This is a genomic window from Cytobacillus sp. Hm23 (assembly GCF_051842895.1).
Taxonomy (GTDB): domain Bacteria; phylum Bacillota; class Bacilli; order Bacillales; family SM2101; genus Nanhaiella.
This window is the reverse complement of the sequence record NZ_JBPXRQ010000010.1, coordinates 1-115343: the sequence shown is the minus strand read 5'-3', so window position 1 is coordinate 115343 and position 115343 is coordinate 1. Positions and strand designations below refer to the sequence as shown.

The following is a 115343-nucleotide window of genomic DNA, read 5'->3' as shown; positions in this document are numbered from 1 at the left end:
ATCATGCATTTTATTTTTTATTGAGTGAAATTGCGTAATAAGATCATCAACACGATTTCCTGCAAAATCTCCTGAGCCTGCTGCACTACAAAATGTGCATCCTCCATGAGCAACAGTGCCGTCTCGATTGGGGCAGTCAAATCCTCCATCTAAGGCAACCTTAAAAACTTTATGGCCAAATGTTTGTCGTAAATGGTAATTCCAAGTATGGTATCGTTTATCATCAGTAGCATATTGAAATAGGTTATTCTGAGTCAAGTCAGTAACCTCCTTATAAAAATTTCCAAAGAATAGCACAAATCGGCTGTAACTTAGCCAACATCCATATCTTAAGCATTTTATCACGATTAATAAAATTTATACAAATGTAATTATTGTGTTGGAAATGATTAGATGGAGTCATAAATGATAGAAAAGAACGAATAGGTAAAACTAATTATTGAATTAAAATCGAAATAAAGGAGGCAAGTAGGTAGATGGCTACACGTCAGTCAGTACAAGAATTTATTCACAGGTGTGAAGAAACATTAAACTTTGCGGAAGAGCAATTAACTGAGGCGAGAAGACAAGAACATTACAATGATTATGAATTTTCCCAAGCACAGCAGCAGCTAGAGAATGCAAATAATGATTTAGCTCATCTTGCTCTTAGCTGTAATGCCCAACAAAAAGAACAATTGCACAGAATGCGGCTACAAATTCAGGAACTACAGAACGAGATGATCTTACAAGATCATTAGGAATTTTCAATATAGCTGGAGGTATTATGAAAAAAAGATCTAAACAAAACAATCCTGAACAGAAAACGAAAAATGGAATAAATAATAATGATATTGAATTAGGTCGTGAGTTTGATCCTAAAAAAATTGCTAAGCAAAATTACGCCGAAAAGGGGCAACCAGTAAAATCAAAACAACACAAAAATAAATAAAGTAATAATAATTAGAAAGCAGTGTTAGCAATTATGGGCACTGCTTTTGTTAGGCTTTTTTCGCAAACTCTGTAGCTATGTTTACTAAAGGCTTTTTTGTAAATACTGCTTTTTACCAATTTAATACTATTAAAAGTTGCTTTATATGTTAGTCATCGATGTACAGAAGAATAGATACCAAGAACGCTTGAGTTTATATCTTAATATGAAAAACAATAATCAATGCAAAAGACAGTAATACTTAAACTTGGACAGTATGATGAGTTTTATGAGAGCTCAATAACTGTATAAGTAGAAAAGATAATATGTAATCATACGAAAGCAGCCTTCGTTAATTAAGAAATATTGTAAACAGTTAGGAATTTTCACATGGATATATTCAGTTTGTTCTGGGGGACTTTAAGGTGTTTTGTTGGGACTACCCGTAGAGCCTGCTAAATAACTTGCGGTTAAGCTAGTGTTCGCAGGAATCTCCCACTTCAAGCGAAGCTAAGTGGTGAGTAGTTCAACAAGGTATTGTAAATAGCACAGCTACAGGGGGAAGAATGGTTGGGCCACTCCTTGGTGGATTGCTGGCTGATATTTATGGAATGAATATATTATTCATCGTTTTAATTATCTTCTTGGTGATATCAATTATAACGACTACCTCATATGATTACAGGTTAAACCGACAAAATCAACAAGAGGATATCAAGATGATGTGATAGGTAATTTGTTAGTTTTGAAAAAATTTCTATATACAACTTGCAGTTTTATTTTAAATTCTATACAATACATAATAATGATGAAAGATAATGATATAACAACAGTGATAAGGAATAGTAATGAATGTTACACGTAATAGAGAGCTGGCGGGTGGTGCAAGCCAGACGTTGTATATTCATGAACTCACCTTTAAGTTGCAAGTGTGAAAATTCGGAGGTATTCTCAAATCCTCTTAAGTAATGCTTGCCGTTGTCCGCGTTATGGAATGAAAAGCGAGTGTCATATTATGACACTAATGTGGGTGGTACCGCGGGAAGAATTAATTCTAATCCTCTCGTCCCTTTTTAGGGATGGGAGGTTTTTTAATTTATTTAAATGGTTAAATTTGTAATTAAGATGTTTGTAAGGAGGAAATACAATGGGCTTTAATCATGAACAAATTGAACAGAAGTGGCAATCATATTGGGAAGGGAACAAAACATTCAAAACATCTGAAGATAAAGGAAAAGAAAACTTTTATGCTTTAGATATGTTTCCGTTCCCTTCTGGAGCAGGTCTTCATGTAGGTCACCCAGAGGGGTATACCGCAACTGATATTATATCTAGAATGAAACGCATGCAAGGTTTTAACGTTTTACACCCTATCGGCTGGGATGCATTTGGCTTACCTGCGGAGCAATATGCATTAGATACAGGGAATGATCCAGCTGAATTTACCGAACATAATATTAAAACTTTTCGTCGACAAATTAAATCTTTAGGTTTTTCGTATGATTGGGAACGTGAAGTGAATACGACTGATCCAAACTATTATAAGTGGACACAATGGATTTTCTTAAAGCTTTATGAAAAAGGGTTAGCTTATATTGATGAAGTTGCAGTGAACTGGTGTCCAGCTCTCGGTACAGTACTTTCTAATGAAGAAGTGATCGATGGTAAAAGTGAAAGAGGAGGTCACCCTGTTGAACGGCGTCCAATGAAGCAATGGATGTTAAAAATTACTGCTTATGCTGATCGTTTATTAGAAGATTTAGATGATCTAGACTGGCCAGAAAGCGTAAAGGATATGCAACGCAATTGGATCGGACGTTCAGAAGGTGCTGAGGTTACTTTTAATATTGCAAATTCAGAGGAAACATTCACAGTGTTTACTACTCGTCCGGACACTTTATTCGGTGCTACTTATGCTGTACTTTCACCAGAGCATCCTTTAGTAGACATTATTACAACTAATGAGCAAAAGGAAGCAGTGAATGTATATGTAGACAAAGTAAAAAGCAAAAGTGATTTAGAACGTACAGATTTGGCTAAAGATAAAACAGGTGTGTTTACTGGTGCATATGCAATAAATCCAGTAAATAATGAAAAAATGCCGATTTGGATTGCAGATTATGTGTTGATGAGCTATGGTACTGGTTCAATAATGGCTGTTCCAGGACATGACGAGCGTGACTGGGAGTTTGCCACAAAATTCGGACTGGAGATTACAGAAGTTGTAGCAGGTGGCAACGTTTCTGAAGAAGCATATACTGGAGACGGTGAACATGTGAATTCAGACTTCCTTAACGGGTTAAATAAAGAAGAGGCCATTTCTAAAATGATTGAATGGTTAGTAACAAATGATCGAGGAGAAAAGAAGATTACTTATCGCCTTCGTGATTGGTTGTTTAGTCGTCAAAGATACTGGGGAGAGCCAATACCGGTCATCCATTGGGAAGACGGCTCGATTGAAGCGATCCCGGAAGAGGAATTACCGTTAACACTACCAAAAGTTGATGACATTAAACCTTCGGGTACTGGGGAATCACCTCTAGCAAAAATTACTGACTGGGTAAATGTGGTTGATGAAAAGACTGGAAGAAAAGGTCGTCGTGAAACAAATACGATGCCTAACTGGGCAGGAAGTTGCTGGTATTATTTACGCTATATTGACCCAGTAAACGAAGAAAAACTAGCTGATCCTAAAAAATTAGAAGATTGGCTGCCGGTCGATATATATATTGGTGGGCAAGAGCATGCTGTATTACATTTGCTTTATGCTCGATTCTGGCATAAGTTCTTATACGATATCGGTGTTGTACCAACGAAAGAACCTTTCCAAAAATTATTTAACCAAGGTATGGTTCTTGGAGAAAACAATGAAAAAATGAGTAAATCAAAAGGGAATGTTGTTAATCCAGATGACATAGTCGCTAGTCACGGGGCTGACACACTGAGGTTATATGAAATGTTCATGGGCCCACTTGATGCATCAATTGCATGGTCAACAACTGGCTTAGATGGAGCTCGTCGTTTTATAGACCGCGTGTGGAGATTAATTATGGATGATAACGGCAACTTAAGCTCGAAAATCGTTGCTAATGACAATACTGGTGCATTAGAGAAAACGTATCATCAAACTGTAAAAAAGGTAACGGAAGACTATGAGGGGTTAAGGTTTAATACAGCTGTTTCACAGTTGATGGTATTTATCAATGAAGCATACAAAGCTGATGATTTACCAATACGTTATATCGAAGGCTTTGTAAAGTTGTTTGCACCTATATGCCCACATGTAGCTGAAGAACTGTGGGAAAAGCTAGGACATTCCGAAACGATTGCATATAGTGCATGGCCTGCATACGATGAAGCTAAGCTAGTTGATAATGAAGTTGAGATTGTTGTACAAATTAACGGAAAAGTTCGTGCCAAGTTGAATGTCCCTACTGAGATTTCAAAAGAACAACTTGAACAAATCGCTATGGATGACATGAAGGTTAAAGAACAAATTGAAGGGAAAACAGTACGTAAAGTCATTGCTGTTCCTGGAAAATTGGTTAACATTGTTGCAAATTAATATTTAATGGCTCTTTTCGTAAACTTTGTAGCTATCTTTAACATATTTAGTACCATGAAAAGTGGTTTTATATGTTAGTTATCGTTGTACAGAAGAAAAGATGCGACGAACGCTAGTTGTATAAGTGTCTATGTCTAAGGACGAAAAGCAAAAATAAATGCGAAAACAGTCTATTTAAAAGACGAGCGCCTCAAATTCCTTTTAAAAATAGCCCACACTTTGTGGGCTATAGCGAATTGTTGTCATTTCGATTTAAGGTGCTTGTTGCTTTATTTTACAAAGAGATATTCTTTTGATCCTTTGTGCATACTTAAAACTATAATAAATGTGGAAATGTTTTTATAAAGGGAGGTATTTTTCTATATGATGAATTCGGTAAAAGAGATTTCAACAACTGAGTTAGAAAAGAAGTTGAATAGAGAAGAAAAGCTAAACTTAGTAGATGTGAGAGAAGATGATGAAGTAGCTACAGGTATTATTCCTAGTGCAAAGCATATAAAAATGGGGGATATCCCTAATCATCTCGATCACTTTTTAAAAGATGAAGAATATATATTCATATGTCGTTCTGGTGCGCGAAGTGAGCGTGTATGTCAATACATGCAGCAGCAAGGTTATAATGTGAAAAATATGGTTGGTGGTATGTTAGAATGGTCCGGGGATAAAGCATAAGTGATCTATTCTGAGTAGAGAAAGAGGTGTTTTTCTCTACTCTGTTTTTTTGTCCAGTACGATTAAAGTAGGGCATTGACCCCTAAAAGAATGAAATTGACCGATAAACAATGTAAATCGGTCAATAATTACTTTGCCCCTAACAACTAGTTAGCATTTTCACCTGCATTCATTCCAGCTAGTCTTCCTGTGACTAATGCGGCTGTAATATTATAGCCACCTGTGTATCCATGGATATCAAGAATTTCCCCACAGAAATATAGCCCTCTCGTTAGCTTCGAAGACATTTGTTTCGGATTAATTTCTTTTACAGAAACGCCGCCACCCGTAACGAAGGCTTTTTCAATTGATAAAGTCCCATTTACTTTAAAAGAAAATTGTTTGCAGTCGACAACAAGAGACCGAAGCTTGTCTTTGGCTATATGTGACATTGTGGATTGTGGATCAATGTCATTCTTATCAAATAAAAATAGTAAATATCTTTCTGGCACGATACCTTTCAAAACATTCCTAATTGCTTTTTTCGGTTCATTCTCCATTTTCCTTAATATCATTTGGAAGAGTTGCTCAGTATTTTTGCCTGGTAGTGCATCAAGTTGCATCTCTACTTCTTTTAGATTAAATTTCTTCATTGTTTTTAATACAAATTGACTACAGCGCAGTGCAGCTGGACCCGATATGCCGAAATGTGTAAAAATCATATCCATTTGATGTGCAATGACATTTTTCCCTTTTGGGTTTACCACTTTTAATTCAACATTTCGTAAGGAAAGACCTTGCAATGTTTTTTCTTTAATAAACTGTTCATTAGATGTAATTGGCACTTCTGTTGGATAAAGTTCGGTAATCGTATGTCCTGCTTTTTTAGCCCATTCATAGCCATCCCCAGTTGATCCTGTATGCGGAACTGATTTACCACCAACTGCGATTACTACACTTTTAGCACGGATAAGTTCATCATTTTTTAATTCCACACCTATTACTTTTCCATCGTCATATATTACTTTTTTTACAGGTGTATTTGTTCTTATATGGACTTTTAAACGCCTAAGCTCATCAAGAAGAGCATTAACAACAGATTGGGCATTATCTGTTATCGGGAACATTCTTCCGTGGTCTTCTTCCTTTAGTTGTATTTTTAGCCGTTCAAAAAAAGAGATGATATCTTCATTGTTATAAATCGAGAAAGCACTATGGAGAAAACGGCCATTACCTGGGATATGTTTAATTATTTCATCCACTGGTAGACGGTTAGTTACATTACAGCGTCCACCACCTGAAATTGCTAGCTTTCTGCCAAGCTTTTCTCCTTTATCAAGTAATAAAACGTGTTTTTTTTGTTCTGCTGCTGCAATGGCTGCCATTAGGCCTGATGGACCTCCACCGATTACAACTACATCATATTTCATAGCATTACACCAACCTTATGTTTAAATACGAAATGTGTTATTTGTTCAAAACTGCTTTAACCATGCTATTGATATTGGCTAGTTATATTACTTAGTCTAATTTATTGTAGTCAATGACTATCGAGGCGAAAGGCGCTCTCTTAGTCAATGACTACAAAGGTTACCGATTAAGCTGTTTATACACTACTTACTGAACTATCCACTATGCCCTACCGATCACTACACATTACATCCGAAAGCCTAATCTACCTTCTAGTGATGTTACTCGAGCTATTTCCTCTTTGTCCACAGCATCCACTGTTCCCTTAAGGTCAAAAGCTATCTAAAAAGAAGGTTCAAAAAACACCTCAGACGTGTCAAAAAAGGATGGTGACGACATCCACTGTGACTCACTGGAAAGTGGAGCGATTTTAAGTCGATTATAGGAACAAGCTTTTCTAAACTACCAACCATTATAACTGTAACAAATGCAACATGAAAGTGATCATTATGATACAATACATAAGTATTTATACTAATTTTACTTTTTGAAGTTAAATGATAGGGTAGTGATCATATGAGTTCGAAGCTTTTAAGAGGTACTTTTATTTTAACGTTAGGTACAATGCTATCCAAGGTGTTGGGTATATTATACGTCATTCCTTTTACTGCAATTGTTGGGTCTGAAGGGACAACATTGTTTTCATATGCTTATGTCCCATATACAATCTTTTTAAGCATAGCTACAGCTGGTGTCCCATTAGCAGTCTCAAAATATGTAGCCAAGTATAATGCTATGGGAGAATACGGAGTAAGTAGAAGACTGTTCGAATCAGGAAAGATCGTTATGCTTATTACTGGTATCCTATCATTTTTGTTATTATATAGTATTACTCCTCTGATTACTCCTTTTGTCATCTCAGAGGGTGAGAATACATTTTCAGAAGAAGACGTAGCTCTCGTTATTAGATCTGTAAGTTTTGCACTATTAATCGTTCCTGTAATGAGTTTAATTCGTGGTTTTTTCCAAGGTCATGAATCGATGGGTCCAACGTCTGTTTCCCAAGTCATTGAGCAAATAGCTAGAATACTATTTATCCTAATGAGTACATTTATCGTGGTTGTTATATTAGATAAGAGTGTGACAGTAGCAATAAGTTTTGCGACGTTTGGAGCTTTTATTGGTGCACTAGGTGGTTTGGGGGCATTAATTTGGTATTGGTATAAACGAAGAGATCATCTTAATCAAACTTTAACGCATGCAAAAGGGCAAGTACAAGTGTCTTTAACAGATATGTATAAAGAGCTCCTTTTATATGCAGCGCCATTTGTTTTTGTTGGAATTGCAAACCCGCTATTTCAAGCTATAGATATGTTTACTTTTAATCGGGCGATGGGGGCAATTGGCAAAGCTGATGTTGCTGAAAGTGCCTTTGGTATTTTAACGTTTCAAACCCATAAACTTGTATTGATTCCTGTATCTTTAGCTGTATCCTTTGGGCTAGCTTTAATTCCGACAATTACAAAAGCATTTGTTGAGCAGAAGGGACAGTTGTTAACAAGACATTTAAATCAAACTTTTCAAATTGTGTTTTTTGTAACTTTCCCAGCTGTAATTGGGTTATCTCTATTAGCTGATCCAGCATATATCATGTTTTTCGGACTTGAAGATGTAGAAATTGGTGGGAAGATATTACGCTGGTATGCACCTGTTGCCATTTTATTTGCTCTATTTTCTGTGACAGCGGCTATTTTGCAAGGAATCAATCAACAGAAATTTACGGTGATTAGTTTAGGAATCGGACTTTTTGTTAAACTATGCTTAAACTATATTCTTATTATCCAGCTTGGAGAAATCGGAGCTGTTATTGGTACAGGGCTAGGCTATGCAGTTAGTGTGCTATTTAACTTTTGGGTTATTCGCAAATATGCTAATTATAGTTATCATTTAGTAATTCGTAGAACTATGTTAATGACTGTTTTTACGGTTATCATGGTCATTGTAGTTGCCACTACACTATTCATCATGTCCAGCTTAGGAATATCGTCTGAAAGTAGCAGAGTTTTATCGATTGGTATTGTAATCATATGTGCTATAACCGGCGGAGCGAGTTATTTTTATTTAAGTTATCGTACAAAATTATTATATCTTTTACTTGGAAATAGACTACCATTTTCACGAAAAAGGCAGGCTGTTGGTAAAGAATAAAATGATGAAAAAATTAGCGAGCAGAAAAACAATCTCAGGAGGGAGTTTGTCAAAATGAGAATTGATAAATTGTTGGCAAACGTTGGTTATGGTAGTAGAAAAGAAGTAAAGAAACTATTAAAGTCAGGAGCTGTCAAAGTAGACGGTGTGATTATAAAAGATGCAAAAACTCATATTAATCCAAATGAACAACAAGTTTCTTTACTTGGTGAAATAGTTGAATATAAAGAGTTCATTTATTTAATGATGAATAAACCTCAAGGGATTATATCTGCAACTGAGGATGAAAGACATGAAACGGTGATTGATTTACTTGAATTTGAGGATGTAATCTACGAACCATTTCCAGTTGGGAGACTTGATAAAGATACGGAGGGACTTTTACTTATTACAAATGATGGTAAGCTGGCTCATCAGCTCTTATCTCCTAAAAAACATATACCGAAGACGTATTATGCAATTATTAATATGGAAGTAACAGAAGAAGATATTACTGCATTTAAAAACGGTGTTCAATTGGATGATGGGTATATAACAAAACCAGGTCACTTAACGATTATAAGATCTGGTATTCGTTCTGAAATAGAATTAACGATAACAGAAGGAAAGTTTCATCAAGTGAAACGAATGTTTGAAGCTGTTGGAAAAAAAGTAACATATTTAAAACGTCTTAAGATGGGAAGTCTTAAATTAGATGAATCACTTGAGCTTGGAGAATATCGAGAGTTGACAGATGAAGAAATAGATTTGTTAAAAACGGGAAACACTTCAATATCGGATTAGCTATAAGTTCGTCATGTTTGTTAAGGATAATGTTAAGTGCCATTAATAATGGCACTTTTTATTGTGCTAATGATAGGAATTACTAGGTGATAGTTCATTGTGTGGGTACACATCTGCCATTGTAATATAAAACTGAAACGACGTATAGGAGATCGATATGAACGGTGTTGTGAGTCGGGTGAAAATAAATCCTTATGTTCTTTTCTCAATTTTATAGTTGAATTGCAAAGAAAAAGACCTGTTTTAGGTCCGTATGTAATAGCTTTTATAATTAATATTAGTTGTTTATGATTGATTGTTATTTATTTGTACAAAGTAATAAACACGTAGACGATTAGAGTTCATGTACCTTCTACTGATAAAATCTCATTTGGTTAGTTTTTAGAAAAAAACTATTTGTATTTGAGATTAAAAGTATTTGATTTAACTGGAACTGGAACTTCATTACATTGCACGTTTATATCATTTCCTATATTTTAAATTAGTTGGCTACGAAATTTTAACTCTCTTTTTTGTTGTTGTCCATTTACCTCGACTAGGACTGCGTACTAAATTGTTGAATGCTAGTACGTGAAGGTCTCGTTGAATTGTTCTTTGAGTTGTTCCGAATTCTTCTACTAGCTCCTTTGTTGTGACAGTTCCTTTTTCATTAATAAACATGTAAACTGATTTAATACGAGTTAGCATACGATCTGTTGTAGGTTTCAAAAAACCACTCCTTATAGTATGGTTTCGCATAGTACAACGTACTCATCTAGCTGTATTCATGTTTTACTGTCATACGTATATATTTATTTTACACAAAAAAAAGAGAAAAAAACCATAAAAATTTATAATTTACAAAATAATTATACATTTTTGTGGTTTTTAATAAGACGTATACACTACTTCACACCAAAATAAATGAGTTGATACGTTAAGTACGAAAAGTAACAATCATTGCGAAAACGGCCTTTACAAATGAATCATAATATATTACTAGGTTTGCTGTTCTAAATTAATCTCAAAATCAATCCAAAATCAACAAAGTTCACGAAAAGAGCCTCTGTAATAACTTAGCCCTCTAATTGAGGAAACCTTTTTTATGTTTAACCGTATAAGAATTAGGGGGAGATATACATGCAATTACTCGATGTGAATATTAATAAAGCAGGCTACGATGCACAAGACCTAATCATTTCAGACATCCGTTTTAGTTTGAAAAAAGGTGAATTAGTTGGATTAATTGGCCCAAACGGTGCCGGTAAAAGTACGACGATTAAAGCGATATTAGGAGTACTTAATTATTTAGAGGGGGATATTAATTTTAGCAATGAAACGACTTACGCATACATACCTGAACAGCCAATTTTTTACGATGAACTTACTTTATGGGAGCATTTAGACTTAGCTGCCTCGACTATGAATATTGATGATCAAACATTTAAGAATCGAGCAGAACATCTTTTAGAAGTGTTTAAGCTTAATCATGTCATTCATCAATTGCCTAGCACCTTTTCTAAAGGTATGCAGCAAAAAGTAATGATTATTATAGCGTTTTTAATTAAGCCATCCATTTTCATTATAGATGAACCTTTTATAGGTTTGGATCCACGCGCCGTAAAAGACTTGTTATTTCTGCTTGATAAAGAGAGAGAGCAAGGAGCTAGTATTCTTATGTCAACACATGTGTTAGATACAGCTGAAAAAATTTGTGAACGATTTTTACTTGTTTCTAATGGAGAGTTGCTTGCAAATGGAACGATGCAAGACATTAGGAATAAAAGTGGATTAATAGATGGTTCTTTATTTGATTGCTTTTATCATCTAACAGAGGTGGATGATAATGATAGGAAGTAGTTTGTTTTTTGAAAGGTTGAAACGGGAATGGAAGTTTCAATGGGGGGTTTTTCGTTCGATTGCGGATTGGACGATTATTGTTTATATAATTATACCTACATTATTAGCATGTAGTTACATATATGGTTTATGGTGGATTAAAATTCCAAGTTGGATCGTTCCTGTACCAGAGTTATATTTATTTTTAGTAATATATCTATATTGTTGGCTAGGTGCATGTAGATTTTTTATTGAGGAAGCTGATCAGCTTTATTTAATTCAAAAGAAGCAAATGGTTAGGAATTTGAAAAAGTTAGCCGTCGGTTATAATGTCATAAGTAATAGTATTAAAATGAGTATCATAATGATAATATTTGCACCCTTTTTGTTTAATCATTACAATTTGAACGTGCAAACAGTAATGATTACATATATATTCTTTTTAAGTCTGAAACTTTTAATCTTAATGCTAAAAAAATGGCTATCTTATTTTAAACGTAGCTGGCTTAAAAAGGGTATTTTATTAATATTGTTCTTAATATTAGGTAGTATCATAAGTTTTACAAATATGTTATACAATCCTCAGTTCATCATTACGATGACGTTTGTATTTTTGCTAACATATTTATTTATAGTAAGACGAATGATTAGTCAAACTGGTACTTTTTTTGACGACGTTATTACAGAAAAAGAGGAAAAGTTAAAATTTGCAAGTACTATATTACAAATATCAAAAATTGACCAGCCTTCGAGAATCAAAAGAAAGCGACCATTGTTGTTTAGCAAGTCACAGCGAATTTTTTCATATTGGACTAAACAGAATACGCTCGTTGAAGTTTTTATAAAAATTCTATTGAGAAATAAGCAGTACATATTTTCGCTTTTAAGACTAATTGGTATTTCAGTACCTACGGTAATCATCGTTCCTGCTATTTGGTTGAAATGGTTATTATGTATTGGAATCATTATTGTCATAAAAATTTGGCTATCATCGATGTGGGATCACATCCAAAAAAAGCACTTTATTATGCATGTTAATCAAGATCAGAAAGAGCTTGCTCAAGCAAGAACAAAGGCAGTTAATATATTTTGGGTGCCGTCTATGCTGTTTATTATCACACTATTATTAGGGGCCACAATGATTAGTCTTTAAACATTGCTTTAATAAATCAATCTTTAATCCACAATTATAGTTTGATAAGCTAAAAGAAGATGATCAAAAAGTGAAAACTATTAAATCATTATCCTATGAGTATGGGAGAGGGGGGGAATTGTGATTATCATTAAAAAGATTATTGTCAAATTAGTAAGGTTTAATAATTGGATTTTATTTACTTCGACAATTGCACTAATAGCATGTAGTTCACTTATTATGATGTATTTAGAGCCAGAAACATTTACTACACCTTTTGAAGGTGTATGGTGGGTGATGACAACTGTCACAACTGTAGGATACGGTGATCTCTATCCTGTCACTACGCTAGGAAGATTATATGCTATATTTCTCTATTTAGTTGGAATTGGTTTAATTGGTGTCATTATTGGTAAGATTGTTGACTTCTTTGCTACATTCAGAAAGAAGAGGGAGGAAGGAAGAGTGCATTATAAAGGCGAAAATCATCTAGTTATTATTGGGTGGTCAAGAAAAGCAAATTTTGCCATCGAAGAAATACTACAATCAGAAAGTAAAATTGAGTTAGTCATCATTGATACACTGGAAAAGTCACCGATCATAAATGATAGGGTTCACTATGTGCAAGGTTATGCTGCTGATAATGAAACGCTGTCGAAAGCAAATATTTCGAAGTGTAAAGCAGCTATCATCTTTGCTGATGACTCCATTCAAGATGTTCAATTAATTGATGGAAAAACATTGCTTATTGCTACTGCAATTGAACGTCTTGTTCCTAATATACATACTACTGTGGAAATACTATCGGAGGAACATATACAAAATTTTGTCCATGTAAAGGTAGATGAATTTGTCTTAACCCATGAAACTGTCTCCCGTATGGCAGTCCGTTCTGCATTTACAAAAGGTATATCTGCTGTTTATACTCAATTAATAAGCAGAAATGTTGGTGACGATCTATATCAAATTAAGGCGAAGTCTGAGTGGAAAACGTATCGTGATGCTTTCGAACAGTTGTTAGAAGCAGGTGCGACTTTAATCGCAGATAAGGATAAACTAAATATAAATCGCATGTTAGATAAACCTATTCCTAAGAATACATACTTATATGTCATTTGTGATAAAAATACATACCAAAAGATAAGTTAGCAGGAGCAAAAATTATAGAAGAGGTGAAGATGATGGTTGAGCAAATAAATTGGTTAGCTGAGGTTAACAAGCAAAAAGATAGCATCATTCAGACTACACAGGAGTTACTAAAAATTAAAAGTATTTTAGACGAAGAAAATACATCAAAGGAATTCCCTTTCGGGGAAGGCGTTGCTCAAGCTTTGCATTATTTACTTAACAAAGGTAGTGAAGATGGGTTTCAATCAAAGAATGTTGACAACTATGCTGGTCATATAGAATTTGGAGAGGGAGAAGAAAGCGTTGGAGTTCTATGTCATGTCGATGTTGTGCCTGAAGGTAGCGGCTGGTCAAGTGACCCTTTTGGTGCTGAAATTAGAGACGGGAAAATCTATGCACGTGGTGCGATAGATGACAAAGGCCCAACGATTGCAGCATATTATGCTATGAAAATAGTTAAAGAACTTAGCTTACCATTATCACGTCGTGTCCGTATGATTATTGGTACAGATGAAGAAAGTAACTGGCGCTGTGTAGAGCACTACTTTAAGCATGAAGAAATGCCGACAATGGGATTTGCTCCAGATGCTGACTTTCCAATTATATATGCTGAAAAAGGAATAGCTGATATTCATATCATCAAGAAAAAAAATCAAAATCAAATATCATCACAAAACGATATCGTATTAGACAGCTTCCAATCAGGTAGCCGCTTTAATATGGTTCCAGAGTCCGCTGAAGCAAAGCTAACAATTAAAGGAGATGCTGAGCAAATACTGCACCATTTTGATTCCTTTAAATCTGAGCATAAGCTTCAAGGGAAGGGCTATGTTGAAAACACCGATATTATATTACAGCTTGAAGGAAAATCTGCACATGGATCACTACCTCATCTTGGTATTAATGCTGGTATACATTTATTAAGCTTTTTGAAAAGTATACAGCTAGATGAGCAAGCTCAAACGTTTGTTACATTTGTTACTGATTATTTTGAAGAAGATACTAAAGGAAAAGCGCTTAACGTACAATTTGAAGATTATATAACCGGAGAACTGACAATCAATGCTGGGATATTATCTTATCATCGTAACGGTGAAAGCAAAATTGGGATAAATGTCCGTTACCCAGTAACAAACGATTTCGAAAAAACAAAATCATTAATAGAGGCAGCATGTGAAAAGTATGGTATGACAGTACAAATTGTCTCACATATGGAGCCAAACCATGTGGATAAAGACCATGAATTAATAAAGACATTACAAAGAGTTTACCAAGAACAAACAGGTGAAGATGCTACTTTATTATCAATTGGTGGAGGGACGTATGCTCGTTCATTAGAAGCAGGAGTAGCTTTCGGACCATTATTTCCAGGGCGAGAAGAAACAGCACATCAAAAGGACGAGTATATCATTATTGATGATCTATTAAAAGCAACAGCAATTTATGCACAAGCTATTTACGAATTAGCTCAATAATTTAAAATTGTCCGCAAGACATTAATTTGAAGATGTCTTGCGGATTAATACTGTTTATAGACATAATAATAAGATTAGTGAAATTGCACACTAATTGATTTGTCGTTATTTATAAGAAAAAATGAATAATCTAATTGGATGGTGCTTTTTATGGAACTACTTATGAAACGAAACATCAACGTTCAATGGTACTTCGTCTTATTTTACTTTTTCGTTTTCTTTGGAATAGGATCTTTATATCCACTTTTAGGTGTTTATTTAAAAGATGATATAGGATTAACTGGTACACAAATTGGTGTCATTATGTCAATTAGTCCTGTCGTAATGATTGTCATTCAACCTATGTGGGGAATGTTAAGTGATTATACACAAAAACCTAGACAATTGTTAACGTTAGCAATTGTATTGACAGGCGTAGTTGGTATTGTATATTCATATGCTTCATCATATATTATGTTTATTATAATTGCTGCATTATTAGCGGTCATGCAAAGTGCTATCGTTCCAATTTCAGATAGCATGACGCTGACATATACTGAAAGATATCGTAAAAATTATGGGTCTATTCGTTTATGGGGAGCGATTGGTTTTGCTTTCTCTGTATTTATCGTTGGTAAATTAGCTGATATCTATGGTTTAGGTGTTATTTTTTTTGCTTTTGCAATTATATTATTTATTTCAGCCCTTTTTGCAATAAAATTACCAAATGAAAGCCAATCTATGAAAGTAAATCTTAGAGCAGGTCTCTCTCAACTCATTCGATTGCGAAGATTTGTTTTGTTTTTATTAACCACTTTCCTTATTTTTGGTCCTATTCACGCAAATAACACTTACTTCGGTATTTTAATTACTGAAATGGGTGGTTCAACTGGACAGGTGGGGATGGCCTTTCTTTTAGCTGCTGGTAGTGAAGCTCCATTTATGCTATTTGCAGGTCGTTGGATTAAGCGTATTGGAATATTACAAGTACTTTTATTCGCTTCTTTTGTTTCTGGTGCAAGGTGGTTATTTTATTTTTTCGAACCGTCTCTAGCCGTTATCTATGCTACAACAATTGCACAAGGAATTTCTGTAGGCTTTTTTATTCCAGCTGCCCTGCAGTATGTTAGAGATATTGCCCCTAGTAAAGTTCGTGTAACAGCTATTTCTCTTTATTCAGCTGCGGGGATTGGCTTAGGATCATGGTTTTGTAATTTTTTTGGAGGTATCATTTTAGAGCGTTTGTCAATAAATAATGTCTATTTATTTTTTAGTCTTCTGACTCTTGTAGGATTAATTACATTACTTTTTGTTATAATTATTGATAATAAAAGACGAACAGTAAGCTAATGATTTTAGTACGAAAAACCACTTTTTATAGTACTAATTAGATAACAATAGCAGTATGTTTACGAAAAGAGTCTTTTATAATTACTAAGAACAGCTTGAAGAAGATTTGTTAGTTTGTCATTTTTATTTAAACAAAGAAGACGTTTTCATATTTAGTTATAAGTGTTTTTAGTCTTTTACGGTACAATATTTGTGCTAATTATATTCTAAAAAGCTAAGACAAAAATTAAATTAGATAGGTGAGAATAATGGGTAGAAAACCACATTATTTTTTAGCAATTGGCTTACCAGATGAAACGAAAAGAGAATTATATTTAAATAAAGAAAAAATTAAATCTCATTTTCCTTTTAAGTCGTGGGTTCATGAACAGGATTATCATATTACATTAGCATTTTTAGGGAGTATAGAAGATCCTCAACAATTATTAGCATTGATAGAGAAAGTTTCAACAATCGCTGAACAATACAATCACTTCCGGCTTGAGCTTACGTCTTTCGGTACATATGGGCAAGATGAACATCCACGCATTTTATGGTATGGAATACATAACAATGAAACTCTTTTTTTGTTGCAGAAGGATATTTACAACGCATGTATTGAACTAGGTTTCTTACTAGATACACGCCCGTATTCCCCTCATATTACTGTAGGGAGGAAATGGAGGGGTGAACAAATATTTAATATAAAAGCGCTAAACAACGCGTCATGGCTTTTAACTAATCATAAGGTATTTAAAGTCAATCAACTTTCACTCTATCAGACCGATATAGAAAGCATACCAAAATATAAGCCGATCAAGTTTTTTTCGCTAAAAAATAATACTAAATAAATATTAATGAAAATAGCAACAACGTTAACGAAAAGTTCTTGGGAAATGATATAAGGCTGTATTTGCATTAATTCTTTTCGTAATTAAGCTAAACAAAATTTGGGGTATCTTTTCTTCTCTAATGACTATAAAAATCTTATAATAAAACAGTGACTCAAATGTAAGTGTAAGAAGGAACAAAGCTTACGAAAAGAACCTTGGAAAATGATTAGTTAAGGATGTATTCACATTAATTATTGCTGCTCGTAATAAACCTAAACAAGTAGCAACTAAAGTTTGTGGCATCTTTTCTAATCTTGTGACTATAAAAACTCTATTATCACATTAGTGACTCAAACATATGTGTGAAATGCAACAAAGTTAACGAAAAGAGCCTAAGTTAAAAATATGAGTAATGATACTCACAACAAGTTTCCAGCAATATAATAGTTAATACGGTTGTTGAACTTCGCATAAACTTGTGTGAGAGATATAAAATGATGGAAACTTCAAGTTGAAAGTTGGTGAAAGTGATGGGACAACTTATAAAACTTCAAGATTATGTTTCACGATACGAAATTGATACTTATCGTTATCCAAGTCAATATATTAGAATGAAAAAGCAGCAATGGAATGGAATTCGGGTAGCTTGGGAAAACGGAGATTTAGCTGCAAAGGAAGATTTTGATCATGAAAATGATACTGGCTGGGATTCTTTACTAGATAATAAAGATGACAATATTCTATTGAAGTTAAAATCTATGTTCCAACGTAAGCAAAGGGATTCTCAAATAAATAATAACATAGTTAATCATGAGGAGAATAATGACAATAAGGTTGAATGGCGGCTGTTTCATAAAGACAATAGTCCTGAAACATTAGAAGAGTTAATGCAACTATTTCTAGACCGTTTGTTCCAGATTCAACTAAAGTGGGCTAGTTCAACGATTAGAGAAAAGTCGTTAATTGATCGAGATTTTTTTCAAAATCAAGAAATTAAATTTTTCCTTCAAAGATTTCCTGATACGTTCTTAGTATTATATAAGCCTATTTTTTTAGCAAAGCATGCACCTGTTGAATTTGATATTGTCGTTATTACGCCTATTCAAACGTATTGTATTGCATTATTAGAAGATGAAAAAGACAGTGTATTTATTGGTTCCCACAAACGGTTTTGGCTAAAAAAACATGAGGGAAAAGAAAATAAAGTGTTATCACCTACAATATCTTTAAATCGAATGGAAAAAATTATACGAAACATATATGATATTCATGAAATTGAGATGCCGGTTAAAAAAATAATATTGAATCGTTCTGGATATGTCGATTATCTTGATAAGCCAATCGATCTTGAAATCATTGAAAAAAGAAATTATAACGATTGGTTTAATCAGCAAAGAAAGATGGTTTCACCGTTAAAACATATCCAATTGAAGGCGGCTCAGTCATTATTGTCCTATTGTCAAACGTCATCTATCAAACGCTATGAATGGGAAGAGGATCATACAGATCTAATGAAATTAACATAGAAGGTAAATACTATGAAAATTCTTTTTTTTATTGTAAATATTGCAGCCGGAAACGGCAAAGCAAAAACAATCTGGAACGAGGTCAAACAGGAGCTCGGAAAACAAAATATCGAATATCGGTCTTTTTTGACGAACTCACCTGGACATGCAGAGCAGTTGGCGAAAGGAATTGTTAAGAGACATCCGTGGAAGGTTGCTGGCATTGTTGTAGTTGGTGGTGATGGAACAATGCATGAAGTAATTAACGGTTTAGCAGGCTTTTCTAAGATAAATGTAGGCTTTATTTCAGCAGGATCAGGAAATGATTTTGCGAGGGGCTTTTCAGTTCCTCAAGCACCATTAGAGGCTCTAAAACATATAATAGATGATAAAGAATCAAGTTATTCTTTATTTGATTTAGGGCAATATACCATAAGTAACCCTCTAAAGAAATTACGATACTTTGTTAATAATTTGGGAGTTGGCTTTGATGCTGAAGTTGCTAGCAAAGCTAATAAATCCCACTTAAAAAAACGCTTAAATAAAATTGGCTTCGGATCACTTATATACGTCATAATTCTAATACAAACTTTATTTACTTATAAAAGATCAGATGTAACTATTACGATAGATGGAAATATTCATCGTTTTCAAAATGTGTGGTTTATTACTGTTTCCAATCAAGCATATTATGGTGGAGGGATGAAAATAGCTCCACTTGCACAACCAGATGATGGAATATTAGATGTAACAATTGTTCATAATGTATCACGTATAAAATTATTAGCAGTATTTATGAGTGTGTTTTTTGGTCTGCACACAAAGTTTAAAGGTGTAAATATGAAATCAGGTGAGTGTATTGATATTTCAAGTAGAGACTCACTTTTAGTACATGCTGACGGCGAGATAGTAGGCATGTCACCAGTAAATGTAAAAATACAGAACAAGGCAGTCTCCTTTTTTACGACTCACTCTGTAGGAAAATCACATGGAGAAATAATTAGGAGTGAATGAATTTGTTACAGATTAGACGTACCTATGAGGCATTTTTAGATGAAATGAATTTGATCACGATTATTATGCCAAAAATATATAGACAAGGGTTGTCTAACTCTTTTACACTCCAAGGTGACGAGGATGTTAACGAACAATTACAAATTTGTTCTACATTTGATGATCGTTTGTATATAAAGTATGAATGTAAAGCCGCTTGTCCAATAGAAGTTGGTAAAGCATATGCTGTTTATGATGATGAAGGCTGTAGTACTGATTTACAGGTTGGGGCTGTTATTAGAACAGCTAAATTTGATGAGCTATATGCTTATGATGGGAATGATTTAGGAGTTACCTTTTCTAAAGAATACTCACTATTTAAATTATGGGCTCCAAGTGCAACGAAGGTGAAATTAAAAATAACGAATCCCATCGATCACGAGAAGAAATATTACGAGATGAATCGTGGAAATCATGGAGTATGGGATTTACTAGTACATGATGACCTAGAAGGTGTATATTACTCATACCTTGTTTGTGTAAACCTTATTTGGAAGGAAGCCATCGATCCGTATGCTGTAGCTTTATCCGTAAATAGTGAGTATGGTGTCATTGTCGATTTAAATAAAACAGCTATGCAAGATTATAAATTGCCACCTTTAGAGCATGCAACAGATGCGGTTATTTACGAAGTCCATACACGGGATTTTTCTAAACATCCTAATAGCGGTATTAACGGGAAAGGTAAGTATAAGGGACTAATTGAATCACAAACTTCTGAAAGTAGTGGTTCAAATACAGGACTTTCTTACTTGGTAGATTTAGGTGTTACACACGTAGAACTTATGCCTTGTAATGATTTTGCTGGTGTGGATGATCTTACTCCAGAAAAAACATATAATTGGGGATACAATCCACTGCACTATAATGCTCCAGAGGGTAGTTATTCTAGTAATCCTCAAAACCCTTATAATCGTATTAATGAGTTAAAAAAAGTTATTACTACTTTTCATAAAAATGGCTTAAAAGTCGTGTTGGATGTCGTATATAACCACGTATATATTCGAGAACAATCATCGTTCGAAAAAATTGTGCCAGGGTATTTTTTTCGACACGATGAGAATGGGCTTCCATCAGATGGAACAGGTGTTGGCAATGATATTGCTTCAGAACGACGAATGGTGAGAAAGTTCATTATTGACTCTGTTCTCTTTTGGCTTAATGAGTACCATGTTGATGGCTTTCGTTTTGATTTAATGGGTATTTTAGATGTTGATACGATGAATAAAATTAGAACAGCTGTAGATGAGATTGATTCAAGTATCATTTTATTCGGAGAAGGGTGGGATTTACCAACATCCTTGCCAACTGAAATGAAAGCTACAATACAAAATGCAAAAAAACTCCCTAGAATTGGACATTTCAATGACCAATTTAGAGACCGTATAAAAGGTAGTACTTTTAAACTTGAAGATAAAGGGTTTTCTTTAGGTAATAGCTTTCAACTTGATAAGGTTAAGGAAGTTATTACGGGAAGTATAAGCTATAATCAAGCTAAGATAGGTATGTTTGATGAACCTGTACAATCAATTAATTATGTAGAATCACACGATAATCATACGATGTGGGATAAAATGCTTAAAAGCAACGCAGATGAAAATGAAGAAACTCGAATGAAAAGACAGCGTTTAGCTACAGCAATCGTCCTTTTATCGCAAGGTATTCCATTTGTCCATAGTGGACAGGAATTTTTTCGTACTAAATTGGGTGTTGAAAATAGTTATAAATCACCTGATGAAATTAATTGGCTGGACTGGGATAGAAAAGTCAAATATGAACCTAGTGTGCGTTATACGATAGGTTTGCTGTTACTCCGAAAAAAGCATCGCGCCTTTCGGTTTCCTGAATCCAGTCTCATTAGAAAACATATGAAATTTATTACAGATAATGATCAAGTAATTGCTTACCAATTACTTGATGTTGCTAAATATGGTCAGTGGGCATATATTACTGTTATACACAATAGTAGTAAAGATGAACAATTGGTTAAAATAGATAGTGGAGAGGTTTGGGAAGCTGTTTGTCATGGGGATAAAACAGGTATTACACCGCTTATAAAAATGACAGGAAATCATATAATCGTCCCATCAATTAGTACATTGGTATTAATTCGTAATTAGAACTTGTTATTTTTACTTGACTAAAAAAGTAAAAGAGATATAAAATTTAAAGGATGGCTATTATTAAATATTCATATAGCCGTCTTTTTTATTCTAATGAAAAATAAGTATAACTTTTTCTGAGCTATTTTTCGTAGTTCATCTAAGAATAGATATAGCGCCTATCCCCAAGAGGTGACTTTTCTTATACAAGACGACATGTGTGTTGACATTGAGGGTGAAATAGTTGGAGCATATATTAGGTAATGAGTGGGAGATATATCCTGCTGGTGGAGCAACTGGAGAAGCATACTTTGCTCGATTCAATGAACGAAAATTATTTTTAAAACGTAATTCTTCACCATTTCTAGCTGTGTTATCAGCTGAAGGAATCGTACCTAAGTTGGTATGGACAAAACGTATGGCAAATGGTGATGTAATTACAGCTCAACAATGGTTGAACGGTCGCGAGTTAAAGCATGCGGATATGATTGATATTAGAGTTGTGGATTTATTAAAGAAAATTCATAACTCGACAGAATTATTACGGATGCTTACACGGTTAGAGAAAAAACCACTGTTACCAGAGATGATTATAAATGAACTGTTAATTTATTTTCCTATTGAAAAAACAGAAATTCCGGACATCAAGTTTGCATTAACATTTTTACAGGAAGAGCTTCCAGCTATAGAATACAATAATAAAGTTGTTTGTCATTGTGATATTAATCATAATAATTGGTTATTATCTGAAACAAATGAGCTTTATTTAATTGATTGGGATGGAGCGATGATAGCTGATCCTGCTATTGATATTGGCATGTTATTGTATCGTTATATTCCAAAGCATGAATGGAGCTCATGGCTTGAGCGTTATGGAATAGAACTGACTTCAAATTTACATGCACGAATGAAGTGGTACGTTATCGCTCAAACATTAATGTCTATACATTGGTATAAAACGAAGAATAAAGAAAAAGAATGTCAAAACTGGTTAAGCTATTTAAATGAACTTTTATATATAGATAAATAAGGCAATCGGATTAATTTCCGATTGCCTCATATTATGTGATATAACAAAGGTTTTTTCATAAACTTTGTTGCTGCTGTTATTAAAATAGACAGTATAATGAGTTTGATAAAAATGCCCCGAACGCTAGATGTTACTTGCTTAAATCTAAGAGCAAAAAGCAACAAAAATATACGAAAAACAGCCAAATTAAATTAGAATAGTAATAAATGATTTTAATCAGTTCTCATCTTTTTTAACAAGATAAGATGTAATGAACACTTGGTTATACGTATCTATTCATTTGTCGAAAAGGCACAATTAATGCTAAAAAGAGCAGTGGTTTATGTTAATTGTGTAATGTCATCAACCCATTGAGACAACTCTTCTCGATGTGTAGAAATATGATTTTCTAAATTCTGGCTGTTCTTTCCGCTTTGACTGTAATTATATATGTTCTCGAATGTATTATTCAATTCTAATTGACTGTTTGAGTTATTCATTAATGACTTAACAAGACGTTCTACTTGTTCACATTCTGAAACAGTCCCACAGCAATCGGATAGATGGTTTTCTAAAATATCTTTTAATAAATTTATTTGATGATTTTGGTCAAGAGGCATTATGACACTTCCTTTATGTGATTTTGAAAATGATTTATTATTAGTGTTAATTATAGCTGCAAGATCTTCATTAACTGAGAGGAATATAAACCTTCAATAGCAGGGTGAAGCTATTGACAATGAATGATTAAAATCGCGCTTTTCTTAAAGTATGTAATAAGACAGTTTTTATTCAATATGGAGGGAATTATCATGCGTTTACGTAATAAACCTTGGGCAAAAGACCACCTACTTCAATATCCTCAATTTGCAATACAAAATCCTGAGAATAATCAGGGGAAATGGCATGAGATTTTTGGAAATAAGAATCCAATTCATATTGAAGTAGGAACAGGAAAAGGGAATTTTATTACAGAAATGGCGAAAGAACATCCACATATAAATTATATTGGGATCGAGGTCTATGAAAGTGTAATCGTATCGGCACTTGATAAGCTAATTGAGGCTGATCTTCCAAATGTTAAAATAATTAATGCAAATGCAGTTGATTTAGCAGAGTTTTTTGCTAGAGGTGATATTGAAAGGGTTTATTTGAATTTCTCTGATCCATGGCCAAAAAATCGACATGAGAAACGTAGGTTAACGTACCAGTCATTTCTACAATTATATGAAAATTTATTAGTTGACGGTGGAGAAATTCATTTTAAAACAGATAATCAGTCATTATTCGAGTACTCATTAATGAGCTTTTCAAAATATGGCCTGCAGCTAACTTATGTTAGTTTGGACCTTCATAAAAGTGATTTTAAAGGCAATATTATGACTGAATATGAACAAAAGTTTTCATCTAAAGGACAAAGAATTTACCGGTGTGAAGTGAAATATTCGTGAAATAAGAGAGATAGACACATATGAGAACTCATATGTGTCTATTTTTGCTCTAAGTGTTAAAATGAATTAAATAGGAGAGGTGGGATAATATGGAGCAATTACGTCTTGGGAATTTTACATTAACATGGTTAAATGGTGGGGTAACTCATTTGGATGGTGGAGCTATGTTTGGCGTAGTACCAAGGCCTCTTTGGTCAAAGAAATACGCCGTAAATGACTTAAATCAAATTGAACTAAGGACTGATCCGATTTTAATACAATATGAACAAAAAAACTACTTAATAGAGTCTGGGATCGGGAATAATAAATTAACAAGTAAACAATTACGTAATTTTGGAGTAATTGAAGAGTCGTCAATAGATCAATCCTTAGCAAAGCTAAATTTATCAACAGCCGATATTGATTTTGTATTAATGACGCATATGCATTTTGATCATGCTTGTGGTTTAACAAAATGGGAAGACGATAAGCTTATGCCAACATTCCCAAATGCACAAATTATTACATCTGAGGTTGAATGGCATGAAATGAAGCATCCTAATATACGTTCAAAAAACACATATTGGGAAAACAATTGGGTACCCATTGAAACAAAGATTAGAGCATTTACTGATGAAATTGAACTCGTCAAAGGCTTGAAGATGATTCATACTGGTGGTCATAGTGATGGCCATTCAATTATTGTCATTGAAGAGGGAGATGAAATGTTAATACATATGGCAGACTTAATGCCAACACATGCACATCAAAACCCATTATGGGTAATGGCATACGATGACTATCCAATGAATTCTATTGAACAAAAGCAGGAATGGATGCAGTTTGGAATGAAAAAGGGAGCATGGTATAGCTTTTACCATGATGCATTATATCGAGCGATAAAATGGGACGAAGTGGGAGAAGTTATTTCTACAATTAAAAGAGAGAAATGAGTAAGGTCACATATACCCCATCACCTTTGAGTTAATTGAGCTTTTTAATCGGAACTAAACGTAAACTATATTGCCTTATTTACAAAATTACAACAGCAAAATGAGGCTTTACGTGCTAGCCATCTTTTTATAAAAGTAAAGATCCGACAAAACTCAGGCTATGTACGTCGTAACAGTTCTTTCTTTATTTGATAAAAACCAACTTATGCGAGCACTGCTTTCTAAAATAGCGAGTTTCACCATTTCTATTCACTATAGAAAATGGTGAAACTGATCTATGCTATATACGTAAATTAAACTACTTCTAATATAGTACCTGTTTGTGCATCTACAATAAATGCATATTGTGTGCTTTGTCCATCCTCATTTCTACTAATACCGCCCTCGTATACTCTGTAATTAATATGATCCTTTTTTATACTCTTTGGCGACATATTGATCCAAGACCCATTAATACTACCATTCTCCTTAAAGGCATCTTTCGCTATCTTTAGTGCTTTTTCAGGTGATATTAACGTGTTGGAAATTGAATTTTGAACAACATATGCTCCTGCTAGTCCAACACCAATACCAAGAATAAACTTTTTCCAACCCATCTAAAATCTCTCCTTTGCAAATAAAAGTAGTGTTAAATCTTTTTAAGAAATATTTAGAAGATTACGCTATTTTTTAAAATCAATATTTTTCTCTTTTAGATAATTTTACTAATATGTGTAATTTTAATCAAACGAATTTGAAGTGAAAAAGGTTGAAGTGGAAACAATATAAAAAATTCGCTACAATGAACGATGTACAAACTAAATATATACTTGCAATGTTTTCATCTGATTTATTCAAAGAGAGTATATTTGGTGTATGCTTGACAAGAAATCTATTAATGATTTAGTAAACCTTGAATTTTGTCGAATTGAAGAGTGGAAATTATGCATTAGTACACGATAAACCCTTTAAAACTATTTAAGAGCTACGACGAAATAGCACTAAAGAGAGGAAAATGACAATGAATAAAGACACACTAGATTTGTTTAAAACTTTAACGGAATTGCCAGGAGCTCCTGGGAATGAGCATGCAGTTCGTAATTTTATGCGACAAGAAATTGAAAAATATTCAGATGAGATTGTACAAGATGGACTCGGTAGTATTTTTGGTGTTAGGAGAGGGGATAACAATGGTCCAACTATAATGGTAGCGGGCCATATGGACGAAGTAGGCTTTATGGTAACCCAAATTACTTCTAGTGGACTTATTCGGTTTCAAACACTAGGTGGTTGGTGGAGTCAAGTGTTACTTGCACAACGTGTACAGGTAATCACTGACAATGGTCCAGTCATTGGTGTAATTAGCTCAATTTCACCACATTTGTTGGAAGAAGAACAAAGAAACAAGCCAATGAAAATTAAGGATATGCTAATCGATATTGGTGCAGACAACAGAGAAGATGCTTTGGAAATTGGAATTAGACCAGGTCAACAGATTGTGCCTTTCTCTCAATTCACACCTATGGCAAATAATAAGAAGATACTGGCTAAGGCATGGGATAATCGGTATGGATGTGGACTTTCTATTGAATTATTAAAGGAGTTAAAAGATGAGCAATTACCTAATGTCCTTTATTCAGGAGCAACCGTTCAAGAAGAGGTAGGATTAAGAGGTGCACAAACAGCCGCAAATATGATACAACCGGATCTCTTTTTTGCTTTAGATGCCAGTGCTGCCAATGATACTACAGGGGATAAAAATGCATTTGGGCATCTTGGGCAGGGAGCACTTCTCAGAATATTTGATCGCTCTATGATCACACATCGTGGTATGCGAGAATTTGTTTTAGATACAGCCGAATCAAATAACATCCCTTACCAATTTTTTGTTATGCCGACAGGTGGTACAGATGCTGGGAGAGTCCACATGTCTAATAATGGTGTACCTTCAGCTGTCATTGGAATATGTTCTCGTTATATTCATACTCACGGTTCGATTATTCATGTCGATGATTATGCTGCAGCCAAAGAGCTAATAGTAACTTTAGTAAAAGCGTGTGATCAAACAACGGTTGACACAATACGTAATAATAGCTAGGAAAGATATTTTCTCCAATAGGACTTTTCTATGATTATTACAAAATTAGTAAAGCTTTTGTCATACTCAACAATAGAAAGTTATGATAGTATATAGGGTATGGTATAGGTATTTTGTCCGATAGAGAATGACCTATGTAGAAGAACAATAGAATTCATTTTTAACCAATCATCTTGTTTTTCAAAGGAGGAGAAAATAATCATATGAAAAAAATATTTAGCGTACTTTTCATAAGTATCCTTTCTCTTGTGCTATTTGGATGCAATGCTTCAATAGAAGAAGAAATTACACAAACAAAAGATCAAATGAAAACATTGTCTCAAAGCGAACCTTCTGAACCAAATAAAAGTAATGAACAATTTTCTTATTTTTTGCCGGATAACATGAGGATAGAAGATGATGAATCGTTAAATAATATTGTATTTATAGAAGGTAAACAGCATTATATCTTATTTGTTAATCCTCAAGAGGACGTTAACAGTAAAGTATTGTATGAAGACATTAAGAAATCTGATGGTGACAACATAATTGATGAGACAATAGAAAGTGATAAGGATTTTACCTATACTGTAGTGAATGAAATAGAAGATAAATCGTATGAAGTAACTGTTGGAATTGGAGGAGTTAAAATGACGACTGTTACTAAAGCGAAAGCTATCTCTGAGAGCGCTGAAAAAATGTTGAATATTGTTAAATCAGTTTCTGTTAAATAGTTTTTTTCTGAAATGTGAGGAATTCGCAAAATGGCAACTGTCATTAGAATTCCTTTTTTTGTTAGGCTCTGTTGTTACTATTTTTATTAAAAAAAACGATATGATGAGTTTTATGAGAGCTCATAATTGTAAAAGTAGAAAAGATACCATGTTAAATCAAGGTAATAACAAAAGGCTGTTCGTATTAATTGTTGCTTTTGTTTCTAAGATATAAGCACATATTCAACTTTTTATTATACCTCATTTGATCACAATGTAAGAAGAGCTTTACTGCTCTGAAACTACGGTGCTTTTTTAGGCTAAGGAAGTTTGTTTTGTTTTTCTTAAGTACTGTTTACTTGTATGAGATTAATTAGTTTGGTATGATCCGAATTAAGAAAATGAAATGATGAAACATAGGGGGCATGTATTTTTTATGCAAAAGTTAGAAAGTGTACAGCAGTATAATGAGGTTATTCAAAATGATAAAGTGATTCTCATGTTTTCCGCAGACTGGTGTCCTGATTGTCGAGTAATCGAACCTGTTCTTCCAGAAATTATGGAGAAATATAATACTTACTCATTTTATTATGTAGATCGGGACAAGTTTGTAGATTTATGTGTAGAACTAAATATATTTGGTATTCCTAGCTTTCTTGCTTTTCACAATGGTGAAGAAGTTGGTCGGTTTGTAAGTAAAGATAGAAAAACAAAAGAAGAGATTGAGCAGTTTATTAATGAATTGTAATTAAATCTTTTAAACCTGAACAAATAAGATTATAAGAGAGAAGGGCGAGGTGGGATAAAGTTGAAGATGGACAGTAACAAAATGAGAAATAAGCTTACTGAAAGATTATCCCGTCCCAATTGGAACATAGTTTACGATCGTGAAAAGGATAATCTACGTATAGAAGATGTAAAAACAAAAAAAGGGCTGACTGTTTCATTACCTGGAATTATATCAAAATGGGAAAATGAGAAAGAAAAGGCGATCGATGAGGTTGTTTATTATATCGAGGAATCGTTAACAGTTATGAATGAGCAGCTGCATCTGGAAGGGAAAGAAAAGAATATTTTCCCGGTCATTCGCTCAACATCTTTTCCAACGAAATCAAATGAAGATTCTAAGTTAGTATTTGATGACCATACAGCGGAAACACGAATCTTCTATGCACTCGATTTAGGAAAGACATATCGGTTAATAGATGAAAAAATGTTAGATCAAGAAAACTGGAATATTGATCAAATAAGAGAAATTGCAAAATTTAATGTGAGATCTTTAGACGTCCCAGTTAAAGAAGATCAAGTTGCTAATAATATTTACTATTTTGTTAATTCTAATGATGGCTATGATGCTAGCAGGATATTAAACGAGCGACTTTTACAAACATTTGATGATAAAATAGAAGGCACGATGGTCGTTGCAGTACCACACCAAGACGTATTAATAATAGCAGATGTTAGAAATGAAACTGGATATGATGTTCTAGCTCAAATGACAATGAGCTTCTTCTCTAACGGGAGAGTCCCTATAACTGCACTTTCTTTTTTATATGAACAAGGAGATTTAGAACCGATATTTATTTTAGGGAAAAATAAGCGACAACATTAAAATTATCAAAGATAGATTTGATTTTTAGTCACTAGTCCAACTAGTGGCTTTTCTTATTTACTCCTTCGTTGTACACTTATAATAAGTGAGAGTAGAAAGTTAGTAATGAAAGAGTGATTTATGATGAATTGGATAAAAAAATTTTTCCAGCCTGATGAAGAGGAAATTGCTAACGAACATAATAGTAATGAAGAACTGACAAATGTCCGATACAATAACAAAATCGAAGCTAAAATGACATATAAGTATCCAAAAGGAAAATTTCGTTTTCCAGTCATCCCTGATGAGGAAGTTAGGTCATCTACAAAAACTGCATCACCAACTCCTGTACAAGAGGAAACAAATATAAAACAACAAACTAGCAAAATGTCTCGTAAAGTTACGATCCAAAAAGAAATTAAAAAAACGCCCTTTCGTCCAACAGAAGTGGCTTCACCAATTTACGGTTATGCTCCACGGGAGGACCAAGAAGTTGTAGAGATTGAAATACCAGCCACTAAAGCTGAAGAAGTGCAATCTTCTGAGGGTTTGATTACAAGTAATCTTGAAATAAAACCTGAACCGATTAATATGCTCTCAGATGCACCCATTGCAAGTAATGAAAAAGATGTGCAGGTAAATCAAGATTCCGAGTCTAGTATTACTGATATGAGCTCGAGCGATAACAATAATGTACAAGAAGAACAAGTGGATAATGAAGTTCAAGATATTGAAACGACTAATCATCATTCAAATGATGAGACAAGCAATCGTTTTCAGCCTAAGAAAAGAAGTCGAATTCCATTTAATGTTATCATGCTCAAACAGGATAAGAAGAAGCTTAAAAGCGAAAACAATAAAACAGAAAACAATAAAACAGATAACAATAAAACAGATAACAATAAATCAGGTAACAATAAAACAGATAACAATAAATCAGGTAACAATAAAACAGCTAAAAAAAATGGGTCATACCTTTTTCCACAGATCGCTTTATTACATAATCCACCTGAACAACAAGCGGAAAATGGCGAGTGGCTCAGCCAACAGCGAGAGCTATTAGATCATACGCTAGCTAATTTTAAAGTAGGAGCTAGCGTTGTAAATGTGACACAAGGTCCATCGGTTACTAGGTTTGAAGTTCACCCGCAGCCGGGTGTTAAAGTAAATAAAATAACGAATTTAGCAGATGATATTAAATTAAGTTTGTCTGCGAAGGATATTCGTATCGAAGCACCGATACCAGGGAAAAATACTATTGGTATAGAAGTGCCCAACATAAAAAGTAAACCTGTGTATCTACGCCAAATAATAAAAAGCAAGCAGTTTACAGAGCAATCTTCAGCATTAACAGTCGCACTTGGGTTGGATATTTCTGGAACTCCAATTGTTACTGATTTAAATAAAATGCCTCATGGTCTTATTGCTGGAGCAACTGGCTCAGGGAAAAGTGTTTGCATTAATGCGATGATAATTAGTTTACTTTATAATGCAGCACCACATGAAGTAAAATTATTATTAATTGATCCAAAGATGGTTGAATTAGCGCCGTATAATCATATCCCTCATTTAGTTAGTCCTGTAATAACCGATGTAAAGGCAGCGACAGCAGCATTAAAGTGGGCGGTAGAGGAAATGGAACGTCGCTATGAATTATTTGCTCATAGCGGTGTAAGAGACATTAATAGATACAACGAATTGGTTAAAAGTAAACGAGAAGCAAGTGGAGAATTACCTTATCTAGTTATTATCATCGATGAATTAGCTGATTTAATGATGGTATCACCAGGTGATGTTGAAGAAGCGATTTGTCGTATCGCTCAAAAAGCAAGAGCATGTGGCATTCATTTAATAGTCGCAACACAGCGCCCTTCAGTTGATGTAATTACTGGCTTAATTAAAGCAAACATACCTACTAGAATCGCGTTTTCTGTATCGTCTCAAGTTGATTCTCGCACAATTATTGACACGAATGGAGCGGAAAAGCTATTAGGTAAAGGTGATATGTTATTTTTAGAAAATGGTTCATCGAAGACATTACGTGTTCAAGGGAATTTTGTATCTGATGATGAAATTGAGCAAATAGTTGGCCATGTAAAAAATCAAATGAAACCTTCTTACATTTTTCAAGAAGAAGAGCTGTTAAAAACAAGTGTTGTTAACGACAACAGTGATGATTTATTTTTACCAGCTTGTGAGTATGTAGTTGAACATGGCGGTGCTTCTACTTCAGCATTACAACGGAGCTTTCGAATTGGTTATAATCGTGCTGCCCGTTTAATCGATATGATGGAGGAACAAGGAATAATTTCAGAGGCAAAAGGAACAAAGCCGCGTGATGTTCTAATCACAAGAGAAGAGCTTAGCTTGTTACAAGAAACTAGTACATCATAAAAAGAAATGGTATTCTGAATAATATAAACTAGTAGCATCAATAGCTTATGTTTGCGTATGTTGGTACATATTAGAATGATATAAGGAGTTCCTTAGGTATGAAAGAAATAGAATTAAAGTTACAAGGGAAAATTAGCAGACTTACTAATCAGACATTTAAGTTTGACGAACGTGTAAAAGACGGATGGTTTTCGGCTGTTTATTTTTTGAAAACAAAAGAAATCATTGAAAAGTTTAAGCCCGATAATATTGTTACGATGCAGTTCTTTCAGAAAAATCATGCAGTTTTATGTGGTACGGATGAAGTGATTGCACTATTAAATACATTTGTTGATAACCCACAAGAACTAGAAGTTTATTCTTTGAAGGACGGCGACAAAATTAGTCCTTTTGAAACTGTATTAACTATAACTGGTCCGTATCAAAGTTTTGGTTATTTAGAGGGAATTATTGATGGCATATTAGCACGAAGAACATCTGTTGCTACTAATGTATATAACGTTGTAAAAGCAGCAGGGTTATCTGGTATTCAAAAGCCAATTATATTTATGGGTGATCGTGATGATCATTTTACACAGCAAGCGGGGGATGGATACGCAGCTTATATAGGTGGTTCCACTGCACAAGCTACTCATGCGATGAATGAGTGGTGGGGTAAAAAAGGTATGGGGACGATGCCACATGCTCTTATCCAGTTATTTGATGGTGACATTGTTGCAGCGACGAAGGCATATCATGATGTTTTTCAAGAAGAAGAGCTTATAGTATTGGTCGATTATAATAATGACAGTATAGTTGATGCTTTAAAAGTTGCTAGAGAGTTCGGAGAGAAACTGAAGGCTGTTAGAGTTGATACATCAAGAACGATGATTGACCAATATTTTGTTAGACATCCTGAAGTCCTTGGTACGTTTGATCCAAGGGGAGTGAACCCTCCACTTATATTTGCCTTAAGGGAAGCACTTGATCGAGAAGGATTTGAACATGTTAAAATAGTTGTAAGTGGCGGATTTAATGAAAAGAGAATTACTGAATTTGAAAAACAAAATGTACCAGTGGATATATATGGTGTAGGGAGCAGTTTATTAAAAATCCATATTGGTTTTACAGGAGACAATGTTTTATTGGATGGTGTTCCACAAGCAAAAGTGGGACGACGTTTTCGACCGAATGAAAGACTTGAAAAGGTTGAACTATAATAACAAAGGTAGTTTTCAAGTAGATGTTGATACTTTCGTTTAAAAAAAGAAAGTATCAACCACATTTCGTGGTATCTTTTTTTTAAAAACGACTTTAGCTATTTTAAACAGTTATAGAATAATCTTACTTTAACTGTAGATGGTTTTATAACTGTAAGTATCTGTATTACAAATTACATGGTTTTCATCTACAATCAATGGTATAATGTTCAAATATGAAATCATTGAGGTTTAATGTTTTCAAAGGTTAGCAAATCTAGATAAGTGTCATATACTGTCTTACAGATATACGAAAAGTTGGAGGTTCTTCATATGACAGTTTACCATTTTGTCGGTATTAAAGGTACTGGAATGAGTCCGCTAGCTCAAATACTTCATGATATGAATTACGAGGTTCAAGGCTCTGATATTGACAAGCGTTTATTTACACAACAAGGACTTGAAGAAAGAAGAATACCATTTTTTTCTTTTAATAAGGAAAATATTAAGCCAGACCATACTGTAATTGCTGGTAATGCTTTTCCTGATACACATGAAGAATTAGATGCAGCGAATAGATTAGGTGTACCAGTCATAAGATATCACCGTTTTTTAGGTGATTTTATGCAGAAATTTACTAGTGTTGCAATTACAGGATCTCACGGGAAAACATCTACAACTGGACTTTTATCTCATGTGATGAGAGGTGCACATCCTACTTCATTTTTAATTGGAGATGGTACTGGAAAGGGAGTAGAAAACAGTAGATATTTTATTGTGGAAGCGTGTGAATATCGACGTCATTTCCTTTCTTATTATCCCGATTACGCAATTATGACAAATGTTGATTTTGATCATCCTGATTATTTCTCAAATGTGGATGATGTATTTGATGCATTTCAAGAATTAGCATTACAAGTTCAAAAAGGAATCATTGCTTGTGGTGATGATGAACATTTACAAAAAATTCAAGCTAAAGTGCCAGTATTGTACTATGGCTTGAATGATGATAATGATTTTCAAGCTAGAAATGTAGAAAAAAGTTCTGATGGAACCACGTTTGATGTATTTGTTAGAAATACTTTTTTCTCATCTTTTAAGATACCTACTTTCGGTAACCATAATGTATTAAATGCCCTCTCAGTCATTGCTTTGTGCCATTATGAAAATATTGATTTATCTGTTATTAAAGAGCAACTCCAAACATTTGAGGGTGTGAAAAGAAGGTTTAGTGAAAAGAGAATAGGTACTCAGGTATTGATCGATGATTATGCACATCACCCGACAGAAGTAAAAGCAACGGTGGAGTCAGCAAGGCAAAAATATCCTGATAGAGAAATTGTCGCTGTGTTTCAACCACATACGTATACTAGAACCCAAACTTTCTTAGATGAATTTGCTACTAGCTTACAACTTGCTGATCAAGTATATTTGTGCGATATTTTTGGATCAGCCCGTGAAAATCAAGGTAAGCTTTCTATCTTTGATTTACAAGCAAAGGTAGATGGGAGCATGTTAATAAATGAGAAAGAAATTGAACGATTGAAGCGTCATGAAAATAGTGTGCTGTTATTTATGGGAGCTGGTGATATTCAAAAGTTTGAAGAAGCATATGAAAAGACAATTAAATAAACATGCATACAAATTAGAATTTGTGGCATAGCTGTATGTAAAACCACATCGTTCTCTTCAAGAAAGATTAAATTTTACAATAGCAGCCTAAAGAAATAACCAAGCCATTTTCATAACGAAATATATAACTAATTTATACACATACACTAAACGCTCAGAGCTTATGCTCTGAGCGTTTTTTAACGGTTAGTGTAGTACATTTTTTCTCTTAAAATAATGGTAAAGCTTGCAGGAGTATCCAAGGTGAATCTCCTTTGTTATTGCTTATTTTAGATTTTCTGGATTTAATGCTTCAAGTTCTGGGATGACGAAACGGCCGTCCTTTCGAATGAGGACATCATCAAAGTAAATTTCTCCACCTCCATATTCAGGGCGTTGGATCATGACCATATCCCAGTGAATATTAGAGCTGTTCCCATTATATGCTTCATCATAACATTGCCCAGGAGTAAAATGGAAACTACCATCTATCTTTTCATCAAATAAGATATCTTGCATTGGATGTTGGATGTATGGATTTACACCTATTGCAAATTCACCTACATATCGAGCACCTTCATCAGTATCAAAAATTTTATTAATACGTTCATTATCATTTGAGGTAGCCTCGATTATTTTGCCGTCTTTAAATGTAAGTTTTACATTTTCGTATGTAAAACCTTGGTATGGAGATGGGGTATTATAAGTAATTGTTCCGTTTACCGATTCCCGTACTGGGGCAGTATAAACTTCACCATCAGGAATATTTCTGAGACCAGCACATTTAACTGCTGGGATATTGTTAATAGAGAAAGTTAAATCAGTTTCTACACCCGTTATTCGAACCTTGTCTGTTTTATTCATTAAATCAACTAAGCTATTCATCGCAGTGGCCATTTTACCATAATCTAAATTACAAACATTAAAATAGAAGTCCTCAAACGATTCAGTACTCATTTTCGCTAGTTGAGCCATTGAAGATGTTGGATATCGCAATACAACCCACTTTGTTTTTGGTACACGTATTTCTCGATGTACTTTATTTAGAATTGTATTTCCATATACTTTCATATTTTCATCAGGGACGTCCGATAATTCATTAATGTTATTACCTGAGCGAAGGCCAATATATGCATCCATATCTTTCATCACATTTGCTTCATAGTCAGCTATCAAGTTATAGTGGTCATCTGCTGCTCCCATTAATAATGCACGGTCAACTTGTTGATCCTTTAATGAAACAAATGGTTGACCGCCTGCAGCATATGCTTCTTTAACTAATGCTACAACAAGCTCTTTTTCCAGTCCAAAATTCTCTATTAGAACCTTTTCACCTTTTTGTAAACTAACGGAATAGTTTATTAAATTCTTAGCCAATGTGTTAATTCTTGGATCTTTCATCATAAATTCCTCCAAATTGTTTTAAAAATTGTGAAGCTACATCGTTTAACTCAAAACCTCATTTAAAGTATATACATAATGTTACTAACAGATTAATACAATTAATTGATCTTGAGCTATCCTATATTATTGTAACCGAAAATATTTGTTTTGTATTACTGAAATACTATGAGTATCCATTTAAAAAATGCAAAAATTTAACTTTATATATTTTTAGAGAGGAACATACTAGATGTACGTCGAATTTAAAAGATAATTAGGTTATTATGGCTGAAAAGGAGGTAACGTTAGGTTGATGTGGATTGTTTATATTAGTGTAGCTATTGTAGCAGTTGCTTTCGTTGTACTAGTAATTTTTTTAGCAAAGACATTAGTTTCATTACAACTTACGTTAAAAAGTGTCGCACATACTCTGTCTTCACTAGAAAAACAAGTGGAGGGAGTTACATCAGAAACAACTGATTTATTAAAGAAAACAAACATTCTCGCTGAAGATATTCAAAAAAAATCCGAAAAGTTAAATTCAGTTGTAGATGCCGTTAATGATGTGGGTACGTCTGTTCATCGATTTAATAAATCAGTACAAGAGGTTTCTACATCTGTTGTGAATCAATTAGAAGATAATCAAGAGAAAGTGACTCAAGTAGTTCAATGGGGAAGTGCAGCAATTGATTTATGGAATAAGTGGAAAAGTAAATCTAAATGAGTCATTAATCCCAATTAATTTCAGTGGTTTGTATAAGTCTACTCCACTTGAAGAAGCATGATACTTTGTGGGGGAGCTTGAATATACATTTTGAATACATTAATGAAGGAGGAGATAATACGATGAGCAAAGATGGGATCAATACAAAAGATTTTCTGATTGGTGCTTTAGTCGGTGGTATTGTAGGAGCTTGTACTACTCTATTCTTGACTCCTAAATCGGGAAAAGAGTTAAGAAGTGATATTAATGAACATGCGGTAATTGTTAAAGATAAAACTGGTCAAATCAAAAATACAGTCATGGAAAAAGGTTCATCTATTGCAGGTACAGCGAAGGATAAAACAGCAGGGTTCAGAAAAACAGTTGCTCAGCAATCTTCTAACATCGTAACTAAAATGAAAGAAATGAAAAGAAATGGCGATTCTGACATACCAACTGCTATAACAAATGAGAAAGAGGAACCAACATTAACTAAACAAAAAAATGAATATATTACCATTGGACAAAATGATGTTGATATTCAAAAAAAGCTTGAAGAAACTGAAAAAGCTATTGAGGATATGGAAAGTTCAATTCAATTGAGTAATAAGTAGTGGAGTGTTATGATTACTTCACTACCTATTTTTTTTTGGAAGAATTTCAGAGATAACTAAGCAAAAGGTAAAAAGCACCTTCTAATGAAAGGCTTCCAGTACTTGTCTGAGATAATTAAGGAGCTTGCGCATTTCTTGTTATCTAGCTTCAGCACTTATTTCTTTGAGTCGCAATAGATCTGGATGAATATTGCATGTTCAAGAGAAAGAATGTCAGGGCCTGCTGGGGGTTAGAAAGAAGAACATTTACGCTTTTTTAAGGTTAGGAGGATTTATATTGGCAAAAGTAAAAATATCATCTAAGGAACAATTTGAAAAGCTTATTAATGAACATTCAAAGTTTTTAGTAATGAAACATAGCTTAACATGTCCGATTAGCAGTTCAGCATTTAAGGAATTTGAAAAATATAATAATGAAAATGAAGAGCTTCAAATATTTTATTTATATGTACAGGAATCAAGAGCTCTTTCGAATTTTATAGCTGAAAAATATAGTACTAAACATGAATCTCCACAAGTTTTACTAGTGCAGGATGACAAGGTCATTTGGCATGCATCTCATTGGAACATCACTTACGATACATTAAAAAAGCACGTAGGATAAAGGAGTGGGAGGATCAACCTCCCACTCCTTAACGTTTGACTGATTTTGCATAAATTGTTGTTTTTCGTACTAATTCTAATTAGTAAAAATAGCAATATAGCTTACGAAAAGTGCCTTATGATTACACATATGAGTTTTTATCCTGAAAGACGATACGTAGCTCATCTCCTGGTTCAATAATATCTTTAAACGATACTTCTTCATTGTTTCTAAGTAATGCGTAACCGCCATGAGCATTGTCAGGTAAATTAAATTCTATATGTGTAAATATGTCTTGGAAGATAAATGGTTCAACAGTTTTACTTACTACTTCAATGTGATCTCCGCTATATAAGATATCGGCTTCATTTAGTTTAGTTCCATTTTTATAAATTTCATTTATACTTTTTGTTAATAATATTTGCTTATGATTAAACTGAATTGGAATTGTTTGAGTTAACATAATCCCCTTCAATTCAGCTAAGTCTTTAACAGTTAATGTAGATTTAGAGAAATTAATGACAATATTATCATTATTTGCAAAGCTAGATGTTGGAGGCACTTTCACACCATTACGAGTTATGTATCCAGACATAGAGGGAATTTTCATCTCTTGTTTATTGATCACTAAAGAATATGTAAGCGACTCAGAGTGTATATTTTCATTTTGTATGAAATTTAGTAACCCCTTAATAGTAGAAGGAAATTTACAATGAATGTTATCATGATCAATAACAAAACTATCTGCGGTCACCTCTTGCTTGTTTTTAAAAAATTTTGCAACTATTTTATGTTTTTGTCCATTAATCGTGATGTGTGCTGAAGGTATTTGATCAATAACATCTTTGATTTGTACTCGAGCTGGACTTCCATCACGGCCTTTTTCTATAGCAATATGGTCACCTTGTTGAATTAAATCATCAAGTGAGCACGGTTCATTGTTTTTTAATAACTTAGGTGGAAGACCGTAATTTCCTGGCAAAGTAACTTTTTGTCCATTTAATGTAATTATGATTGCCATACCAGGTTTGCCGTACAGTTTATTCATTTCTATGCCCGCTGATAGTAAACAATCACCAACAGTTAGTTTTTTTATATCAAATAGTCTAATAGATTTGTCATTTACTTTCACGCTCAAATACTGAACAGGTGTTTGTTTAGCTGCAATACCTATTCCAATAGGAGTGACTAGTTCAGGCCCTTTTTGAATGTTTTCAGATAAAATTAGTCTTTGAATTGCATCAATGCCACGAATGGCGACTCGATTTTCCGGTAGCTCTAGGTATGAAGCAATTCGTTTTGGCAATTCAGGTGTTAAACTACCGCCCCCTACTAGCATCACTGCCTTTGGAGGTTTATGCTGATTTAATGTTAGTATTTCACTTACTATGGAGGATGCCAGTTTGTCTATGGAGGAAGAAATTTGTTTAATAACCTCATGTTTAGGAACCTCTGTCTCAAATCCTAAAATATCTGTAATCGTAATGGTCCCTTGCTTATATAGCTCTCGCTTCGCTTTTTCAGCGAGTGGAAAATCAAGTAAGTAGCCATCGCTTATAGCTTCTGTAATTTCATCACCTGCAATTGGTACCATCCCGTAAGAAACAACTGTTCCAGCATCTGTAATCGCAATATCAGAAGTACCTGCACCTATATCAACTAATGCTACATTTAATCGACGCATTGTTTGGGGTATCAGTACATTAATGGCTGCGATCGGTTCCAGCGTGAGAGCTTCCATTTCTAAATTAGAGCGCTGTAGTGCCGATATAAGAGATTCGACAACGACTCTAGGCAAAAATGTGGCAATTATTTCAACAGAAGCAGTTTCACCTTGTTGGTCTATTAAATTGCCAATTTCTTCATCATCTAGCTTATAGCATATGACAGAGTACCCTACACAATAATAATGATAGCTTTTATCTTCCTTATTATTTGACGCTAAGTTTTTTTGGGCCTGCTGAACAGCGCTTAATTCAAAATGCAGTACGTCTTGCTTTGTCATGATCGGCTTTCCTGAAATAGGCATAGTAACTATACCACGTTCAGTTTTTAATGCTCTCCCTGCTGCAGCTACACATACTTTATCTAATTTCCCATGTCTACTTTCTAGTTCTGTTTTTATTTCTGTTATTACTTTTGAGACAGCCAATACATCATGAATCTGCCCATCAAGCATTGCTCTTTCAGAATGCTCTTTTGTTACAATATCAACAATTTCAAAATTGTTATCTTTTTCCTTAACTATTATGCCGTTAACAGATCTTGTTCCTATATCTAATGCAAAAATCGTAGGTAGTAAGGTCAAAGCTTCTCACCTTCTTCACAATTAATCAAAATACTTTAACACTTAAAAGCGTTTAAATATTAAAGTTTTTTAGTGACAACACAATTGAATTCGTATATAATAAACTCTAATTACATGAAATGTACCACACTTTCCACATCTAATAAAGTAATCTGAGCATAATATATTTGCTATATCATTATTAGATGAGGAATCAAACTTATAATTTGTCATTCAAAAAGCGGAACCAAAGTTCCTGATTTGAATACACTTTATCATAGTCGAAAGGATGAAAGAGATGAGTAATAAACAATTAGACGAGCTAAGGTTAAAAGTAGAAGAGATTAACATGCAATTATTGAAGTTAATAAATGAACGTGCAACTCTTGTACAAGAAATAGGAAAAGTGAAAGAAGCACAAGGTGTTAATCGTTTTGATCCTGTTAGAGAACGAAAAATGTTGGATTTAATTAATGAACAAAATGATGGACCTTTTGAGACTTCAACATTGCAACATATTTTTAAAGAAATATTTAAGGCAGGGCTGGAACTACAAAAAGATGATCACCGTAAAGCATTATTAGTTTCTAGAAAGAAAAAACCAGAAGACACAATTATTGATATAAAAGGTGAAAAAATTGGTGATGGAAATCATCACTTTGTTATGGGGCCGTGTGCAGTTGAAAGCTATGAACAAGTTGCATCAGTAGCAAACGAAATTAAGAAGCATGGATTAAAGCTTCTCCGTGGAGGAGCGTTTAAGCCACGAACATCTCCATATGACTTCCAAGGTTTAGGTGTAGAAGGATTGAAAATACTTAAACAAGTTGCAGATGAATATGATTTAGCAGTTATTAGTGAAATTGTTAATCCAGCTGATGTTGAGAAAGCAGTAGATTACATTGATGTGATACAAATTGGTGCAAGAAATATGCAGAACTTTGAATTACTCAAAGCTGCTGGGGCAGTGAATAAACCAGTATTACTGAAGCGTGGTTTAGCAGCTACTATAGATGAGTTTATCAACGCAGCAGAATATATTATTTCTCAAGGAAATGGACAAATTATTCTTTGTGAACGTGGTATCCGTACTTATGAAAGAGCTACAAGAAACACATTAGATATATCAGCAGTACCAATCTTAAAGAAAGAGACTCATCTTCCTGTGTTTGTTGATGTTACACACTCTACTGGTCGTAGAGACTTGTTATTACCTGCTGCTAAAGCAGCGTTAGCAATTGGGGCAGATGGTGTAATGGCAGAGGTTCATCCAGATCCAGCTGTAGCACTTTCTGATTCAGCACAACAAATGGATTTCAATCAATTTAACGATTTCATCAATGAAATTAAATCAGCTAGCACTGTTAAAGCATAATTAATAGCTCTTTTGGCACAATTCATTGTTGCTGTTTTAATAAAGATTTATAAAAGCGTGATGTTATACCATTTACTACGTTTTTTAGTGAACTGATGTTTCGAAATATAGCTATATTCATGTAGAATATGTATTCCTCCTGCTACGGCAGGAGTTTTTTTTGTGAAAATAATTTGTATATTGATTGCGGTCTATTTCATAGTATCGTATGATATGTTACATATAACTTAAGAATGTCACCTACATAATATTTATAATTAAGTTTCTGTTCAAAAACTTTGCAGCTATATTTATATATTCACAATGAACAGTAAGATGGGATTTTGTCTGAAACGATTAATGTTATATATGCACGAATGTTAGGTTTTTACTGCTTAGTATGAATAGCAAGGATTGTTGTGAAAATAACCCTTATTAAGGCCAATTGTGAAACTCTATACAATAAGAAAACAATTCTTGTTTATTAATATAGGTAGTGGTTCTGTTAAATATAAAATTTAAGCAAATAATAGCATAAAGAAAAACTAATTAGGAGCTGATAATGATGAATGTTACTATATATGACGTTGCACGTGAGGCTAATGTATCAATGGCAACTGTTTCAAGGGTTGTAAATGGGAACCCGAATGTAAAACCAGCGACGAGAAAGAAAGTATTAGAGACAATTGAACAACTTGGATATCGACCAAATGCAGTGGCACGTGGTTTAGCGAGTAAAAAAACTACAACTGTCGGTGTGATCATTCCTGATATATCAAGTATCTTCTACGCTGAGCTAGCGAGAGGAATAGAAGATATTGCAACTATGTATAAATATAACATTATTTTAAGCAACTCAGATCAAAATAAAGAAAAAGAGCTTCATTTAATTAATACAATGCTCGGAAAACAAGTCGATGGAATCGTTTATATGAGTGGAAATATTACAAAAGATCATGTTGAACAATTTAAAAAATCACAAGTACCAGTAGTTTTAGCAGCATCTATTGAAGAAGAAAATATTATTCCATCTGTCAACATTGATTATGAACAAGCTGCATTTGATGCGACTACTAGCTTTATTAATAATGGGCATAAAAAAATTGCATACGTCAGTGGCCCACTTGATGATCAAATTAGTAGTAAAAAGAAGCTAGAAGGATATAAAAAAGCACTTTCAGAAGGTGGGCTACAATATGTAGATGAATATATTCTTGAAGGTGATTATACTTATGATTCAGGGATTGACGCTTACAAAAAAATAGAAGAGATGCCAAATAAACCAACGGCTGTTTTTGTTGGGAATGATGAAATGGCTTTAGGTGTCATTCATGGAGCCCAAGATCACGGCACAGTGATTCCTAAAGATATGGAAGTGATTGGTTTTGATAATACAAGGCTATCTTTTATGGTAAGACCACAATTAACGACAGTTGTTCAACCGATGTATGATATCGGTGCAGTAGCAATGCGGTTGTTAACAAAATATATGAATAAAGAGAAGGTAGAGGATAGCGTCGTAGTACTTCCTCATAGAATTGAGTTTCGTCATTCAACAAATTAAAAATCCTGTCGATATATAGAATAGAGAGGTTGGATTCTATATATGCACAGGGAGAGAAATTATGAAAAAAAAATTCGATTTACTAACACCTAGTGGATTAGTTCTTGCAGTAGCTATGTTTTTATTCGGTATAATATCAAATAGTGGATCGACAGGATTATCCTCATTTATCCATTTCCCATCAATGTATATTGTTTTGGGTGGTTTAACAGCTGGGTTGTTAACAAGTTTTCCCTTAAAAGACATTAAACTTTTATTTAAGGTGTTAAAAGAAGCATTTAGTCAAAATGAACAGGAGCTACATGGATTAATTAATACATTTGTCAATTTATCTGATAGGGCGAGAAGGGAAGGTTTACTTGCATTAGAGGCTGAAATTGAAAATGTTAACGATCCATTTATTAAAAAAGGTATCCTATTAGCTGTAGATGGTATTGAACCTGATGTCATTAATGATATTATGGATGCTGAAATTTCTGCAATGGAGGAAAGACATCGGAAGGGAAGAAGTATTCTTGAAAGGGCTGGAGAACTAGCCCCTGCCTGGGGAATGATTGGTACTTTAACAGGGTTAGTATTAATGCTCAAAAATTTGAATGATCCAACGACTTTAGGTCCCAATATGGCAATTGCTTTAATAACTACATTGTATGGATCATTACTCGCTAATATAGTTTTCATTCCATTAGCATCAAAACTTGCTTTGAAAACGGAAAAGGAAGTATTTTTGAAGCAAATTATCATTGAAGGGGTGATTGGTGTTCAATCTGGTCAAAACCCCAAAATTTTGGAAGAAAAGCTCAGTGCCTTTTTATCTTATAAAGAGCGAGTGGGCATCGAAGATGAGGAGGTAGAGGAGGCAGCTCAAAATGAGAGATAGGAAAAGAGTGCATACCGAAAGAAAAAAAGGTGCACCTGCTTGGATGGTTACTTTTTCTGACCTTATAACTTTAATCCTTGTTTTCTTCATATTAATGTTTTCAATGTCGCAAATTGATATTGTAAAGTTTAAAGCTGTTGCTAATTCATTTAAAACGAACCATATTTTAGACTTTGACCCATCTCCAATTCCCTTCGATCCATTATCAACTGAAGATGTACATTTGAATGAGGATAGTGGGGAAGTCAATAATATAGATCCATTAAATGAACTAGTTATAGAAATACAACTATTTCTCGAAGAGAATGGTCTTGAAGATGTCATTGTAGCTAATCGTTATGAGCGTGGTGTTGTATTAGTTTTACAAGAACAGGTTTTATTTAACACTGCGGAAGCAATTATACAACCATCCGCTTATCCATTTTTAGATAAGGTAGGAAATTTATTAGATGATATGTCAAATCTGGTTAAAGTGGAAGGGCATACAGATAATCGTCCAATCGAAACTTATAGATACCCATCAAACTGGGAATTATCTACAGCTCGGGCTAGCAGTGTTATTCGTTATTTAATAGAAGAGCATCAGCTAGATGATATTCGCTTTGAAGCTGTCGGATTTAGTGATACTAGACCTGTTGCTCCTAACTCTAATCCGGAAAATTGGAAGAAAAATCGTAGAGTTGAAATAGTTATTTCTGATCCAGAATACATTGAACAAACTAATTAAATTTAACTTTCGATCATGCCTTGACGGAATTTTACTTGTAATAGAAAAAGCGTCTTATAAGCATATCAAACGAAATGTTATTAGGACATAAAATTGTAAGATGGCTTATAAATCAATTTGATTTATAAGCCATTTTTTATATAGAGTTCCGTTGTTGTTTATTTTCTCTAATGATTTGAAGCGCTTTCATGACTGTGTGCATGTTTTTCTCAGAAATTTCATTTCTACGGGGTATTGGAGAGTAAAGGTCTGTAGGATCATCCCATTTTAACGGTAGTTGTACTGGAGAAGCGTCTTGCCATGCTTTGATCCATTCCTCAGGTATATCAGAAATATTATGTGATTTTTCAATCATCTCAATCCAAATTAAAGACCATGCCCTAGGAACAACACGCCATATATCATAACCCCCTCCACCTACTGCAATCCATCTACCACTACAATATTTATGAGCAATTTCATGAGCTAGCTTTGGAATTTCTCGATATATTTTCATCGTTGAAGAAAGATGTGTAAGTGGGTCATAATAATGAGAGTCTGCACCATTTTGAGTTATAATGACGTCTGGTTTAAAATAGTCTGCAATTTCTAAAAAAGATTGTTTATAAGCATCCAACCAAGAGTCATCTTCTGTGAAAGCATCAACTGGGATATTAAATGAATATCCATAACCTTTCCCATGTCCCCTTTCATTAACATGTCCTGTACCGGGGAATAAATATCGTCCTGTTTCATGTATCGATAATGTACATACTTCAGGGTCATCATAAAATGTCCATTGTACTCCATCTCCATGATGTGCATCTGTGTCGACATACATTACTCGTACACCATATTTTTCTTGCATATATTTAATGGCTACAGAACTATCATTATAAATGCAAAAGCCAGATGCTTTTCCTCTAAATCCATGATGTAATCCTCCTCCAAGACTTAGTGCATGCGTAGCCTTTCCTGTTAACACATGGTCTACAGCCGTTAACGTACCGCCTACTAACAGAGCACTTGCTGTATGCATATCTTTAAAAATAGGGGTATCTTCGGTGCCAATTCCATATGCTTGAGCTTTTTCCGCTGAAAGTTGGCCATTGCCAGCTAATTTAACTGCTTGTATATAGTTTGGATCATGAATAAGCGTCAGTTCCTCATCTGTTGCAATTCTAGGAGGGATAATTTGATTATCATCGAGTACATGAAGCTTTCTAAGGAGATCATAAGTTAATTTCACCCTCAATTGATTAAAAGGGTGGTCATCACTAAATTTGTATAATTGAAATTGCTCCGAATAAATAAAGACTGAGTTTCCGCTCATAAAGAAACACCTGGTTCAGTTGGCCATAAGACTGTATAACCTTCATTTTTTAATTCATTTACGATTTTCAGTGGGTTCATCGTTTGGACACGAAAAACGAGTATTTTATAGCTCTCATCTACATCTGGATATACTAGGACACTATTGATGTTGATATTTCGGTCCTTAAAAATTGAAGCAATATCGCTTAGCATGCCGGTTTTGTTACTAGCTTTAATTTCAATGTGTGAACTAGGTTGATGTGCACCAGTAAGTTGTACAAGGGTATGAAGGACGTCTGTTTCTGTCACTATACCTACCAATTTATTATTATTTGTTAACGGCATACAACCGATCCGATGCTCATAAAATACAGCAGCCACTTCCTCAACAAAATCTAACGGGTGACCAGTAATAACGTCAGTTTTCATAATGTTCTTTATTGGCTGTTTAAGGATGTGCTTATTATCATTGTTAAGTTCCAAAATAGAAGGGCTTGCATCACGTAAGTCACGATCTGAGATGACGCCAATTATGTGATGGTTTTTATCTACAATAGGAATATGTCTAATATCTTTTTTGTGCAACGTGATGATAGCAGTTTCAATCGTATCATTGGGAAAGAGTGTTGTTACATCTGTTTTCATTATTTGCTCAACTATCATTGTATTTCCCCCTTCAAGCTGTATTTCATTTAAAAGGTTATTTAATACATAAATCTATTCATAAATCTCAATCGATCGAATTGTTGTATGGATTCATTATCAACTCTTGTTCCTATTCTAGCCATTAAACAGTTTGCTGGATGAGAACTAATTTCTGGATCATCGGTGGCGTACCATACTAGACCGCCAGCATTCATCATTTTCTCCATTACCTTCCTATACTCCCAAACATTAAGTCCTGTACCTTTTAAATCCCAGTGCCAGTAGTATTCGGTCGTAATAATAATGTAGTCATTCATTACATCATCCATCATTGATACGTTAATAAGGTTTTTGCCGACTGAGGAACCTCGGAATTTAGGAATTACTTCTATTGCCCCGAGTTCAATTAAATTTTCCATGTTGCCTTCAGACCAACGTTCAAGAGGGTCAGGGTATAAGAAAGTAACATATCCAACAATGGTATGCTCGTGTCTTGCTATAATAATTCTACCTTCAGGCAAATCTGCTATCCCTATTAATGCCTTATGTTGTTGGTCTGGTTGGCGAAATGCTATAAGATCGTGATGAAAATCGTAGCTTGATAGTTTAGCAGATGAAATGGGTCCTTCTAAAATTAAGTTTCCCTGTGGTGTTTTTAATTCTTTTGCATTATAAGTTTTTTTATGTTCCATTAGGTCACCACCTTATTACATGTTTTATTCTATTATACATAATATTAGTAATATATAATTACTCTCATTGCATTTTTTCACATTCTATTTGTGGATATTCGTTAACAATATAAGCTGGACAACAATTGTTATTTTAATATTTTTAAAATTGAGAACACTATGTATTTATAATATAATATTCTTTGAAGAGATTTACAAAGGGGGAATTGTAAATGAAGGTGGAATCGTTAGCTGTTACGAAAGGGGATTACAATTTAACAGACTACGAAGAAATTTATAGTCAGTTTAATTGGTCCGATGTAGAAAATAACTTTTCTTGGTCAAAAACAGGTAGAGTGAATATGGCCTATGAGGCGATTGATCGTCATGCATATACCTTTAGGAAAAATAAAATAGCATTATATTACCAAGATTCTGTTCGAAAAGAGAAATATACATTTAAGGAAATGAGTGAATTCTCTAACCGAGCAGGGAATGTACTTAAGCAAGCAGCTGATGTTGAAAAAGGTGATCGTGTTTTTGTGTTTATGCCTCGTTCTCCCGAATTATATTTTATTATTCTAGGGGTAATAAAACTAGGGGCTATTGTTGGTCCGTTATTTGAAGCTTTTATGGAAGGGGCAGTTCGTGATAGGTTAGAAGATAGTGAAGCAAAAGTGTTAGTAACAACACCTGAGTTATTAGATAGAGTTCCAGTTAATGAGCTTCCGGCACTAAAGCATATCATTTTAGTTGGTGATGACTTAGATGATGATGAAAAGTTTATTAATTATTATAAAGAAATGGAAAGTGCTAGTGACCGTTTAAGTATTGAATGGGTAGATAGATCAGATGGACTTATTATTCATTATACTTCGGGCTCAACAGGCAAACCAAAAGGCGTATTGCACGTCCATAATGCTATGATTCAGCACTATCAAACAGCAAAGTGGGTATTGGACTTAAAAGAGGATGATGTTTATTGGTGTACTGCTGACCCTGGATGGGTTACAGGGACTGCTTATGGTATTTTTGCTCCATGGCTTGTAGGTGCTGCAAATGTAGTTATTGGAGGAAGATTTAGTCCAGCTGCATGGTATGAAGCGATTGAACAGTTCGGTGTTACTATTTGGTATAGTGCTCCAACTGCATTTAGAATGTTAATGGGTGCTGGTGATGATTTAGTAAAGCAACACGATTTAAGCACCCTTAGACATATTTTAAGTGTAGGAGAACCATTAAATCCTGAGGTCATACGTTGGGGTGTTAAAGTATTCAATAATCGTATTCATGATACATGGTGGATGACTGAAACAGGTGCTCAATTAATATGTAATTATCCATGTATGGAAATAAGGCCTGGTTCAATGGGAAAACCTATTCCAGGAGTTAAGGCTGCGATTGTGGATGATCAAGGAAATGAATTACCACCAAATCGGATGGGGAATTTGGCCATACAAAAAGGGTGGCCATCGATGATGTATACGATTTGGAACAATCAACAAAAATATGAATCATACTTTATGCCTGGTGATTGGTATGTATCAGGAGACTCAGCTTATATGGATGAAGAAGGGTATTTTTGGTTTCAAGGTAGGATAGATGATGTAATTATGACTTCTGGTGAAAGAGTTGGACCTTTTGAGGTTGAAAGTAAGCTTGTTGAACATCCTGCAATAGCAGAAGCTGGGGTGATAGGAAAACCTGACCCAGTACGTGGAGAAATTATTAAAGCATTCGTTGCACTAAGATATGGCTACGATGTTACTGATGAATTAAAAGAAGAAATCAGGCTTTTCGTGAAAAAAGGTCTCTCAGCTCATGCAGCTCCACGTGAAATAGAGTTTTGTGAAAAGTTGCCTAAAACAAGGAGTGGGAAAATTATGCGTAGAGTGTTAAAGGCGTGGGAATTAGATCTACCTACGGGTGATTTATCAACTATGGAAGATTAGTTACAGGAATAAACGATGTTTTTCGTATTAAAAACGAAACAAACATTTAATAGGTAGCCATCTATACGTCTAACTTTATTTAGTTCTTATATACGAGAAAAAAAGAAGGTCGCTCAGTATTAACTTTTGAGCAACCTTCTTTTTTATTATTGTCTGAACCTTATTATTAAGGATTTGAAGGGTCCGCAGGTGTACTTGGATCTTCTGGTTCAGTTATATCACCAGGTTGATCACTTTCATCGTTTTCTGGATCATTCTCACCGTCACCAGGGTCCTCACCGTCACCAGGGTCCTCACCATCACCAGGTTGATCGTTTTCCTCATCACCAGGGTTCTCCCCGTCACCAGGTTGATCGTTATCTTCGCTGCCAGGATCTTCGCCTTCGCCCTCGCCAGGTTGATCATTATCATCGTTTCCTGGATCATTCTCACCGTCACCAGGGTCCTCACCGTCACCAGGTTGGTCATTGTCCCCGTTGTTAGGGTCTTCATTATCATCAGGTTCTTCTTGCCAATCACCATTAATGACTTTATTAGACTCAGCAGATTCTCTTCCAAATATATCGACCGCAGTCACGTAATAAGCACTATCTGTATTACCTACAGTAAATTCTAAATCTTCACCAACAGGTACGATGCCTATTTCTGAAACATTCTCCCCATAATTGGATATTTCGTACACTCGATATCCAATAACAGTTTGTTGATAATGAGCAGGCCATGTGATTGAGTTTCCATTTAGTTTAACACCGCCCATAGTATCAGGTAATTCTCCTGTATCTTCTAATTCCTCTAATTCAGGAAAAATAATATTGCTCCATTTTTCACTATTTGGAATTAGTTGCTTAGCTACTTTTAAATCGGTAATGCCAATTTCTTCAAGGAATGCTTCAGTAAACATAAACCCTTCTTTAGTAAATTCTTCAGGGGTCGTTTCTATAGCTCGATATATTTTTTCACCAATTTCAACATAATTAGCTTTTTCTAAGCTATTGTCCTCTTTTGTAGGTACATATTTTGCGTTGAAAAGGTCTGTTTCAATAAGCCCAGCTTCTTCACATGCTTTTGAAGGCAATAGACCTGATGCAGCACAATAAGAACGACTAATGATTCCACCAGGCATTTTAAACCTTTCTTCAGGAGCAATTAGTTCAGGCCTAATAGTATAAGCTGCATTCATTAAATCTGCCCACAAATATATGTTTCTTTGGCCATATGTTGGCCCTGATGTCGTTTTTACTGATTTTGGTGTGTCATACCCGTTCCAAACTCCAAAGGTTACATTTGGGTTTGTTGCAACAAACCATGCATCTTTAAAATCTTGTGATGTACCAGTTTTCCCTGCCCAATCAGCCTTGAAATCAAGTCTGCCTGGGAGCGAGGCAGCTGTTCCACCGCTAATGACATCTCTCATCATGTCAATCATTAAGTAAGATGTTTGTGGGCTGAATACTTCAACAGGTTCACTTTCATGCTCATAAATTATCTCACCGTCATTTGTTTCAATTCGTTCAATCATATAAGCATCGACAAATTGTCCATCGTTTGCAAATGTAGCATAAGCATTAACATTTTCTTCAACAGTTACCCCATATTTTAAGCCACCAATAGCTGGTGATAAATTTGTATGATCTTCTTTTGCTAAGCTTGTGTATCCCATTTTTTCCAAAAATGAAGCAGGGTTTTGATCAATAACGGATATATATGAACGAATAGCTGGAATATTATATGATTTTTGCAAAGCGTACCGGACAGATGTTAGACCGTGTGTTCTACCATCATAGTTACCAGGTTGGTACATTTCTCCACCTGCTTGTACCTTTAGTTCAACATCTGCTAAAATTGCCCCTGGTTGTACCTTACCTAGCTCCATAGCAGGACCATAAGCTAACAAAGGCTTCATCGTAGAACCATTTGAGCGTTCTGCATTCGTAGCATGGTTCAGCTGTTCTCGATCATGGTCACGTCCACCTACGAAGCTGATGATTTTACCAGTTGTATTTTCAATTAGGACCGCTCCAGCTTCGATAGGTTCCATCACTTGAACCATTTCTCCAGTTTCAGGATCTTCTTTTTCCTCTGGTTTGTCAGGTGCGAAATATTCAAAGTTTTGTACTACAGTTTGCATTTCGTCATAGATCTCTTTATCAATTGTCGTATGGATTTTATATCCATTTTGTCGTAAGTTTTTACTCGCACGATTTATATAATCGTTGTATAGATCGTCGTTTTCAGCTAAATCCGTCACTTCGTACCCGTCGTTTTCAGCTAATATCTCAGCTAATATTTTCTCTGCACGATCCTCAATCTCAAAAGTAAGCCAAGGATAATTATCTATTGGAGATGCCTTAGGTGGTGCAAAATCTGCTGTTATATCGTAATTTAATGCAGATTCATATTCTTCTGTTGTAATGAACTTAGCTTGCAGCATACGGCTAAGTACAGTATCCATTCTATTCATAGATGATTCTAAATCCTCTTTTATCTCACCTTTATTTGTAAATGGCGTATAGCTAAAGCTTTGAAATAAACCAGCAATAAATGCGCTTTGAGGTATGTTTAAATCTTTCGCATCAACATCAAAAATACCTTGAGCAGCTGTTTGGATACCAGCTATGTTCCTACCTGAAGAATTTCTTCCGAGAGTAGAAACATTTAAGTAAGCTTCAAGAATTTCATTTTTGTCAAAAGATTGTTCAAGTCGTAGCGCAAGTAACATTTCCTTTGCTTTCCGTTCGAAAGATACTTCGTTTGAAAGTATTTGGTTTTTAATTAACTGTTGAGTAAGCGTACTACCACCTGTTCTTACAGATGAATTTGTAACTTCTTGGAAAAGGGCACGCATGATTGCTTTTGGAACAATTCCACTATGATCCCAAAAAAACTCATCCTCTGTTGCAACGACTGCATTTATTAGGTGTTGAGAAACATCTTCTATACTAACTTCTTCACGATCAAGGTCGGAACGAAGCTTACCTAAATAAACATTATCATCAAAATATAATTCAGTCGTTTCTTCATAATTATAGATGTCTTTTTTCATACTATCATAAGAGCGAATTGGTTCATCCTTTACTAACGACGCGAAGTAGCCAGCACCAACACCACCAGCAAAAAAGAACCCTATTAATCCAATAATTATAAAGAGTAGGGTGATATTCCAAAATACACCGTAAGTAATTCTTGCGCCTTTAACAGCATCTTTGCTACTGAACATCCTTCGTACTTTTTGTATTCGATCTTGCCAATTAGATCTATTATCACTCATATTCAATATTTCCCCCCTGGGTACAATCAACTAAAAATCTCTATCTATTTTATAATTTTTAATCATTGAAGTTTTATTAAAAAGCTGCTTTCGAATTGTTTTTTACTTTTCGTACTAAGATTTAAATACATATTCATCTAATCTTCGTGGCATCTTTTCTACTTTAAAATAATGGCTAGGATAAAACCAAAAATTTTGGTAACAATAGCATCAAAGTTTACGAAAAGAGCCTATTAAAAAGCTCTCTCTAAAAAGTTTGTAGTTATTGTTTAACAACAAATTGATTTCATTCAGTTATTATTTCATTGGAGAAAAGTTACCTTGTATGCCAGTTTTATACGTAGTTATTTCTTTGACACAATTAATAACTATCAATTGGAAAACCACCTTATAAAAAGACAAAATCATTACAATTATAGCATAAGTCATTTTCCTTGTTCTAAAATATTTTTGTTTCCATATTTTAAATGTAAATTGTATGAGATGGCTTAAGGCCTAATAAATAAATATCATTTCTGGTATGGAAGATTTGAACAACGAATCGTTAAATTTGTAGAACTTAATTCATAATAATTAAATGTGTTCTTGACATTTATGATACTAATATGATAAAAATATTCTTAACTCAAATACATGAATGCAATGATAGGAATTAGTAGTGAAATATCTCCCTGTAAAAATAGTTGTTAGATCAATTTAACAACTTCACTTAGAGAGCTGGTGTTTGGTGGGAACCAGTACAAAGATATGCATGAATTACCTCCTAGAGCATCTTTTGCGAACGGTTAGTTGACTAAGTAGCAAAGGACGGTTTTACCGTTATCTTTTTAAGCCGGAGGATATATTCCTCAAGTAGGGTGGTACCGCGAATACACTCGTCCCTTCATTTTTTAGGGGCGAGTTTTTTATTTGTCTAGCTTAAGGCTTCGTCGGCTTAAAGTCATAAGCCGATCTATAACAATGTTAACAAGTTACCATCTTGTTATGTTGTCTGAAGCGCGTCTCGGGAGTTGATCCGATTACAACATTACCCATAGGACGTTGGCATAGTGAGGCACCTTGTGTTGTCTAATTTAACGAAAAGGAGATGATCTGTATGAATCTAATAGAGGATTTGCAGTTCAGAGGATTAATTAATCAAATTACTGATGAAGATGGGCTAAAGCAGCACTTAAATGAAGAGATAGTGAAGTTGTATTGTGGTTTTGATCCGACAGCAGATAGCTTACACATCGGGAACTTATTACCTATATTGGTGTTAAAGAGATTTCAATTAGCTGGCCACCAACCGATTGCACTTGTCGGTGGCGGAACAGGATTAATTGGTGACCCAAGTGGCAGGAGTAGTGAAAGGTCATTAAATACAGAAGATGTAGTCATTGAATGGTCAAACCGTATAAAACAACAGCTTTCTCGCTTTCTAGATTTTGAAAGTGGTGAGAATAAAGCACTTTTAGCAAATAACTTTGACTGGATTGGCAAGCTAGATGTTGTATCGTTTTTACGGGATGTAGGTAAAAATTTTGGGATAAATTATATGCTCGCAAAAGATTCAGTTCAATCAAGAATTGAGTCTGGGATTTCATTTACAGAATTCAGCTATATGATATTACAATCATTAGACTTTTTACATTTATATAAAGAACAAAATTGTAAATTACAAATTGGTGGTAGTGACCAATGGGGAAATATTACTGCAGGCTTAGAATTAATTAGAAAATCTTCTGATGAAGAAGAAAAGGCATTTGGTTTAACTATTCCTCTTGTTACGAAAGCAGACGGAACAAAGTTTGGCAAAACCGCTGGTGGAGCGATATGGTTAGATAAGGAAAAAACTTCTCCTTATGAATTTTATCAGTTTTGGATTAACTCTGATGATAGAGATGTTATTAATTTCCTGAAGTATTTTACATTTTTATCAAAAGATCAAATCGAACAATTAGAGCAAGAATTATGTGACGCACCTGAACAAAGAACGGCTCATAAGGCACTTGCTGAAGAAGTGACTAAGTTAGTTCATGGAGGAGAAGCGTTAAATCAAGCGATTAAAATATCAAGTGCGCTTTTCAATGGAGAAATATCATCTTTAACAGCTGAAGAAATAAAACAAGGATTTAAAGATGTGCCTTCATATGATTTTGAAGGTGAAGCTGAGGTTGGTTTAGTTGATTTATTAGTAATGAGTAAAATATCTCCATCGAAGCGTCAGGCAAGAGAAGATATAAAAAATGGAGCAATATATATTAACGGTGAACGAACACAAGAAATTGATCGTGTAATAACTAACACGGATAGAATCGAAGGCCAATTCACTGTCATTCGCCGAGGCAAGAAAAAATACTTCCTAATTAAGTATTAATAGCAAAACTTAGCTGACTTGGTTATCCAAGTTAAAAGCTGGAACCAATAAGCATGACGTATGTAAGGATAAGCATTGCAGCTAGACAATTAAGCAAGATGACGGTGGTCCAAATTTATTTGTTGAACTAATGTGAATGGCTGGCATCAAAACTCCTGTTTAGAAACGTTGGAGCCTTTTCACTAGAAGACTGTGTCGTCTTCTGGTGAAAAGTAATTGGTGATGAAAAAATGTCTACATCCATTATTGAGTGCAGTCGTGCGAAAAATTCAATGAAATGAAAACTTATAAACGAAAAGCTTTGGTTCATTGTCTAAATCCCTTACTTTACTGTCCAAACTCTATTTTTTAAAATCACAACAATGATAAATATAAATTATATTCAAACATAAAAACCTTAGAAAATCTTTTCTAGGGTTTTTGCTCTTATTAACTTTATTAACGAGAGTAGAACTTAATACAATTAAAAAGCCTGTGAACACTAATGTTTTTGAGGGTGTTTGAGAAAGCCTCCCCCAGTTATAGGTTTAAAACCTTGCTCAAACGCTTAAACAGATTCTTCTTCTGTCTTTGATAGATGCCACGAATGCTAGACATATACGTGCTTATTCCTTAGAACGAAAAACAACAATCAATGCGAAAACACCTTTTAATAAAACGTAAAATACTGTATATAATGGTGTAGTCAGTGAGTGGATTTCCTGATTGATGGGAGATAAAGACAAAATCATTCTTTGTTGAGATACATGCCGTGAGATAATATTATTTTTTTGCACCACTTTTGATAAAACTTCAATTGGTTAACTGACGTATCATCAATTATGATGGTCGATAGCTGTTTTTTGTTTTAGGAGTTTGAATTCCTTTATTATCAATAGTTGGGTGTATACATACAATTCAAAGGGCTGGTTTGAATTATGTTGAAGTTTTATTAGGAGAGAAAGTTGATTGTGACTATGCTGGTGAAGAAAATGGAAGCTATGATCTAAGTAAAGCAATAAGCTCAATATATATCGCTTTGATATAATCATAATAGTTAATAAACAACAAAGGAATCAAAAAATGAGAAAAATAAGTATTAGCTTGGCGTTAATTTATCACTGTAAGGTAGGAGATAAAAATGGAAATACTATTAATAAGACATGGTGAATCAGAAGCAGATATTCTTAATGTACATGAAGGAAGAGCTGATTTTGCATTAACACAAAAAGGAACAAATCAAGCGGAATCTTTAGCTTCACATTTAGTTAAAAATCATGGGGATTTTGATGCTATTTGGGCAAGCACATTAAAAAGAGCTTCTGAAACAGCAAAGATTTTGGGAGCAAAATTAAAATGTAAAATTACTTATAGTGACGACCTTAGAGAGAGGAACAATGGAATTTTAGCGGGGCAACCTATTACAAATGAAAACATGAATTCTCACTATGACTTAAAACCATTTGAGAGTATTCTAGAAGGAGAAACAGATATAGAATTTAGAGCAAGAGCTGAAACTATTCTATTGAAAATATTAGATGAACATAAAGATTCTAACAGAATTGTTATATTGTCACATGGTGGTATGATTGAAAAATTGATACATGTTTTATTAAAATTACCTCCTGTTCCCAATTGTTTTATTCATACTCAAGATACAGGAGTTCATTTAATTGAATATAACTCATCTAATATTGTAATAAAATATTTTAATAATACAGAACATTTGAGTCAAATTCAAGCTTCCCCTAAAATCTCCTCTAAATAACTGGAGGAGAATACATTCTTCTACAAAGTAAAAAACAAACAAAAAACCCTATAAACCTTGGTTTATAAAGGTTTATAGGGCTTTTATCATCGCTAGTTATAAAGCGATTTAATTAACGAGAGTAGAACTCAACGATTAATGATTCGTTAATTTCAGCTGGTAATTCAGAACGTTCAGGTAAACGAGTGAATGTACCTTCTAGGTTATCAGCATTGAAGTTTACGTACTCAGGTACGAAGTTTGTAGCTTCAATAGCTTCTTTAATAATGTCAAGATTACGAGATTTCTCACGAACAGAAATCGTTTGACCAGGTTTAACTTTATATGAAGGAATGTCTACTCGACCTCCATCAACTACAATATGACCATGGTTAACTAATTGACGTGCTTGACGACGAGTACGAGCTAATCCTAAGCGATATACTAAGTTATCAAGACGAGATTCTAAAAGAACCATAAAGTTTTCACCATGTTTACCAGTCATTTTACCAGCTGCATCAAACAAGTTACGGAATTGACGTTCGTTTACACCGTACATGTGACGAAGCTTTTGTTTTTCTTGTAACTGTAAACCATATTCAGAAAGTTTTTTACGTTGACCTGGGCCATGTTGACCTGGTGCATAAGGACGTTTCTCTAATTCTTTTCCCGTTCCACTTAGTGAAATACCAAGACGACGAGATAATTTCCATGCTGGACCTGTATAACGAGCCATGATGACTCCTCCTTCAATGTTTTTATTTTGTATAAAATAAAAACAGACGTAATGTATTTCATTCAGCCCATTTTGTTTTTCATGTATCCTCGCTCTAGCAGCAGAGAGTTACACGATACACCTCCAATAGAGAGGAACAAACTGAGAACCCAATGTACATCACATAAGCTGCGATATTTTACACAACGAACATTATATGTTTTTTCTTCATGAAAGTCAAGAAGGTTATAATAAGATTGTACATATACAGAAAATTATCGGGATAAAAGTATTGTCATGGGACAAATAGACTATAAAATTTAAAAAAATTAGGAAAAATTAATGATTTTAAGATATAATATTGATTACACAGAATTATTTAAACTTTCCATAGGTATGAACCAAACCTTAATAAACGGGTGATAAAATGGAACTAGTGGAAGAGCAAATATATACACGTATTAAAGCAGAGTTGTTCGATCTGTTATTAATTGATGACAATCATAGTAATTATCATCATATACCATCGGAGTTAACCTACCTTATTAAAACTAATTTACAAGCTTTAGAAGTTAGTTTGTTTTTATATAACCACGAAATCGATCGTTTTTTTCTAGAAGCTTCAACAATGACAAGTGTTGTTGAGGAGTTAGATCAGTTCTTCATTTCATCTGAAAAAATCTTACCACAACTTCTCAATAAGACTATTATAAGACAGCCACTAGATGTACTTGATCAATTAGGAGACTCTTCTGTAACGATCCCTTTTTCTACTTTAATAGAAGAAAATGGTTTTTTATTAATAAAACAGAGTAATGTCGATGAGTATAGTAATCAATTTTTACAGAAAATAGGAAGAGAGTGCGAAAAATTTGTTAATCAAGTGAGGAAGTTCACAAATATTATTAATGAGGAAAAACGCTATGAACAACTGAATCAAATAACAGCAAAGTTTCATTCCTCCATGTCAATCGACAGCGTTTTAGAGGAAATAATTGAGACACTTGAAGATATTTATCCATCATTTACACATCATTTACTTCTTTCACATGACAACAACAATCAGAATCACATGCAAATTAAAGATTTGAATTATGATGATAACCATATTCATGAGTTCGCAATGAAAGCATATGTCAATGGTGAAGTGTTTTTTGAACAATCTGTGAAGGAAAAACAATCGATCTTGTATGCTCCTCTTATGGGTAAGCAAGGTGTGTACGGAGTGTTACAAGTAACAGCACATGATAGTATCGTTTTTCCTAAACGTGAAGTAGATTTTATAATATTGCTTGCAAATACTGCAGGTAGCGCGATAGAGAATGCACAATTATATCAACAATCGAAACGATTGATTGCTGATTTACAGCTAATAAATGCTACTTCACATACATTAAATTCTAACCTTCGTTTAAGAGAAATAATGGCATTTATGACAGACCAAATGATAAATTCGTTCAATGCACAAGAAGTGGGTTTTGTGTTAATTGACGATAACAACCAGCTCACGTTATTACCAGGAAGTACAAGCTTTTTTGAAACTAAGGATTGTGAGGAGTATATCCACTTTATCCATAAGAAAATTAAAGAAGAAATGGATTCGATCTTTATAGGAGAGCTTCAAGCCGATCATGTAATGAATCTTATTTACCGATCTATAATGTCAGTACCAATGGTACATAGTGAAGAATTAAAGGGGTTTGCACTTGTTTTACATAAACAACCACATCACTTTACTTTTGAATATTTTAAATTAATGCAGTCGTTAATTCACCATTCTACGTTGGCATTCTCTAATTCTATGTTAAGAGAAGAATTGGAAAATTTGGTTATTACTGACCATCTAACGAAGCTTTATTCAAGGAAATATTTAGATGAAAAGATATTGTATTCATTAAGTGAAGATCACCAAGGAACGCTATTACTTATTGATATCGACAATTTCAAAGAGGTCAATGACACATTTGGTCATCAAGTAGGAGACGACATTCTTATTCAAGTGGCCGATATTATTAAAATGCATATACGAGAAAAAGACATAGGTGCCAGGTGGGGTGGAGAAGAATTTGCTATTTACCTCCCAACGGTAGATTGTAAAATTGGTAAGGAAGTTGCTAAACGTCTAATAAAAAAGATTGAAAGCGGCACAAACCCTAAAATTACGATTTCATGTGGGTTGTCTTATTGGGGAAATGACTATAAAAGCAGCTTAAACGATTTAATCTTTCATGCAGATAAAGCACTGTATAAAGCGAAAGGTTCTGGGAAAAATCAACTTGTCACTTATAATGTTGAGAAATGAAGAAAGTGCCTATGCAAGTGCTACGATGGATAATTGTGTTTTCCGATCTAATGAAAATATAGACCCTATTCGTAAACTTTGTTGATGAACATATATTGGATTTCGTAAGATGTAAAGATACACTAACTTTGTTGGATAAGAGGTAATCTTTTAGAAGGGAAAAATAATTTATGCGAATATAGCAAGGAGAAAAATCGGAGCTCCTTTTTTCATTACCAAAAGAAAACGCTTTCATTTTTGTCCGCTTTCTCATATGATATAGAAGGTTGCATTAATAACCTATACAATTAAGGGGGGGCATACGGAGATGAAAGATCATAAGTATCGAAATATTGAGACCTTAGTTATCCACGGTGGGTATGAATCAAATGAGCATTTAGGCAGTCTAACGCCTCCATTGTTTCAGTCTTCCACATTTACTTTTGAAACTGCACAACAAGGAGAGCGAAGATTTGCTGGGGAAGAAGATGGCTATATATACTCCAGATTAAGCAATCCAACAGTGAAAATTTTAGAAGAACGCATTGCTACTTTAGAACATGGAGAGGCAGGGTTAGCATTTGGTTCAGGAATGGCAGCAGTATCTGCAGTTTTGTTAGCAATGACCAAATCAGGAGATCATATCGTTTGTTCGCAAGGACTATATGGTTGTACGTTTGGTTTATTGCAGCTTATTGACGAGAAATATGGAATTACACATGATTTCTCTTCTATGGAAACAGAGGATGAATTAAAAAAAGAAATTAGACCGAATACTGCTTGCATATATATTGAAACACCCATCAATCCCACTATGAAGCTGATTGATATAGAAATGGTTGTAAAGGTTGCGAAGGAATATGATATACCAGTAATCGTTGACAATACATTTAGTTCACCATATTTACAACAACCCCTTAAATTAGGTTGTGATGTGGTTGTTCATAGTGCAACAAAATATATTAGTGGTCATGGAGATGTCATTGCTGGCTTAATAGTTGGAAAGAAAGACTTCATAGACACAGTGGCAAAAACAACACAAAAAGATATTGGGGGTGTAATATCTCCATTTGATGCTTGGTTATTATTACGCGGATTAAAAACATTACCTGTGAGAATGGATCGTCACTGTTCAAATGCGGAGCAAATTGCTCAACAGTTGCAAGAACATCCAAAAATCGAACAAGTTTTTTATCCCGGAGATAGTTCTAGCAATCAGTTCAACATTATGCAGAAGCAAATGAAAAAACCAGGGGGCTTAATTTCGTTCACTATAAAAGGAAATAAGGAAGAAGCACAATCTTTATTAAATAAACTTAAGTTAATTAAGATCGCTGTTAGTCTAGGTGATGCAGAAACTCTAATTCAACATCCCGCAACAATGACACACTCTGTTATTCCAGAGTCTGCACGGTTGAAAATGGGCATTCATGATAATTTATTAAGATTATCTTTAGGATTGGAAGCTTGTGAAGATATATGGTCAGATTTAAGTCAGGCTTTGGATCAAATATAAGGACTCTTTTCGTAAACTTTGCTGCTAAGCAGCTATCGTTTTAAATGAGAATAGATACTACAACATCGAGTGTTATGTGTGTTTATCTTAGTGTGAAAAATAACAATCAATGGGAAACAAAATATATGAAAGAGGAGTTTTGATAATAAAATGGGTGTCGGAAGTGAAGGACACCCATTTTACTATTGTTATGAATCATATAGTGCTAGATGGATTGCTACATAGCGAAGGATTCTTCTAATTTCTGAGCAAATTTTTCTAGGAATTTTTCATCCTGTTCATCAAAGCGATTTTTAATTGGACTATCAATATCTAGCACTCCAATCACTTTGTTGTTTTTTGCTAATGGTATAACTATTTCTGACTGTGTTAATGCGTCACATGCAATGTGCCCTGGGAATTGATGTACATCAGCAACTCTAATAGTTTTGTTTTGTTTTGCAGCTGTCCCACAGACCCCTTTACCGAAAGGAATTCTGACACATGCGGGTAAACCCTGAAACGGCCCTAAAACTAGTTCATCATCTGGATGATCTGTTAAATAAAATCCTACCCAGTTAATATTATCCAAAAACTGATTTAACAAGGCTGCTGCATTAGCTAAATTGGCTATATCGTTCTTTTCTCCATCTATAAGAGCATGTAGCTGCTTAATTACGAGCTCATAATTCTTCTCTTTATTTTCCTTATACTTCTTCACTTCAAACATATAAATCCCCCTATCAGAAATAAGTAATATAAAATTATCATGATTATTTAAGGCTCTTTCGTAAACTTTGTTGGTACTTATACAAAATTAAAGAAAGTATATGTGATTATCATTAATAGAGAATAGGTGTCCCGAAATAATAGTTGTATACGTGTATATTTATTAGTACGAAAAAACATGCGAAAACAGCTTTATTGAAAATCGACATATACCGTGTTGGTGGACACGATTCATCATTTATTTTGCCCCTTAAAGTCCTAGGACTTACCAACATTTTCGCAGGGATACTCACATTTTGAATAAGAAATGGACAGTTCATATTGAATGATCCTAGATTTAAGGTTTTACTAATCATATCAAAAAACGTTGATTTATGCATGACTTTGTCGATAGAAATAGGGAGGTTTCAAGAAAGATCTAAAGAATGTATTATATTAAATATTTTCTTAGGGGTGATAACATATGACAACCACTATGAAAACAAAACAAAAGATTATTAATGCAGCCATTGAGTTGTTAAATGTGAATGGCTATACAGGCACATCGGTTAGAGATATAGCTAATAGGGCGAAGGTAAATGTTGCAAATATTTCTTATTATTTTGTTAGTAAAGAAGGATTGTTAGAATACCTAGTATCAAATTTTTTTGAAGGTTATTTTTTAGTAATAGAAAATGTGTTTCGTTCATCAGAGAATACATCTGCAAAGGAAACATTGAAACAATTTGTTCGCGAAACGTTAATTTATCAAAAGCAACATCATCTATTAACAAGATTTGTCTGCAGAGAAATTACTCTTGAAACAACTTTGATTAGAGAAGTTATGACTACTTATTTAACGAAGGAAAAATACTATTTAATAGCCTTATTCGAAAAAGGCATAAAAGATGGCGAGTTTAGGGATATTTCAATTCCTTACACGATTATTCAATTAAAAGGCTTTCTTAGTACACCATATCTACAGACTCAATACATTTCTGAAGTTCTCCACATCATTCCTACTGAAGAGTATTTTTTAAACCAATATATGAAGCAAATTGAAGTTTGGTTAGAAGGTATGGTATACATGCCAACCACTGAAGAGCGATCATTAACAGCGATTTAAATAACTAGTAGGACTTTTGAGATAATCCTTACAAATGATGTGAGAATAACCTTGCCCTAAATCCTTTACACTATGAGCATCAGACCCATATATTAGAGGAATTCCTTGCTTAATTGCTTCAAGTATTATCCAATTTGAAGGGTATGGTTCCTTGCATAAAGGTTTATTTACCCCTGCCCCATTGTAATCAAGCTGCATTTTTTCCTTTTTCATCATGGATAGAAGGTCTACTATTTCGTCTGAGAAAGTCAATTGACATGGATATTTTTTTTGGAATTTTTTCACAAGGGTGATATGTCCAATTCTTTTTGGTTTATATTCCCCTAAATCTGCGGTGACAGACTGATACACAGTCTCATAATATTGTTGATATACCTTTTCTATTGAACCAATTGTTTGAATAATTGTATGGAACATTTCCGGACTATAATCTAAACAATGGTATGCTCCATTGTTTAGTAAAAAATGGACAGAGAGAATAGAATCATCTAATACAGCACCGTATGTATTTAAAAATTCTTTCGTTTCTGATTCGAACCCTTGAATATAGTCAACTTCTAAACCAATATTAATTTTAATTTCACTTTTATACTTCTCTTTTAAGGTTGATATAGTTGCTATGTATTCTTCAAGCTGTGAAGGTTTCATAGCGCTATCTTGTTGTGGAGTAGGATCCTCAAATCCCACTGGTAAAGGTGCATGTTCAGTAAAAGATATTTCTGATAAGTTTAAACTAAGCGCTCTCATTATATATTGTTCAATCGAATGATCTGTACCATGTGGACAATAAGGTGTGTGGACGTGACCGTCACTTTTCATAGCAATTCTCCTTTCGACAAATGTAAAACTTTCATGACCCAACTAGGGGATGATTATAGAGCTTAAACTGTTAATATTTTTTCTGAAAATAATAACGGGAAAAAATGCTAATTTTTATAAAAATTTTTAAATTATTGCTCAAAAAATGTCGTTTACATGTTATCATAAAAACATTGATATGTAGAGTGCTAGCTCATATTCACGAACAAAACCGAGTGATTAATTTGAACGATAGCATTCTTGCCTTATACCTTTATATCGTACGTCTATGTTCAAAGTGTCAACCATTTTGAACATCTTATTTACATAGTTGAATGGCTGAGAACGATAGCGCAAGGGAGCTAATTATGGATATATTATTATATGGAATAATTTCAATCATTCTTATTACAGTAATTTTTAGTATATACATGAGAAAAAAGATGTATAAAGAAATTGACCGATTAGATGCTATAAAAATAGAAATTATGAATCGTCCTGTTACTGATGAAATGTCCAAGGTGAAAGATCTACATATGACTGGACAAACAGAAGAGCTTTTTGAACGTTGGCGTAAAGAGTGGGATGAAATTATTACATTGCACTTGCCAAATGTAGAAGAATTATTGTTTGACGCAGAAGAATATACAGATAAATATAGATTTAACAAATCAAAGGAAGTTTTACTGAAAATTAATCAATTGCTAAAAGATGTAGAAGACAATATTGCTACAATCTTAAAAGAGCTGGAAGAATTGGTAGGCAGTGAAGAACAAAATAGATTAGACGTAGAAGAGTTTAGAAATATTTATAAGAATATAAAAAAGGATTTATTAGGAAGGCGCCACTTGTATGGTAAGGCTGAAACAAATTTAGAAAGTCAATTAGATGAACTAGAAAAAGAATTTTTACATGTTGATGAAATTACTGCTAATGGAGATTATTTAGAAGCAAAAGAGGCTTTAATAAATTTAAGTAATAACCTTAAAGAAATGCAAAGTAAGATGGAAAAATTACCTCAATTATTAACAGAATGTCAAGGGACGATACCTAACCAACTTGAAGAAATTCATAGTGGATACCTTGAGATGAGTGGACAAGGGTACAAATTAGATCATATACCAGTTGAGATTGAAGTTGAGCGAATACGAACACAACTTAGTAAGTATATAGATTTAATAGAAAAAACAGAAATACATGAGGTTTCAAAAGAGCTAGAAGAAACTAAAGAAAATATTGAGACACTATATGATCTTTTAGAGAAAGAAGTATTGGCTCATCATTTTATCAATCATAATCAACATAACGTAAGTGAACTAATACGTTCTCTAAAAGAAGAGACGAATGAGACACGAGAAGAATCGTTATTTGTTCAACAATTATATCATCTAGATGAAGAAGAAATTGCAAAGTACCATAATATAGAAAATCAAATCGGTCAGCTTCAAAAACGATATACAGCAATTGTAAATAAAAAAGATGAAGAACAATTGGCCTATACTATTGTGCGAGAAGAACTTGAGAGTTGTTTAGAAGGAATCAATGATTTAAGAGAGCAACATGAACAATTTAAAGAGATGCTTCAAAATTTACGTAAAGATGAACTATTTGCTAGAGAAAAAACAAATGAGATGAAGAAGCAGCTCATGGAACTAAAAAGAAAAGTTCAAAAGAGTAATATTCCAGGTATTCCCGCTTCATACCAAGCTGTATTAAGTGAGACTAGAAATGCACTTGAACAGGTCTTTTTAAAACTTGAAGAAAAACCTCTAGATATGGTTGCTATTAATCAGTTGCTTGCAAAAGCAGTTGAGCAGGTAAATGCATCCTCCTCAATGACGGATGAAATGATTGAGCAAGCTTACTTAGTTGAAAAGGTAATACAGTATGGGAATCGGTATAGAAGTAAAAATAAGAAGCTTGCCGAACAACTGAAAGAATCTGAAGTATCATTTAGAAGTTATGATTACTCATTATCACTTGAACAAGCTGCTACTGCTATTGAAGAAATAGAGCCAGGTGCTTTAAGTAGAATCGAGGAAATGTTAGAGCATAAATAAGTAATTTTATGTTACGTTCATTAAGCTGGATATGTTATTTTATAGGCTCTTTTCGTAACCTTTGCTGCTTTACTTCATAAAATATAAGCGGGGAAGATTTTATAGACTTTAGAGAAGAAAAGATGCCATGTGTTTTATTTCCTAGTACGAAAAACGACAATCAATGTGAAAACAGCCATTTTAAAAGATATACCTTTTAATTAAGGTATATCTTTTTTATTGTAATTTTATTATCAATTTTATGGGAATCTAAATGAAAATATGATATTATAGGTAGTTGCAAAATGACACTAATCGGGGGACTTATTGTGATATATTTAGATAATAGTGCTACAACAAATCCATATGAGGATGTCATTGATTCACTAGTTACTGTGTCTCGGAAATTTTATGGGAACCCTTCTTCATTACATAAGCTTGGTGGTGAAGCAGAGCATCTCTTGACACACTCACGAGAAACAACAGCAAAGCTGTTAAATGTTAAACCTAATGAAATTACATTTAATTCAGGTGGTACAGAGGGAAATAATCATGCAATAAAAGGTATTGCATTTGCTAACCGTAATCGAGGAAAGCACATCATTACAACGACAATAGAACATCCTTCTGTTACTGAAGCATGTAAGCAACTTGAGGAAATTGGATATGATGTTACTTATTTACCTGTAGATTTAAATGGAATGGTACAAATAGATGATGTTAAAAAGGCAATCCGAGATGATACAATCCTTGTATCTATCATACATGTGAACAATGAGGTTGGCTCAGTTCAGCCGATTGCGGAAATTGGGAAGTTATTAAAATCTTATCCGAAAATTATATTTCATGTAGACCATGTACAAGGGATAGGGAAAGTTCCGCTAGATTTAAAAAGAAATTTCATTGATTTATGTTCAATGTCTGGGCATAAATTTCATGGCTTAAAAGGTAACGGAATTCTTTATATTCGAGAAGGAGTTACTTTATCCCCATTACTTGCTGGAGGCTCGCAGGAGTACAATAATCGTTCAGGAACGGAAAATGTAGCAGGGATCGTAGCAATGACAAAAGCACTTCGCCTTACATTAGAAAATTATCAAATGAAAATTAAAGATCTGGTAAAAATAAAAGAGGCGTATATAGATGAGTTAAGTAAATTACCATTTATTACACTTAATACATCTACTAAAAGCTCGGCACCACATATTATTAATATGACAATACATGGAATAAAGCCTGAAGTGTTTGTCCACTCATTAGAAGAGGAGCAAATTTATTTGTCAACTACATCAGCATGTTCTTCAAAGAAAAGGGTGGCGAGTAAAACATTGTTAGCAATGGGGAAAAATGAGCAAGAAGCTGAAAGTGCAATTCGTATCAGTTTATCCTATAATAATTCTATACATGAAGTACCTAGAGTATTAACTGCTATTCGAAGATCAGCTGAAAAATTAAGGCTCTTTGCGTAAAATTTAGTAGTTTGTGTTTACTTAATGATAACAACTAGATCGGATTTTCTCCGTCTTTTATCGTAATACAGAAATAACAATCAATAAATAGAGTGACAACAGTCCAAATTAAAGATAATAATGAGGTAATGACAACATGCAATATGAACATATATTAATTCGTTATGGAGAATTATCAACAAAAAAACGTAATAGAAATTATTTTGTAAATCGTCTAAAGAAAAATATAAAGGGCAAGTTAAGAGAATTTGAAAACATCGAGATTGAAAAACAGCGTGATAGAATGTATATCAAATTAAATGATGAACCTTACGAGAAAATTGTTGAAAAACTATCATCAATTTTTGGCATTCATTCATTTAGCCTAGCGATCAAAACCTTAAGTGATATCGAAAAAATTAAAGAAGGGGCTCTGGAGGCAATTAAGGAGTTAGAACCTGAAGGAAAAACATTTAAGGTAACTGCAAAAAGAGCGAATAAACAATTTCCACTCAATTCGAATGAATTAAATTATGAAATTGGTAGTCATATTTTGCGAAATATCCAAGATTTAACGGTAAATGTACATGAGCCAGATATTAATTTACGTGTAGAAGTCCGCCATAATGCAACATATATCACCTTTAAAGATATAAGCGGTGCCGGAGGGTTCCCAGTGGGTACTAGTGGTAAAGCAATGCTTATGTTGTCAGGTGGAATTGATAGCCCAGTTGCTGGGTATTTAGCAATGAAACGAGGGCTAGAAGTAGAAGCAGTACATTTCTATAGCCCGCCATTTACGAGTGAACGGTCAAAACAAAAGGTCATTGATTTAGCTAAGAAGCTAACTGAATATACAGACTCAATTAAGCTTCATATTGTCCCATTTACAAATGTTCAACAAGTTATTCAACAAAAAATACCTGATAATTATACGATGACTTCAACGAGGCGTTTGATGCTACAAATCACTGATCAATTGAGGCAAAAGAATGATGCCTTAGCAATTATTAATGGTGAAAGCCTTGGTCAAGTGGCATCTCAAACGCTCGAAAGTATGTATACGATTAATGAAGTTACAACAACGCCCATCATCAGACCATTAATAACGATGGATAAATTAGAAATTATAGATATATCTAAGCAAATTGACACTCATGATATATCAATAAGACCTTATGAGGATTGTTGTACGATATTTACACCAACCTCACCTAAAACGAAACCAAAGCGTGATAAAATAAATCATTTTGAGAGTTTTGTCGACTTTGATTCATTAATTAGTGAGGCGGTTTCAGGTACTGAAACTATTATTATAAGAAATGATGAAGAATTGACAAACGAGGAAAATATTGAAAATTTATTTTAATGAGCTGTAGTTTCACTCAGTTGTTGACTTTTTCAAAATAGAGCATAAAGGCTATAATGGCTTTTATGTTCTAGGTTTTCTATATATTTCAGTAGAGAAGCTGTCTATTTTCTATTGTAAACAAATCCTTCTAGACACCTCTGTCCAGCGGTTTTCACAGTTATCTACCTATGCCCCTTTATAAATTTTGAACAATTACCAACATTTACGTGAATTATGCCTATTGTTTTAACACACTCTATTACCACAAGGAGGTGATAACACATGGCATACAACAGTTCAAATCAATTAGTAGTTCCTGGTGTACAGCAAGCTCTTGATCAAATGAAGTACGAAATCGCTTCTGAATTTGGAGTGAATCTAGGGCCTGACACTACTTCTCGTGCAAACGGTTCTGTCGGTGGAGAAATAACGAAGCGCCTTGTACAAATGGCTGAGCAGCAAATAGGTGGAGGTTACCAACAACAATAAATAAATATTATGGCTACAAAGAGCGGGATCATATCCCGCTCTTTTTTATTATTTAATGGTTAGAAGCTATAGCTTCTAACCCCTTGGCATTATTATTCGAAGACAATAGGCAACTTTATAGTGTCATATAGTAATTGGCTGTTTGTTAAATTACTATATTGTTACAAAAAATTCAAATAATTTAGTATAATATGAAATATTAAGATAATATTTTGAATGGAGGAGTTGTTCATGAATCGACAAGATTTAATTGCGCCAGATATTTATAATTTATCTGAAGAAGTAGAACGCTTTTCAAGTGATAGTTCAAGAATTGCCTTAAAATACGAAAATGGTTTAGGTGTCAAACGAGAAATTACATATAGTAGCTTAATAAAGGAAGCTAATAAAATTGGGAATGCATTATTGCATGATGGGTTTCAACAAGGTGATAAGGTGCTCGTGCTCATACCAAGAATGATTGAGGCATATAGTATATATTTAGGTGCAATTAAAGCGGGATTAGTTGTTATTCCCTGTTCAGAAATGCTTCGAACTAAAGACTTACAGTATCGTATTCAACATGGAGAAGTGAAAGGTATCATATGCTACCATCCTTATGTCGAGCAATTTGAAGAAGTCAAAAATATTGAAACAATAACTAAGTATATCGTTGGAAAAGAAGATAAAGTTGGATGGAAAAATCTTAGGGAAAAATGTAAAGGTAGCAGTGATGAATTAGTGGCTGCACCAACTAGACGAGATGATATTGTTTTTTTATCATATACATCAGGAACAACTGGAAACCCAAAAGGGGTCGTTCATACACATGGATGGGGATATGCTCATTTGAAAACAGCAGCATCGAGCTGGTTAAGCATTAGAGAAAACGATACAGTTTGGGCAACTGCGGGTCCAGGATGGCAGAAATGGATTTGGAGTCCTTTTCTTTCAACACTAGGAACTGGTGCTACTGGAATAGTTTATGATGGGAAATTTGAACCTAAAAAATATTTACAGCTGTTAAGTGATTATGAAGTAAATGTATTATGTTGTACCCCAACAGAATATCGGCTTATGGCGAAAGTAGATAATATTGGTGATTATAAACTTCCATCTTTACATAGTGCGGTCTCAGCTGGGGAACCTCTGAATCGTGAAGTGATTAAGACGTTTAAAAAATATTTTCATGTTGACGTTCGGGACGGATACGGGCAAACAGAGAATACTTTATTAGTAGGGGTCATGAAAGGAATGGAAATTAAACCAGGTTCTATGGGGAAACCGACTCCAGGTAATACAATTGAAATAATTAACGATTTAGGTGAGCCATGTGATATTGGAGAAGTTGGTGATATTGCAGTTCATGTTGAAACCCCAGCATTATTTAAACATTATTATAAAGATCCAGAAAGAACTGCTAAGCAATTTCGTGGAGAATACTATATAACAGGAGATAAAGCGAAGAAAGATAAAGATGGATATTATTGGTTTGAGGGGAGGAGTGATGATATTATTATAAGCTCTGGTTACACCATTGGTCCCTTTGAAGTGGAAGATGCGTTAGTCAAACATCCGTCCGTAAAAGAATGTGCTGTAGTTGGCAGCCCAGATGAAGTTCGGGGGTTAATCGTTAAAGCATTTATTGTTCTGCGTGAGGGGGTATCTCAACATCATGAAGAGCTAATTAAACAACTACAAGATCATGTCAAAGATCTAACAGCTCCTTACAAATATCCTCGGAAAATAGAGTTTGTTGAAGACTTACCAAAAACAACATCAGGAAAAATTCGTCGTATAGAATTAAGAAATCAAGAACTTCGCATAGAGAAGTCTTTTAAACAAAAATAAAGGTCATATTTCTCTCCTTCGAATGTTTTGATAAAATAAATGTCAAGAAGTAAATATAGATAGAGCAGTTCCATGGTATAAATCACAAGTCTAGCGAAACTGCTCTACGATTGATATTGGGAGAGGTAAAAATGGGTACACTTTGGTTTGGCGGAACAATTTATACGATGTGTAACGAAAATGATAAAGCAGAAGCTGTATACGTGGAAGAAGGTATGATAAAAGATATCGGTTCCGAAGAGAATTTGCGGAAAGTATATGGTGAGAATATTACTGAAAATGTTGACCTACAAAATGCTGTTATGTTGCCAGGCTTTGTAGATAGTCATATCCATCTAATAGGACTTGGAGAAAAATTATTAACAATGGATTTATCTTCTAAAACTACTTCAGATGATATAAGAACAACATTGAAAGAATATGTGAAATCATACAATAGTGGTGATTGGATCATTGCAGAAGGCTGGAATGAAAATAATCTTAAAGATAAAAAAATTTTCAACCGATATGAGCTAGATGAGATTTCACCGAACAATCCAATGGTTTTAAAACGCATTTGTCATCATGCAGCAATTGTTAACTCTAAAGCACTTCAGTTAGCAGGAATAACAGCAGAATCAACAGACCCTAAAGGTGGGGTAATTGTCCGGAATGATAAAGGTGAGCCAACAGGGTATTTGTTAGACAAGGCGGTTGATCTTGTGACGAAAGCCATCCCCGCAGTAACAACTGAGTACTTGAACAAAGCATTGGCAACATCGATTGATCATTGTTTTTCATTAGGTCTAGTTGGTGCCCATACTGAAGATTTGAATTATTATAATAGCTTTTCACAAACGTATGAAACATTTCTTCATGTAATAAAGGGTCAAAGCAAAAAATTCAGAGCAAATTTATTAGTTCATCACGAAGTAATTGATGACATGATTCAAAGGGAATTAAATGATAGTAGTAACGAAGAATTCATCAAGTTTGGTGCGATGAAAATTTTTGCTGATGGCGCATTAGGTGGTCGAACGGCTCTATTATCTGAACCATATTATGATCAATCAAGCACGGCAGGAATTGCAATTCATTCTCAAGATGAGTTAAAGGAGCTCGTTAAAAAAGCAAGGATGTATGATATGCCGGTGGCTATCCATGTTATTGGAGATTTGGCATTTGAATATGCTATTTCTGCAATTGAAGCATACCCACCACCTAAAGGAGAAAGGGATCGGTTAATTCACGCACAAATTCTTCGTAAAGAATTAGTAGATAGAGCAAAGCACCTTTCAGTCATTTTAGATATACAGCCAACATTTGTAATGTCAGATTTCCCTTGGGTCATCGACAGGTTAGGTGAAGACAGGATGCAATATAGCTATGCTTGGCGAACTCTGATTGATGAAGGGTTTCATTGTGCTGGAGGGTCAGATGCACCGATAGAAAGTGCAAATCCTCTACTTGGAATTTATGCTGCTATCATGAGGAAATCCCCTTCCGATAAACATGAAGGCTATTATCAAAATGAAAAATTAACACCTTTTGAGGCTGTTTGTCTATATACTAGAGGCAGTGCTTACGCAGTGAAGATGGAACAAACACATGGTAAAATAACTCCCGGGTTTGTAGCAGATTTTACAATATTAGATAGAGATATTTTACAAATTGATCCGGAAGAAATCTCGCTAACAAATGTTGTGATGACCGTTGTTGATAATAAAATTGTGTATAAAGGTCATGCAAACTGAGAAGCTAGGAATTGTTCAAAGATTAAGAGCCTGTTTTAGAAACATATTAAAACAGGCTCTTTGCTTTTGACTATATTGTTATTTAATTGAATGAATTCATGAAGATGAGAAGGGGGGTATAGTCCTTCTGTATGAATGGAGGCTAAAAACCAGTTACAAAAATCTCCGTTTAACCTTTTCCCAAAAAGAATTGTCTCGTAATTTAACAGTTTTTATTTTTTTGTCACTAAGTTGAATTTCAATTTTATTTACATGGCGTATGCTAACCGCTTCATTATCCATACCGATAGTAGGGAAATCATTTCCATCTTGGACTACCTTAAGTGTAAGCTTACGGGCACCACTTAAAATAAACGATGAACCTAATGTTCTATAGCGGTTATTATTCAATGAGGCAATCTCACTTACTTGCATACATGGAAGTAGTGGGTCTACAACTGCTCCATTAACAGATTTATTATATGCCGTACTGCCTGTAGGTGTGGCTATAACCATGCCATCACCACGGAATGTTTCAAAATGTAGGTCATCTATATGTACATCAATGACAAACGTTTTAATAATCGTTGAACGAATTGAACATTCATTCAAACATTGGAACGAGGTCATGTCATCTACAGATACATTAATCGTAGGATATCTTCTTACTTCCACTTCTTCATTTTTTAATGCTTCTATCATTTTATCTGTATCATCTATGTGGAAATCACAATATAAACTAAGAGAGCCTGTGTTGGAAATTCCAGCGTACAAACAATCCTCCTGGAAGCCAGTCTTTCTTACTGCTTGAAGGAATGTCCCATCTCCACCTATACTTACAATAATATTTGCATCTTTGTAATCATTCACGATTGTAAATCCGTATTGCTCAGCTATTGTGTATAATGATTCTACTTGTTTGTCAAGGACTGGGTCACTTTTATAAAACAAAAAGATGTTACGGCGATTAAACATATATAATACCTCCTACTAAGTATCAAGACAGAATATTGTTGCCAAGTATTCACTATTTTGCTAAAAAATCTGCTACAATTGATTATTGTGTATATAGTGTATCATTTTTATGAAACTAAATGTATGACAAAATAGGAAATGATACTGTGATTAAGAAGGAGTGAATGTTTATGAGTTTGAAAAGATGGGCGGCACTAGGAATAGCTGTATTACTTTTCGTCATTTCAGTTTTAGTTAATACAGTCAGTTCAATTGCTTTTTCTAGTTTTGGTGATATATCTGAGGAAATTTTTACAACAGACCAGGAATTTGATGAAAAAGTAATTGAAGAAGGGAAGAGCCCTTTATCAAAAATCCTTGTTTTAGAAGTAAATGGCGCGATTCAAGACACTACGAATGTAACATCAATCTTTGAATCAGTGGGGTATAATCATCGACGATTTTTAAGTATGATAGACAGTGCTAAAGAAGATAATGACATCAAAGCGATTTTACTTCGTGTGAACTCACCTGGAGGAGGAGTTGTTGAAAGCGCTGAAATACATAAAAAATTAACAGAATACAGAGAAGAAACGGGTAAACCAGTCTATGTATCGATGGGAAGTATGGCAGCATCAGGAGGATACTATATTTCAGCATTAGCAGATAAAATCATTGCGAGTCCTGAAACTTTAACTGGCTCGTTAGGTGTTATCATGCAGGGGGTTAATTACGCTGGTTTAGCTGAGAAATATGGAGTAGAGTTTGTGACAATCAAAAGTGGTCAATTCAAAGACATTATGAGCCCTTCTAGAGAGATGACAGAAGAAGAGCGAAACATACTGCAATCTATGCTTAATAATTCGTACGATGGCTTCGTAAAGGTGATATCGGAGGGAAGAAACATTCCAGAAGATACAGTACGAGAAATTGCAGATGGGCGCATTTATGACGGAAGGCAAGCAAAAGAGCTAAATCTCATTGATGAATTCGGATATTATGATGATGCTCTAGAAATATTAAAAGAAGATATGGACCTTAAAAATGCACAAGTTATTAAGTATGAAGAAAACTTAGGGTTGAATTGGTCAATATTTGAGATAACAGCAAATAAATTTATGAATAAAGAAATTGAAATGGCTGGACTCATGAAAATGTTATCTCAACCAAATTCCCCAAGACCTATGTATTTATATGCTGAATAGGGGGGATTTATATGGAAACAAAGAATAATGGAACCGAAAACAAGGACAAGGAAATTATTCCTGAAGAAACAAAAACTGTTTTAGAAGGTCATTATGAAAATATAAATCATAATGGAGCTGTGCATTCACATCATCATGAACATGATAATGTGAGCATTTCTAATAAACGACAATCACTACATTATCATGCAGGATTTTGGATGAGATTTTGGTCATATTTATTTGATCTAGTTGTTATAGGAAGTATTAATCGCATCATTTTATATCCGCTGTTCCGTTTGCTTGATTTACCACTAAAGGACAGTGGGATGTTTGCAGCAATTTCAATTGCAACTGCGTTTACCTTTTACTTATATTTCGTATTAATGACAAAATACTTTCATAAAACACTTGGAAAAATGGTGTTTGGTCTACGGGTCATTAACATAAAAGGCGATCACTTAACGTGGTCTACTATCCTGTTTAGAGAGTTTATTGGTAGGTTTATTTCAAAGTTTTTTATGATTGGCTATATTTTAGTAGCATTTTTACCGAAAAAACAAGGTTTACATGACATATTTGCTGATACGACCGTAGTTCATGAAAGAAAATAATATACGAATTTTACATTTTAAAACCTATGAAGGCTAGTGTCTTCATAGGTTTATTTTATTTGGTGAAGGTGATAATAGGTTAGTAGAAGGGAGGAGTATATGTTGGTAATGATAACTATCATAGCAAGCTCTTTTGTTGTCATCCTATGTTTGCTCTTCATGAAGGTTACTGTTCGTGTACTTCTTCTACATGAAAAGGACAATGATCAAATTAAGATTCAACTAAGAACTTTGTTTGGGATCATACGTTATACGTACAATGTTCCATTTATAAAAGTAGATAAGAAAGATGCTAATCTTGTTGTGGGACAAAACAAATCTTCAAACAATGTAGGGGAAGAACATACTGACAATAAAGATGTTGAACACATTTCAGTAAATGATGTTATTGAAGGGATACAAAACGCAAAGGAGCTTATAGAACATATTGTTGGGTTTCACCAAATTATTAGAAATTTTTTAAAAAAAGTTCACGTAACGAAGTTTGAATGGCAAACTCAATTAGGTGCTCGTGATGCAGCTATGACAGGTCTGCTTTCTGGACTTGCATGGGGTGTAAAGGGAGGAGTTATTGGTTTGATTAGCAATAATATGAAACTTGATACAAATCCTTATATAGAGATAGCTCCTTCATATCAAAAACCTAGTTCTCATACAAAATTAAAGTGTATGTTATACTTTCGAATCGGGTATGCTATTTTAGGAGGAATAAGGTTATTGAAATTATGGAAAGGGGGACGGCCACATTTTAGGCATGGTCACCCTCCATTACATAAAAATAAAAAAATTAAAGAATCGATTTAAACTATAGGAGGTGTTAATATGTCTGATCATCCTATTCAAGGTTTAATGACCACTGCTATGGAGAATTTAAAAGAGATGATTGACGTAAATACGATAATTGGAGATCCTGTTGAAACACCTGACGGTAGTGTGATCTTAACTGTCTCAAAAGTAGGGTTTGGGTTTGCAGCAGGAGGAAGTGAATTTTATATCGAAGAACGGAGTAGTCAACAACAAGGTCAACAAGGGCAAAATTCTAAGAAACATCCCTTTGGCGGTGGAAGTGGTGGAGGGGTTTCGATTACACCTATTGCTTTTTTAATTGTTAATCCTTCAGGAGTAAAGCTGTTGCACCTTGATGAAAATACACATTTGTATGAAAGAATATTAGAATTAGCTCCACAGGCAGTTGAAAAAATACAAAAAATGTTTTCGAAAAATGATCAAAATGGTGAACGGGACATAAAAGGAAGTAAAGCGAAAGATCACCAAGATATGCCAAAGCAAGATTTTGATATATGAGCAAAGTATAAAAAAATTTAGTCTTGGTTGTTATTTTTGCAACAGCAAATCAGGTTTCATCCGGTTGTTATCGTGTTATTAATAAAAAGATATCACAAAACAACGGTTGTATACTTGTTTATATCTTAGTATGAAAAAACAAATATTACGAAAAACATCGACATAGTTGTTTTGGGAAGACGGGTAGATAAAGTACAACTTAACTTGTCCTTATCTATCCGTTAATGCGCGATTTGATAGGAAAAATTTTGTATTATTGCAGACGATGAAAAAATAAAGCTGTGAGCATTCATAAACACTATTTTTTTACCCTCGTTATCTGGCCTTTAGTAAGCATCAATAAGTCAGCTTCGTTAATTTTTACTACGGAATGAACCCTCCACCTGTAAAAGTATAATCCAATTGGCGTACTTTATTATCGATTAGGAAAGTTGCATAACCATAGGCTATTTTCGCTTTGATTGTTGTTTCTCGTACTAAGACTTAAACATATAAACAACTAGAGTTCGTGGCATCTTCTCTTTTCTAAAGCAGAGAAGAAAGGTGCCTAGAGAGTGACCCCACTCACTAGTATTAGCACTTAAACCAGGTTTTTTCTTTGCAATCTATAATAAGAAAAGTTATGATTATCACTATACATACTAAAAATATTAGCTTGTTTAAAGATTTAGGAGAAAAATAGTTGTTCAAGAAACTTGAACACACACTAATAAGGGGGAATTAATATGGCAAATATCACGTTTAAAGGTAATCCAGTTACCTTACTAGGTAATGAGGTTAAGGTTGGTGACAAGGCTCCGGATTATACGGTTTTAGCAAATGATTTGTCGCCTGTGACGTTAGCAAATTCTAGTGGTTCTGTTCGCTTAATCAGTGTTGTCCCTTCAGTAGATACGGGGGTTTGTGATGCGCAAACTAGACGTTTTAATGAAGAGGTAGCTAGCCTAGATAATGTACAAGTGTTAACAGTAAGCGTAGACTTACCTTTTGCTCAAAAGCGTTGGTGTGGAGCAAGTGGTATCGATAACGTCATTACTTTATCTGACCATCGTGACCTTTCATTTGGTGAAGTTTACGGGGTTGTGATTAAAGAACTTCGTCTATTAGCACGTGCGGTATTCGTCATTGATAGCAATGATAACATCACGTACGTAGAGTATGTATCAGAAGGTACAAACCATCCAAACTACGAAGCAGCAATCGAAGCAGTAAAGGCCGCAAAGTAACAAGAAAAGCGAAGCTGACTTGAACTGCCTCGACAAGCGTTGGAGCCTATTCACCTGAAGCCGCTTTATGTCTTCAAGTGAATGGTGAAATGACTCGAGAGGTAAGGGGGCGTAGCTTGGACAGTGAGAAAAGCGAAGAAGAATTGCCCCGACAAGTGCTAAAGAACGAAAATACGCTGCATATGCTAAAAGACCTCGATGTTGAGGTCTTTTTACTTCTTTTTTGATCGGAATAAATTAATATAATTATTTTCTGTATAGGAGAATATTAAATTGCAATTAGTATACATTTACATTTAGGAGGTTTTTATTTTGTCAACCAATATCGAAGAAATTTTTTCAGTAATAGACAGTACAGCTAATCTATTGCAAGAGGACTTAGCATGCTCATATTTAGAAGCAGTGGCAGAAACAGGAGAAAACATATTTCAAGAAACAATTTTACAGGAAGAACTCAGTGAACTTTCAAAGAAAAGATTAAATAAAGAGTACGATAAGCTCATTGTACAAAAATATTCAAATGAGGAAATCAGAAAAGCATATCAGCTTGCAGCTTTAAAAGGGATGCGGGAGTCGACACAGCCAAATCATCAAATGACACCAGATTCAGTTGGGGTTTTTGTAAGTTATCTTGTTTCTAAGTTCATGAGAAACTATGAATCCTTCAAAGTTGTTGACCCTGCTGTAGGAACAGGAAATTTACTTACGACTGTTCTAAACAATACTTCCGATAAACAAATAACGAGTTTTGGTGTAGATGTGGACGATTTATTAATTAAGCTTGCCTATGTAAATGCTAACCTTCAGCAGCACCCAATTCAATTTTTTAATCAAGATAGTTTAGAGCCATTATTAATTGATCCTGTTGATCTTGTTATATGTGATTTGCCAATTGGATACTATCCAAACGATGTTGTGGCCGATGGGTATGAATTAAAGTCACCGGAAGGACATTCATATGCACATCATTTATTTATTGAACAATGCATGAACTACACGAAAGAGGGAGGGTATTTATTCTTCCTTATACCTAATAACCTTTTTGAAGGTGAGCTAGCACCATCGTTACATAAGTATTTAAAAGAAACGAGTATAATCCAAGGGTTATTACAGTTGCCTTTATCTTTATTTCAACATGAGAAGCATGCAAAAAGTATTTTTATTTTACAGAAAAAGGGGCCAGAAGTGAAGGTGCCAAAGCAGGCACTGTTAGTTGAACTCCCTAGTTTTTCCAACAAAGAGGCAATCCAAGGAATTATTCAAAGAATTGATAGTTGGATTAAAGTAGAAAAATAATAAAGTAAAATCAGAAAATAAAGAAATTATGACGAAAACGGTACCATTTTTACATTAATATTGCATTGTAATAAAGTGAGTGGTTAAATGATAGAGGCGGATATGAAATTGTGTCGATTTTTAAAGGAGCTGTGAAATAACATGTCTAAAGTTATTGCTATAAATGCAGGTAGTTCTTCTCTTAAATTTCAATTATTTGAAATGCCGAGTGAAGAGGTTGTTACAAAGGGGATTGTAGAACGAATTGGATTTGACGATGCAATTTTTAATATAACAGTTAATGGTGAGAAACAGACAGAAGTTAGCCCTATCGCTGATCATTCAGTTGCGGTTAAGATGCTTCTAGATAAGCTGACATCATTAAACATTATTCAATCTTTAGATGAGATTGAGGGCATCGGACATCGTGTCGTTCACGGTGGTGAAAAATTCAATGACTCTGTATTAATTACTGACGATGTAATTAAGGATATTGATGAGTTATCAGAATTAGCACCATTGCATAATCCAGCAAACCTTACTGGTGTAAAAGCATTTAAGGAAGTACTACCTAATGTACCGTCTATCGCTGTGTTTGATACCGCATTTCATCAAACGATGCCGGATCAATCATTTCTATATAGTTTGCCATATCATTATTATAGTGAATATGGAATTCGTAAATATGGATTCCATGGTACCTCACATAAATATGTTTCAGAACGTGCAGCAGAACTTTTAGGACGTCCGTTGGAACAACTACGTCTTATATCATGTCACTTAGGTAATGGTGCAAGTATAGCTGCAATCGAAGGTGGTAAATCAATTGATACCTCAATGGGCTTCACTCCACTCGCAGGTGTGGCTATGGGTACACGTTCAGGTGATATTGATCCTGCGTTGATACCGTTTATTATGGAGAAGACGGGGAAAACTGCCGATGAAGTGCTAGATGTATTAAATAAACGGAGTGGAATGCTTGGTGTATCTGGTTTCTCAAGTGATTTACGTGATATTGAGCAAGAAGCCGAACAAGGAAATGAACGCGCTGAATTAGCTTTACAAGTATTTGCAGATAGAATTCATAAGTATATAGGTTCATATGCATCAAAAATGTATGGTGTAGACGCAATTATATTCACTGCAGGGATTGGTGAAAATAGTGACGTTATACGTACTCGTGTGTTAAAAGGACTTGAGTTTATGGGAGTATACTGGGATCCGTCGCTTAATAAAGTTCGTGGTAAAGAAGCGTTTATTAATTATCCGCACTCACCTGTTAAGGTTATTGTCATCCCGACAGATGAAGAAGTTATGATTGCTCGTGATGTTGTGAAAATTGCCTTACACTAATAAAGTTATCATTTTATAAATGAGAGTCTTGTTTTGCGTTATTTGCTGAACAAGACTCTTTTTGTATTTGTTAAATGTTAAGAAAGTATAAAATTACTTCGTAGTTTCATTCACTGTATGATGTTTATCTATGTGTAAGCTCCAGCACCTATTCCCTCCAGGGTCACGTCACCATTTCACTCGAAGGCAAAAAACGCCTTCATGTGAATTGCCTCCAGTGCTTGTCGGGGATGATCAAGGCGCATGCGCTTTTCTTGTTGTCTAGCTCCGCCTCCTAGCCTCTCGAGTCGTTTCACCTTTACATCAGAAGACAAAAAGCGTCTTCTGTCGTAAAGGTTCCAACGCTTGTCGAGTCTGACAGTCGGCTCCGCTTTTTTTGTCTAGCTCCAGCGCCTATCCCCTCGAGGTCACTTCACCATTTCACTCGAAGGCAGAAAACGCCTTCATGTGAAATGCCTCCAGTGCTTGTCGGGGATGATCAAGGCGCATGCGCTTTTCTTAATTAGTAAGCATGTTATAATAATAAAAGGCTAAGTTTGGAAATAGGAGGAATAAGATGACAGTGACTGATCGTGAACAACAAGTTTTAAATGATATAATTGCTTGGGAAAGTCGATTCTCTCAAATGAACCCGACAGACTTTGAATTATTATATGATAAATGGCTGCATAAATCTTTTCAACTTCTTCCTGATGATATAAGAACAGAGTTTTTTGTAAAGATGGATAACTGGTTATTTCATTTACATGCAATGATTCAAGGATCACAGCCACAAATAGATACGAGAGAACAAATCATTACTTCTGCAAGGTTATTTGATGAAGACATAAATCAATTATCGGATTTACAAACATTATCCATAGATCAGCTTACATATTTATGTGAACAGCAAGTTGCCAAGAGTAGATTGTATTCTTTTGTCCAAGGTGGGATTACTGGTACAGGAGGAGCACCGTTTTTAGGAATTGATTTACCTCTTATGTTAATTATTAACTTAAGGGCAGTTCAATTAATTGCTATGTCATATGGCAATGAAATAAATACACCTTCCGAAATGATGACAGCATTGAAGGTATTTCACGGTGCGACACTTCCAAAAAGATTACAAGGCAGCGCATGGGGAAATTTGTTGAACGAAATGGAAAATTCAACTCAGTCATTTTTTTATGAAGGGAATGAAAACCTAATTAATGAAGAGTGGCTGGACCAACCTCTTAAACAGATATTAAAAACAATGATGATTTACTTTTTCCGTAGAAAAATGGTTCAAGGAATACCAATTGTCGGTATAGCGATTGGTGCGGGTATAAACTATCAATTAACTAGAAATGTTACAACCTTTGCACAAAAATATTACCAATACTCTTACCTACATAAGAAAGGTGGGAATCCTTTATGAGCACAATAGAACATAAAAAAGAGGCCCCAAAGCTGGTTAGATGTAAAGTGATTACAATTAGTGATACGAGAGATAAAATGACAGATAAAAGTGGACAATTAATGATCTCTTTATTAAAGGATGGTGGTCATAAAGTTGTTGATTATGACATCGTGAAGGATGAACAGCAATATATTCAACGTTCAATAATAGATGGGTGTGATCGACAAGATATTGATGTTATTCTCACAAATGGTGGCACCGGGATTGCAAGACGAGATGTGACTATTGAAACAGTTAAAGATATGATAGACAAGGAGATAGTAGGTTTTGGAGAGTTGTTTAGAATGTTAAGCTACACTGAAGATATCGGTTCTGCAGCAATTTTATCACGTGCGATAGCTGGAGTAGCAGGTGATACAGCAATTTTTTCTACACCTGGTTCTTCTGGAGCCGTTAAGCTTGCAATGAATAAACTTATTCTTCCGGAGCTCGGTCATGTAGTCCGTGAAATACGAAAGGACTTATAGTATTTATTTAATTGCAGTGCTAACATGTGCACCTAACCTCTCTAGTCACTTCAACCATCAACCCGAAGGCAAAAAGCGCCTTCGGGTTGATAGCTTCCAGTGCTTGTGTGGGATGACCGAGGCGCTTGCGCTTTTGTCTATTGTCTAGCTCCAGCGCCTATCCCCTCGAGGTCACTTCACCATTTCACCCGAAGGCAAAAAGCACCTTCATGTGAAATGCCTCCAGTGCTTGTCGGGGATGATCTAGGCGCTTGCGCTTTTGTCTATTGTCTAGCTCCGCCTCCTAGCCTCTCGAGTCGTTTCACCTTTACATCAGAAGACAAAAAGCGTCTTCTGTCGTAAAGGTTCCAACGCTTGTCGAGTCTGACAGTCGGCTCCGCTTTTTTTTGTCTAGCTCCAGCGCCTATCCCCTCGAGGTCACTTCACCATTTCACCCGAAGGCAAAAAGCACCTTCATGTGAAATGCCTCCAGTGCTTGTCGGGGATGATCAAGGCGCTTGCGCTTTTGTCTATTGTCTAGCTCCGCCTCCTAGCCTCTCGAGTCGTTTCACCTTTACATCAGAAGACAAAAAGCGTCTTCTGTCGTAAAGGTTCCAACGCTTGTCGAGTCTGAGCAGTCGGCTCCGCTTTTTTTTTGTCTAGCTCCAGCGCCTATCCCCTCGAGGTCACTTCACCATTTCACCTGAAGGCAAAAAGCACCTTCATGGTGTGAAATGCCTCCAGTGCTTGTCGGGGATCATCAAGGCGCTTGCGCTTTTCTCTATTGTCTAGCTCCAGGCGCCATCGGCTCGAGGTCATAAGTCAAGCGGATGAGAAAGTTAAAAAGCAACCTTCTCGTCGGCTCGTCTTATGCTTGTCGCCGATGACCGGGCGCCTTCCGCTTTTCTCTACACATGTATTTTTTCGGTTACATTTTGGTTGATCCGATACCATAGCCATAAATCATTAATAATGGAGGCTAATTCTGCTATTTCTGAATTGAGTATGCATGAACGTTGAAAATCATTTTCGTTTCCAAGTGCTGCTTGTTTGTTATTTATTATCTTTTCTAAATCTGCAATACGGTCAGGGATTTTCCCCCGAACCTTCTCCCAATGCAACAATATTGCTTGCTGATCATTTTTAGTAAAGTCTTCCCAATTCTTCTGAAGTTTAGGAATGGATATTCCTAAACGTTTATCCATTATAAAATTTTCTATCATTAACCTTCCTCCAAGACTAGTTACTTATCGTAATTGTACATTACTAAGCTCTTTTTATCCAATAGAGAATTTTTGTACTTATTATAAAAATTCTATTGAAATGTTATAAAAGTGCTGTTATCATGTATGAATAAATATAAATTAATAAGAATAAATATACAAAAATTATGTTAGGGAGAGTTAAAATGACTAATAAAAAAATTGTTTTAGCATATTCAGGTGGCTTGGATACTTCTGTAGCAATTAAATGGCTTCAGGAACATGGGTACGGTGTTATAGCATGTTGTTTAGACGTTGGGGAGGGAAAGGATCTTCAATTTATTAAGGAAAAAGCGTTAAAGGTTGGAGCAATCAAATCATATGTCATTGATGCTAAAGAGGAATTTGCAAATGATTACGCTTTAATATCATTGCAAGCACATACGTTATATGAAGGGAAATATCCATTAGTATCTGCATTATCTAGACCACTAATTGCAAAAAAGCTAGTAGAAGTTGCAGAGCTTGAAGATGCAGTTGCGGTCGCTCATGGTTGTACTGGTAAAGGAAACGATCAAGTACGTTTTGAGGTGGCTATTAAAGCACTCAATCCTAATTTGGAAGTGTTAGCACCCGTTAGAGATTGGAGTTGGTCTCGTGAAGAAGAAATTGCATATGCAAAAAACAAAAACATACCTATACCGGTTAATTTGGATAGTCCATTTTCCATTGACCAAAATCTTTGGGGAAGAAGTAACGAATGTGGTGTGCTAGAAGATCCATGGGTATCCCCTCCAGAGGAGGCTTACGAACTAACAGCTAGCCTAGACAACACACCAAATATTCCTGATGTTGTAGAAATTAGCTTTGAGAAGGGGATTCCTGTATCTTTAAATGGCAAAAAATATTCCTTAGCTGAACTTATATTAGAATTGAATTTATTAGCTGGAAAACATGGGGTAGGTAGAATCGATCATGTTGAGAATCGTTTAGTCGGTATCAAATCTCGGGAGGTATATGAGTGCCCGGGAGCAATGACACTTATAAAAGCTCATAAAGAACTAGAAGATATAACATTAGTCAAGGAAGTGGCACATTTCAAACCACTCATTGAAAAACAGCTCACTGAATTAATTTATAATGGACTGTGGTTTTCACAATTAAAAGATGCGTTACTAGCATTTTTAGCTGAAACACAGCAGTTTGTGAACGGTATCGTACGTGTGAAATTATTTAAAGGGCATGCGATCGTTGAAGGAAGAAAATCACCAAACTCATTATATGATGAAAAATTAGCAACCTATTCTACTGAGGATGACTTTGATCATTCTTCAGCAGTCGGTTTTATAACACTGTGGGGGTTACCTACGAAAGTGAGCAGTATCGTTAACAATGAGAAGGTGACAGTGTGAAGAAACTTTGGGGAGGCCGTTTTACAAAAACAGCTGAAGAATGGGTTGAAGAGTTCGGTGCCTCTATTCCCTTTGACCAAGAACTTGTAGAAGAAGACATTAAGGGTAGCCTTGCACATGTCACAATGTTAGGTAAATGTGGAATATTACCTGAAGGTGATGTTCAAAAGATTAAACAAGGGCTTCTGTTATTACAACAAAAAGCATTAAACAATGAATTGTCTTTTTCTGTGAGTGAAGAAGATATTCATCTTAATATTGAAAAAATGTTAATTGAAGAGATAGGGTCTGTGGGTGGGAAGTTACACACAGGCCGAAGTAGAAATGATCAAGTAGCAACGGATATGCATTTATATTTACAAAAAAATGTGAATGAAATTATCTTATTAATTTGTGAATTCCAAGCTGCACTTGTTACGCAAGCAGAGCACCATATTGAAACGATTATACCCGGTTATACACATCTACAACGAGCCCAGCCAATATCCTTTGCACATCACTTAATGGCTTATTTCTGGATGCTTGAGAGGGATAAAACTCGATATAAGGAATCATTAAAACGTATAAACCAATCCCCGCTAGGTGCTGGAGCTTTGGCTGGGACAACTTTTCCCATTGACCGTGAATATAGTGCCTCATTGTTAGGGTTTAATAGTATTTACGAAAATAGTATAGATGCAGTTAGTGATAGAGATTTTATTGTTGAATTTTTAAGTAACAGCTCTATGCTAATGATGCACTTATCACGCTTATGTGAAGAAATGATTTTATGGTCTAGTCAAGAATTTCAATTTATTGAAATTGATGATCGTTTTGCAACAGGAAGTAGTATTATGCCACAAAAGAAAAATCCAGATATGGCGGAACTAATTCGTGGGAAAACTGGCAGGGTTTATGGGAATTTAATTGGATTATTAACTGTCTTAAAGGGGACGCCATTAGCTTATAACAAAGATATGCAAGAAGATAAGGAAGGAATGTTTGATACTGTAAAAACTGTTATTGGTTCACTACAGATTTTCACAGGCATGATTGCATCAGTGGTTATTAACAAAAATCAAATGTCAGCAGCGACTAAGCAAGATTTTTCGAATGCAACTGAATTAGCTGACTACTTAGCATCGAAAGGATTGCCATTTCGTGAAGCTCATGAGATTGTAGGCAAACTTGTACTAACATGTATCGAGAGAAAACTTTATTTGTTAGATTTACCATTCAATGAATACAAAAATGCATGTCATTTATTTGAAGTAGATATATTTGATTATTTGGACCCATATACTGCTGTAAATCGTAGAAACAGTGTAGGAGGGACTGGGTTTCGAGAAGTTGGAAATGCAATATTACAAGCTAAATTACGTTTAGAAAAAAGTAATCCAGGGTTATAAAACCCTGGATAATTTATTATATTTAATTAATCAAAAGTTACATGTCTTTTTCAGTTCTAACGATTAGTACGTCGCATTTTGCATAACGTGTAATCGCTTCCGAGACGCTGCCGATAAAAAACCTTTCAATTGCACTTAGCCCTGTAGCACCACAAATGATAAGGTCTACATTGTGTTTAGGTGCTATCTCTTTTGCAATATGTGCTTTAGGTGAGCCAAAGTCTATATCAATAGTTATTTCTTCTATACCAGCCTTATTTGCTAGATCTTGATATTCTCCTAGGAGTTCTGTAGCATATTTCTCAGCTCTTTCTGCTATCATTCTGTCATAAGTCTCAACCGTGGCAAATGATCTTGTATCTACAATATGTGTTAGAACAATACCAGCATTATTTCTTTTGGCAATCTCAACAGCTTTCTTAAAAGCCCATTCAGCCTCTTTAGACCCATCCACTGCTACTAGAATTTTGTTATAAGTTATGCTCATAATAAAAATCACCCCTTAGGATTAGTATTTCTTTATATTACCAGTATAGCATGTTAAAAAAATTAGAAACTAATGATGTCTTGAAAATATTATGACAATTAAAAAGGGGTGTTGATAATGAATAAACATAAAAATAATACAGGTACTAAAAATCAGTATAACTATTTCGAAGAGGCTTCAGAGGAAATTAGTCAACAAATAACAGAGGCATACTCAAGTGGTGTGATTGAGCAACAATATGATAACCAACAAGAAACTGAGGATATTAATAATAAATAGTATGAACTAAGACATCGTGACTTAAGAGGTCAGGGTGTTTTTGGTTGGGAAAATATACAAAGAGAAACATCTTGTAATATAATAAAAATGTACAACTTTACATATATAAAACATAGCCAATGCTGGAAAAAATACATGTAATGATATTTAGGGGGAGGGTGAAATGGTGAGACATGCACTGATTACTGCAGGGGCAAAGGGACTTGGTCGGAAAGTAACAGAAAAACTTTTAGAGAAAGGATATTCTGTTACGGTGAATTATCGTACGTATGACCGAGCTGTCAAAGATTTTCAAGATAAGTATAAGGACTTGAATGACAGGTTGCAATTTATCCAAGGAGATGTAACGAATAAAACAAACTTAATTCAACTCGTCGATAAAACAATGGAGAGGTTTGGGCGAATTGACTTCTTAATTAACAATGCAGGACCTTATATTTTTGAACGTAAAAATCTCATAGATTATGAAGAGGCTGAGTGGTATGAAATGATTGAAGGCAATCTAAATAGTGTCTTTCATTTGCTCAAAAAAACGCTCCCGATAATGCGAAAACAACATTTTGGTCGAATTATTACATATGGCTTCCAAGGTGCTGATGCTGCTCAAGGTTGGATTCATAGGTCTGGGTTCAGCGCAGCTAAAGTTGGTCTAGTATCGCTAACCAAAACAATTGCACTAGAAGAGGCTTCATATGGAATTACTGCAAATATGGTATGTCCAGGTAATATATTGGGTGATATGAAGGAAGCTTCTATTTCGGATGCTAGAAATATGACAGGTATGAATCACACACCAATAGGTAGGTCAGCTACAGGAGAAGATATTGCAAGAACGATTACTTTCTTATGTGAAGATGACTCAGACATGATAACGGGTTCTATCATTGATGTAACAGGTGGGGAAAATGTAATAAACAGATTTAGGTAAAATATACCACCTATGGTTATAGCTTTTAACTCTATTGTTCTTAAAATCAGGTGGAGTTGGTTCTCCACCTGATTTTACTGTGTGGTTTCACTCGAAAAATCCTTGAAGCCAAGGTTCAACATCTAAGATTTCATCTCGCATTTTAACTGCAAGTTCTTGAATTTCGGCCTGAGCATGAGTACCAGGCTTTCTTTTGCTATAAAAACTTAAGAAAGATGTTAGATTGCATGTCATTACTATATTTGTGTTTACAGATTGTGGTAAAACAGCACGTGCATCTTCAGGTTTAACCTTCATTTCTATTAGTTTATTATACATATTCTGTATATCATCCATGTAAGTTGAAAAAACTTCTAATTGTTCTTCATTTAATGAAACAGGGCTTGAATAAGTAAAGCCACCACTTTTACTATCACTGCCGTAATTTACATACCTTTGAGATTCAATGGAATATGAAAAACCAACTCTATGGCGCGTTAATTGAGCCATAAGCGCTCTTGAAACACCTTCAAGAGCAAATGTAAATGAGATATGTTCCATCGTAGAAGTATGTCCGCTATGAACAATATGTCGTATTAATCTGTCCATATCATTTCCACTTCCGCCATCTGTAGCAGGTTTGTTAAGGTATCTATGCCCTTCTTGCTCAACAATTTCGGTTGGTAAAAGGTGAGAGTAGCAGTTTCTTATTGCTGTAAAGGCAACTAATTTGCCATCGGTTACTCCTAAGTCTAGTACATCTTTTAGTTGTTCTCGTTTTTTATTGGACAGCTGGGTGTGAGAAAATAATTCAACTTTCATTTTATACCTCCTGATTGTCTTGGTCAGTCTGCGTTTCTCTATTGTCTAGCTCCAGCGCCTATCCCCTCGAGGTCACTTCGCCATTTCTCATGAAGGCAAAAACGTCTTCAAGTGAAATGTCTCCAGTGCTTGTCGGGGATGATCAAGGCGCATGCGCTTTTCTCTATTGTCTAGCTCCAGCGCCTATCCCCTCGAGTCACTTCACCCTTTCATCAGAAGGTAAAAAGCACCTTCTAGTGAAAGTCTTCCAGTGCTTGTTGGGGATGATCAAGGCGCATGCGCTTTTCTTGTTGTCTAGCTCCAGCGCCTATCCCCTCGAGTCACTTCACCCTTTCATCAGAGGGTAAAAAGCACCTTCTAGTGAAAGGCTTCCAGTGCTTGTCGGGGATGATCAAGGCGATTCCGCTTTCCTCTATTGTCTAGCTCCAGCGCCTATCCCCTCGAGTCACTTCGCCATTTCTCATGAAGGCAAAAAACGCCTTCTGATGAAAGTCTTCCAGTGCTTGTCGGGGATGATCAAGGCGCATGCGCTTTCCTCTATTGTCTAGCTCCAGCGCCTATCCCCTGGAGTCACTTCACCCTTTCATCAGAAGGTAAAAAGCACCTTCTAGTGAAAGGCTTCAGTGCTTGTCGGGGATGATCAAGGCGCCTTCCGCTTTTCTATATAATAGTTAATTCTTTAGGGAATTTTGTTAGGGTATCTATGCCGTTTTCAGTAATCACGACATCGTCTTCAATTCTAACCCCACCTATTTCAGGTATGTAAATCCCAGGTTCAATAGTATATACCATCCCCGGTTGTAATAGCATGTTGTTTGTTGCACTCATTGAAGGATACTCATGTACCTCAATACCGAGTCCGTGTCCAATTCTATGAGTAAAGTATTCACCATATCCCGCACTAGTTATAATATCACGGGCAGTCTTGTCTACTTTTCCAACTTCAACCCCAGGTTTGCTAGCCTCAAGTGCAGCTAATTCTGCTTTTAAAACTGTTTCATAAATCTGCTGTTGTTGGTCACTTATGTTACCTAATGCTACTGTTCTTGTTATATCTGAGCAATAGCCATCAACAACAACCCCTAAGTCAAACAAAATAAAATCTCCTTGCTGGATTTTATCGGTACTTGGGTTTCCATGAGGAGAAGCTGTTTTCTTTCCTGTTAATACCATTGTTTGGAAAGACATTTGTTGAATCCCCTTTTTCTTGAGTTCATATTCAATAGTTGCCAGAATCTCCATCTCTGTTTTACCCTCTTTAATCTCGGAAACCCCAACTTCAATGCCGTAATCAGCTAATTCTGCAGCCTGTCGTAAAATGTCAATCTCTTTGCTATCCTTTAACATTCTAAGCGTGTTTAGTTTTTCTTCTGCACGAATAAACGAAGCATTTGGGTATAAGCTCTGAAGTAATTCTAGACGGCTAACATTCAGGTGGTCTTTTTCTACTGCAAGTGAATGGGTGTTTATTTTTCTTTTGGCTATGGCAGTAGCTATAAATTCCCACGGATTGTCGGTATCGTTATATCCTATAATTTCATATGTCCAACCTGCGTCTTTTACTTGCTGTGTTTCCATTTGTGGACACACTAGAATAGGTTCTTCTTGCTGAAATACAAGTAACGCTAATAATCTTTCATGAGGGTCACTCAAGAAACCGCTATAATAGAAGACATTTGATGGGTTAGTAACAAAGCACATAGATATATCTTGCTCTGTTAGCCACTCTGAGAGTAGCTTAAGACGTTGATTCATTTTACAACACCATCCCTTTTGAAATATCATATTAATCTTGAGCCTAGCAGGGAAAGGTGAGAATGTAAACAGTTAATTATGATTATCAACGAAAAATAGTTTGAAAATAACGGCCATAGGATTATACTCATGAGTGTAAGGAGATTTTCATACATATAAAAAAAGGAGGGATTTTTGTGCAAGTATCGTATCATGGCCATTCAGTTGTTGTGATAGAAACGAAAGGTAAAAAGTTGATCATCGATCCATTTATTAATGGAAACAATTTAACAGATTTACAAGTGTCAGATTTACAAGTAGATGTGATTTTAATAACACACGGACATAAGGATCATGTTGGTGATACTGTTCAATTAGCTAAAGAAAATGATGCACTTGTTATTGCTCCATACGAATTAGCCGTTTTCTTAAGCTGGCAAGGTGCAAAGGTTCACGGTATGCATATTGGTGGGTCTTTTGACTTTGATTTTGGTACTGTCAAGCTAACACAAGCATTTCACGGCTCTAGCTACATAGATGAAGAGAAGAAAGAAATTATTTATACTGGTATGCCTAGTGGTATACTCTTTAGCTCAGAGGGTAAAACCATTTACCATGCAGGAGATACCGCACTTTTTTCTGACATGAAAATGATTGGTGAGCTGAACAATATAGATGTTGCATTTATTCCGATTGGAGATAATTTCACGATGGGTCCTACTGATGCACTTGTTGCTGCTGAATGGTTGCAGGCAAAGCTCGTTGTGCCAATTCATTTCAATACCTTCCCAGTGATTGAACAAAATGCCGAACAATTTGTTAGCCAATTAAAAGGTAATGGAAAAGTATTACAGGTAGGCGAAGGCATTCACGTCTAGATTAAATAAATGTTTATCAACAATTAACATTTGAATAATGGTTTATATATTGAATTTTGAAATAAAGAGTTTGTTTTGATAGCGATCAAAACAAGCTTTTTTTATTTGCAAAGGGAATGTGTAAATCATAAAGAATATATATATCAAGGAAAAATCTTTTTCGTAAATCATGTTGCGGATAGCAAAATAAGATTTTAAAGCTAGTTTCATCTAATAATAACCAAAGACTCTTTTCGAAAACTTTGTTGTTTAGTTCATAAAAATTGAGGATAAAAGCTTCGTTTTACTCTATCGTTTTAAAAAAAGAAGCTCTTATATCCTAGAAGGAAAAGCAACAATTAATGCGAAAAGAGCCATTGAAACGCAAAAAAAGTAGTATTTAGGGGGATATGATTGACTACTGAAATTATTTTTGCCTCGAAAAAATTGGGGCATATTACTGATACACAGTTACAGTCTATGCTTTATAGATTTAACTTAGGAAAATTTGTCTCTTCAGAAAAAACAGCAAATGGTGTTATGGGACAAACCTTACTTGTTACGTCTACTGAAGGAAAGTTTATTCTCAAGGGAAATCCGCTTTTTTCAGGGCAGTTTACTGAAGAGAAATTTTTTGTAGAAAAAATACGTGATCGAACAAGCATAGCTGTTCCTACACCATATCTTGTTGATGATAATGAAGATATATTTGGTTGGAAGTATGCAATCATGCCATTACTTCCAGGTAAACATTTAGGGGAAGTTAGTAGTAGGGTGTTTTTAGAGGATAACTTTAAAATAGCTGAAGTGATAGCCGAAACGCTTACTGCACTACATAGTTGGAAAGTGAATGCCTTTGGTGAATTAAATACGAAAGATTTCAGCATACGCCCTTTTGAGGATACATACAGAATATGGCTATATGACAGAATTATTTACTGGTTGAATGATGCAAAAAAGTACTCAACTATAACTACTGAAGACATATCGTGGGTAGATGAATTATTAAACAGTGCAATAGAACACTTTGATAGGATCACTTCATCCGCATTCGTTATGGGTGACTTTAAACCAGAAAACTTTTTGTTACAAACAAATGATAGAGGATGGAGTATTAGTGGTTTATTTGATTTCACGAACTCCTATTTTGGAGACCCAATATCAGATTTAATAAAGATGCTCATTCGGTATATTGATAATGGCGAACAGGAAATTGCACGACATTTATTGTCTGTATACTTACATAATATTGAGGAAAAAGAATCTTATCAACAACGAATAAAAGTGCATATGCTTCAACAAAACGTACTAGATTGGGGATGTGCTAAAGCTATGGGGATGGTTACATGGAAGCATGATTTATCATTTTCTAACTGGGCACAACAATATGTTGAAGCAGTAGACGATTTAATAAACTAACAACCCATAGATGTTTTACGTTGGTAACTTGTTCCCAATGTGAACATAGTAGATATGAAAGAGCCTTTTCCTTTTGTAAATGAGAGGAATTTATCTATTTTATGTATCCACTCGATCACTGCTACTTCTTTTTAAGGCATAAGGTGCATATTAATTAGTACAAACTCTATTTGAAAGGATTGAAACAAATGAAAAATAGATTGCTCCTTTGCCTTCTTATTAGTAGTGCGACCATATATATTGCAGTACCATCTTTGTCTTTTACAACAGATACCTTGCATGGTGTTTATTCGCTCGTTTGGATTAGCTTTGGGATCATTGTTATAGGTGGGAATTTAGTGGCATTGTTGTATTTGCCAAAGAACAAACCATCCGAAAAGACTAGATTATCTAAAAATCAAGTGAAAAAAGTAAAACAGTACCAATAGCTTCATTGAATCAATTTGCTCACACCTTTATAATAAAGAAAAATAGGGTTTGATAATCCAAGCGGTGTTCATATTTGGTGGTGTGATAGTGAGATTTTAACAAGCTTCTAGTTGCTCCATCAATGAAACCGAGAAAAAGGGTGAATAAATTGGCTACAAAACATGAACAAATTTTACAATACATTGATAGCTTACCGGTAGGGGAAAAAATTTCAGTTCGCCAAATTGCAAAAGATATGAGTGTAAGTGAGGGAACAGCGTACCGTGCAATAAAGGATGCAGAAAATAAAGGCTATGTGAGTACGATTGAACGTGTCGGAACAATTAGAATTGAACGTAAGAAAAAAGAAAATTTTGAAAAGCTTACATATGCTGAAGTTGTAAATATTGTAGATGGGCAAGTTTTAGGTGGAAGAGAAGGCTTACATAAAACATTGAACAAAATGGTCATCGGTGCAATGAAGCTAGAAGCAATGATGCGATACACTGGGGCAGGAAATCTATTAATAGTTGGAAACAGGACGAAAGCACATGAACTTGCATTAGAGGCGGGAGCAGCTGTATTAATTACAGGTGGCTTCGATACTGATGATTATGTGAAAAAGCTAGCAGATGAACTACAATTGCCGATCATTTCTAGTAGTTACGATACGTTTACTGTTGCAACAATGATCAATCGAGCCATATATGATCAATTAATTAAAAAAGAAATTGTGTTAGTTGAAGATATATTAACTCCTATCGAAAATACCATTTATTTAAAGGTGGATGATCCGGTTTCAAAATGGTATGAATATAATACTGAGACGAAACATAGTCGATATCCAGTAGTTGATGATCAATTGAAAATTCAAGGCATGGTTACCGCCAAAGACATTATGGGAAGCAACAATGACACGGTGATAGAGAAAATAATGACGAAAAATCCATTGAACGTAAGTGGGAAAACGTCAGTAGCATCATGTTCTCATATGATGGTTTGGGAAGGGATTGAAATGCTCCCTGTTGTGAATCAATCAAATAAGCTTCAAGGAATAATTAGTCGGCAAGATGTGTTAAAAGCATTACAAATGATTCAACGACAACCTCAAATCGGGGAGACGATTGATGATTTAGTGACGAGTCATTTTGTAAACATATCTACTAGTTCAAAAGAAAGTGAAATGTATCGGTGTGAAGTGACACCGCAAATGACAAACCATCTTGGTACAATCTCTTACGGTGTATTTACGACAATCGTAACGGAAGCTGCTAATAGAGTTCTTCGTTCTTTTAAAAAAGGAGATATAGTTGTAGAAAACATTACAATCTATTTCATTAAACCTGTACAAATAGAGAGTATGATTGAAATACGTCCAAAGGTTTTAGAAGTTGGTCGTAAATTCGGAAAAGTAGATGTAGAAGTATACAATGAAGGGGTAGTTGTTGGAAAAGCTTTAATGATGTGTCAACTTATTGACCGGTCATAGATAAGTATAAGTGCTTTACCTTATTGTTGTAGTAATAAGGCAGAAGAGGTTAGAAGTCTGAAAGAATATTTGTGACGACCGAATTCTACTAAATACAAACACCTTACACTATATCTGAAAGGGTAGATAGTCATCGCCCAAGTATTAAATGAAAGCGGAGATATGCTATCTCCGCTTTCATCCTTTATTTAAGTTCTTCAGCTTCTTTAATCGCTAGTGGTAAAAAATATTTATACGCTCGATACCCTGCCCATATACTACCTCCACCAAACAATATCAATATCGTTCCAACAATGAATGTAATCATTGTTGGGAATAATATTAGTTGGTTAATTGCAAATAATAAAACGAAGGTACCAAGTGCAATACTGGATTTAGCAGATATCCACTGACGTTCAATCGGCCTTTTTGTTCTGAAGTATTTTATTTTATAAAATAAATAAAATGAAATAGATAAAACGATAAATATAACGAATACAGGCATGCAGTTAAACCTCCATCATGTTTGTCCATTATTATTTTAGCGATTAATAACCTAAAAAGCTACAACTAACTATGCTAAGCCCTTTCATGGTATGATAAAGAAAACCATTGAATGTTAGGAGATACTAATGAAAGATAAAATACTGCAGGCAATAAAACAGTTCGACACAATTATAGTTCATAGGCATGTTCGCCCTGATCCTGATGCATACGGTTCCCAATGTGGGTTGTCAGAAATTATTAGAGCGTCTTTTCCAGAAAAAAAAGTATATTCAGTAGGTAATGAGGAAAAGTCTTTGAACTTTTTAAGTAGATTAGATGACATCACGGATAAGACATACAATGATGCTCTCGTGATAGTATGTGATACTGCAAATGAAGAAAGAATTGATGATACGAGGTATTCTTTAGGAAAGAAGCTAATTAAAATAGATCATCACCCTAATGAAACACCTTATGGTGATATTATTTGGGTAGATACAAGTGCAAGTTCAACGAGTGAAATGATTTATGAGTTTTATAAATATGGTAAAAACGAAGGATTAGTATTAAATAAACAGGCAGCAGAGTTGATATATGCTGGTATTGTAGGAGATACTGGGAGGTTTATGTTTCCTAATACGAACCCAATAACTTTTAAGTATGCAAGTGAACTAATTGAATATGGTTTTTCACTTAATAATCTTTATAATAAGCTATACGAAACGAAACTGAATGTTGCAAAGTTAAATGGTTATGTGTTTCAAAACCTTACTGTGTCAGAAAATGGTGCTGCTTCTGTTATTATAACGAAAGAAATGTTAGATGAATTTGAGGTTACTCCCATGGAAGCTTCTCAATTGGTAAGTACAATCGGACATATTAAAGGGATAAAAGCTTGGGTGTTTTTTGTTGAAGAGGAAGAAGTAATTAGGGTACGCCTACGCTCGAAAGCGCCTGTAATAAATGGGATAGCGAAGAAATACAATGGTGGGGGGCACCCACTCGCTGCAGGGGCATCAATTTATTCTTGGGATACTATTAATGATGTGTTGGCAGATTTAGAAAAGGTTTGTGCTGAATAAAATAACGGGAATGAATCTCACTCATTCCTGTTATTTGCTTATTTAACGATTTCAATCGTTCCATGAATAGATAATGTTGTGAAATATCCAATCTTTTTTATTCTTACTCGGTATGATTTTTCATTAATTGTAAATGGTTTGTTTTCAATTGATTTCTCTAACAAAGTACTATTTTTATAAACGGTTTCAATATCTTTCGCAAGCAAAGAACTTAGCTCTTTTCTTATCTCTTCCTGAATAAAAATGATGCTATTTTGATCTAAGTTAAATTTTTCATGTGCGGTGATGTCTATTATTATTTCTTGTAAAGTGAGTTGTTTTTTATTCTTTTCATTTAACTCCCGATAATCATCCTGCCAAATTTTTATGTCATTATTTAGTTTAATAATTTCTTTTTGCTGACGATCAATCATACTAACTTGTTTTTCCTGTAAAACGCCAAACATATATATAAAAACTAGCCAGCTAATAATGGCGCCAATAGCTACCCCAGCAAAAAAACGCTGCCAATTCGGCAATTGAAAATGTGGTGGGATCCTCATCGTGATATATGTTCCTGTGTAAACCAATGAATGATTTCTGTCCCGGTTTGTGCGCCCCCCATAGCTGAAACAATAAGTAGAATTTGTTTAAATACATCACGAGTTTCTCCAGAAAATATGCCGCGCTCAAAGCTATAAATCGCATCAAACGTTCCACCAATTGCCGCTACTAATGCCCAGATCTTTAATCTGTTTGACAGACGAAACATTTCAGTTAAGGGTGGTTGCCCAGATATAAATGCTCCTAAACCACCAATTAAAGCCCCGCCGAGTAGAACACCGAAGGCTATAAAATAGCTTTTTATAAACATTGGGATAAATGCTTCCTTTAATTCCATACTCATCATCCTTTCGATACATGTATATGGACAAACATTAGGAAATATGTTTTTGATTTGTATAGCTTGGTTACAACAAATATAATTATTAGTAGAGTGATTTTAATGAAGCAAGGAACAAAACTGTACTTGTATGGAAGTTCTATATTCTGTTAACAAAAAAAGAAACAACAGCTTCTGTCATTCGATGACTAAGCTAGTTAAGTATTTCAATGAACCTGAGTCTACAAGTGCATTTAATTCGGGTTACTTATAAATGAACTCTAAAAGTAATGATGATAAGGTGGGGGTTTCTATGTCTTTTGTTCACCTTCAAATAAAAAGTGCGTACAGCTTATTAAATAGTGCAGCATCAATTGAAAGTTTAGTTATAAAAGCAAAACGTCACGGCTATAGTGCTTTGGCATTAACAGATGAAAATGTCATGTATGGGGCTGTTTCCTTTTATAAAACATGTTTAAAGCATTCAATAAAACCTATCATTGGTCTTACGGTTTCTGTACTTGTAAATGAGAGTTCAAATGAGCCTAGTACTTATCCGTTAGTATTGCTCGCAAAAAATAACAATGGCTATCAAAACTTAATGAAAATTAGTAGTTCGGTATTAACAAAAGCGAAGAACGGTATTCCATTAAAATGGCTGCACCATTATAGACAAGATCTTATAGCAATTACACCTGGTCGTCATGGTGAAATAGAACAATTGTTACTTAATAATGAGGTTGAAAAAGCAAGAGAACGTGCTAATTTCTACAAAGGTTTTTTTGCTAATAATTGCTTTTTATTTTCAATTCAACAACATAGACAACATGATCGTGAATTAACTGAAAAGCTAGTAACGTTAAGTAAAGATGTTGATCTCAGTGTTGTTGCAACAAATGATGTACATTATACCGAAAAGAAAGATGCTATTGCTTATGATTGCTTAACAGCTATTAAACAAGGGTTAAAATTATCTGACGATCATTTAACAAAACTAGCTTCAAATGAGTATTATTTAAAGAGTCCAGAAGAGATGCTTGAACTTTTTAATAGCTACCCAAGTGCAGTAGCAAATTCTGTTGAAATAGCTAATCGATGTAATGCTGAGATAGCACTTGGTACGACACAATTGCCAAGGTTTCCTGTTCCAGATGGCAAGCAGTCGAATGATTATTTAGCTTCTTTATGTTTGAAAGGGTTAAAGGAACGTTATCAAGAGCCGTCGGACGAACATTATGACCGTCTAATGTATGAATTAGAAATTATAAATCGAATGCAATTTAGCGATTATTTTTTAATCGTTTGGGACTTTATGAAGTATGCGCACCATAACGGTATCCTAACAGGTCCAGGAAGGGGGTCTGCCGCAGGTTCGCTAGTTGCATATGTCTTATACATAACTAATATAGATCCAATAAAGCACCAGTTGTTGTTTGAGAGGTTTTTAAATCCACAAAGGGTTACGATGCCTGATATAGATATTGACTTTCCAGATACCCGTCGTGACGAGATGATCCATTATGTAAAGAATAAGTACGGACAATTACATGTCGCTCAAATAATTACATTTGGTACGCTTGGTGCAAGAGCAGCGTTACGTGATGTAGGAAGAGTAGTGGGAGCATCACCAAAAGAAGTGGACTTCTTAGCTAAAAAAATACCGATGAAGCAAGGAATCACACTTGAGGAGGCGTATCGTCAATCTTCGGAGTTTAGGGAGCGTATACAACAAACCGATGTGGCGAAAAGAATATATGAAATAGCGTTAACAATAGAAGGCTTACCACGACATACATCTACTCATGCTGCTGGTGTAATTATAAGTGATCAACAATTAACGAATATCATTCCCATTCAGGAAGGTCATGCAGATGTATATTTAACACAGTATCCAATGGATATTTTAGAGGATATAGGTCTGCTAAAGATGGATTTTTTAGGCTTACGTAATCTTACACTAGTAGAAAATATAATAACTATGGTTGAAAGAAAGACTGGGAATAACATTAACCTAGATCAAATTCCAATGGATGATAAGATCACATACTCTCTCCTTAGTCAAGGGCAAACAACAGGTGTTTTTCAGCTTGAATCCGAAGGCATGAGGCAGGTGCTAAAAAGATTGAAGCCGAGTAGCTTTGAGGATATTGTTGCTGTAAATGCACTATATAGACCTGGACCAATGGATAACATACCGATTTATATTGACAGGAAGCATAATAAGTCTCCAATTTCATATCCGCATCCTGATTTAGAGTCGATATTAGCTAAGACGTACGGTGTGATTGTGTATCAAGAACAAATTATGCAAATTGCTGCCGTAATGGCAGGATTTTCGTTAGGTGAAGCGGATCTATTAAGAAGGGCAGTTTCAAAGAAGAAAAAGGATGTATTAGACCAAGAAAGGGAACACTTTATCAATGGCAGCGTTAGCAAAGGATACGCTGTGTCGGTTGCAAATTCTATTTATGATTTAATAGTTCGCTTTGCTAATTATGGATTTAATAGAAGTCACTCAGTTGCATATAGCATGATTGCGTATCATTTAGCTTATCTAAAAGCAAATTATCCAATCTATTTTTATGCATCAATTTTAACAAGTGTCATTAGTAAGGATGATAAGCTCGCTTTCTACATTAGAGAAGCTAAGCAGCAAGGCATAAAAATATTACCACCATCCATAAATCATAGCCTTTTTGGTTTTTCAGTTGAAAAAAATGGACTTAGGTTTGGGCTTGCTGCTATTCACCATGTTGGAGGAGCTGCTTTAAAAGAGATTTTTCGTAGCCGAAAACAAAAAAAGTTTAGTGATCTATTCGATTTTTGTATACGAACTTCCGCGAAGCAAATTAATAGACAAACGATAGAGTCATTAGTAATGGCAGGTTGCTTTGATGAGTTAGGAGAAAACAGAGCTACTATACTAGCTAGTATAGATATTGCATTAGAGCATGCTGAACTCGTTAGACCAGATAGCAAAGATCAAATTGAATTATTTCATGAGGAATTTATGCTCAAGCCAAAATATGCTCAAGTTGCAGAATTATCCGAAGATCAAATGTTAAAGTTGGAGAAAGAAGCTGTTGGATTCTATCTCTCAAGATATCCAACAACGATGTATGAAGATTTATTCTTCTCCATACGTACGAAAAAAATTCATCAGCTTGCAGATAATAAATCAAATGAATTAGTGAAATTAGGTGTATATATTACAAATGATCGAGTGATACGTACGAAAAAAGGGGAAGTAATGTCATTTTATACATTTAGTGATGATTCAGGAGATGTTGATGCGGTTGCGTTTCCGGCTGTTTATAAACAATATAGTAATATTCTACACAAGGGCAATATCGTGGTCGTAGAAGGGAAATGTGAAAGAAGGTTAGAAAAGCTACAAATTATTATTAAAACCGTTTATACAATGGATGAAATGATAAAGTCATCTTCTAATAAATCTCTTTATTTGAGATTTGAAGACACACAAATGGCTGAAGGGAAAGTTCAAGAAATAAAAAAAATATTATCAACATTCCCTGGAGAAACTCCGGTACTTATATATTATGAAAGGGAACAAAGAACAATTCGCCTACCTGAAGAATTTTTGGTAGACACTTCAGAAGAATGTATAGAGCAGATGACCAAGGTATTGGGTGAAAGAAACGTTGTTTTAAAATGATATACTTCTTTACTTCTATCACTATTATGTTATATTGTATAGGTATCATTGGTCAGACCAATCTACTGTTGTTTGTGAGACGAGTTTTATTAGCATATTGAAAGAAAAACGAGCTAATAAAACAATAGGTACATTGCGTGGCAGTAAGAGAGGTAGTTTTTTGCTATATATTTCGCTAACTTTGTAGTACATTAAGGAGTGAAATGACATGTCATTAAGAGAAGAAGCATTACATATGCATAGTATTCATAGAGGAAAGTTAGAGTCCAAATCTAAAGTTCCTGTTCGAAATGCAAAGGATTTAAGCTTAGCCTATTCACCTGGTGTAGCAGAACCTTGTAAGGATATTTATGATGATGTACAAAAAGTCTATGAATATACGATGAAGGGAAATATGGTTGCTGTAGTCTCTGACGGTACAGCTGTATTGGGTCTTGGTAACATTGGACCAGAAGCAGCTATGCCTGTCATGGAAGGGAAAGCCGTACTTTTCAAAAGTTTTGCTGGAGTTGACGCCTTTCCAATTTGTTTGAACACAACAGATGTTGATAAAATTGTTGAAACAGTGAAGTTATTAGAACCGACATTCGGTGGGGTTAACCTTGAAGATATCGCAGCTCCAAATTGTTTCATCATTGAAGAACGCTTAAAGAAAGAAACGAATATCCCTATTTTCCATGATGACCAGCACGGAACAGCTATTGTAACAGTAGCCGGTTTGGTGAATGCACTTAAATTAGTTGGGAAAAAGATGTCTGAAATTAAAGTAGTAGCTAATGGAGCAGGTGCAGCTGGAATAGCAATTATCAAATTATTATATAACTTTGGTGTAAGAGACATCGTGATGTGCGATTCTAAAGGTGCTATATTTGAAGGTAGATCGTACGGGATGAACAATGTAAAAAATGAAGTAGCAAAGTACACTAATCGGGAAAAAATGGAGGGAACATTAGCAGATGTTATCAAAGGTGCTGATGTTTTTATAGGTGTTTCTGTTGAAGGTGCACTAACTAAGGAAATGATTCAAAATATGGATAATGATCCAATTATATTTGCAATGGCAAATCCTAATCCTGAAATAATGCCTGATCAGGCGAAAGAAGCTGGAGCAAAGGTTGTTGGAACAGGTCGATCTGATTTTCCAAATCAAGTAAATAACGTCCTAGCCTTTCCTGGAATTTTTCGAGGTGCGCTAGATATTCGTGCTACACACATAAATGAGCAAATGAAGATCGCTGCTGTTAAAGCGATTGCAAGACTTGTTTCAGACGAAGATCTACATGCAGACTATGTCATTCCAGCCCCATTTGATCCTAGAGTAGCTCCAATGGTTGCTGCAGCTGTTGCGAAAGCTGCAATGGAAACAGGTGTAGCACGTATCCAATTAGATCCAGAGAGTATTGCAGAAAAAACCCGCAAACTTTCAATTATTGGTAATGAATAATAATGTCATCAAGGTCAAAAGTTTATATAGAAATTGTTCATCAATTACAATGCATAATTACAGAAGATAGATTAAAAGCTGGTGATAAAATCCCATCAGAACGTGAGCTTGCTGTTAGATTAAAGGCAGGCCGCTCTTCTGTACGTGAAGCACTGAGAGCGTTAGAATTACTAGGTATTATTGAAACACGTCAGGGTGAAGGAACGTTCATCAAAGAATTTGGTGACCATAGTCTTATTGAGCTAATTGGAAGCTTTATTTTACAGGATGATAAGGCTAAAGAAGATATACTAGAAACAAAATATTTACTTGAGCGCAATTCTATTTTTTTATGTTGCAAAGTAAGTAATAAAAGCTATTTACAATGTTTGAAGTCGTTAACTTCTGGTAATAACTTTGATCATGATCAATTTATGAAAACAGTTGTAGAAGCGACTAATAATAGGCTGCTGCTAAGAATTTGGCTAGTGTTATTTGATTATTATAAGTTGGAATATCATTCTTATAACCTTCCGTTAGACTATTATACAGAACTCATAAATGCACTTGAGGAAGAAAAAGTAGACTTAGCACTTAGCATTTATGAAAGCATAGCTGTAAAACAATTGTCGATAGATGCATGACAAACTTTGACAAAATTATTTATAACATTTAGTTAAAGTAGAGGTAGTATATAGAATTTGGTAAAGGGGATTTACACAATGCTTAAGGATTTTTTTGTAAAAAAGAAAAAGTATGCATCCATTCCCTCAGAGCAAGCAAAACAAGATGTGCCCGAAGGTATCATGACAAAATGTCCAAGCTGTAAAAAAATTATGTATACAAAAGAATTAAACAAAAATTTACGTGTATGCTTAAATTGTGATCACCATCATAGAATGACAGCTTTCGAAAGAATTGGCAGTTTGATAGATGAAGGGACTTTTCGTGAGTATGATCAAGGCTTGATCTCAGATAATCCACTAAACTTTCCTGGATATGAAGAAAAGATAGAAAAAGATCGTATCAAAACAGGTCTTAACGAAGGAATAGTTACTGGTGAGGGAGAAATTAGTGGCTTTAAAACAGTTATAGCTGTTATGGATTCACACTTTCGAATGGGTAGTATGGGGTCTGTAATTGGAGAAAAAATTACTCTTGCAATTGAAAAGGCCATGGAGCTGAATGTACCTTTTATTATATTTACTACTTCAGGTGGTGCGAGAATGCAGGAGGGTGTATTAAGTTTAATGCAAATGGCTAAAACAAGTGCAGCCCTCAAACTTTTTAGTGATCAAGGAGGACTCATAATATCTGTAATGACAGATCCTACAACCGGCGGGGTTTCAGCGAGTTTTGCATCTTTAGGAGATTATAATTTTGCTGAACCAGGTGCTTTAATAGGGTTTGCTGGTAGACGTATTATAGAGCAAACAATACGAGAAGAGCTTCCGGAGGATTTTCAAACTGCTGAATTTTTATTGGAAAAAGGGCAGCTTGATGCTGTAGTTCATCGGCATAATATGAAAGAAACTTTAGAGAATGTACTATCCATACATATAGGAGGTGATTTGGAATGGTAGCTGAGTTAGAATTTGAACGCCCTGTAATTGAACTAACTAAAAAAATTGCTGAACTGAAGGAATTTACACAAAATTCTGATGTGGATTTATCTGCTGAAATTGAAAAACTTGAGCAACGGTTAAAGAAATTAGAAAGTGAAATATATGGAAATATGAAAACGTGGGATCGGGTTCAAATAGCTCGTCACCCAAATCGCCCAACAACATTAGATTATATTGAACGTTTATTTACTAATTTTATGGAGTGTCACGGAGACCGATATTTTGGAGATGACGGTGCAATCGTTGGAGGAATAGCAAAATATTATGGGCTTCCTGTAACTGTTATAGGACATCAACGGGGTAAAGATACGAAAGAAAATATTCGTAGAAATTTTGGAATGCCTCATCCAGAGGGATACCGTAAAGCATTACGTTTAATGAAACAGGCAGAAAAATTTCAGCGTACGATCGTTTGTTTTATTGATACGAAAGGTGCTTACCCAGGAAAAGCAGCTGAAGAAAGAGGACAGAGTGAAGCGATTGCAAAGAACTTGTTTGAAATGGCTGGATTAACAGTCCCAGTTGTTTGTATTGTCATTGGAGAAGGTGGAAGTGGAGGAGCTTTAGGTATTGGAGTTGGAAACCATATTCATATGTTAGAGAATTCAACATATTCAGTAATCACTCCAGAAGGTGCCGCATCTATTTTATGGAAGGATGCAGCGCTAGCCAAAAAAGCTGCTGAATCGATGAAAATTACTGCACCAGATTTAAAAGAGTTAGGTGTTATTGACGAAATCATTCCTGAAATTAAAGGTGGAGCTCACCGAGATGTTGATGAGCAAGCTAAGCTAATTGATGTAGTTTTAAAGCAATCAATTAGTGAGCTAAAGGAATTAGACGCCGCAACTTTGGTTCAGGAAAGGTATAGAAAATACAAAACTATCGGACAAATTTCTTATGAAAACGGTTACGTAGAGGTAAAATAATGCAACGTGCATCCAAAATCAATTTTGGATGCACGTTTTCCTTTTTTTTTCACATTTGTGATATTGTTTTCGTCGTAATGAAATGTTATTTTAAGAATACTTAGGTTCTGATGATGGAGGTCGGATGTATTTTTTTGTAAATCTCGCCTTCTCTTCTCAAGGCCGTTCATACAAATTAATGAGGTGAGACGTAATGAAAAGAATTGGTGTGTTAACGAGTGGTGGAGACTCCCCAGGAATGAATGCGGCAGTTAGAGCAGTTGTTAGAAAAGCAATTTATCATAATGTTGAAGTATATGGAGTGTACCAAGGCTATGCAGGTTTAATGAGTGGTAATATTAAAAAGTTAGAACTTGGTTCCGTTGGAGATATCATTCATCGAGGTGGGACAATGCTCTATTCTGCAAGGTGTGAAGAGTTCAAAACGCCTGAAGGGCAGAAACAAGGTATTGAGCAGTTAAATAAGCATGGGATTGAAGGGCTTGTTGTTGTTGGTGGAGATGGATCGTATAGAGGAGCAAAAGCGCTAACTGAGCATGGTTACCCTTGTGTAGGCGTACCTGGAACGATTGATAATGATATTCCTGGAACTGATTTTACTATTGGGTTTGACACTGCATTAAATACTGTAATAGATGCGATAGATAAGATTCGTGATACTGCTACTTCTCATGAACGCACTTATGTTATCGAAGTAATGGGAAGATTAGCGGGTGATATAGCGTTATGGGCCGGCTTAGCAGGTGGAGCAGAAACAATTCTAATACCTGAAGCTAACTATGACATGAATGAGATTACTAATAGATTAAGAAGTGGACATGAAAGAGGTAAGAAGCATAGTATCATTATCGTTGCAGAGGGTGTAGGCAGTGGTGTTGATATCGGTAATAAGATTCAAGAGGAAACTGACTTTGAAACACGTGTGTCTGTATTAGGTCATATTCAACGTGGTGGATCACCTACTGCATTTGACAGAGTATTAGCAAGCCGACTAGGTGCGAAAGCTGTAGAGCTTTTATTAGCTAATAAAGGTGGCCGTGCTGTCGGTATTCAAAATAATAAACTCGTCGATCATGATATTATCGAAGCGTTGGCACAGCAACATCATATTGATGAAGATATGTATAAATTATCAAAAGAATTATCAATATAGAAAGAAAATTACTATTGGGGGTAGAAATTGATGAGAAAAACAAAGATTGTATGTACAATAGGTCCGGCTAGTGAAAGTGTAGATAAGTTAGTTGAGTTAATGGAAACAGGGATGAACGTAACTAGATTGAATTTTTCACATGGTGATTTTGAGGAGCATGGAGCACGTATAAAAAATATTCGTGAAGCTGCCAAAAAGACTGGAAAAAATATCGCTATTCTTCTCGATACGAAGGGTCCGGAAATTAGAACACACACGATGGAAAGCGGTGCAATTGAGTTAACTGATGGTTCTGAAGTCATTATTTCAATGGAAGAGGTTATTGGTACACCTCAAAAGTTTTCTATCACTTATCCAGGTTTAATTGAAGATGTTGAAGTTGGTTCTAAAATTTTGCTAGATGATGGTTTAATTGGCCTTGAAGTAATTGCAATTAATGCAGAACTTGGGGAAATAACAACAAAAGTATTAAATAACGGTGTATTAAAAAATAAAAAAGGGGTAAATGTTCCAGGGGTTAAGGTGAAATTACCAGGAATTACCGAGAAAGATGCTAACGATATCATTTTTGGTATCGAACAAGGTGTAGATTTTATCGCTGCTTCTTTTGTTCGCCGTGCTAGTGATGTTCTAGATATTCGTGAAATATTAGAAAAACATGATGCACCAAATATACAAATTATACCAAAAATTGAAAACCAAGAAGGCGTAGATAATATCGACGATATACTTGAGGTTTCAGATGGATTAATGGTAGCTCGTGGAGATTTAGGTGTTGAAATACCAGCAGAGGAAGTTCCTCTGGTACAAAAAGAACTTATTAAAAAATGTAATGAGCTTGGAAAGCCTGTTATCACAGCAACTCAAATGTTAGATTCTATGCAACGAAATCCAAGACCTACGCGTGCTGAGGCGAGTGATGTTGCAAATGCTATTTTTGATGGTACTGATGCAATCATGTTATCTGGGGAAACTGCAGCTGGATCGTATCCAGTAGAAGCTGTAGGTACAATGCACAGCATTGCATCCCGTGCAGAAACAGCATTGGAATACTCGCAAATTTTAGCGAAGCGTAGTAAACAAACAAATCCAACGATCCCTGATGCTCTTAGCCAATCGGTTGCTCATACTGCACTTAATTTGGGAGTTAATGCGATTATTGCTCCAACAGCGAGTGGCTATACAGCTAGAATGATTTCTAAATATCGTCCAAAAGCACCAATTATTGCAGTAACAGGAGATAAATCTACTTCTCGTAAGCTTGCTCTTACTTGGGGTGTCTATCCAATAACGGCTAAACAAGCGAACTCGACTGACGAAATGCTTGAAGTAGCTGTCCAGGCGTCATTGGACTCTAAACTTATTTCATGCGGTGATTTAGTCGTAATTACAGCAGGTGTTCCAACTGGTGAAAAAGGTGCAACCAACTTAATGAAAATTCATGTGGTAGGCAATGTTATCGCTAAAGGACAAGGTGTAGGTCGTAAATCAGCATTTGGCAATGCGGTTGTCGTATCTAGTCAAAAAGATGCTGAACAAAAAATGACAGAGGGAGCTATATTAGTTACTCAATGTACAGATGCTGATATGATGTCATCTTTAGAAATGGCTTCAGCTATTATTACTGAAGAAGGTGGCCTTACAAGTCATGCAGCAGTAGTTGGACTGAGCTTAGGTATACCTGTCATCGTTGGTGTAGAAAATGCGACTAAGATTATTAAAGATGGAAATGAAATAACTGTTGATGGCGGCTTAGGAACTATTTATGAAGGAAGAACTAGTGTATTATAAATTCATTACTGGAGAAGGTGTTAAACCTTCTCTTTTTTTTATTTTAAGGTATAATAAGGACAAATAGATCAATATTGTTCAATGGTGATTGGAGGACCTCAATATAATGTTGCAAATGATGATTGCACTGATCATTATAGTTCCAGCACTAGAAATTGGCTTATTAATATTGTCAGGTAATACTTTAGGTATATTTCCGACGATCGTTTTAATTATATTAACTGGTGTTTTAGGAGCATGGCTAGCTAAAAAGCAAGGAATGGAAACATTACGTAATTTTCAACAACAGGTAAGCTACGGACGACCTCCGGGAGATGCAATTATAGATGGACTTTGTATACTAGTTGGTGGTGTAGTATTATTAACCCCTGGCTTTATTACCGATGCAATAGGTTTTATGCTACTAATTCCGTTGACAAGAAATATTTTAAAGCCATTCTTACTCAAAATCATCAAAAGGATGATTGACCGTGGAAGTATAACGATTATACGATAACACAAGGGTATAGGCATACTAGTAGAAAATTTACCCATAGAAAAAAAGAGTCCTTATTTAGGACTCTTTTTTACCTGTGATGTAAGCATATAATTCATTAAATATATTTGCACTATGCAAGGTTTTAATAATTACTAATATAACAGGTCCAGCGATTAGCCCCAAAAAGCCCAGCAGTTTAAACCCAATGAATAATGATATAAGCGTTGCTAAAGGATCTAAGCCAATACTAGATGATAATACTTTAGGTTCCATAATTTGTCTTGTAATAAGGATGATGATATATAGTATCCCTAACCCAATTGCTAGAGATATATTTCCACTAACAGCTGCATAAACGATCCACGGTACTAAAATAAGCCCTGTTCCTAAGTACGGAAGTAGATCAACAAAGCCTATTATTAAAGCGATCGTTATTGCATAATTTACTCTTAATATGAGCAACCCTATTAATACGATAATAGCGGTAATTGATATTAAAGTTGCTTGAGCTTTTAAAAATCCGAAAAGAGCTTTTTTTAAGTCAAAAAAGACTTTTTTACCGCTAGTTCTTGCTTTTCTAGGTAACAATTTACTCATTAATCCAGACAGACGATCCCAATCCTTACTTATGAAAAATGTAGCTAGTAGTGAAAAAACGATAACTGTTCCAGTGTTAGGAACCCAAGCTAATAAGTTTGGAATGTTTTCTAGTACTTGTTGGATGAAATCTCCAACACTTGAGGCAATATTCGTACCGACTGATGAAATGTTTTGCATAATGGTATCTTGTTGGCCAGCATCTAGGTTTTTAAAAAACACTGCAATTTGGTTGTAGAACGGAATGATTTTACTTGCAATAAATACTTCAATATATTGCATTAGTGTGTTAAAGTGTTCAGGTACAACTTTAGCTAAATATTCTGTGCCTGAAACTATTTCGACAACTAATAGTGTAATTAAGCCGGCTATGATTCCGAATAATAAAATTAAGGTAATAAAGATTGATAGTGATCGTGGTATTTTTGCTTTTTGATCCAAGAGGTTTACGATCGGGTTTATTAAATAAGCGATTATTAGCGCAATAATGAACGGATATGTAACAGTTGATACATAGTAAAGTCCTATAATTCCAATCGTTATTACTGCTATTACAAATAGTAGGCGTAGCCCACGGTAAACATATTCAAGATTCAATAAACAGCCCCCCTATCCCATATAAATATTTTATAATAATATGGTTAAGAATGGAAAGGATAGTTTTGTGAATTTTATACATTATATGGCGTTTCTTTCACATTGACCAATTGTTTGTTATGATTTACCTGGTAGAGCGCAGCAAGGAGGATTGATTACATTGTTCACTCAAGCAACAGCATTCTTATTAATCTTACTAGCAATTGGAATCATCGCGAAAAATCAATCACTAATTATTGCTATTTTTGTCCTGCTGCTAATAAAGTTGTTTGGATTTGATTCAAAGCTATTTCCTTATATTCAAGGTAAGGGGATTAATTGGGGTGTAACGATTATTACAATTGCTGTATTAGTTCCTATTGCGACAGGTGAAATTGGGTTTAAACAACTTGTTGAAGCTCTTAAATCTCCATATGCTTGGATTGCATTACTGTCTGGAATGGCTGTTGCGATCATTGCAAAAAGTGGTTTAACATTATTGGAGAATGATCCTCATATTACAGCAGCGCTTGTATTCGGCACAATTTTAGCAGTAGCACTGTTTAAAGCTGTAGCAGTTGGCCCTTTAATTGGGGCAGGGATTGCATATATATGTATGAGAATTTTTAATATTTTTGGTTGATTATTTTCTTGTAATAATATTTTTTTAAATAAATAAGGTTCTTTTCATTCACAAGAGTCTGATAATTGTTTATAATAATACTAATATGTTATCTTTCTTATATTAATGCCCTTACTCACAATTAAATAGTAGAGGGGTATTTTTACATGTCTTAGCAGGATTGTTAATCTTTTGAAAAAGTATAAAATGTAAGCATTTTCTTTTTGTGAGATAAGATCATTCGCACTTCCCAGTTTGTAAAAAAACAAATTTTCTCAAATAAATGAGAGGGACTATAGACTAGACGGCATGTTTTCTTAAGTTAAGGAGGGAAACTTTCGCATGCTTATTAGTGTATTAGTGCACATATTTTCTTATTATATATAAATAGAATAACCTTGCTGTTGATGTGTTTATGAAATAAGTAAGTTTTTTCCTAATTTGAGCAACCGCTCAATTTCTAGTACAGTAAATATAAAGGCAATGGGGAATTTTATTAAAAAAAGGAGAGATTTTTATGACAGTAACACGCGGTCTGGAAGGGATAGTAGCAACAACATCATCTATTAGTTCAATCATAGATGACACACTAACATACGCAGGATTTGACATTGATGATCTTGCAGAAAATGCTAGTTTTGAAGAGGTCATTTACCTACTTTGGAATCGCAAATTACCTAACAAAAATGAGCTTGAGCAACTAACAAATGAATTAGCTGAAAATGCTAGCATTCCTCAAGAAATCATTGATCACTTTAATATGTATCCTATTAACGAGGTTCACCCTATGGCGGCGTTACGCTCAGCTATTTCCTTGTTAGGATTATATGACACTGAAGCTGATAAAATGGATGAAGAAGCAAATTATCGTAAAGCTATTCGTTTACAAGCAAAAATACCTACAATTGTTACTTCTTTTTCACGTATACGAAAAGGCCTTGAACCGATATCACCACGTACAGATTTAGGTTTTGCTGCTAATTTCTTGTACATGCTTACAGGTGAAGAGCCAAGTGACATCGCAATAGAAGCGTTTAATAAAGCGTTGGTATTACATGCGGATCATGAGCTCAATGCTTCAACCTTTACTGGTCGTGTGTGTGTCGCAACATTATCTGATGTGTATTCTGGTATTACTGCCGCAATTGGTGCACTTAAAGGTCCTCTTCATGGTGGAGCAAATGAAGCAGTAATGAAAATGCTAACAGAAATCGGATCAGTAGAAAATGTAGATTCTTATATTCAAAATAAATTTGAACAAAAAGAAAAAATTATGGGCTTTGGTCACCGAGTATATAGAAAAGGTGATCCACGTGCGAAACATTTAAAGGAAATGTCTGAGAAACTAACAAGAATTACAGGTGAAACAAAGTGGTTTGAAATGTCTGTGAAAATTGAAGACCTAGTAACATCTGAAAAACCACTTCCTCCTAATGTAGATTTTTACTCTGCTTCTGTCTACCACAGCTTAGGAATTGATCACGATATATTTACACCTATATTTGCTGTAAGCCGTATCTCAGGCTGGTTAGCACACATATTAGAACAATATGAGAACAACCGTTTAATTCGTCCAAGAGCAGAATATACAGGACCGAGTAAACAAGTTTATATTCCTATGGAACAGAGATAAAATAGAAAGTATTTTATGTAAGGAAGTATTAAATGATAAAATAGTAATTGGTTGGAAAGGGAGCTCCTCTCTTTCCAATGGATAATGTATTAATAAAAATAACAACAGCATCATGGATGGAGGTTTTTGTGTTGACACAAGGGAAAAAGATTACGGTTGAAAATGGAAAATTAAATGTACCAAATAATCCTATTATTCCTTTTATTGAAGGTGATGGTACGGGACCAGACATTTGGGCAGCTGCATCACGAGTGTTGGAGGCTGCAGTAGAAAAAGCGTACAATGGTGAGAAATCAATTGTTTGGAAAGAAGTTCTTGCTGGGGAAAAAGCATTTAACCAAACAGGTGAATGGCTTCCTGAGGCAACACTTGATGACATTAGAGAGTACATAATTGCTATTAAAGGACCACTGACTACACCTATTGGTGGAGGTATTCGTTCTTTAAATGTAGCTCTTCGTCAAGAACTTGATTTGTTTGTATGTTTAAGACCTGTACGTTATTTCCAAGGTGTTCCGTCACCTGTTAAGCGTCCAGAAGATACTGATATGGTTATCTTCCGTGAAAACACAGAAGATATCTATGCAGGGATTGAGTATGCAAAAGGCTCAGATGAAGTGAAAAAAGTGATTGACTTCCTACAAAATGAAATGGGAGTTGCCAAAATTCGCTTCCCAGAAACATCAGGTATCGGAATTAAGCCAGTGTCAGAAGAAGGCACATACCGTTTAGTACGTTCAGCAATAAATTACGCTATCAAAGAAGGACGTACTTCTGTAACGCTTGTTCATAAAGGTAACATCATGAAATTTACTGAAGGTGCATTTAAAAATTGGGGATATGAACTTGCGGAGAAAGAGTTTGGGGATAAAGTATTTACTTGGGCTGAGTACGATCGCATCGTTGAAGCAGAAGGAAAAGAGGCTGCGAATAAAGCTCAATCTGAAGCAGAAGCAGCAGGGAAAATTATCGTTAAAGATGCAATTGCTGATATTTTCCTACAACAAATATTAACTCGTCCAAAAGAATTTGATGTCGTTGCTACAATGAATTTGAATGGTGACTACATTTCTGACGCATTAGCAGCACAAGTTGGTGGGATTGGTATTGCCCCTGGTGCTAACATCAATTATGAATCAGGACATGCTATCTTTGAAGCGACACACGGTACAGCACCTAAATATGCAGGTTTAGATAAAGTTAACCCATCTTCTGTTCTTTTATCTGGCGTACTAATGCTTGAGCATTTAGGGTGGAATGAAGCTGCTGATTTAATCACAAAGTCTATGGAGAAGTCTATTGCTTCCAAAGTTGTAACTTATGATTTCGCACGTTTAATGGATGGTGCTACAGAAGTAAAATGTTCAGAGTTTGCTGATGAATTAATAAATAACTTATAAGCATAAATGACAAAATAGATGTTGATTAGGGGGAAATTTTCATGACATTAAAAAGAAAAAAAATCTCTGTCATCGGTGGAGGATTTACTGGTGCAACTACAGCATTTTTATTAGGGCAAAAGGAACTTGGAGATGTTGTATTAGTGGATATTCCTCAAATGGAAAATCCTACTAAGGGTAAGGCATTAGATATGTTAGAAGCAAGTCCTGTTCAAGGGTTTGATTCAAATATTATCGGAACATCTGATTATGCTGATACTGCTGATTCAGATATCGTAGTAATTACCGCTGGTATAGCACGTAAACCAGGGATGAGTCGCGATGATCTAGTGCAAACAAATCAAAAAGTAATGAAAAGTGTGACACAAGAAATTGTGAAATACTCACCAAACTGTTATATCATTGTTTTAACGAATCCAGTTGATGCTATGACATACACTGTATTCACAGAATCTGGATTTCCAAAGAATCGTGTCATAGGTCAATCAGGGGTCCTCGATACTGCACGTTTTAGAACATTTATTTCACAAGAACTGAATATATCAGTTAAAGACATAACTGGCTTCGTATTAGGTGGTCATGGTGATGATATGGTGCCGTTAGTACGTTATTCATATGCAGGTGGTATTCCACTCGAAACGTTAATTCCTAAGGAACGTCTAGACGCAATTGTGGAACGTACGCGTAAAGGCGGAGGAGAAATTGTTAACTTACTAGGGAATGGTAGTGCTTATTATGCGCCAGCTGCTTCCCTTGTAGAAATGGTAGAGGCAATTCTTAAAGACCAACGTAGAGTATTACCATCCATCGCATATTTAGAAGGTGAATATGGCTTTGAGGGTATTTATCTTGGTGTGCCAACAATCCTTGGAGCTAATGGTATTGAAAAAATTATTGAGTTAGAGTTAACAGAGGAAGAAAAGAACGCTCTGTCCAAATCAGCTGAAGCTGTGAAAAATGTAATGAAAGTTCTCGCATAATCACTAGCATTCAAAAGGGTCTAACTCCACATACTATACAGTATATAGGGAATAACAACCCTAAATGTTATAGAAATGTGGAGTATGACCCTTTTATTTTAAATACTTTTACATAGTTTTTAATCTGTTCTACTTTGACATACGGTCAATAATGACTTGCTCTAAATGATCTTTACTCGAGGTCACTGTGATGGTTCAAGCATAATATCACAAGCATAATCATATAAAAGGTCTTCGGTGCTTTTTCTGGAATGAGTATGAACTAGCGCATTCAATTTTACTGTATTTCGAATATAGGAGGTTTTGTATGTTGTTAGGCAAGAAAAGAAAATTAGGAAGATTAATTAATGAAATTTCAATTGGTGAAAAGTTATCTTTAACTGAAAAAATTGAGGATAAAGATCTATTACTCTATTTAGGACTAACAAATGATTCAAATCCATTATATATTCAACATGACTATGCATCTCAGACACCTTATAAAAAGCCAATAGCCCCTAATATTATGTTAACAGGAATTATTACCTCTGCAATCTCAAAGTATTTACCTGGACCAGGTAGTCATATACTCAAACAAGATATTTCCTTTATTCATCCTGTATATCATTATGGAACAGTACAATTTCTCTTTGAAGTCATAAACGTTGACGAAAATAACCATACGATTGAAATTAAGATTGAAGCAACAAATGAGGAAGATGAAAAAGTATTAGAAGGTACGACACTTGTTTGTCCACCTCATCGCTTAGAATCATTAGATGGGAATGCTTTAGAAAACTTTTAACAGGATGATATATACTGAAGAACGAAGAGGATTGATCCTCTTCGTTCTTTTAATAGGTTCAACGTCAAATGTTGGGGTGAAGCAAGTTCTCTTCGCCCTATCCAACATGAACACCCACTTTTTTATACTTATGAGCTAATAAGATTTTAGCTCTAAAACGCTTGAAACTTCTAAATCCAAAAGCATTTCTTTTCATGACTTTTGTTAAATTGTTTATACCCTCTAAAAATCCGTTAGAGTAGTTGTAT

The 115343-nt window shown here is 34.8% G+C and carries 100 protein-coding genes and 2 other annotated features (1 of these 102 running past the window's edge); of the genes, 76 read left to right on the top strand and 24 right to left on the bottom strand.

Annotation, left to right across the window (positions count from 1 at the left end; genetic code table 11):
* Positions 1-258 carry the 5' end (the start) of a tRNA modification radical SAM protein MnmL/YtqA gene (gene mnmL, locus ACSVDA_RS08520; protein ID WP_485882412.1) on the bottom strand. The gene continues 705 nt to the left of window position 1, outside the view, so only the first 258 of its 963 coding nucleotides appear in the window; it begins with the start codon at positions 256-258; its stop codon lies off the left edge, out of view.
* Positions 259-476: 218 nt separating this feature from the next.
* Here mnmL and ACSVDA_RS08515 point away from each other — a divergent pair, with 218 nt between their 5' ends.
* The 5 genes from ACSVDA_RS08515 (at position 477) to ACSVDA_RS08495 (ending at position 5147) form a co-directional block, all read left to right on the top strand.
* A complete protein-coding gene (locus ACSVDA_RS08515) occupies positions 477-740 on the top strand; it encodes a YtzC family protein (protein WP_320211001.1) in 264 nt (87 codons plus the stop codon).
* Positions 741-766: 26 nt separating this feature from the next.
* Positions 767-931, top strand: coding sequence for a glycogen biosynthesis protein GlgD (locus ACSVDA_RS08510; RefSeq protein ID WP_485882410.1), 165 nt, complete (start codon positions 767-769; stop codon positions 929-931).
* Between the two features lie 545 nt (positions 932-1476).
* The gene (locus tag ACSVDA_RS08505) at positions 1477-1638 is read left to right on the top strand and encodes a hypothetical protein (RefSeq protein ID WP_485882409.1); all 162 of its coding nucleotides are present in this window, start codon (positions 1477-1479) and stop codon (positions 1636-1638) included.
* Between the two features lie 95 nt (positions 1639-1733).
* Positions 1734-1984, top strand: a binding site (T-box leader).
* A gap of 73 nt (positions 1985-2057) precedes the next feature.
* Positions 2058-4475, top strand: coding sequence for a leucine--tRNA ligase (gene leuS, locus ACSVDA_RS08500; protein ID WP_485882407.1), 2418 nt, complete (start codon positions 2058-2060; stop codon positions 4473-4475).
* 366 nt (positions 4476-4841) lie between these two features.
* Positions 4842-5147 (top strand): rhodanese-like domain-containing protein, encoded by a 306-nt coding sequence (locus tag ACSVDA_RS08495; RefSeq protein WP_485882491.1) that lies wholly within the window; start codon positions 4842-4844, stop codon positions 5145-5147.
* Positions 5148-5293: 146 nt separating this feature from the next.
* Here the strand turns inward: ACSVDA_RS08495 and ACSVDA_RS08490 are convergent, their stop codons facing one another.
* Positions 5294-6556 (bottom strand): BaiN/RdsA family NAD(P)/FAD-dependent oxidoreductase, encoded by a 1263-nt coding sequence (locus ACSVDA_RS08490; protein WP_485882405.1) that lies wholly within the window; start codon positions 6554-6556, stop codon positions 5294-5296.
* A 556-nt stretch (positions 6557-7112) separates the two neighbouring features.
* On the opposite strand from ACSVDA_RS08490, the gene ACSVDA_RS08485 reads away from it, so the two are divergent.
* Both ACSVDA_RS08485 and ACSVDA_RS08480 read left to right on the top strand, forming a co-directional pair.
* Positions 7113-8744, top strand: a complete 1632-nt coding sequence (locus ACSVDA_RS08485; RefSeq protein WP_485882403.1) for a putative polysaccharide biosynthesis protein — start codon at positions 7113-7115, stop codon at positions 8742-8744.
* Positions 8745-8798: 54 nt separating this feature from the next.
* Positions 8799-9527: a pseudouridine synthase gene (locus tag ACSVDA_RS08480; protein WP_485882401.1), complete on the top strand. Its 729-nt coding sequence runs from the start codon at positions 8799-8801 to the stop codon at positions 9525-9527.
* Between the two features lie 489 nt (positions 9528-10016).
* Here the strand turns inward: ACSVDA_RS08480 and ACSVDA_RS08475 are convergent, their stop codons facing one another.
* Positions 10017-10235: a DeoR family transcriptional regulator gene (locus ACSVDA_RS08475; RefSeq protein WP_214481683.1), complete on the bottom strand. Its 219-nt coding sequence runs from the start codon at positions 10233-10235 to the stop codon at positions 10017-10019.
* 411 nt (positions 10236-10646) lie between these two features.
* Between ACSVDA_RS08475 and ACSVDA_RS08470 the strand changes: the two genes are divergently transcribed.
* From ACSVDA_RS08470 to ACSVDA_RS08425, 10 genes are all read left to right on the top strand, one after another.
* Positions 10647-11366: an ABC transporter ATP-binding protein gene (locus ACSVDA_RS08470; RefSeq protein WP_485882399.1), complete on the top strand. Its 720-nt coding sequence runs from the start codon at positions 10647-10649 to the stop codon at positions 11364-11366.
* On the top strand, positions 11353-12498 hold the full coding sequence (locus tag ACSVDA_RS08465; protein ID WP_485882397.1) for an ABC transporter permease: 1146 nt from the start codon (positions 11353-11355) through the stop codon (positions 12496-12498). Before ACSVDA_RS08470 ends, ACSVDA_RS08465 begins: the two co-directional genes overlap by 14 nt.
* 120 nt (positions 12499-12618) lie before the next feature.
* Positions 12619-13626, top strand: coding sequence for an ion channel (locus ACSVDA_RS08460; protein ID WP_485882395.1), 1008 nt, complete (start codon positions 12619-12621; stop codon positions 13624-13626).
* A 32-nt stretch (positions 13627-13658) separates the two neighbouring features.
* Complete coding sequence (gene pepV, locus ACSVDA_RS08455; protein WP_485882393.1) at positions 13659-15080, top strand: dipeptidase PepV; 1422 nt, start codon at positions 13659-13661, stop codon at positions 15078-15080.
* 162 nt (positions 15081-15242) lie between these two features.
* Positions 15243-16409 (top strand): MFS transporter, encoded by a 1167-nt coding sequence (locus ACSVDA_RS08450; RefSeq protein WP_485882391.1) that lies wholly within the window; start codon positions 15243-15245, stop codon positions 16407-16409.
* A 248-nt stretch (positions 16410-16657) separates the two neighbouring features.
* On the top strand, positions 16658-17239 hold the full coding sequence (thpR, locus tag ACSVDA_RS08445; protein ID WP_485882389.1) for an RNA 2',3'-cyclic phosphodiesterase: 582 nt from the start codon (positions 16658-16660) through the stop codon (positions 17237-17239).
* Between the two features lie 512 nt (positions 17240-17751).
* Complete coding sequence (locus ACSVDA_RS08440; RefSeq protein WP_485882387.1) at positions 17752-18747, top strand: NERD domain-containing protein; 996 nt, start codon at positions 17752-17754, stop codon at positions 18745-18747.
* A 12-nt stretch (positions 18748-18759) separates the two neighbouring features.
* Entirely contained in the window at positions 18760-19740 is a 981-nt protein-coding gene (locus ACSVDA_RS08435) for a diacylglycerol/lipid kinase family protein (RefSeq protein ID WP_485882385.1), read from the top strand.
* Positions 19741-19742: 2 nt separating this feature from the next.
* Positions 19743-21899: a type I pullulanase gene (gene pulA / locus ACSVDA_RS08430; protein ID WP_485882383.1), complete on the top strand. Its 2157-nt coding sequence runs from the start codon at positions 19743-19745 to the stop codon at positions 21897-21899.
* A gap of 226 nt (positions 21900-22125) precedes the next feature.
* Positions 22126-22911 carry a phosphotransferase family protein gene (locus ACSVDA_RS08425; RefSeq protein WP_485882381.1) on the top strand — a complete coding sequence of 262 codons (786 nt, stop codon included), beginning with the start codon at positions 22126-22128 and terminating at the stop codon, positions 22909-22911.
* Positions 22912-23231: 320 nt separating this feature from the next.
* Here ACSVDA_RS08425 and ACSVDA_RS08420 read toward each other — a convergent pair whose 3' ends face one another.
* A complete protein-coding gene (locus tag ACSVDA_RS08420) occupies positions 23232-23510 on the bottom strand; it encodes a YtzH-like family protein (protein ID WP_485882379.1) in 279 nt (92 codons plus the stop codon).
* A 192-nt stretch (positions 23511-23702) separates the two neighbouring features.
* Between ACSVDA_RS08420 and trmB the strand changes: the two genes are divergently transcribed.
* Both trmB and ACSVDA_RS08410 read left to right on the top strand, forming a co-directional pair.
* A complete protein-coding gene (gene trmB, locus ACSVDA_RS08415; protein WP_485882377.1) occupies positions 23703-24341 on the top strand; it encodes a tRNA (guanosine(46)-N7)-methyltransferase TrmB in 639 nt (212 codons plus the stop codon).
* A gap of 89 nt (positions 24342-24430) precedes the next feature.
* Positions 24431-25273 carry a YtnP family quorum-quenching lactonase gene (locus tag ACSVDA_RS08410; protein ID WP_485882375.1) on the top strand — a complete coding sequence of 281 codons (843 nt, stop codon included), beginning with the start codon at positions 24431-24433 and terminating at the stop codon, positions 25271-25273.
* Between the two features lie 293 nt (positions 25274-25566).
* Here ACSVDA_RS08410 and ACSVDA_RS08405 read toward each other — a convergent pair whose 3' ends face one another.
* Positions 25567-25869, bottom strand: coding sequence for a PepSY domain-containing protein (locus ACSVDA_RS08405; protein WP_485882373.1), 303 nt, complete (start codon positions 25867-25869; stop codon positions 25567-25569).
* Positions 25870-26273: 404 nt separating this feature from the next.
* Here ACSVDA_RS08405 and ACSVDA_RS08400 point away from each other — a divergent pair, with 404 nt between their 5' ends.
* From ACSVDA_RS08400 to murC, 7 genes are all read left to right on the top strand, one after another.
* Positions 26274-27350, top strand: a complete 1077-nt coding sequence (locus ACSVDA_RS08400; RefSeq protein ID WP_485882372.1) for a M42 family metallopeptidase — start codon at positions 26274-26276, stop codon at positions 27348-27350.
* 203 nt (positions 27351-27553) lie between these two features.
* A complete protein-coding gene (locus ACSVDA_RS08395) occupies positions 27554-28063 on the top strand; it encodes a hypothetical protein (protein WP_485882370.1) in 510 nt (169 codons plus the stop codon).
* Between the two features lie 415 nt (positions 28064-28478).
* Positions 28479-28790 carry a thioredoxin family protein gene (locus tag ACSVDA_RS08390; protein ID WP_214481667.1) on the top strand — a complete coding sequence of 104 codons (312 nt, stop codon included), beginning with the start codon at positions 28479-28481 and terminating at the stop codon, positions 28788-28790.
* A gap of 66 nt (positions 28791-28856) precedes the next feature.
* A complete protein-coding gene (locus tag ACSVDA_RS08385; protein WP_485882490.1) occupies positions 28857-29654 on the top strand; it encodes a DUF1444 domain-containing protein in 798 nt (265 codons plus the stop codon).
* Between the two features lie 123 nt (positions 29655-29777).
* Entirely contained in the window at positions 29778-32027 is a 2250-nt protein-coding gene (locus ACSVDA_RS08380; protein ID WP_485882369.1) for a DNA translocase FtsK, read from the top strand.
* A gap of 98 nt (positions 32028-32125) precedes the next feature.
* On the top strand, positions 32126-33226 hold the full coding sequence (locus ACSVDA_RS08375; protein WP_485882367.1) for a nicotinate phosphoribosyltransferase: 1101 nt from the start codon (positions 32126-32128) through the stop codon (positions 33224-33226).
* A gap of 312 nt (positions 33227-33538) precedes the next feature.
* Positions 33539-34837, top strand: a complete 1299-nt coding sequence (murC, locus tag ACSVDA_RS08370) for a UDP-N-acetylmuramate--L-alanine ligase (protein ID WP_485882365.1) — start codon at positions 33539-33541, stop codon at positions 34835-34837.
* Positions 34838-35101: 264 nt separating this feature from the next.
* Here the strand turns inward: murC and ACSVDA_RS08365 are convergent, their stop codons facing one another.
* Positions 35102-36217: an aminopeptidase gene (locus tag ACSVDA_RS08365; RefSeq protein WP_320211035.1), complete on the bottom strand. Its 1116-nt coding sequence runs from the start codon at positions 36215-36217 to the stop codon at positions 35102-35104.
* Positions 36218-36509: 292 nt separating this feature from the next.
* Between ACSVDA_RS08365 and ACSVDA_RS08360 the strand changes: the two genes are divergently transcribed.
* From ACSVDA_RS08360 to ytxJ, 3 genes are all read left to right on the top strand, one after another.
* Positions 36510-36923, top strand: a complete 414-nt coding sequence (locus ACSVDA_RS08360) for a DUF948 domain-containing protein (RefSeq protein WP_320211036.1) — start codon at positions 36510-36512, stop codon at positions 36921-36923.
* A gap of 122 nt (positions 36924-37045) precedes the next feature.
* Positions 37046-37516, top strand: a complete 471-nt coding sequence (locus tag ACSVDA_RS08355; RefSeq protein ID WP_485882363.1) for a YtxH domain-containing protein — start codon at positions 37046-37048, stop codon at positions 37514-37516.
* A gap of 277 nt (positions 37517-37793) precedes the next feature.
* A complete protein-coding gene (ytxJ, locus tag ACSVDA_RS08350) occupies positions 37794-38120 on the top strand; it encodes a bacillithiol system redox-active protein YtxJ (RefSeq protein ID WP_485882361.1) in 327 nt (108 codons plus the stop codon).
* 121 nt (positions 38121-38241) lie between these two features.
* On the opposite strand, the gene ACSVDA_RS08345 is transcribed toward ytxJ, so the two are convergent.
* Complete coding sequence (locus tag ACSVDA_RS08345) at positions 38242-40407, bottom strand: cell division protein FtsA (protein WP_485882359.1); 2166 nt, start codon at positions 40405-40407, stop codon at positions 38242-38244.
* 277 nt (positions 40408-40684) lie between these two features.
* Here ACSVDA_RS08345 and ACSVDA_RS08340 point away from each other — a divergent pair, with 277 nt between their 5' ends.
* The 4 genes from ACSVDA_RS08340 to motS all read left to right on the top strand — a co-directional run bounded on the left by ACSVDA_RS08340 (position 40685) and on the right by motS (position 44911).
* Positions 40685-41761 carry a bifunctional 3-deoxy-7-phosphoheptulonate synthase/chorismate mutase gene (locus ACSVDA_RS08340; protein WP_485882357.1) on the top strand — a complete coding sequence of 359 codons (1077 nt, stop codon included), beginning with the start codon at positions 40685-40687 and terminating at the stop codon, positions 41759-41761.
* 544 nt (positions 41762-42305) lie between these two features.
* Positions 42306-43304, top strand: a complete 999-nt coding sequence (gene ccpA, locus ACSVDA_RS08335) for a catabolite control protein A (protein ID WP_485882355.1) — start codon at positions 42306-42308, stop codon at positions 43302-43304.
* Between the two features lie 61 nt (positions 43305-43365).
* Positions 43366-44184, top strand: a complete 819-nt coding sequence (gene motP / locus ACSVDA_RS08330) for a flagellar motor protein MotP (RefSeq protein ID WP_485882353.1) — start codon at positions 43366-43368, stop codon at positions 44182-44184.
* Positions 44174-44911: a flagellar motor protein MotS gene (gene motS / locus ACSVDA_RS08325; protein WP_485882351.1), complete on the top strand. Its 738-nt coding sequence runs from the start codon at positions 44174-44176 to the stop codon at positions 44909-44911. Before motP ends, motS begins: the two co-directional genes overlap by 11 nt.
* A 136-nt stretch (positions 44912-45047) precedes the next feature.
* Here the strand turns inward: motS and ACSVDA_RS08320 are convergent, their stop codons facing one another.
* The 3 genes from ACSVDA_RS08320 to ACSVDA_RS08310 are packed head-to-tail and all read right to left on the bottom strand — an operon-like array spanning position 45048 to position 47541.
* Positions 45048-46223 (bottom strand): acetoin utilization protein AcuC, encoded by a 1176-nt coding sequence (locus ACSVDA_RS08320; RefSeq protein WP_485882350.1) that lies wholly within the window; start codon positions 46221-46223, stop codon positions 45048-45050.
* Positions 46220-46867: an acetoin utilization AcuB family protein gene (locus ACSVDA_RS08315; protein ID WP_485882348.1), complete on the bottom strand. Its 648-nt coding sequence runs from the start codon at positions 46865-46867 to the stop codon at positions 46220-46222. Before ACSVDA_RS08315 ends, ACSVDA_RS08320 begins: the two co-directional genes overlap by 4 nt.
* A 41-nt stretch (positions 46868-46908) precedes the next feature.
* Positions 46909-47541: a GNAT family N-acetyltransferase gene (locus tag ACSVDA_RS08310; RefSeq protein ID WP_320211045.1), complete on the bottom strand. Its 633-nt coding sequence runs from the start codon at positions 47539-47541 to the stop codon at positions 46909-46911.
* Positions 47542-47753: 212 nt separating this feature from the next.
* On the opposite strand from ACSVDA_RS08310, the gene acsA reads away from it, so the two are divergent.
* On the top strand, positions 47754-49472 hold the full coding sequence (acsA, locus tag ACSVDA_RS08305) for an acetate--CoA ligase (RefSeq protein ID WP_485882346.1): 1719 nt from the start codon (positions 47754-47756) through the stop codon (positions 49470-49472).
* A gap of 166 nt (positions 49473-49638) precedes the next feature.
* Here the strand turns inward: acsA and ACSVDA_RS08300 are convergent, their stop codons facing one another.
* The gene (locus tag ACSVDA_RS08300; RefSeq protein ID WP_485882344.1) at positions 49639-52740 is read right to left on the bottom strand and encodes a transglycosylase domain-containing protein; all 3102 of its coding nucleotides are present in this window, start codon (positions 52738-52740) and stop codon (positions 49639-49641) included.
* Positions 52741-53373: 633 nt separating this feature from the next.
* Positions 53374-53626, top strand: a binding site (T-box leader).
* Positions 53627-53836: 210 nt separating this feature from the next.
* Between ACSVDA_RS08300 and tyrS the strand changes: the two genes are divergently transcribed.
* Positions 53837-55099 carry a tyrosine--tRNA ligase gene (gene tyrS / locus ACSVDA_RS08295; protein ID WP_485882342.1) on the top strand — a complete coding sequence of 421 codons (1263 nt, stop codon included), beginning with the start codon at positions 53837-53839 and terminating at the stop codon, positions 55097-55099.
* A 1120-nt stretch (positions 55100-56219) separates the two neighbouring features.
* Positions 56220-56846 carry a histidine phosphatase family protein gene (locus ACSVDA_RS08290; protein WP_485882340.1) on the top strand — a complete coding sequence of 209 codons (627 nt, stop codon included), beginning with the start codon at positions 56220-56222 and terminating at the stop codon, positions 56844-56846.
* Positions 56847-56958: 112 nt separating this feature from the next.
* Here the strand turns inward: ACSVDA_RS08290 and rpsD are convergent, their stop codons facing one another.
* Positions 56959-57561, bottom strand: coding sequence for a 30S ribosomal protein S4 (gene rpsD / locus ACSVDA_RS08285; protein WP_320211050.1), 603 nt, complete (start codon positions 57559-57561; stop codon positions 56959-56961).
* A 406-nt stretch (positions 57562-57967) separates the two neighbouring features.
* On the opposite strand from rpsD, the gene ACSVDA_RS08280 reads away from it, so the two are divergent.
* Complete coding sequence (locus ACSVDA_RS08280; protein ID WP_485882338.1) at positions 57968-59842, top strand: sensor domain-containing diguanylate cyclase; 1875 nt, start codon at positions 57968-57970, stop codon at positions 59840-59842.
* A gap of 307 nt (positions 59843-60149) precedes the next feature.
* Complete coding sequence (megL, locus tag ACSVDA_RS08275; RefSeq protein ID WP_485882336.1) at positions 60150-61337, top strand: methionine gamma-lyase; 1188 nt, start codon at positions 60150-60152, stop codon at positions 61335-61337.
* A 217-nt stretch (positions 61338-61554) separates the two neighbouring features.
* Here the strand turns inward: megL and ACSVDA_RS08270 are convergent, their stop codons facing one another.
* Positions 61555-62046, bottom strand: coding sequence for a GAF domain-containing protein (locus ACSVDA_RS08270; protein ID WP_485882334.1), 492 nt, complete (start codon positions 62044-62046; stop codon positions 61555-61557).
* A 462-nt stretch (positions 62047-62508) separates the two neighbouring features.
* Between ACSVDA_RS08270 and refZ the strand changes: the two genes are divergently transcribed.
* A complete protein-coding gene (refZ, locus tag ACSVDA_RS08265) occupies positions 62509-63150 on the top strand; it encodes a forespore capture DNA-binding protein RefZ (protein WP_320211054.1) in 642 nt (213 codons plus the stop codon).
* Here the strand turns inward: refZ and hisJ are convergent.
* Positions 63136-63969, bottom strand: a complete 834-nt coding sequence (gene hisJ, locus ACSVDA_RS08260) for a histidinol-phosphatase HisJ (protein WP_485882332.1) — start codon at positions 63967-63969, stop codon at positions 63136-63138. The two genes, refZ and hisJ, sit on opposite strands and share 15 nt — an antisense overlap.
* A gap of 347 nt (positions 63970-64316) precedes the next feature.
* Between hisJ and ezrA the strand changes: the two genes are divergently transcribed.
* The 6 genes from ezrA (at position 64317) to ACSVDA_RS08230 (ending at position 72838) form a co-directional block, all read left to right on the top strand.
* Positions 64317-66008, top strand: a complete 1692-nt coding sequence (gene ezrA / locus ACSVDA_RS08255) for a septation ring formation regulator EzrA (RefSeq protein ID WP_485882330.1) — start codon at positions 64317-64319, stop codon at positions 66006-66008.
* 308 nt (positions 66009-66316) lie between these two features.
* Positions 66317-67456, top strand: coding sequence for a cysteine desulfurase family protein (locus ACSVDA_RS08250; RefSeq protein ID WP_485882328.1), 1140 nt, complete (start codon positions 66317-66319; stop codon positions 67454-67456).
* Positions 67457-67592: 136 nt separating this feature from the next.
* Positions 67593-68804, top strand: a complete 1212-nt coding sequence (gene thiI / locus ACSVDA_RS08245) for a tRNA uracil 4-sulfurtransferase ThiI (RefSeq protein ID WP_485882326.1) — start codon at positions 67593-67595, stop codon at positions 68802-68804.
* Between the two features lie 264 nt (positions 68805-69068).
* Positions 69069-69275, top strand: a complete 207-nt coding sequence (locus tag ACSVDA_RS08240; RefSeq protein ID WP_214481638.1) for an alpha/beta-type small acid-soluble spore protein — start codon at positions 69069-69071, stop codon at positions 69273-69275.
* A 231-nt stretch (positions 69276-69506) separates the two neighbouring features.
* Positions 69507-71105 (top strand): acyl-CoA synthetase MbcS, encoded by a 1599-nt coding sequence (gene mbcS / locus ACSVDA_RS08235; RefSeq protein WP_485882324.1) that lies wholly within the window; start codon positions 69507-69509, stop codon positions 71103-71105.
* Between the two features lie 131 nt (positions 71106-71236).
* Positions 71237-72838 (top strand): amidohydrolase, encoded by a 1602-nt coding sequence (locus ACSVDA_RS08230; protein WP_485882322.1) that lies wholly within the window; start codon positions 71237-71239, stop codon positions 72836-72838.
* A gap of 153 nt (positions 72839-72991) precedes the next feature.
* On the opposite strand, the gene ACSVDA_RS08225 is transcribed toward ACSVDA_RS08230, so the two are convergent.
* Complete coding sequence (locus ACSVDA_RS08225) at positions 72992-73792, bottom strand: NAD kinase (protein ID WP_485882321.1); 801 nt, start codon at positions 73790-73792, stop codon at positions 72992-72994.
* 170 nt (positions 73793-73962) lie between these two features.
* Between ACSVDA_RS08225 and sppA the strand changes: the two genes are divergently transcribed.
* From sppA to ACSVDA_RS08180, 9 genes are all read left to right on the top strand, one after another.
* The gene (gene sppA / locus ACSVDA_RS08220) at positions 73963-74976 is read left to right on the top strand and encodes a signal peptide peptidase SppA (RefSeq protein ID WP_485882319.1); all 1014 of its coding nucleotides are present in this window, start codon (positions 73963-73965) and stop codon (positions 74974-74976) included.
* 11 nt (positions 74977-74987) lie between these two features.
* Positions 74988-75569 carry an RDD family protein gene (locus ACSVDA_RS08215; RefSeq protein ID WP_485882317.1) on the top strand — a complete coding sequence of 194 codons (582 nt, stop codon included), beginning with the start codon at positions 74988-74990 and terminating at the stop codon, positions 75567-75569.
* Positions 75570-75677: 108 nt separating this feature from the next.
* Complete coding sequence (locus tag ACSVDA_RS08210) at positions 75678-76373, top strand: DUF2953 domain-containing protein (protein WP_485882488.1); 696 nt, start codon at positions 75678-75680, stop codon at positions 76371-76373.
* Between the two features lie 18 nt (positions 76374-76391).
* On the top strand, positions 76392-76874 hold the full coding sequence (gene ytfJ / locus ACSVDA_RS08205) for a GerW family sporulation protein (protein ID WP_485882315.1): 483 nt from the start codon (positions 76392-76394) through the stop codon (positions 76872-76874).
* A gap of 725 nt (positions 76875-77599) precedes the next feature.
* Entirely contained in the window at positions 77600-78100 is a 501-nt protein-coding gene (gene tpx, locus ACSVDA_RS08200; protein ID WP_485882313.1) for a thiol peroxidase, read from the top strand.
* 312 nt (positions 78101-78412) lie between these two features.
* On the top strand, positions 78413-79396 hold the full coding sequence (locus ACSVDA_RS08195; protein ID WP_485882312.1) for a class I SAM-dependent methyltransferase: 984 nt from the start codon (positions 78413-78415) through the stop codon (positions 79394-79396).
* 141 nt (positions 79397-79537) lie between these two features.
* Complete coding sequence (locus ACSVDA_RS08190) at positions 79538-80728, top strand: acetate kinase (RefSeq protein ID WP_320211066.1); 1191 nt, start codon at positions 79538-79540, stop codon at positions 80726-80728.
* 556 nt (positions 80729-81284) lie between these two features.
* Positions 81285-82127, top strand: a complete 843-nt coding sequence (locus ACSVDA_RS08185) for an EcsC family protein (protein ID WP_485882310.1) — start codon at positions 81285-81287, stop codon at positions 82125-82127.
* Entirely contained in the window at positions 82124-82636 is a 513-nt protein-coding gene (locus ACSVDA_RS08180) for a MogA/MoaB family molybdenum cofactor biosynthesis protein (protein ID WP_485882308.1), read from the top strand. The genes ACSVDA_RS08185 and ACSVDA_RS08180 overlap by 4 nt, the downstream gene beginning before the upstream one ends.
* A gap of 887 nt (positions 82637-83523) precedes the next feature.
* On the opposite strand, the gene ACSVDA_RS08175 is transcribed toward ACSVDA_RS08180, so the two are convergent.
* On the bottom strand, positions 83524-83838 hold the full coding sequence (locus tag ACSVDA_RS08175) for a hypothetical protein (RefSeq protein WP_214481624.1): 315 nt from the start codon (positions 83836-83838) through the stop codon (positions 83524-83526).
* A 185-nt stretch (positions 83839-84023) separates the two neighbouring features.
* On the opposite strand from ACSVDA_RS08175, the gene ACSVDA_RS08170 reads away from it, so the two are divergent.
* Together ACSVDA_RS08170 and argH are read left to right on the top strand one after the other, a co-directional pair.
* The gene (locus ACSVDA_RS08170) at positions 84024-85229 is read left to right on the top strand and encodes an argininosuccinate synthase (RefSeq protein WP_485882306.1); all 1206 of its coding nucleotides are present in this window, start codon (positions 84024-84026) and stop codon (positions 85227-85229) included.
* Positions 85226-86617: an argininosuccinate lyase gene (gene argH / locus ACSVDA_RS08165; protein ID WP_485882304.1), complete on the top strand. Its 1392-nt coding sequence runs from the start codon at positions 85226-85228 to the stop codon at positions 86615-86617. The genes ACSVDA_RS08170 and argH overlap by 4 nt, the downstream gene beginning before the upstream one ends.
* 37 nt (positions 86618-86654) lie before the next feature.
* On the opposite strand, the gene ACSVDA_RS08160 is transcribed toward argH, so the two are convergent.
* Positions 86655-87104, bottom strand: coding sequence for a universal stress protein (locus ACSVDA_RS08160; RefSeq protein WP_485882303.1), 450 nt, complete (start codon positions 87102-87104; stop codon positions 86655-86657).
* Positions 87105-87221: 117 nt separating this feature from the next.
* Between ACSVDA_RS08160 and ACSVDA_RS08155 the strand changes: the two genes are divergently transcribed.
* Entirely contained in the window at positions 87222-87383 is a 162-nt protein-coding gene (locus ACSVDA_RS08155) for a hypothetical protein (protein WP_485882301.1), read from the top strand.
* A 163-nt stretch (positions 87384-87546) separates the two neighbouring features.
* The gene (locus tag ACSVDA_RS08150; RefSeq protein ID WP_485882300.1) at positions 87547-88311 is read left to right on the top strand and encodes an SDR family oxidoreductase; all 765 of its coding nucleotides are present in this window, start codon (positions 87547-87549) and stop codon (positions 88309-88311) included.
* Between the two features lie 87 nt (positions 88312-88398).
* On the opposite strand, the gene thyX is transcribed toward ACSVDA_RS08150, so the two are convergent.
* Entirely contained in the window at positions 88399-89112 is a 714-nt protein-coding gene (gene thyX, locus ACSVDA_RS08145) for an FAD-dependent thymidylate synthase (RefSeq protein ID WP_485882298.1), read from the bottom strand.
* A gap of 660 nt (positions 89113-89772) precedes the next feature.
* The gene (locus tag ACSVDA_RS08140) at positions 89773-90867 is read right to left on the bottom strand and encodes a M24 family metallopeptidase (protein WP_485882297.1); all 1095 of its coding nucleotides are present in this window, start codon (positions 90865-90867) and stop codon (positions 89773-89775) included.
* A gap of 176 nt (positions 90868-91043) precedes the next feature.
* Between ACSVDA_RS08140 and ACSVDA_RS08135 the strand changes: the two genes are divergently transcribed.
* The 4 genes from ACSVDA_RS08135 (at position 91044) to ACSVDA_RS08120 (ending at position 95019) form a co-directional block, all read left to right on the top strand.
* The gene (locus ACSVDA_RS08135) at positions 91044-91724 is read left to right on the top strand and encodes a metal-dependent hydrolase (protein WP_485882296.1); all 681 of its coding nucleotides are present in this window, start codon (positions 91044-91046) and stop codon (positions 91722-91724) included.
* A 393-nt stretch (positions 91725-92117) separates the two neighbouring features.
* Positions 92118-93122: a phosphotransferase family protein gene (locus tag ACSVDA_RS08130; RefSeq protein WP_485882294.1), complete on the top strand. Its 1005-nt coding sequence runs from the start codon at positions 92118-92120 to the stop codon at positions 93120-93122.
* Positions 93123-93310: 188 nt separating this feature from the next.
* A complete protein-coding gene (locus ACSVDA_RS08125) occupies positions 93311-93550 on the top strand; it encodes a hypothetical protein (RefSeq protein WP_485882292.1) in 240 nt (79 codons plus the stop codon).
* 122 nt (positions 93551-93672) lie between these two features.
* Positions 93673-95019 carry a DRTGG domain-containing protein gene (locus ACSVDA_RS08120; protein ID WP_485882291.1) on the top strand — a complete coding sequence of 449 codons (1347 nt, stop codon included), beginning with the start codon at positions 93673-93675 and terminating at the stop codon, positions 95017-95019.
* 184 nt (positions 95020-95203) lie between these two features.
* Here ACSVDA_RS08120 and ACSVDA_RS08115 read toward each other — a convergent pair whose 3' ends face one another.
* The gene (locus tag ACSVDA_RS08115) at positions 95204-95503 is read right to left on the bottom strand and encodes a YtpI family protein (RefSeq protein WP_485882289.1); all 300 of its coding nucleotides are present in this window, start codon (positions 95501-95503) and stop codon (positions 95204-95206) included.
* Between the two features lie 127 nt (positions 95504-95630).
* Here ACSVDA_RS08115 and ACSVDA_RS08110 point away from each other — a divergent pair, with 127 nt between their 5' ends.
* The gene (locus ACSVDA_RS08110; protein ID WP_485882287.1) at positions 95631-96566 is read left to right on the top strand and encodes a DHH family phosphoesterase; all 936 of its coding nucleotides are present in this window, start codon (positions 95631-95633) and stop codon (positions 96564-96566) included.
* 38 nt (positions 96567-96604) lie between these two features.
* On the opposite strand, the gene ytrI is transcribed toward ACSVDA_RS08110, so the two are convergent.
* Both ytrI and ytrH read right to left on the bottom strand, forming a co-directional pair.
* On the bottom strand, positions 96605-97084 hold the full coding sequence (gene ytrI / locus ACSVDA_RS08105; protein ID WP_485882285.1) for a sporulation membrane protein YtrI: 480 nt from the start codon (positions 97082-97084) through the stop codon (positions 96605-96607).
* A 20-nt stretch (positions 97085-97104) separates the two neighbouring features.
* Complete coding sequence (gene ytrH, locus ACSVDA_RS08100) at positions 97105-97446, bottom strand: sporulation membrane protein YtrH (protein ID WP_214481611.1); 342 nt, start codon at positions 97444-97446, stop codon at positions 97105-97107.
* A 295-nt stretch (positions 97447-97741) separates the two neighbouring features.
* Between ytrH and dnaE the strand changes: the two genes are divergently transcribed.
* The 8 genes from dnaE (at position 97742) to ACSVDA_RS08060 (ending at position 108521) form a co-directional block, all read left to right on the top strand.
* Positions 97742-101104: a DNA polymerase III subunit alpha gene (dnaE, locus tag ACSVDA_RS08095; RefSeq protein ID WP_485882283.1), complete on the top strand. Its 3363-nt coding sequence runs from the start codon at positions 97742-97744 to the stop codon at positions 101102-101104.
* A 208-nt stretch (positions 101105-101312) separates the two neighbouring features.
* Positions 101313-102548, top strand: a complete 1236-nt coding sequence (ystJ, locus tag ACSVDA_RS08090) for an NADP-dependent malic enzyme (protein ID WP_485882281.1) — start codon at positions 101313-101315, stop codon at positions 102546-102548.
* A 2-nt stretch (positions 102549-102550) separates the two neighbouring features.
* Entirely contained in the window at positions 102551-103171 is a 621-nt protein-coding gene (locus tag ACSVDA_RS08085) for a FadR/GntR family transcriptional regulator (RefSeq protein WP_485882280.1), read from the top strand.
* 78 nt (positions 103172-103249) lie between these two features.
* Positions 103250-104110 carry an acetyl-CoA carboxylase, carboxyltransferase subunit beta gene (accD, locus tag ACSVDA_RS08080; protein WP_214481608.1) on the top strand — a complete coding sequence of 287 codons (861 nt, stop codon included), beginning with the start codon at positions 103250-103252 and terminating at the stop codon, positions 104108-104110.
* Positions 104104-105081 (top strand): acetyl-CoA carboxylase carboxyl transferase subunit alpha, encoded by a 978-nt coding sequence (accA, locus tag ACSVDA_RS08075; protein WP_320256686.1) that lies wholly within the window; start codon positions 104104-104106, stop codon positions 105079-105081. Before accD ends, accA begins: the two co-directional genes overlap by 7 nt.
* Before the next feature lie 193 nt (positions 105082-105274).
* Entirely contained in the window at positions 105275-106234 is a 960-nt protein-coding gene (gene pfkA / locus ACSVDA_RS08070; RefSeq protein ID WP_485882279.1) for a 6-phosphofructokinase, read from the top strand.
* Between the two features lie 30 nt (positions 106235-106264).
* The gene (gene pyk, locus ACSVDA_RS08065; RefSeq protein ID WP_485882278.1) at positions 106265-108025 is read left to right on the top strand and encodes a pyruvate kinase; all 1761 of its coding nucleotides are present in this window, start codon (positions 106265-106267) and stop codon (positions 108023-108025) included.
* Between the two features lie 106 nt (positions 108026-108131).
* Positions 108132-108521 (top strand): FxsA family protein, encoded by a 390-nt coding sequence (locus ACSVDA_RS08060; RefSeq protein ID WP_320207664.1) that lies wholly within the window; start codon positions 108132-108134, stop codon positions 108519-108521.
* 57 nt (positions 108522-108578) lie between these two features.
* Here the strand turns inward: ACSVDA_RS08060 and ytvI are convergent, their stop codons facing one another.
* A complete protein-coding gene (gene ytvI, locus ACSVDA_RS08055; protein WP_485882277.1) occupies positions 108579-109697 on the bottom strand; it encodes a sporulation integral membrane protein YtvI in 1119 nt (372 codons plus the stop codon).
* A gap of 160 nt (positions 109698-109857) precedes the next feature.
* Between ytvI and ACSVDA_RS08050 the strand changes: the two genes are divergently transcribed.
* The 5 genes from ACSVDA_RS08050 (at position 109858) to ACSVDA_RS08030 (ending at position 115095) form a co-directional block, all read left to right on the top strand.
* Positions 109858-110319: a DUF441 domain-containing protein gene (locus ACSVDA_RS08050; RefSeq protein WP_485882276.1), complete on the top strand. Its 462-nt coding sequence runs from the start codon at positions 109858-109860 to the stop codon at positions 110317-110319.
* A gap of 496 nt (positions 110320-110815) precedes the next feature.
* On the top strand, positions 110816-111931 hold the full coding sequence (citZ, locus tag ACSVDA_RS08045) for a citrate synthase (RefSeq protein ID WP_485882274.1): 1116 nt from the start codon (positions 110816-110818) through the stop codon (positions 111929-111931).
* Positions 111932-112062: 131 nt separating this feature from the next.
* Positions 112063-113331 carry an NADP-dependent isocitrate dehydrogenase gene (gene icd, locus ACSVDA_RS08040; protein WP_485882486.1) on the top strand — a complete coding sequence of 423 codons (1269 nt, stop codon included), beginning with the start codon at positions 112063-112065 and terminating at the stop codon, positions 113329-113331.
* Positions 113332-113372: 41 nt separating this feature from the next.
* Complete coding sequence (gene mdh / locus ACSVDA_RS08035; protein ID WP_485882273.1) at positions 113373-114311, top strand: malate dehydrogenase; 939 nt, start codon at positions 113373-113375, stop codon at positions 114309-114311.
* A gap of 307 nt (positions 114312-114618) precedes the next feature.
* Positions 114619-115095 carry a MaoC/PaaZ C-terminal domain-containing protein gene (locus ACSVDA_RS08030; protein ID WP_485882271.1) on the top strand — a complete coding sequence of 159 codons (477 nt, stop codon included), beginning with the start codon at positions 114619-114621 and terminating at the stop codon, positions 115093-115095.
* Positions 115096-115192: 97 nt separating this feature from the next.
* On the opposite strand, the gene ACSVDA_RS08025 is transcribed toward ACSVDA_RS08030, so the two are convergent.
* A partial coding sequence (locus ACSVDA_RS08025) for a transposase (protein WP_485882485.1) occupies positions 115193-115343 on the bottom strand: 151 nt, incomplete at its 5' end.

Bases quoted from the DNA above. Each gene is read 5' to 3' on its own strand.
- ACSVDA_RS08385 (WP_485882490.1), top strand. From the start codon at position 28,857: ATGGACAGTAACAAAATGAGAAATAAGCTTACTGAAAGATTATCCCGT.
- motP (WP_485882353.1), top strand. From the start codon at position 43,366: ATGAAAAAAAAATTCGATTTACTAACACCTAGTGGATTAGTTCTTGCA.
- pyk (WP_485882278.1), top strand. From the start codon at position 106,265: ATGAGAAAAACAAAGATTGTATGTACAATAGGTCCGGCTAGTGAAAGT.
- ACSVDA_RS08215 (WP_485882317.1), top strand. From the start codon at position 74,988: ATGGAAACAAAGAATAATGGAACCGAAAACAAGGACAAGGAAATTATT.
- ACSVDA_RS08060 (WP_320207664.1), top strand. From the start codon at position 108,132: ATGTTGCAAATGATGATTGCACTGATCATTATAGTTCCAGCACTAGAA.
- ACSVDA_RS08485 (WP_485882403.1), top strand. From the start codon at position 7,113: ATGAGTTCGAAGCTTTTAAGAGGTACTTTTATTTTAACGTTAGGTACA.
- ACSVDA_RS08155 (WP_485882301.1), top strand. From the start codon at position 87,222: ATGAATAAACATAAAAATAATACAGGTACTAAAAATCAGTATAACTAT.
- hisJ (WP_485882332.1), bottom strand. From the start codon at position 63,969: ATGAAAAGTGACGGTCACGTCCACACACCTTATTGTCCACATGGTACA.
- ytfJ (WP_485882315.1), top strand. From the start codon at position 76,392: ATGTCTGATCATCCTATTCAAGGTTTAATGACCACTGCTATGGAGAAT.
- refZ (WP_320211054.1), top strand. From the start codon at position 62,509: ATGACAACCACTATGAAAACAAAACAAAAGATTATTAATGCAGCCATT.
- ystJ (WP_485882281.1), top strand. From the start codon at position 101,313: ATGTCATTAAGAGAAGAAGCATTACATATGCATAGTATTCATAGAGGA.
- ACSVDA_RS08315 (WP_485882348.1), bottom strand. From the start codon at position 46,867: ATGATAGTTGAGCAAATAATGAAAACAGATGTAACAACACTCTTTCCC.
- ACSVDA_RS08270 (WP_485882334.1), bottom strand. From the start codon at position 62,046: ATGTTTGAAGTGAAGAAGTATAAGGAAAATAAAGAGAAGAATTATGAG.
- ACSVDA_RS08390 (WP_214481667.1), top strand. From the start codon at position 28,479: ATGCAAAAGTTAGAAAGTGTACAGCAGTATAATGAGGTTATTCAAAAT.
- ACSVDA_RS08150 (WP_485882300.1), top strand. From the start codon at position 87,547: ATGGTGAGACATGCACTGATTACTGCAGGGGCAAAGGGACTTGGTCGG.
- dnaE (WP_485882283.1), top strand. From the start codon at position 97,742: ATGTCTTTTGTTCACCTTCAAATAAAAAGTGCGTACAGCTTATTAAAT.
- ACSVDA_RS08410 (WP_485882375.1), top strand. From the start codon at position 24,431: ATGGAGCAATTACGTCTTGGGAATTTTACATTAACATGGTTAAATGGT.
- thyX (WP_485882298.1), bottom strand. From the start codon at position 89,112: ATGAAAGTTGAATTATTTTCTCACACCCAGCTGTCCAATAAAAAACGA.
- ACSVDA_RS08180 (WP_485882308.1), top strand. From the start codon at position 82,124: ATGAGCACAATAGAACATAAAAAAGAGGCCCCAAAGCTGGTTAGATGT.
- ACSVDA_RS08110 (WP_485882287.1), top strand. From the start codon at position 95,631: ATGAAAGATAAAATACTGCAGGCAATAAAACAGTTCGACACAATTATA.
- ACSVDA_RS08125 (WP_485882292.1), top strand. From the start codon at position 93,311: ATGAAAAATAGATTGCTCCTTTGCCTTCTTATTAGTAGTGCGACCATA.
- citZ (WP_485882274.1), top strand. From the start codon at position 110,816: ATGACAGTAACACGCGGTCTGGAAGGGATAGTAGCAACAACATCATCT.
- tyrS (WP_485882342.1), top strand. From the start codon at position 53,837: ATGAATCTAATAGAGGATTTGCAGTTCAGAGGATTAATTAATCAAATT.
- leuS (WP_485882407.1), top strand. From the start codon at position 2,058: ATGGGCTTTAATCATGAACAAATTGAACAGAAGTGGCAATCATATTGG.
- ACSVDA_RS08140 (WP_485882297.1), bottom strand. From the start codon at position 90,867: ATGAATCAACGTCTTAAGCTACTCTCAGAGTGGCTAACAGAGCAAGAT.
- ACSVDA_RS08440 (WP_485882387.1), top strand. From the start codon at position 17,752: ATGGGACAACTTATAAAACTTCAAGATTATGTTTCACGATACGAAATT.
- accA (WP_320256686.1), top strand. From the start codon at position 104,104: ATGGTAGCTGAGTTAGAATTTGAACGCCCTGTAATTGAACTAACTAAA.
- ACSVDA_RS08190 (WP_320211066.1), top strand. From the start codon at position 79,538: ATGTCTAAAGTTATTGCTATAAATGCAGGTAGTTCTTCTCTTAAATTT.
- ACSVDA_RS08400 (WP_485882372.1), top strand. From the start codon at position 26,274: ATGAATAAAGACACACTAGATTTGTTTAAAACTTTAACGGAATTGCCA.
- pepV (WP_485882393.1), top strand. From the start codon at position 13,659: ATGGTTGAGCAAATAAATTGGTTAGCTGAGGTTAACAAGCAAAAAGAT.
- ACSVDA_RS08120 (WP_485882291.1), top strand. From the start codon at position 93,673: ATGAAACCGAGAAAAAGGGTGAATAAATTGGCTACAAAACATGAACAA.
- ACSVDA_RS08470 (WP_485882399.1), top strand. From the start codon at position 10,647: ATGCAATTACTCGATGTGAATATTAATAAAGCAGGCTACGATGCACAA.
- ACSVDA_RS08355 (WP_485882363.1), top strand. From the start codon at position 37,046: ATGAGCAAAGATGGGATCAATACAAAAGATTTTCTGATTGGTGCTTTA.
- ACSVDA_RS08225 (WP_485882321.1), bottom strand. From the start codon at position 73,792: ATGTTTAATCGCCGTAACATCTTTTTGTTTTATAAAAGTGACCCAGTC.
- mdh (WP_485882273.1), top strand. From the start codon at position 113,373: ATGACATTAAAAAGAAAAAAAATCTCTGTCATCGGTGGAGGATTTACT.
- mbcS (WP_485882324.1), top strand. From the start codon at position 69,507: ATGAATCGACAAGATTTAATTGCGCCAGATATTTATAATTTATCTGAA.
- ACSVDA_RS08320 (WP_485882350.1), bottom strand. From the start codon at position 46,223: ATGAGCGGAAACTCAGTCTTTATTTATTCGGAGCAATTTCAATTATAC.
- sppA (WP_485882319.1), top strand. From the start codon at position 73,963: ATGAGTTTGAAAAGATGGGCGGCACTAGGAATAGCTGTATTACTTTTC.
- ACSVDA_RS08290 (WP_485882340.1), top strand. From the start codon at position 56,220: ATGGAAATACTATTAATAAGACATGGTGAATCAGAAGCAGATATTCTT.
- ccpA (WP_485882355.1), top strand. From the start codon at position 42,306: ATGAATGTTACTATATATGACGTTGCACGTGAGGCTAATGTATCAATG.
- ACSVDA_RS08490 (WP_485882405.1), bottom strand. From the start codon at position 6,556: ATGAAATATGATGTAGTTGTAATCGGTGGAGGTCCATCAGGCCTAATG.
- ACSVDA_RS08240 (WP_214481638.1), top strand. From the start codon at position 69,069: ATGGCATACAACAGTTCAAATCAATTAGTAGTTCCTGGTGTACAGCAA.
- acsA (WP_485882346.1), top strand. From the start codon at position 47,754: ATGAAGGTGGAATCGTTAGCTGTTACGAAAGGGGATTACAATTTAACA.
- murC (WP_485882365.1), top strand. From the start codon at position 33,539: ATGACAGTTTACCATTTTGTCGGTATTAAAGGTACTGGAATGAGTCCG.
- ACSVDA_RS08420 (WP_485882379.1), bottom strand. From the start codon at position 23,510: ATGCCTCTTGACCAAAATCATCAAATAAATTTATTAAAAGATATTTTA.
- ACSVDA_RS08170 (WP_485882306.1), top strand. From the start codon at position 84,024: ATGACTAATAAAAAAATTGTTTTAGCATATTCAGGTGGCTTGGATACT.
- ACSVDA_RS08505 (WP_485882409.1), top strand. From the start codon at position 1,477: ATGGTTGGGCCACTCCTTGGTGGATTGCTGGCTGATATTTATGGAATG.
- ACSVDA_RS08210 (WP_485882488.1), top strand. From the start codon at position 75,678: ATGATAACTATCATAGCAAGCTCTTTTGTTGTCATCCTATGTTTGCTC.
- ACSVDA_RS08395 (WP_485882370.1), top strand. From the start codon at position 27,554: ATGAAAAAAATATTTAGCGTACTTTTCATAAGTATCCTTTCTCTTGTG.
- ACSVDA_RS08380 (WP_485882369.1), top strand. From the start codon at position 29,778: ATGAATTGGATAAAAAAATTTTTCCAGCCTGATGAAGAGGAAATTGCT.
- ezrA (WP_485882330.1), top strand. From the start codon at position 64,317: ATGGATATATTATTATATGGAATAATTTCAATCATTCTTATTACAGTA.
- tpx (WP_485882313.1), top strand. From the start codon at position 77,600: ATGGCAAATATCACGTTTAAAGGTAATCCAGTTACCTTACTAGGTAAT.
- thiI (WP_485882326.1), top strand. From the start codon at position 67,593: ATGCAATATGAACATATATTAATTCGTTATGGAGAATTATCAACAAAA.
- ACSVDA_RS08085 (WP_485882280.1), top strand. From the start codon at position 102,551: ATGTCATCAAGGTCAAAAGTTTATATAGAAATTGTTCATCAATTACAA.
- rpsD (WP_320211050.1), bottom strand. From the start codon at position 57,561: ATGGCTCGTTATACAGGTCCAGCATGGAAATTATCTCGTCGTCTTGGT.
- ACSVDA_RS08515 (WP_320211001.1), top strand. From the start codon at position 477: ATGGCTACACGTCAGTCAGTACAAGAATTTATTCACAGGTGTGAAGAA.
- ACSVDA_RS08280 (WP_485882338.1), top strand. From the start codon at position 57,968: ATGGAACTAGTGGAAGAGCAAATATATACACGTATTAAAGCAGAGTTG.
- megL (WP_485882336.1), top strand. From the start codon at position 60,150: ATGAAAGATCATAAGTATCGAAATATTGAGACCTTAGTTATCCACGGT.
- ACSVDA_RS08450 (WP_485882391.1), top strand. From the start codon at position 15,243: ATGAAACGAAACATCAACGTTCAATGGTACTTCGTCTTATTTTACTTT.
- ACSVDA_RS08030 (WP_485882271.1), top strand. From the start codon at position 114,619: ATGTTGTTAGGCAAGAAAAGAAAATTAGGAAGATTAATTAATGAAATT.
- ACSVDA_RS08115 (WP_485882289.1), bottom strand. From the start codon at position 95,503: ATGCCTGTATTCGTTATATTTATCGTTTTATCTATTTCATTTTATTTA.
- ACSVDA_RS08185 (WP_485882310.1), top strand. From the start codon at position 81,285: ATGACAGTGACTGATCGTGAACAACAAGTTTTAAATGATATAATTGCT.
- ACSVDA_RS08495 (WP_485882491.1), top strand. From the start codon at position 4,842: ATGAATTCGGTAAAAGAGATTTCAACAACTGAGTTAGAAAAGAAGTTG.
- ACSVDA_RS08465 (WP_485882397.1), top strand. From the start codon at position 11,353: ATGATAGGAAGTAGTTTGTTTTTTGAAAGGTTGAAACGGGAATGGAAG.
- ACSVDA_RS08405 (WP_485882373.1), bottom strand. From the start codon at position 25,869: ATGGGTTGGAAAAAGTTTATTCTTGGTATTGGTGTTGGACTAGCAGGA.
- thpR (WP_485882389.1), top strand. From the start codon at position 16,658: ATGGGTAGAAAACCACATTATTTTTTAGCAATTGGCTTACCAGATGAA.
- ACSVDA_RS08230 (WP_485882322.1), top strand. From the start codon at position 71,237: ATGGGTACACTTTGGTTTGGCGGAACAATTTATACGATGTGTAACGAA.
- ACSVDA_RS08160 (WP_485882303.1), bottom strand. From the start codon at position 87,104: ATGAGCATAACTTATAACAAAATTCTAGTAGCAGTGGATGGGTCTAAA.
- pfkA (WP_485882279.1), top strand. From the start codon at position 105,275: ATGAAAAGAATTGGTGTGTTAACGAGTGGTGGAGACTCCCCAGGAATG.
- ACSVDA_RS08175 (WP_214481624.1), bottom strand. From the start codon at position 83,838: ATGATAGAAAATTTTATAATGGATAAACGTTTAGGAATATCCATTCCT.
- ACSVDA_RS08510 (WP_485882410.1), top strand. From the start codon at position 767: ATGAAAAAAAGATCTAAACAAAACAATCCTGAACAGAAAACGAAAAAT.
- ytrH (WP_214481611.1), bottom strand. From the start codon at position 97,446: ATGGAATTAAAGGAAGCATTTATCCCAATGTTTATAAAAAGCTATTTT.
- ACSVDA_RS08310 (WP_320211045.1), bottom strand. From the start codon at position 47,541: ATGGAACATAAAAAAACTTATAATGCAAAAGAATTAAAAACACCACAG.
- ACSVDA_RS08300 (WP_485882344.1), bottom strand. From the start codon at position 52,740: ATGAGTGATAATAGATCTAATTGGCAAGATCGAATACAAAAAGTACGA.
- motS (WP_485882351.1), top strand. From the start codon at position 44,174: ATGAGAGATAGGAAAAGAGTGCATACCGAAAGAAAAAAAGGTGCACCT.
- ACSVDA_RS08365 (WP_320211035.1), bottom strand. From the start codon at position 36,217: ATGAAAGATCCAAGAATTAACACATTGGCTAAGAATTTAATAAACTAT.
- accD (WP_214481608.1), top strand. From the start codon at position 103,250: ATGCTTAAGGATTTTTTTGTAAAAAAGAAAAAGTATGCATCCATTCCC.
- ACSVDA_RS08480 (WP_485882401.1), top strand. From the start codon at position 8,799: ATGAGAATTGATAAATTGTTGGCAAACGTTGGTTATGGTAGTAGAAAA.
- trmB (WP_485882377.1), top strand. From the start codon at position 23,703: ATGCGTTTACGTAATAAACCTTGGGCAAAAGACCACCTACTTCAATAT.
- ACSVDA_RS08375 (WP_485882367.1), top strand. From the start codon at position 32,126: ATGAAAGAAATAGAATTAAAGTTACAAGGGAAAATTAGCAGACTTACT.
- ACSVDA_RS08340 (WP_485882357.1), top strand. From the start codon at position 40,685: ATGAGTAATAAACAATTAGACGAGCTAAGGTTAAAAGTAGAAGAGATT.
- ACSVDA_RS08435 (WP_485882385.1), top strand. From the start codon at position 18,760: ATGAAAATTCTTTTTTTTATTGTAAATATTGCAGCCGGAAACGGCAAA.